The sequence below is a fragment of the Citrobacter sp. Cpo089 genome, assembly GCF_030332695.1.
Taxonomy (GTDB): domain Bacteria; phylum Pseudomonadota; class Gammaproteobacteria; order Enterobacterales; family Enterobacteriaceae; genus Citrobacter; species Citrobacter portucalensis.
The window spans coordinates 113,556-205,728 of record NZ_JAOWHJ010000046.1; the positions used below are offsets into that span (position 1 = coordinate 113,556).

A 92,173-nucleotide genomic window follows, 5' to 3' on the forward strand; every position below is an offset into this window, starting at 1 on the left:
AGTCTTAAGTGTATAAGTGCCGGATGGCGCTGCGCTTATCAGGCCTACAAGTTCGTAGTTTGTAGGCCGGATAAGGTGCTTGCACCGCCATCCGGCACCTTCCAGGAAAAGAACCTACATGTCTTCATCCCGTCCGGTATTCCGCTCGCGTTGGCTTCCCTATTTGTTGGTGGCTCCGCAGCTGGTTATCACCGTTATTTTCTTTATCTGGCCCGCCGGTGAAGCGCTGTGGTACTCGCTACAATCCGTTGATCCGTTTGGTCTTTCCAGCCAGTTTGTCGGACTGGGAAACTTTGTCGCGCTGTTTCATGACCCGTACTACCTCGACTCATTCTGGACCACCATTAAGTTCAGTACGTTAGTCACGGTAAGTGGTCTGCTGGTGTCGTTATTTTTTGCGGCGCTGGTGAATTACGTGGTGCGCGGCAGCCGTTTTTACCAGACGCTGATGCTGTTGCCATACGCCGTCGCGCCTGCCGTCGCCGCCGTATTGTGGATCTTCCTGTTTAACCCAGGTCGCGGGCTGATTACCCATTTTCTCGGTGAGTTTGGCTATGACTGGAACCATGCGCAAAACAGCGGTCAGGCAATGTTTCTGGTGGTGTTCGCGTCGGTCTGGAAGCAGATTAGTTACAACTTCCTGTTCTTCTTTGCCGCACTGCAGTCTATCCCGCGGTCACTGATCGAAGCCGCCGCGATTGATGGCGCGGGGCCAGTTCGCCGCTTCTTTAAGCTGGCGCTGCCGCTGATAGCCCCGGTCAGCTTCTTTCTGCTGGTGGTGAATCTGGTTTACGCCTTCTTTGATACCTTCCCGGTGATCGATGCCGCCACGGCGGGTGGGCCGGTGCAGGCGACGACCACGCTGATTTATAAGATCTACCGTGAAGGGTTTGTCGGGTTGGATCTGGCTTCTTCCGCCGCACAATCGGTGGTGCTGATGTTCCTGGTCATTATTTTGACGGTGGTGCAGTTCCGCTATGTGGAAAGTAAGGTGCGTTACCAATGATTGAGAACCGTCGTGGGCTGACAATATTCAGCCATGCCATGTTGATTATGGGGATCATGGTGATCCTGTTTCCGCTGTACGTCGCGTTTGTCGCGGCGACGCTGGACAACAAAGCGGTGTTTGAAACGCCGATGACGCTGGTTCCCGGCACGCAGTTGCTGGAGAACATGAAATACATCTGGGTCAACGGTGTGGGCGTCAACAGCGCGCCGTTCTGGTTGATGATGCTTAACAGCTTCATCATGGCGTTCAGTATTACGGTAGGGAAAATCACCGTCTCCATGCTCTCCGCATTCGCCATCGTCTGGTTCCGTTTTCCGCTGCGCAACCTGTTCTTCTGGATGATTTTTATCACCCTGATGCTGCCGGTTGAGGTGCGAATCTTCCCCACCGTGGAGGTTATCGCCAACCTGAAAATGCTCGACAGCTATGCGGGTCTGACGCTGCCGTTGATGGCATCGGCTACTGCGACCTTCCTGTTCCGACAGTTCTTTATGACCCTGCCGGATGAGCTGGTTGAGGCCGCGCGAATTGACGGTGCGTCACCGATGCGTTTTTTCCGCGATATCGTACTACCACTGTCAAAAACCAATCTGGCGGCGCTGTTCGTTATTACCTTTATCTACGGCTGGAACCAGTATTTGTGGCCGTTGTTAATTATTACCGACGTCAATTTGGGCACTGCGGTGGCGGGTATCAAAGGCATGATCGCCACCGGTGAAGGCACCACGCAGTGGAACCAGGTAATGGCTGCCATGCTGCTGACGCTCATCCCTCCGGTAATCATCGTGTTAGCCATGCAGCGCGCCTTCGTACGCGGTCTGGTCGATAGTGAGAAATAAAAATGGCTGGTTTAAAACTACAGGCAGTAACCAAAAGCTGGGACGGCAAAACCCAGGTAATTAAACCGCTGACGCTGGACGTCGCGGACGGGGAATTTATCGTGATGGTTGGGCCATCCGGTTGCGGAAAGTCTACGCTGCTGCGGATGGTCGCCGGGCTGGAGCGGGTGAGCGGTGGCGATATCTGGATTGATAATAAACGCGTCACCGAGATGGAGCCGAAGGATCGCGGCATAGCGATGGTCTTTCAAAACTACGCGCTCTACCCGCATATGAGCGTGGAAGAAAACATGGCCTGGGGACTGAAAATCCGCGGGATGGGTAAGGAACACATTGCTGAGCGGGTAAATGAGGCGGCGCGTATTCTCGAGCTGGGTGAGCTGCTCAAACGTCGTCCGCGCGAACTTTCTGGCGGTCAGCGCCAGCGCGTAGCAATGGGACGAGCGATTGTGCGCGACCCGGCGGTATTCCTGTTCGATGAGCCGCTTTCTAATCTTGATGCCAAGCTGCGAGTACAGATGCGTCTGGAGTTACAACATCTGCATCGCCGCCTGAAAACCACTTCGCTATACGTGACGCACGACCAGGTTGAAGCGATGACCCTCGCCCAACGGGTGATGGTGATGAACAAAGGCATTGCCGAGCAGGTAGGTACGCCGGTTGAGGTGTATGAAAAACCTGCCAGCCGCTTTGTGGCGAGTTTTATCGGCAGCCCGGCAATGAACCTGCTGGACGGGCGTATCAGTACCTCGGGCACCCATTTTGAACTGGAGGGTGGCATGACGCTACCCATCGGCAGAAGCGCGAGAGAGTCTATTGGGCGTAAAATGACGTTGGGTATCCGCCCGGAGCATATTGCGCTAAGCTCGCAGGCCGAAGGCGGCGTGCCGTTGGTTGTTGATACACTGGAAATGCTGGGCGCAGATAACCTGGCACACGGACGCTGGGGCGAGCAAAAGCTGGTGGTGCGACTGGCGCATCAGCATCGCCCGACGGCAGGCAGCACGCTGTGGCTGCATCTGCCAGAAAATCATCTGCATCTTTTTGATGGCGAAACAGGACAACGCGTATGAGTAACTGGCCTTACCCCCATATTGTCGCCCATCGTGGCGGCGGTAAGCTGGCCCCGGAAAACACCCTGGCGGCGATCGACGTGGGGGCGCGATACGGGCATACCATGATCGAGTTTGACGCTAAATTGTCGAAAGACGGTGAGATCTTCTTACTGCATGACGACAACCTGGAGCGAACCAGCAACGGCTGGGGCGTGGCAGGCGAGCTGAACTGGCAGGATTTATTGCGCGTGGACGCCGGCGGCTGGTTTAGCGGTGAGTTTAAAGGTGAACCGCTGCCGCTGCTCTCGCAAGTGGCCGAGCGCTGCCGTCAGCATGGAATGATGGCAAATATTGAAATTAAACCCACAACCGGTACCGGAACGCTAACCGGCAAAGTCGTGGCGCTGGCCGCGCGGGAACTGTGGGCGGGAATGACGCCGCCACTGTTGTCATCCTTTGAAATTGATGCACTTGAAGCGGCGCAGCAGGCGGTACCTGAACTGCCGAGAGGCTTGCTGCTTGATGAATGGCGCGAGGACTGGCGCGAGCTGACCACACGGCTTGGATGCGTCTCTATTCATCTTAATCACAAACTGCTGGATGAAGCGCGTGTGGATGCGCTGCGCGATGCGGGGCTACGTATTCTGGTATATACCGTCAACCGACCCCAGCGCGCGGCGGAACTGCTGCGCTGGGGCGTGGACTGCATCTGTACCGATGCCATTGATACGATTGGTCCGGATTTCCAACCTTTTTAAGGCCCAATCGTTTTTAACGGAACGTTAGGCTGCGGCGTGCTGGAGGGCTTCAGCATGTCGCCGTTCTTTTTCTCTGACAGCATATGTTGCTTATTCAGAGAGCTGTCCGGGTTACGGGTTCCACTCAACATCCCACCGTTGCTGTTGGGCAGCATTTGCTGCTGGCTGGGATTCAACTCGCCTGGCTGAGACTGAAGGACCCGCTGGGAGTTGGTGTTAATTTGGTTTTCCAGATGCTGTTGCTGCATACGCGTCTGCGTTTGCAACTGTTGGTTGAGCATCCCTTTCTGCTGAATTTGCTGCGTTTGCATTTGGGTTTGCATACGCTGCTGACTCGGGATCTGATAACCGGGTTGGTTCGGGTTATTCATGGTGTTGATGGGCTGTGCAAAGCCTGCAAACGGCAACAGCATGGCTAAAAGTAAGAGTCGTTTCATCGCTTTTCTCCTCTCGGGGATCTCTTAAGTTTACTCCTTTCTCGCCGTTACGATGATTATTTCAGAGTTATGCACCAGGCTTAGTGGGGGCAGACCCCCATACATCTGGAGAATAACGATGATAAAACCGACGTTTTTACGCCGGGTAGCCATTGCTGCTCTGCTCTCAGGAAGTTGTTTTAGCGTTGCTGCCGCGCCGGCTGCGCCACCGCCGGTATCTTACGGAGTCGAGGAAGATGTGTTCCATCCCGTACGTGCTAAGCATGGGATGGTGGCCTCTGTGGATGCTTTAGCTACCCAGGTTGGTGTGGACATTCTTAAACAGGGTGGGAATGCCGTCGATGCCGCCGTGGCCGTTGGCTATGCGCTGGCGGTGACGCATCCCCAGGCGGGCAATCTGGGCGGCGGTGGTTTTATGCTACTGCGTACCAAAGACGGTAACACCACCGCGATCGATTTTCGTGAAATGGCGCCTGCTGGCGCGACCCGTGACATGTTCCTCGATGAGCAGGGCAACGCCGATGCGAAAAAGTCGCTGACGTCGCATCTGGCATCCGGTACGCCGGGTACCGTGGCGGGTTTCTCGCTGGCGCTGGAGAAATACGGCACGATGCCGCTGAACAAAGTGGTGCGCCCGGCGATGAAGCTAGCGGAAGAGGGCTTTGTGGTTAATGACGCGCTGGCCGACGATCTGAAAACCTATGGCAGCGAAGTGCTCCCTAATCACGAGAACAGCAAAGCCATTTTCTGGAAGGACGGCGAGCCGCTGAAAAAGGGCGACAAGCTGGTGCAAAAGAATCTGGCGAAAAGCCTGGAAATGATTGCCGAGAATGGCCCGGATGCGTTTTATAAAGGGGCGATTGCCGATCAGATAGCCGGGGAAATGCAGAAGAACGGCGGGCTGATGACCAAAGAGGATTTAGCCAGCTATAAAGCCGTGGAGCGCACGCCGATAAGCGGTGACTATCGCGGGTATCAGGTCTTCTCCATGCCGCCGCCGTCCTCTGGCGGTATTCACATCGTGCAGATCCTCAATATTCTCGAAAACTTCGATATGAAGAAGTACGGATTTGGCAGCGCCGATGCCATGCAGGTTATGGCTGAAGCGGAGAAATATGCTTACGCCGACCGTTCAGAGTATCTGGGCGACCCGGATTTTGTGAAAGTGCCGTGGCAAGCGCTGACCAACAAAGCCTATGCTAAAACGCTTGCCGATCAGATTGATATCAACAAGGCTAAGCCTTCCAGCCAGATCAAACCTGGCAAACTCGCCCCGTATGAAAGCAACCAGACTACACACTTCTCGGTAGTGGATAAAGACGGCAATGCCGTGGCGGTAACGTATACCTTGAATACCACCTTCGGGACCGGCATCGTGGCGGGTAACACCGGCATTCTGCTGAATAACGAAATGGACGACTTCTCCGCTAAGCCAGGCGTGCCGAACGTTTATGGACTGGTGGGCGGTGATGCTAACGCGGTTGGGCCGAAGAAGCGTCCGCTGTCATCGATGTCGCCGACTATCGTGGTAAAAGACGGGAAAACCTGGCTGGTGACCGGCAGCCCAGGTGGAAGCCGAATCATCACTACCGTACTGCAAATGGTGGTCAACAGCATTGATTACGGGATGAACGTCGCCGAAGCGACCAACGCACCGCGCTTCCATCATCAATGGTTGCCAGATGAACTGCGCATCGAGAAGGGCTTCAGCCCGGATACAATCAAGCTGCTGGAGCAAAAAGGACAGAAAGTGGCGCTGAAAGAGGCGATGGGCAGCACGCAGAGCATTATGGTTGGACCGGATGGCGCACTGTATGGCGCTTCTGACCCGCGTTCCGTGGATGATTTAACGGCGGGGTACTGATTTTTGATTAATAGCCCGGTGTCAGGCACCGGGCGTTTTGTTGGCTATGCCGTGAGTAACCGCGCTGGATTATCAATACAGAGCTTGCGAAGAGTATCGTTGTCTACTCCACGGGCAGCCAGATAGGCGAGGAAAACATTCGGGACAAACCCCCAACCGTTCCCCCCATTTTTTGCCCACATCTGTTTGAGAAAAACATCATGGCTTAAAACTATCTGATCGGCGTAACCCAGTTCAATCAGATGAGCTACCGCATCTGCGGTCTCCTGAACGCCTGGGGCGATACCTTCTTTAGGGAAGGTAATGTCCAGACCAATCATGTCAAATTCAAGCCACACGCCGCGGTCGAGCATTTTACGTTGATAGGCAACATCTTTTCCTGACGGGTCCGAGTGTGCCAGCGAAACTTTTGCCGGAGAGACGTTCATCTCTTCAAGGACAATATCCAGCACCTCATCACCCAGTCGCAGCCACCCTGGCATATGGATATTCATCGCCGTATGGGGATTATTACGTTGTGCCAGAGACGCTGCCCGCAGACTGTTACGCTCCGCTTGGGTAAATGCGGGTGACACGCCAATTTCACCGATCATACCGGCGCGAATATCTGTCTCGCCAATCCCTTGATTCAGTTCCTTATCAATCAGTGCGGCTAATGAATCGACAGGTTTATGGATCCTGGTGCTTTCAAACTTCTCCAGATAAGGTCCTGATGAAGCAACGATATTCAAACCGGTTTTTATTGCCACTTCCCGTAACGATGAAGCGTCCCGACCGATAGACTCAGAACCCGTCGCGTCGACAATCGTCCTGCCTCCTAGTGACATAAAATTATTGATTTCAAAGATGACATCATCAATCTCTTTTCTGTCCATGTTATCGGCGCAGCAGTATGGGTCGTGTTTCAGTCCCCACTGTAGGTCAGCACTGACTTTTTTTCCTACCAGTTGCTGTGAAAAAGCATAATGTGGTTCATCAACAACGGATGACAGATCGTTAAACAGATGCTCATGCGGGAGCGTTAGCCCCATATCAGTGTGCGCCACTGGGCCTGTCACGGTTTGCAGGAAACCTTTCATCCTGACACCTCCATTTTTTGCGCCATTTTGGATGCTTTGTATTCAGGAATGGTGGTAACAATTGCGCCCACTAACGCGAACAACGTGCCGATGATGGTGACCAGATAGACCGTATTGCCTAAGGATGGGATCAATTCATCAATCAATACCGACCCAAGCAACTGGCCTGCGGTAGATGCTACACCCAGCATTAGCAGACCTAAGCCTCTGACCAGAATCGCCATCAGCCCGATGGACAGCAGACCCAGCGGGCCACCGAGATACATCCACCACGTATCGGGTAACTGGACGGTGACATGGCCTAATGCGACACGTATCGCCAGTGCAGCGCCCAGCACACAAAAGCCGACAATGAAGTTCCAGGTAATGGAAACCAGCATAGAGCCCGTGGCCTCGGCAACTTTGGCATTTCCAGCAGGCTGCCAGCCAGCGAGTAATCCTGCCAAAAATGGAAGGATAGCGAGCAGGATAAAGGAGGTTGAATGCCACTGTGGCGACACGACAAAAATCGTGGCAATAACCGCGAACAATGCGCCAGCAACGCGCCATGGGGTGAAATATTTCTTCTCATCCACACCGACACCAAAACGGTCGCACAGTAGGCCGGAAAGGAGCAGGGCGGAAATTAATGCAGTTTGAAACGTGGCAACGCCCAACGCGCTGGCTGATGCCCCTTCCGAAAATACAACCATCGCTCCACATAATCCGGCAAACCAATTCCACAGCGGGATTTTTCTCTTTTTAATCAGCGTCGGGATCGATGCGAATTGCTGGCGTGTTTCTTTACGCGCAATAATAATGAAAAACATGACGACCAGACCGCTGGCGAACGAGATTACTGCACAAGCATTACCATCTTGCAACCAGTGTCCCAATTGCCCATTAACGGCAGACTGCATTGGGGAAAGCATACCGGCTAAGATGGTTGCAAGCATCAGTAAGGGAGTTGAGTACTTATTTTTGTTCATACATCAATCCTTGTATTTTATAAAAGGAGTAACTTTCGTTACTCCATTGTTTTTTATTTTCTGGCGATGAATTGAAGCGTGTTAACCCACAGGTCGGTATAAAACGGCCAGGACATAAATTGCTGTGTTCCCCAGTGTGGAGAACAGTCGCTCATGAAGCAGGCGGTTTTACCCTGTTGGTATTCACCGAACACTAACAGCGGGTCATTATTTATTGTTAAAACAACATCGGCATCTTCTCTGGCGACAACCTGGTTATATCCAAGAAATACCGGGTAGTCTGAGAATCCGTTAACGACAGGATGTTCCGGGGAGATAGCCTCAGCGCAGATACCCTCTGGTTTTTCTACCCGGTCATCGCCGTCAAGCATAATAACTGGCAAAACCTCGGCAAGAATGGTGTTCTTGTAATTAGCCTTGGCCTCAATGCCCATAAATGACAGATAGCCGCCAATCATGAGCAGACCACCACCATTTCTGACATACTCTTTAATTGATTCCAGAGCATTTGGCTTTATTTTTAGCTGATAGAACGTCTCGTTTTGCAACAGGAACGTATTGCTGCCGATATCGCTAATAACAATGACATCATAACGGTTTAGTTCATCAATGCTTTCTGGAAATGCAATTTGCACGGTGTGAGCCGGCATATAATCAATTTCTACACCACCTTTCTTTAAGCATTCAAGCAACCATGTAGCACCTTCTTCATATTTACTGGAGGTAAAACTGTCATAGCCTTTTGAATGAATCATGTGAATATGCCAGGATTCTCCAATAAAGAGCACCTTTAGTTTTTTCTGCGTATTGTTCATAGTCTGCTCCTTGATTTAGTGAGTAGAGATAGTTTGTTTGTAATGTGAGCCCTGAATGCGATGAAGAACGGATTCGTTTTCTGGCATGTCAGAGGCATTGGGTGTTTCAACAGCAAGCGAGGCGAATGCGCTCGCGTAGCACAATGCAGATGCCAGTGATTTTCCTTTAGCAAGGCCAGACGCGAGTGCGCCATTGAAGGCATCGCCAGCGCCAGCCGTATTTTTTACAACGGCCGGAAATGCCGGAGAATAGATGAATTGCGTTCCGTCATAAGCGAGAGAACCTTTGCTACCCAATGTGATAATGGTATTTTTGACACCTTTTTGATGAATAATCTTTGCTGCACATTTGGCTGATTCAATATCGTTGACGGACATGTTTGCCAGCAGACCAGCTTCGGTTTCATTTGGCGTGATATAATCGATGTCATCAATGATGGTATTAACCATTTCATTATATGGCGCTGGGTTAATAATGACCGGGATATCATTTTTCTGTGCGAGATGAATGGTTTGTTGAAGTGCCTCGTAATTTGTCTCCAGTTGTACGAGAACAATATCTGAATGAACGATGGCTTCTTTTTGTATGGTGATTTCATCAGGTGAAATTGTCATGTTAGCACCTGGATAGATAGCGATGACGTTATCCCCGGTATCTCCATTCACCATAATAGTCGCTGTACCTGTCTGTGTTTCTTTGGTCTGATAGATAACGCTTTTATGGATTTTTGATGAGTTTATAAAATTAATGGCGTAATCACTGAAATGGTCTGACCCTACTTTAGTAATAAAATGCACATCAGAATCGGCATAGCTTGCCGCTAATGCCTGATTGCATCCTTTACCACCGGGCGAAAAAATAAATTTATCGGCAAGCAATGATTCGCCTGTCGAGGGTAGCCTCGGTAGGTAACTGATAATATCAACATTGAACGAGCCAATAACACATACATTATTCTTCATGGCAGAGAGACCTTTTTTTATTTTCTGCGCTGATTCATATTTTTCCAGCACATAAGCAATTTCGTTTTTTGCAACGTTATCAAGAGAGTCAAGGGTAATAAATGCACCACCATGACAGCGAGTGAGATATCCCTGCCCGGCAAGTTCATTGAGATCTGAGCGAATAGTTTCCTTTGTTACCTTGAGACTTTTCGCCAGATTTGAAACTTTTACAACTCCCGAAATACTGATTTCTTTCAATATTCTATGATGGCGTTCAAATTTCATTTTTTACCTCACCGTGGTTAAGTTAGTCCCAGGGGAAGTATATTGTTGTGATTGTCACCATAAAGTGATGGCAGAAACCAAAAAAAAACAAAAATGTAATATTAATATTATTAAAGTTACGAAAAATAGCGATGAAGATAGAAAGCTGAATAACCATATAATTCAGGTGGTTGTTAAGCCGGAACATGGCGGTGGGGGAAGGCGATAGGCTGTAATCAACAACTCTATGCCAGGACTGGATGGCGCTTCCGTTCTTGAATTTTTCGGTGGGATATAAAATAGATTGGCCTACAGCGTTTTGAACGATGTAGGCCTGACTGGTAGGTTATGGCGCATATCGCTGCAGTGATTCGGACCAGCGGAATATTTGGCTGCTTTTATCCTGTAGGTTAACGCGCTCTAAGTCATAAAACCCGTGCGTCTTTGCCGAGCGCATTTTGAGAATGTACTTACTTTCGCTGATGTCGTGCTGCCTTGTGCCGTCTTTATTCCAGTCTCCGGCGATGTCTGAATAGTAATAAACAAGGTCAGAAAACACGTTGATTATCTTGCTGTCTTTGATGGTGTAGAGTTCCAGCACTTCATAAAATGCGCCGCCGCCGGAATACGCATCAGAGTATCCACCCCGCACCCCGAATGCCAGGGTATCGGGTGCTATCCGGTACGGTGCCAGATCCAGCTTTGTATAATAAGCCAGCGGTCTGACGGACTCATCATCGCTCTCTTTTTCAGCGGCTTTATTCCACTCTGAGAGCTGGTTTAACGGTTTTTCCGAGCGTGCAATCGGCGTTAGCTGTGGATTCTGCCAGGAAAAAATGCCGAGATATAATTTATTAGCGCGCCCGTTGCTGTAGTTTTCCGGGCAGGTGTTATCCGCGTATTTTTTTGCTTGCACGGCGTCAGCCTTATTATCGGCGAAACAGGCAATGCCAATATATTTATCGTCTTTTCCCCAAGATTTAGCACCAGTCAGGATCAGGTTGTCAGGATCTTCATTCGGTGCAACCCAGGCAATCCACTGCTTTTCAGATAAGCCCTGAGGAAGCTCACCAAATCCTTTCGCGGGTGTTGCTCCCGCCATTTGTTCAGCGAAAATCTGTTTACCTTCCGGATGTTGGATGGCACTGGGTACAGAATCGAGATTTTGTACGGTAGTGGCAAAAGCAGGGGAGAGCGAGGCCAGCAACACCAGGGGAAGAAACTTTTTCACTATTGCGTCCTTTCAATAAGCAGGGCGATATGACTCGCCCTTAAATTTATTTCACGCGCGCCATAAAGTAGGCATCAACATACTCACCGTTGCGCAGGCCGTATTTCTTACCGGTGCCTTCGATTTCAAAGCCGTACTTCTTATAGACTGCTACAGCAGGCTCATTATCAACAAATACCGTCAGCTCAATGCGCTCGACGCGCAGCCAGTTGTCGCACATGTCGATCATCGTACGAATCAGCGCGCTGGCAACGCCACGATTGTGCCACCTGGCATCCACGCAGATACCAAAATCGGCCACGTGGCTGCGGCGCGGGCGCTGCGCGACCTCAATACAGAGATGCCCCACGACGATACCGTCAATGCAGGCAACCAGTTGTTTGACACCGGCTTGCTCGGTTAGCCGTGCTTGCCACATTTCGAGGGAAGGATGAGGAACCTGTAGCGTGTTGTGGTACACCTCCGGCTGGGCGTGGATCTGACGAATTGCGTCGTAATCTTTCGGTTCAGCGTGGCGTATCACTATCTCACTCATTCCTTATCTCCTGCAGGGTTAATTGTGCATTTACACTCGCTGAGAAAGAAAAATCCGTCAACTGCATTTTTTTGCAAAAAGAAGTAGACAAGTGCGAATGAGAATGATTATTATTGCTCTGCGTTCAGGGGAACCCCTACGGAGAACCTGAAAGCACGACATTGCTCACATTGCTTCCAGTATTACTTTAGCCAGCTTTTGCTGGCTTTTTTTTTGGCTGGGTTTCGGGCTAGTTTGCTTGCCAGCTTAATCCCGGGCTGTGCTCGCAATCCTCACGTACTCTGTGTACGCTCCGGTTGCTGCGCGCAGGCCGTGAATAATCTGCCTACGCCACTTACGCCCGATCTTTTGGCTGTATAATGCGGTAGGCCGGATAAGGCAACGCCGCATCCGGCATGATGACAGGATGGATTCAGTCTCCAGCCGCTTTGCGCTATGGTGTAGACAATCATCTTCAAAAGGATCGTCTCATGACCTTACACTGCGCATTTATTGGTTTTGGTAAAAGCACCACCCGCTACCATTTGCCGTACGTCCTCAACCGCAAAAATAGCTGGCACGTCGCGCATATTTTCCGCCGCAACGCCAGGCCGGAAGAGCAGGCGCCGCAGTATTCACATATTCACTTCACCAGCGATCTCGACGAGATCTTAAACGATCCGCAGGTGAAGCTGGTGATCGTCTGTACCCATGCTGACAGCCATTTTGAATACGCCAAACGCGCGCTGGAAGCGGGTAAAAATGTGCTGGTTGAGAAACCCTTCACCCCAACGCTTGCGCAAGCAAAAGAGTTGTTTGAGCTAGCGCAAAGCAAAGGGCTGACCGTTACGCCGTATCAGAATCGTCGTTTTGACACCTGTTTCCTCACCGCTAAAAAAGCGATTGAGAGCGGCAAGCTCGGCAAGATTGTTGAGGTTGAAAGCCATTTCGATTACTACCGTCCTGAAGCAGAAACCAAGCCGGGACTGCCGCAGGACGGCGCGTTTTATGGTCTGGGCGTACACACCATGGATCAGATTATCTCCTTGTTCGGACGTCCCGATCATGTGGCCTACGACATCCGCAGCCTGCGCAACAAAGCGAACCCGGACGATACCTTTGAAGCGCAGCTGTTTTACGGCGACCTGAAAGCCATTGTTAAAACCAGCCATCTGGTGAAAATCGACTATCCGAAGTTTATCGTGCATGGCACCAAAGGCTCGTTTGTGAAGTACGGTATCGACCAGCAGGAAACCAGCCTGAAGGCTAATATCATGCCGGGTGAGCCAGGTTTCGCTGCCGATGATTCCATTGGAATGCTGGAATATGTCAACGATGACGGCATCACGGTGAAAGAAGAGGTGAAGCCGGAAGTGGGGGACTACGGCCGCGTCTATGATTCGCTGTACCAGACGCTGACCGCCGGTACGCCTAATTACGTCAAGGAATCTGAAGTTCTTACCAACCTGGAGATCCTCGAACGCGCCTTTGAACAGGCAACGCCTGCCACGATAACCCTCGCCAAATAGCCTGCACAGACTCCTCTGGTCTTGTTCATATTTTTTGAACAGAGGAGTCAATTTTCACCCTCTATGATCCCAGACGGATTGAGTCCACACTTACTCCATCGAAAACATCTGGGGGTGAACACAATGATCTACTTACGCAAAGCTAACGACCGTGGCCACGCTAATCATGGCTGGCTTGATTCCTGGCATACCTTCTCTTTTGCCAACTACTATGACCCGAACTTTATGGGGTTCTCGGCACTGCGCGTGATTAACGATGACGTGATCGATGCAGGTCAGGGATTTGGTACTCACCCCCATAAAGACATGGAAATCCTGACCTACGTGCTGGAAGGCGCGGTAGAGCATCAGGACAGCATGGGCAATAAAGAGCAGGTTCCGGCCGGTGAGTTTCAGATTATGAGCGCCGGGACGGGGATCCGTCACTCGGAGTACAACCCGAGCAATACTGAGAAGCTGCATCTGTATCAGATCTGGATCATGCCGCAGGAGAACGGTATTACTCCGCGTTATGAACAGCGTCGTTTTGATGCCGCTCAGGGTAAACAACTGGTGCTGTCGCCGGATGCTCGTGATGGTTCACTGAAAGTGTACCAGGATATGGAGCTGTACCGTTGGGCGCTGGTCAAAGATGAGCAGTCAGTGCATCAAATTGCTGCTGAACGCCGCGTCTGGATCCAGGTGGTAAAAGGTAACGTGACGATTAACGGGACTAAAGCGACCACCAGCGACGGTCTGGCAATCTGGGATGAACAGGCAATTTCTATTCATGCCGACAGCGACAGTGAAGTGTTACTGTTTGACCTGCCGCCAGTATAAAAATACACGTCATCCTTCAAGCCGCATCTGTGTTGGCTTTCCTCGCTCACCCCGGTCGCGTACTTAATGTACGCTCCCGGGGATTCACTGCGTCGCCGCCTTGATGCAACTCGAATGATTTTGTGTATTTATCACAATAAAAACTCCTTTTTTTCTCTGCAAAGGTTCACGCACGTCCGTGGTAAACTGGGAGAATCTATCCCTTTTTAACGCTTCAGGACGATGAAAAAGAAAAGACCCGTACTTCAGGATGTAGCCGACCGCGTGGGCGTGACCAAAATGACGGTCAGTCGCTTTTTGCGTAACCCGGAGCAGGTCTCCGTGGCGCTGCGGGGCAAAATTGCCGCTGCACTTGATGAGCTGGGTTATATTCCCAATCGCGCTCCTGATATCCTTTCTAACGCCACCAGCCGCGCTATCGGCGTGCTGTTACCGTCTCTCACTAACCAGGTTTTTGCTGAAGTGCTACGCGGCATTGAGGCCGTCACCGACGCCCATGGTTATCAAACCATGCTCGCGCACTACGGCTATAAGCCTGAGATGGAACAAGAGCGCCTGGAATCGATGCTGTCGTGGAATATCGATGGCCTGATCCTCACCGAACGTAGCCATACGCCCCGTACGCTGAAAATGATTGAGGTTGCTGGTATCCCGGTGGTTGAATTGATGGACAGCAAGTCTCCGTGTCTGGATATCGCCGTCGGTTTCGACAACTTCGAAGCCGCGCGTCAGATGACTGCCGCTATTATCGCCCGCGGGCACCGTCATGTAGCCTATCTTGGCGCACGTCTTGATGAGCGTACTATCATCAAACAGAGAGGCTACGAGCAGGCAATGCGCGATGCCAACCTGGTGCCGTACAGCGTGATGGTGGAACAGTCTTCTTCCTACTCCTCCGGTATTGAACTCATCCGTCAGGCGCGGCGCGAATACCCGCAGCTCGACGGCGTTTTCTGTACCAACGATGACCTGGCGGTAGGGGCGGCCTTCGAATGCCAGCGTTTAGGGCTGAAAATCCCGGATGACATGGCGATTGCCGGATTCCACGGTCACGACATCGGGCAGGTGATGGAGCCGCGTCTGGCGAGTGTGCTCACGCCGCGTGAACGGATGGGAAGCATTGGTGCAGAACGCCTGCTGGCGCGCATTCGTGGTGAAGCAGTCACGCCTAAAATGTTAGATTTAGGTTTCACCTTGTCACCGGGCGGATCTATTTAAGCCAACAACTTTGAAGTAGCTCACACTTATACACTTCGAGCACGAATGGATATTGCTTCTCTATTTATCCGGCTGGACAATGTTACCGATAACAGTTACCCGTAACAATTTCCTGATTCTTGTACCAGTGGGGGCAACGCTTTGAGCACGACTAATCATGATCACCACGTTTACGTTCTGATGGGCGTATCGGGCAGCGGTAAATCTGCTGTCGCCAGCGAAGTGGCGCATCAACTGCAGGCCGCGTTTCTTGATGGCGATTTTCTCCATCCGCGCAGCAACATCATGAAAATGGCTTCCGGTGAGCCACTCAACGATGACGACCGTAAACCGTGGCTACAGGCGCTTAATGACGCCGCTTTTGCGATGCAGCGTACCAACAAGGTTTCGCTGATCGTCTGTTCTGCCTTGAAAAAAGTCTACCGCGACCAGTTGCGCGACGGTAACCCGAACCTCTCTTTCATTTATCTGAAAGGGGATTTTGACGTTATCGAAAGCCGTCTGAAGGCGCGTAAAGGCCACTTCTTCAAAACACAGATGCTGGTTACCCAGTTTGAAGCGCTGGAAGAACCGGGTGCGAATGAAAACGATGTACTGGTGGTCGATATCGATCAACCACTGGACGGTGTGGTCGCCAGCACCATTGAGGTTATTAACCAAGGCAGTAAGTAGTGAGCACATTAACGCTTGTTTTAACAGCAGTAGGGTCCGTTTTATTACTGCTGTTTTTAGTGATGAAGGCGCGTATGCACGCCTTCGTTGCTTTGATGGTGGTATCCATTGGTGCAGGTCTCTTTTCCGGTATGCCGCTCGATAAAATCGCGGCGACCATGGAAAAAGGGATGGGAGGCACGCTCGGTTTCCTGGCGATTGTGGTGGCGCTGGGGGCGATGTTCGGCAAGATTTTGCATGAGACCGGCGCGGTCGATCAGATTGCCGTCAAAATGCTGAAATCCTTCGGTCACAGCCGCGCACATTACGCGATTGGCCTGGCCGGTCTGATTTGCGCGCTGCCGCTGTTCTTTGAGGTGGCGATTGTGCTACTGATTAGCGTAGCGTTTTCAATGGCACGCCATACCGGTACTAACCTGGTTAAGTTGGTCATTCCGCTGTTTGCGGGCGTGGCGGCTGCCGCAGCGTTCCTGCTGCCGGGGCCTGCGCCGATGCTGCTGGCCTCTCAGATGCACGCCGACTTTGGCTGGATGATCCTGATTGGCCTGTGCGCCGCGATTCCGGGCATGATTATCGCCGGGCCGCTGTGGGGTAATTTCATCAGCCGTTACGTTGAGCTGCACGTACCGGAAGACATTACCGAGCCGCATCTGGGCGAAGGCAAAATGCCCTCCTTTGGCTTCAGCTTATCGCTTATCCTGCTGCCGCTGGTGCTGGTTGGTCTGAAAACCATCGCCGCACGCTTTGTTCCGGTCGGTTCTTCAACCTACGAATGGTTCGAGTTTATCGGTCATCCGTTTACCGCGATTCTGGTTGCCTGTCTGGTGGCGATTTATGGTCTGGCGGTGCGCCAGGGCATGCCAAAAGACCGCGTGATGGAGATCTGCGGCCATGCGCTGCAGCCAGCGGGGATTATTCTGCTGGTGATTGGCGCGGGCGGCGTGTTCAAACAGGTGCTGGTAGATTCCGGTGTTGGTCCTGCACTGGGCGAAGCGTTAACCGGTATGGGCTTGCCGATCGCTATCACCTGCTTCGTGCTGGCGGCGGCGGTGCGTATCATTCAGGGGTCCGCGACAGTGGCCTGCTTAACGGCGGTCGGTCTGGTGATGCCAGTGATTGAGCAACTGAACTACTCCGGTGCTCAGATGGCGGCGCTGTCTATCTGTATCGCGGGCGGCTCTATCGTGGTCAGCCATGTTAACGACGCTGGTTTCTGGTTGTTCGGTAAATTTACCGGCGCGACTGAAGCGCAAACGCTGAAGACCTGGACGATGATGGAAACCATCCTCGGTACGGTTGGCGCGATTGTCGGTATGATTGCTTTCCAGCTGTTGAGCTGATGGAATTGCCCGGTGGCGCTTGCGCTTACCGGGCCTGGAAACGAGCACATATCGACACCGTAGGCCGGGTAAGGCGAAGCCGCCACCCGGCTTTTTTACAGCACCATCACCCCATCCTCGGTTTTCAACCAACGCGGCGCTTTTAGCGTATCGGCGAAATAGCCCACTAAATCCTGCAGTAAATCACCCGCCACGCGTTCCATCTCGTCAGACAGCGTTTTACTCATCAGTAAATGCGTCAAAAGCTGGCAGTAACGCCCCATCTGATCTGGTTCGGGTTCAAAGAGGGGAGAGCGGGTCGGTAAGGTTTCTACCGTCAGGCTGGCCTGTAGATGCTGCGGTACAGGCTCCGTTAAGGTTGGTTGCAATAGTGCCAGACAGGCCGACAGGCGCGCGCACATCGCCAGTTTTTCAACCGGGTCATGACATTCAACAAGCCCTTCGACAAAACGCTCACAGTTATCCGCCAACTCGGTGAAGTCCGTGGCATGGCTAAAGGGCAGGGTAAATAAAGAGTGTGAAAAGAGAGGGGTCGTTGCCATAGGGCAGCCTCCGATGAGTGATTTTCATCCACCACTGGAGAGGCTAATCTCACTGGAGGTGGAGCCGAACAGGGTTAGCCTTACCGGCCTCATCGGATACCGGCGCGTCTTGCGACGCCCCCGCCCGGTCCACCATTGGAGTGTACCTAAGCGTGCGACACAAAAATACTTGCGTCACCGATGAAGGAGTTCAGAAGGCTAATTCTGGCACCTGATTTTGCAGGTGCAGCGAGAAGATAATGCTAATCCGCGATGCTGACAAGGGGGCATTCCGGAAGGCGCTTCGCAGAAATGAAAATACGCTTTTTCAGAGACTTAAATGATTGAGGTGTTTCTCACAAACACATTCACGGCGCTGATTGCCCGGTGGCGCTAGCGCTTACCGGGCCTACACACGAGCATATATCAACACCGTAGGCCGGGTAAGGCGAAGCCGCCACCCGGCGTAAAATGAGTGTTTCACCCCTTCATCCACATCCTTACACCGTCGAGGAACATCTGGGTTGCCATCATCACCAGAATCAGCCCCATCAGGCGCTCCAGCGCGTTAACCCCTTTCTCTCCCAGCAGACGTAAAAACAGCGAAGACTGCAGCAAAATCACGAATGTGCCGCCCCAGGCGATCAGCAGCGCAATCACCAGGTGCCCCATCTGGTTTGGATACTGATGCGACAACAACATTAATGAGGCCAGGATTGTCGGCCCGGCTACCAGCGGAATCGCCAGCGGTACGATAAACGGCTCTTCACCAGCCGGAAGCCCGGTGCTATTCCCGGTGGCGCTGGGGAAAATCATCTTAATGGCGATCAGGAACAGAATGATGCCCCCGGAGATCGATACGGTTTCTGCACGCAGGTTAAGAAATGCCAGAATTTTCTCGCCCGCAAACAGGAATATCAGCATCACCAACAGCGCAATAAACAGCTCGCGAATCATAATCGCGCGGCGACGTTTTGGTTCGGTATGTTTCAATACGGACATGAAAATGGGCAGATTTCCGAGCGGATCCATAATCAGGATCAATAAAACTGCCGCTGAAATGATTTCATTCATAACTCAAATTCCCTGATAATTACCGCGGACTTTCTGCTTGCTTGCGCAGCGGGATAAGTCGCATTACTGATGGCTTCGCTATCATTGATTAATTTCACTTGCGACTTTGGCTGCTTTTTGTATGGTGAAGGATAGGCCAGTAGGATACTGGTTAGCATACACAGCACACATCTCTGCAGGAAAAAACGCTATGAAAAATGTTGGTTTTATCGGCTGGCGCGGTATGGTCGGCTCTGTTCTCATGCAACGCATGGTTGAGGAGCGTGACTTCGACGCCATTCGCCCTGTTTTCTTTTCTACTTCCCAGCTTGGGCAGGCGGCACCGACGTTCGGTGGCACCGCGACCGGCACACTTCAGGACGCTTTTGATCTGGATGCGCTGAAGGCGCTCGATATCATCGTGACCTGTCAGGGCGGCGATTATACCAACGAAATCTATCCAAAGCTTCGTGAAAGCGGTTGGCAGGGTTACTGGATTGACGCAGCCTCTTCGCTGCGTATGAAAGACGATGCCATCATTATTCTCGATCCGGTTAACCAGGATGTCATCACCGACGGCCTGAATAAAGGTATTAAGACCTTTGTCGGCGGCAACTGTACCGTTAGCCTGATGCTGATGTCTCTCGGTGGCCTGTTTGCCAATGACCTGGTTGACTGGGTTTCCGTGGCAACCTATCAGGCGGCTTCCGGCGGCGGCGCGCGCCATATGCGTGAGCTGCTGTCTCAGATGGGTCATCTGTATGGCCATGTGGCCGAGGAACTGGCGACCCCTTCCTCTGCTATTCTCGACATCGAACGTAAAGTGACGACCCTGTCCCGCAGCGGCGAACTGCCGGTTGATAACTTTGGCGTACCGCTGGCCGGTAGCCTGATTCCGTGGATCGACAAACAGCTCGATAACGGTCAGAGCCGCGAAGAGTGGAAGGGACAGGCGGAAACCAACAAAATTCTCAACACGTCTTCCGTGATCCCAGTTGATGGTCTGTGCGTGCGCGTCGGCGCGCTGCGCTGCCACAGCCAGGCGTTCACCATTAAACTGAAAAAAGATGTGTCTATTCCGACCGTAGAAGAACTGCTGGCGGCGCACAATCCGTGGGCCAAAGTTGTACCAAACGATCGGGATATCACCATGCGTGAGCTAACCCCGGCGGCCGTCACCGGCACGCTGACCACGCCAGTAGGCCGTCTGCGTAAGCTGAACATGGGACCGGAGTTCCTGTCAGCCTTTACCGTGGGCGACCAGTTGCTGTGGGGTGCTGCGGAGCCATTGCGCCGTATGCTGCGCCAATTGGCGTAATAGTTTGTTAACGATCAAGGGGTGAGGAATCACCCCTTTTTTTGCGTAATACAGGAGTAAGCGCAGATGTTTCATTTTTTACCAGGAGTAAGATAAAGCATTGGCTATTCTTTAAGGGTGACTTAGTACCGGAGGTATTAAGTTGTTGCCTGAAGGTGGGACGACGCAGAGAGGATGCACAATTGTGCTGCGCCGTTCAGGTCAAAAAAAGTGTCACTACCTGATGTCGAAAATCAGTTGGAAGGGGTGACACCATAAAACAGGATGACAACCATGTCCGTTCGTATCGATAGAGACGTGATTAATGCGCTAATTGCAGGCCATTTTGCGGATCCTTTTTCCGTACTCGGTATGCACCAAACTGATGCTGGACTCGAAGTCCGCGCCCTATTACCTGACGCCACCGAAGTGTGGGTGATCGAACCCAAAACCGGACGCAAAGTCGGCAAGCTGGATTGCCTCGACTCTCGCGGTTTTTTCTGTGCAGTACTTCCCCGCCGTAAAAATTTCTTTCGCTATCAGCTGGCCGTTGTCTGGCATGGACAGCAGAATCTGATTGATGACCCTTATCGTTTTGGTCCGCTGATCCAGGATATGGATGCATGGCTGTTATCTGAAGGTACGCATCTGCGACCTTACGAAACGCTGGGTGCGCATGCGGATACCATGGATGGCGTCACCGGTACGCGTTTCTCCGTCTGGGCACCCAACGCCCAGCGTGTTTCGGTGGTTGGTCAGTTCAACTACTGGGATGGCCGTCGCCACCCGATGCGCCTGCGTAAAGAAAGCGGTATCTGGGAGTTGTTTATCCCCGGTGCGCAGCATGGTCAGCTGTATAAATACGAGATGATCGATGCCAACGGTAAGCTGCGGATTAAAGCCGACCCTTACGCGTTTGAAGCGCAAATGCGCCCGGAAACCGCGTCACTTATTTGCGGTCTGCCGGAAAAAGTGGTGCAAAGCGAGGAGCGTAAAAAAGCCAATCAGTTTGATGCGCCGATCTCTATCTATGAAGTACATCTGGGTTCATGGCGTCGTCATACCGATAACAACTTCTGGCTGAGCTACCGCGAGCTGGCGGATCAGTTAGTGCCTTACGCCAAGTGGATGGGCTTTACCCACCTCGAACTGTTGCCGATTAACGAGCATCCGTTCGACGGTAGCTGGGGTTACCAACCTACCGGCATGTATGCGCCGACCCGTCGCTTCGGGACTCGCGATGATTTCCGCTATTTCGTGAATGCCGCGCATCAGGCGGGGCTGAACGTCATTCTCGACTGGGTGCCGGGCCATTTCCCATCGGACGACTTTGGTCTGGCAGAGTTTGATGGCACTAACCTTTATGAGCACAGCGACCCGCGCGAAGGGTATCACCAGGACTGGAACACGCTGATCTACAACTACGGTCGCCGTGAAGTCAGCAACTACCTGGTGGGTAATGCTCTGTACTGGATTGAACGTTTTGGGATCGACGCGTTGCGCGTGGATGCCGTGGCGTCGATGATTTATCGCGACTACAGCCGCAAAGAAGGGGAATGGATCCCAAACGAATTTGGTGGTCGTGAAAACCTTGAAGCCATTGAGTTTTTGCGCAATACCAACCGCATTCTTGGCGAGCAAGTTCCGGGCGCGGTGAGCATGGCGGAAGAGTCCACCGACTTTGCCGGCGTTTCAAGACCACAGGATATGGGCGGTTTAGGGTTCTGGTATAAGTGGAACCTCGGCTGGATGCACGACACGCTGGACTACATGAAGCTGGACCCGATTCATCGTCAGTACCATCACGACAAGCTGACCTTCGGCATGCTGTACAACTACACCGAAAACTTTGTCCTGCCGCTGTCGCATGATGAAGTGGTACACGGTAAAAAATCTATTCTCGATCGCATGCCGGGAGACGCATGGCAGAAGTTTGCCAACCTGCGCGCCTACTACGGCTGGATGTGGGCCTTCCCGGGCAAAAAACTGCTGTTTATGGGCAACGAGTTTGCGCAGGGACGTGAATGGAACCATGACGCCAGCCTCGACTGGCACCTGCTGGAAGGTGGCGATAACTGGCACCACGGCGTACAGCGTCTGGTGCGCGATCTGAACCACACCTACCGTCATCACAAAGCGCTGCACGAGCTCGACTTTGACGCCTATGGCTTTGAGTGGCTGGTGGTAGATGACAATGAACGTTCGGTGCTGGCTTTCGTGCGTCGTGACAAGGTCGGCAATGAAATCATCGTGGTCAGTAACTTTACGCCTGTGCCCCGCCACGGCTATCGCTTCGGTATCAATCAGCCAGGCAAATGGCGTGAGATCCTCAATACCGACTCGATGCATTACCACGGCAGCAATACCGGTAACGGCGGTGCGGTGCACAGCGATGAAATCGCCAGCCATGGTCGTCAGCACTCACTGAGCCTCACGTTACCGCCGTTGGCAACGATTTGGCTGGTCCGGGAGGGGTAATGACGCAACTGGCAACCGGCAACGCCACCCCCCATGGTGCAACGTATGACGGCCATGGTGTCAATTTCACACTCTTCTCGGCCCACGCTGAACGCGTTGAATTATGCGTATTCGATGAGCAAGGGTGCGAACTTCGCTATGACCTGCCGGGGCGTAGCGGTGATGTCTGGCATGGCTATCTGGCCAACGCCCGGCCCGGTCTGCGCTATGGCTATCGTGTTCATGGCCCATGGCAACCGCAGCAGGGCCACCGGTTTAATCCGGCCAAGCTGCTGCTTGACCCTTGCGCCCGTCGGGTGGATGGCGAGTTAAAAGATAACCCGCTGCTGCACGGTGGGCTAAATGAACCGGATCATCATGATAATGCCACCATCGCGCTGAAGGGCGTGGTGGTGTCCGATCATTATGACTGGGAGGATGATGCCCCGCCGCGCACGCCGTGGGGCAATACCGTGATTTACGAAGCGCATGTCAAAGGGTTGACGTATTTGCATCCTGAGCTGCCGGAAGAGATTCGCGGAACCTACAAAGCGCTGGGCCATCCAGTGATGATCGATTACTTCAAGCGCCTCGGCATTACCGCGCTGGAGCTGCTGCCGGTGGCGCATTTTGCCAGCGAACCACGGCTTCAACGGCTGGGGCTGTCGAACTATTGGGGCTACAACCCGGTAGCGATGTTCGCGCTGCATCTGGCCTATGCCTGTTCGCCGGAGAGTGCGCTTGATGAGTTTCGCGACGCGGTAAAAGCGCTGCACAAAGCGGGGATTGAGGTCATTCTCGATATCGTTTTGAACCACAGCGCCGAGCTGGATCTCGAAGGCCCCGTCTTCTCGCTGCGCGGAATTGATAACCGTAGCTATTATTGGATCAGGGACGATGGTGATTACTACAACTGGACCGGTTGTGGGAACACCCTCAATCTGAGCCATCCCGGCGTTGTGGAATACGCATGTGAATGCCTGCGCTACTGGGTTGAAACCTGCCATGTGGATGGTTTTCGTTTTGATTTGGCTTCAGTCATGGGGCGTACACCTGCGTTTCGTCAGGATGCGCCGCTGTTTACCGCGATCCAAAACTGTCCGCAGCTCTCACGCGTTAAGCTGATTGCGGAACCGTGGGATATTGGTGAAGGCGGCTATCAGGTGGGGAATTTCCCTCCGCCGTTTGCCGAGTGGAATGACCATTTCCGCGATGCGACCCGACGCTTCTGGCTCCAGCGTAATCTCTCGTTGGGTGAGTTTGCCGGGCGTTTTGCCGCATCAAGCGACGTGTTTAAACGCAATGGTCGCAAACCCAGCGCGACGGTCAATCTGGTGACTGCGCACGACGGTTTTACGCTACGCGACTGTGTGTGCTTCACAAATAAGCACAATGAAGCGAATGGTGAGGAAAATCGCGACGGCACTAGCAATAACTACAGCGACAATCATGGTAAAGAAGGATTAGGCGGCACGCTGGACCTGATTGAGCGGCGGCGCGACAGCATTCATGCGCTGTTAACTACGCTGTTGCTCTCCCAGGGGACGCCGATGTTGCTGGCGGGCGATGAGCATGGTCATAGCCAGCACGGCAACAATAACGCTTACTGCCAGGATAACGTCCTAACCTGGCTGGACTGGCAGCAGGCAAACAGCGGACTAACCACATTTACCGCAGCCCTGATCCATCTTCGTCAGCAAATTCCTGCATTAACGGGTGATCGCTGGTGGGAAGAGGGCGATGGCAATGTTCGTTGGCTGAATAAGTACGCACAACCCTTAAGTGCGGATGAGTGGCAAAACGGCCCGAGGCAGATGCAAATCCTGCTTTCAGACCGTTTTCTGATTGCAATAAATGCCACGCTTGAGGTGACAGATATCGTTTTACCTGAAGGGGGATGGTGCGCCGTTCCCCCATTTGCCGGAGAGGATAATCCGGTGCTTACGGCTGTCTGGCAGGGACCTGCGCACGGACTGTGTGTGTTCCAGAGAAGATAAAAAAGGAGTTAGTCATGGTGAGTTTAGAGAAGAACGATCGTGTAATGTTGGCGCGCCAGCTGCCATTAAAATCTGTTGCCCTGATCCTGGCCGGTGGCCGCGGTACCCGCTTAAAAGATTTAACCAACAAACGTGCCAAACCTGCTGTGCACTTTGGCGGTAAGTTCCGCATTATCGATTTTGCCTTATCCAACTGTATTAACTCCGGGATCCGCCGTATTGGCGTGATCACTCAGTACCAGTCCCACACGCTGGTGCAGCATATTCAGCGCGGCTGGTCGTTCTTTAGCGAAGAGATGAACGAGTTCGTCGATCTGCTACCTGCCCAGCAGAGAATGCAGGGTGAAAACTGGTATCGCGGCACGGCGGATGCGGTGACCCAAAACCTGGACATCATTCGACGCTATAAAGCGGAATATGTGGTGATCCTCGCGGGCGATCATATCTACAAGCAGGACTACTCACGCATGCTGATCGACCACGTCGAGAAAGGCGCGCGTTGCACCGTGGCCTGTATGCCAGTGCCTATTGAAGAGGCCAGCGCGTTTGGCGTGATGGACGTGGACGACACCGATAAAATTATCGAGTTCGTTGAAAAACCCGCCAACCCGCCAGCGATGCCTGGCGACCCGACCAAATCTCTTGCCAGTATGGGGATCTACGTTTTCAACGCCGATTATCTGTATGAATTGCTGGCGGAAGATGACCTTGATGAAAACTCCAGTCACGATTTCGGTAAAGACATTATCCCGAAAATCACCGAAGCTGGCATGGCGTATGCACATCCATTCCCGTTGTCCTGCGTGCAGTCTGACCCGGAATCCGAGCCGTACTGGCGTGACGTGGGTACGCTGGAGGCCTACTGGAAGGCGAACCTCGATCTGGCTTCGGTGACGCCTGAACTGGACATGTACGACCAGGACTGGCCAATCCGTACGCACATGGAATCGCTGCCACCGGCGAAATTTGTTCAGGACCGTTCCGGCAGCCACGGAATGACGCTGAACTCGCTGGTTTCTGGCGGATGCATAATTTCAGGTTCGGTGGTGGTGCAGTCCGTTCTGTTCCCGCGAGTGCGGGTGAATTCATTCTGTAACATTGATTCGGCAGTGTTGTTACCTGAAGTGTGGGTGGGACGTTCGTGCCGCTTACGTCGTTGCATTATCGACCGCGCCTGCGTTATTCCCGAAGGCATGGTGATTGGTGAAAACGCGGAAGAAGATGCGCGTCGTTTCTACCGTTCAGAGGAAGGTATTGTGCTGGTCACGCGTGAAATGCTACGCAAACTGCAGATCAAACAGGAGCGATAATGCAGGTTTTACACGTTTGTTCAGAGATGTTCCCCCTGTTAAAAACCGGGGGACTGGCGGATGTTATTGGGGCGTTACCCGCAGCGCAAATAGCGGACGGCGTGGATGCCCGCGTGCTGCTCCCGGCGTTTCCTGATATTCGTCGCGGCATTCCCGATGCGCAGGTAGTGACGCGTCGGGATACCTTCGCCGGACGTATCACGCTGCTGTTCGGGCATTTCAACGGCGTGGGTATTTACCTGATTGACGCGCCGCATCTCTATGACCGCCCCGGTAGCCCGTATCACGACACTAACCTGTTTGCTTATACCGATAACGTGCAGCGTTTTGCATTGCTGGGCTGGGTTGGCTGTGAAATGGCCTGTGGCCTTGACCCATTCTGGCGCCCGGATGTGGTGCATGCGCACGACTGGCATGCGGGTCTGGCTCCGGCGTATCTGGCGGCGCGCGGCCATCCGGCGAAATCGGTGTTCACCGTCCACAACCTGGCGTATCAAGGCATGTTTTATGCAAAGCATATGGATGACATCCAATTGCCATGGTCGTTCTTTAATGTGCACGGACTGGAGTTTAACGGGCAGATTTCGTTTCTGAAGGCAGGGTTGTACTACGCCGACCACATTACGGCGGTCAGTCCGACCTACGCGCGGGAAATTACCGAGCCGCAGTTTGCCTACGGCATGGAAGGTCTGTTGCAGCAACGTCATCGCGAAGGGCGCCTTTCCGGCGTGCTGAACGGCGTTGATGAAAAAATCTGGAGCCCGGAAACCGATCTCCTGCTGGCATCGCGATATACGCGCGACACGCTGGAGGAGAAGGCAGAAAACAAACGTCAGCTTCAGATAGCGATGGGACTTAAGGTCAACGATAAAGTACCGCTGTTTGCTGTGGTGAGCCGTCTGACCAGTCAAAAAGGGCTGGATCTGGTGCTGGAAGCGCTGCCGGGGTTGTTAGAGCAGGGTGGACAGCTGGCATTGCTAGGCGCGGGCGATCCGGTATTACAGGAAGGATTCCTCGCCGCAGCGGCGGAACATCCAGGACAGGTGGGTGTGCAGATCGGCTATCACGAAGCCTTCTCGCACCGCATCATGGGTGGGGCCGATGTGATATTGGTTCCCAGCCGTTTTGAGCCGTGTGGCTTAACGCAGTTGTATGGACTGAAGTACGGCACGCTGCCGCTGGTGCGGCGCACCGGTGGGCTGGCTGATACAGTCTCTGACAGTTCGCTGGAAAACCTGGCGGACGGTATCGCCAGTGGGTTTGTATTTGAAGATAGTAATGCCTGGTCGCTGTTACGCGCGATCCGGCGTGCTTTCGTATTGTGGTCCCGGCCTTCGCTTTGGCGGTTTGTACAACGTCAGGCCATGACCATGGATTTTAGCTGGCAAGTCGCGGCGAAGTCATACCGTGAGCTTTACTATCGCTTGAAATAGATATCCAGGAATCACCTATATGAATGCTCCATTTACTTATGCATCGCCCACACTCAGCGTAGAGGCACTTAAGCATTCTATTGCCTATAAGCTGATGTTCACGATTGGTAAGGACCCGGTCATTGCCAATAAACATGAGTGGCTGAACGCCACGTTGTTCGCGGTGCGCGACCGTCTCGTGGAGCGCTGGCTGCGTTCTAACCGTGCGCAATTATCTCAGGAAACTCGTCAGGTCTATTACCTGTCTATGGAGTTTCTGATTGGCCGCACGCTTTCCAATGCACTGTTATCGCTGGGCATTTATGACGATGTCAAAAATGCGCTGGAAGGAATGGGGTTGGATCTTGAAGATCTGATCGACGAAGAAAACGACCCGGGTCTTGGCAATGGCGGTCTCGGGCGCCTGGCGGCCTGCTTTCTGGACTCTCTGGCAACGCTGGGATTGCCGGGACGCGGCTACGGTATTCGTTATGACTACGGCATGTTCAAGCAGAACATTGTTGATGGCCGCCAGAAAGAGTCGCCGGACTACTGGCTGGAATACGGTAACCCGTGGGAATTCAAACGCCACAACACGCGCTACAAAGTGCGTTTTGGCGGGCGCATTCAGCAGGAAGGTAAGAAAACGCGCTGGATAGAAACCGAAGAGATCCTCGCGGTCGCCTACGACCAGATTATCCCCGGCTACGACACCGACGCCACCAACACGCTGCGTCTGTGGAATGCCCAGGCCAGTAGCGAGATTAATCTCGGTAAATTTAACCAGGGCGACTACTTTGCGGCGGTGGAAGATAAAAACCACTCCGAGAACGTCTCCCGCGTATTGTACCCGGACGACTCCACCTATTCAGGACGTGAACTGCGGCTGCGCCAGGAGTATTTCCTGGTCTCCTCCACGGTGCAGGACATTCTGAGCCGTCATTACCAGCTGCACAAAACCTACGACAACCTGGCGGATAAAATTGCCATTCACCTCAACGACACCCATCCGGTGCTGTCGATCCCAGAGCTAATGCGTTTGCTGATCGATGAGCATAAGTTCAGCTGGGACGATGCGTTTGAGGTCTGCTGCCAGGTCTTCTCGTATACCAACCACACTTTGATGAGCGAAGCGCTGGAGACCTGGCCTGTCGATATGCTGGGCAAAATTTTGCCGCGCCATCTGCAAATCATCTTTGAAATCAACGACTACTTCCTGAAAACGTTACAGGAACAGTATCCGAACGATACCGCTCTGCTGGGGCGGACGTCGATTATCGATGAATCTAACGGCCGTCGTGTGCGTATGGCATGGCTGGCGGTGGTGGTGAGCCACAAGGTTAACGGCGTTTCCGAGCTGCACTCCAACCTGATGGTGCAGTCACTGTTTGCTGATTTTGCGAAGATTTTCCCGACTCGTTTTTGCAACGTCACCAATGGCGTGACGCCGCGTCGCTGGCTGGCGCTGGCCAACCCGTCGCTCTCTGAAGTGCTGGATGAGAACATTGGACGCACCTGGCGAACCGATCTCAGCCAGCTCAGTGAGCTTGAGCAGCACTGCGATTACCCGCTGGTAAATCAGGCGGTGCGCCGCGCGAAGCTGGAGAATAAAAAGCGTCTGGCCACGCTTATTGCCCAGCAGCTGAACGTGGTGGTGAACCCGAAATCGCTGTTTGATGTGCAGATAAAGCGTATTCACGAATACAAACGTCAGTTGATGAACGTGCTGCATGTGATTACCCGCTACAACCGCATTAAGGCCGATCCTGACGCTGAGTGGGTACCGCGTGTGAATATCTTCGCAGGTAAAGCGGCTTCTGCTTATTACATGGCGAAACACATCATTCACCTGATCAACGACGTCGCGAAAGTGATCAACAACGATCCGCAAATTGGCGACAAGCTGAAAGTGGTGTTTATCCCCAACTACAGCGTCAGCCTGGCGCAGGTGATTATTCCTGCTGCCGATCTGTCTGAGCAGATTTCTCTGGCCGGGACCGAAGCCTCCGGTACCAGTAATATGAAATTTGCTCTTAACGGCGCGCTGACCATCGGGACGCTGGACGGTGCCAACGTTGAGATGCTGGAGCATGTGGGCGCAGAAAATATCTTTATCTTTGGTAATACGGCGGAAGAGGTCGAGGCTTTACGCAGCCAGGGCTACAAGCCGCGTGAGTATTACGAGAAAGACGAAGAGCTGCACCAGGTGCTGACGCAGATCGGCAGCGGCGTATTCAGCCCTGAGGAGCCGGGACGCTATCGCGACCTGGTGGATTCGCTGATTAACTTTGGCGACCACTATCAGGTTCTGGCGGATTATCGCAGCTACGTTGATTGCCAGGATAAGGTTGATGAACTGTATCGTCACCCGGAAGAGTGGACCACCAAGTCGATGATTAATATCGCCAACATGGGGTACTTCTCGTCGGACAGGACGATCAAAGAGTACGCCGAAAACATCTGGCATATTGATTCGGTGCGGTTGTAATAAGGGATAGGACTACCTGTAGGCCGGATAAGGCGCTAGCCGCCATCCGGCAAAAGGCCCGATAGCGATGACGCTTACCGGGCCTACAGGGCGCTCGTTGCCGGGGGCGCTTCGCTTGCCCGGCCTACGTTCGTGTACTTGCTTACGACGCCAGCGACAGCTGGTGTTTCTCGATATACTCTGCCAGCCACTGGGTCATGCGTGACTGCTGCTCAGCGTTCAGCCACATACCTTCTTTCGTGCGACGCCACAGCGCATCTTCCGCGCGACGAACCCATTCGTGATCGACCAGATATTTCAGCTCGGCCTCATAAAACTCATGGCCAAAGTCTTCACCTAACTCGGCAAGCGAGGTGGCTTCGCCGATAACCCATTCGGTGTTGCTGCCGTAGGTGCGAGAGTAATGGCGTGCCAGCGACTCGGTCAGGAAAGGGTAGCGACGGCGCAGTTTGGCCGCGTAATCTTCGCGATCGCCGCCAATGTCACCGCCTGGCAGAATGCACTCTTTCGTCCATGCCGGACCAATACCCTGGTAGTACGATGCCAGTTTTTCCATCGCGTGCTCAGCCAGCTTACGATAGGTGGTCAGCTTACCGCCAAAGACCGACAGCAGCGGCGCTTTGCCGTTTTCGTCGTGGATATCCAGCGTGTAATCACGGGTGATCGCCTGCGGTGAGTCAGACTCGTCATCGCACAGCGGACGCACGCCTGAGTAAGTCCAGACGATATCATCACGGCCCAGCTGTTTCTTAAAGTGCGCGTTGTAGACCTTCAGCAGGTAATTGATTTCGCTTTCATCAATTTTCACTGCTTTCGGATCGCCTTTGTATTCAACGTCTGTCGTCCCGATGATCGAGAATTCGTCCATCCATGGGATAACAAACACAATACGCTTATCTTCGTTTTGCAGAATATAAGCTTGCTTCTGGGTATGTACGCGCGGCACTACGATGTGGCTGCCTTTAATCAGGCGAATGCCGTACGGTGATGGCAGGTGCATACCGTCGTCGAAGAACTCTTTCACCCACGGACCGGTGGCGTTGACCAGGCCACGCGCCTGCCAGGTGTATTTTTTGCCGGTATCGATATCTTCAGCTTCAACAATCCACAAACCGTTTTCACGGCGAGCAGAAGTGGCGCGAGTGCGGGTTAATACTTCTCCGCCTTTGCGTACGACCATTTGGGCGTTTGCCAAAACCAGTCGCGCATCGTCTACCCAGCAGTCGGAATATTCGAAACCGCGCACAATCTCAGGTTTCATTACGGAATCTGCGCCAAAACGCAAACCGGTAGAACCTGGCAAACTGGTGCGTTTGCCCAGATGATCGTACATAAACAAACCAATGCGGATCACCCACGCCGGACGCAGGTGCGGGCGGTGGGGCAGACGAAAGCGCATCGGGAAGGCGATATGCGGTGCCATTTTCAACAGCACTTCACGTTCGGCCAGCGCTTCGCTTACCAGACGAAATTCGTAGTGTTCCAGGTAGCGCAGGCCACCGTGGATGAGTTTGGAGCTAGCGGAAGAGGTGGCGCAGGCTAAATCCTGCGCTTCCAGCATCAGCACGGATAAACCGCGTCCAGCGGCATCTGCCGCGATACCGGCACCGTTGATGCCTCCACCTATCACAATCAGATCTTTGGTTTCCATGCTGGCCTCTCGCACTTTCGTTATAGCTCATTAATGTTCGTTATCGAGCATAATAGCAAAGAATCGCGCCATTGGTAACATCGGATAAACAATTTACAGTGATACATATAACATTATGGCGTTTAACTGCCGTCGGGACGTACACTAAGCAGTAACATGTCCGAAAAGCGTCACCTGCCATATAAAGAAGAGAGAGCAATGGATCAGTTTGAATGTATTAATGTCGAAGAAGCGCATCAGAAGCTGCATCAGGGGAGCGCGGTGTTAGTGGATATCCGTGATCCGCAAAGCTATGCCATGGGTCATGCCCCGCAGGCGTTTCATCTGACGAACGACACGCTGGGGTCATTTATGCGCGAGCATGATTTCGACACCGCCGTGTTGGTGATGTGTTATCACGGCAACAGCAGTAAAGGCGCGGCGCAATATCTTCTTCAGCAGGGCTATGACGCGGTTTACAGCGTTGACGGCGGCTTCGACGCCTGGCATCGACATTTTCCGGCAGAAGTGGCATACGGTTCGTAAGGCTATACCCAAATTAATTCGAGTTGCATCGCGACGGCGACGCAGCGAATCTCCGGGAGCGTACGAACAGTACGTGACCGGAGTGAGCGAGGAAAGCCAACAAAGATGCAGCTCGAAGTAAGAAGGGTATATATACTGTCCTCTTTTGTGTGGATGAAGCGACAGCAACCATGTTGATGATTACCTCTTTTGCTAACCCCCGCGTGGCGCAGGCATTTGTTGATTATATGGCGACACAAGGCGTTATCCTGACGATTCAACAACATCAGCAAACGGATGTCTGGCTGGCGGATGAGTCCCAGGCCGAGCGCGTGCATGCTGAACTGGCGCGATTTCTGGAGAATCCGGGCGATCCGCGCTACCTCGCGGCAAGCTGGCAGTCGGGTCAGACCGACAGCGGTCTGCACTACCAACGTTATCCGTTCCTGGCCAAATTGCGCGAACGCGCAGGTCCGGTAATCTGGTTGGTGATGGCCGCGTGTGTGCTGGTGTTTATTGCGATGAACGTGCTGGGCGACCAGGCGGTGATGCTCTGGCTGGCATGGCCGTTTGATCCTTCGCTGAAATTTGAATTCTGGCGTTATTTCACCCACGCTTTTATGCACTTCTCGCTGATGCATATTCTGTTCAACCTGTTGTGGTGGTGGTATCTCGGCGGTGCGGTTGAAAAGCGTCTGGGCAGTGGAAAACTGATTGTAATTACCGTGATCAGCGCCCTGTTGAGCGGCTATGTTCAGCAGAAATTTAGCGGCCCGTGGTTTGGTGGACTGTCTGGCGTGGTATATGCGCTGATGGGCTACGTGTGGTTGCGCGGCGAGCGCGATCCGCAAAGCGGTATTTTCCTGCAGCGTGGTTTGATTATCTTTGCTTTGATCTGGATTGTTGCCGGCTGGTTTGATCTATTCGGCATGTCGATGGCGAATGGCGCTCATATCGCCGGATTGGCCGTGGGTCTGGCAATGGCGTTTGCCGATACTATAAATGTACGAAAACGAACTTGACTCAAGTTTTGTGGTGCCGGAAGGCGGTGTGCGTTTGGACCAATTTGTAGGCCGGATAAGCGTCAGCGCATCCGGCAAAATTTCAGGGAACCATAATGAAGCAAACACAACGACATGACGCGATCATCGAGCTGGTAAAAAAACAGGGATACGTCAGTACTGAAGAGCTGGTGGAGCATTTCTCCGTCAGCCCGCAGACGATTCGCCGCGATCTTAACGATCTGGCCGATCAGAACATGATTTTGCGCCATCACGGAGGCGCGGCGCTGCCATCCAGCTCGGTCAACACCCCGTGGCATGACCGTAAAGCGACGCAGACTGCGGAAAAAGAGCGCATTGCCCGCAAAGTTGCCACGCAGATCCCGAACGGCTCTACGCTGTTTATTGATATCGGAACCACGCCGGAAGCGGTGGCTCACGCGCTGCTTAACCACAGCAATTTACGCATTGTGACCAACAACCTCAATGTGGCGAACACGCTGATGGCGAAAGAGGATTTCCGCATAATCCTCGCCGGTGGTGAACTGCGTAGCCGCGACGGCGGTATTATGGGCGAAGCGACCCTCGACTTTATTTCTCAGTTCCGTCTGGACTTCGGCATCTTAGGGATCAGCGGCATCGACAGCGACGGTTCCCTGCTGGAGTTTGATTATCACGAAGTTCGCACCAAGCGCGCGATCATTGAGAATTCACGGCATGTGATGCTGGTGGTGGACCACTCGAAGTTTGGGCGTAACGCGATGGTTAATATGGGCAGCATCAGCATGGTGGATGCGGTGTATACCGACACGCTGCCGCCTGCTGGTGTGATGCAGGTGATTGCTGACCATCATATCCAGTTAGAGCTGTGCTAAGGTAATCCCAGGCCTGATAAGCGTTGCGTATCAGGCATTAACTAAACGCCGTACCCCATCATCTTCAGCAGCTTCTGCGCATGTTGCACCGCATCCTGGCGATGTGCGACGCCGAGCTTTTGGTACAAATTGCGGATGTGCGTCTTGATGGTCGTTGCCGCGACGGCCAGCTCTCCGGCGATCTGCTCGTTGCTGTAGCCCGAATAAATCAGTCCCAGAACCTGCCATTCGCGCTGGGTCAGCGGGCTGGTGCGGATAAGCTCCGGCACTTCCGGGTGAGTAAGCAGACGCTCAACGAACCCTTCATCGAAGTGGGCAAATTTATGGCGGTGGTGCTGGTTAATCTCACGCAAAATGCGCTGGGCGCGGTGCTGATCGAGTTCCGGTAAGGTATTGAGCTGAATCAGCTGACGCAGTTGTTGCGCCATGGCCTCGCCTTCGATAACAAAGTGGCTGATGAATCCGGTGCGGTTCGCCAGCTGTAGGGCGTCGAGTAACACACGCTGGGCGTCATTTTTGCGCCCTGCCTGCCAGTAGAGCTGATTAAGCAGCAACAGGTTACGGTTCAGATCGCTCATCAGGCGCAGATTGCGCGCATTTTCATTCAACTCTTCCAGCACAATCTCAGCCGGTTCAAACTCGCCGAGCAGGATTTGCGCGCGAGCGATGTTGCGCCACTGGCTTTGCAGGAAGTGGTTATTGGCGAATTCTGGTTTTGGCGTGTGGCGCAGCCAGTTGGCGGCCGAGTTTTTGTCGCCCACCATTTGCCAGTAAATCACCCGCACCTTATCGGCGTTGGAGATCCAGTCGCTGTGATAGTGACCGTTACCCAGCAGGTTTTCCAGGCGGTTGAGCAGGCTGCGAGCGTTATCGAGATCGCCCCGTGCCAGTGAACACTGAACCAGCAGCGCCAGACACTGTAGCTGTTGCTGCGGCTGGAAAGTGGAAAGCAGTTCAATACCGCTACGGGCAGAGGCTTCTGATTCGTCCAGACGCGCCCATGCCCACAGTAGTTGTGCGCGAATACGTACCAGGAATTCGTGCATCGGCAGCTGTTCCAGGTGCTGCTCTTTGATCAGCTGGAATGCTTTTTCCTGAGTTTCCCAGGCGGCCTGTAAAAAGCCCTGGGCAAACAAAATTTCGCTTTGCTGGATAAGACTCCACAGCGCGTAATGCCAGACGTCATGATGACGCGCCATTTGCTCGGTTTGCTGCATTAACGCCAGAGAGCGCGTGAGATCGCCCTTACAGTGCAGGACTTCGCCGTGCACCGAGGTGGCGACGATCCGGCTATAGAACCAGGCGATGGGTAACTCATCCAGGGCCAGTTTCGCCAGGCGTTCGGCTTCGTCAGGGTTGCCGTCGTTAATCGCTACCTGCGCCCGTAAAGCGTTGAATTCGGCGTGCAGTGTCGGCTCCATGTCGCCTTTCATTTCCTGCTCTGCGCGCGCCAGCAAGGTGTTAACCTCTCCGTAGCGGTGCTGGCTTTGCATCAGCCAGGCTTGCAACAGAACCAGACGCGGATTTTCCAGCAGACTTTCCCACGGCAGGGCTTTCAGCGACTCTTCCAGTAACGTCAGCTCGCTATGGTTAAACAGTCCCCACGCATGATTAAGCAGGATATCGCGTAGCATATGGGCGTCGCCGGCTGCCAGCGCGTGGTGGATAGCTTCGCTGGGGAAGCCTTGCGCCATCCAGCTTTCGGCGGCGGCGCGGTGTATTTCGGGCAGTTCGTTCGCCAGCTCCCATTGGCAGCGCTGGCGTAAAAAGCTGCCAAACAGCGGGTGATAGCTGAACCACTCGCCAACGTCATCCATCCGCTGCAGGAATAACCCCTGACGCTCAATTTCTTCCAGCCGCATCTGGCCGTTTTCTTCCCCGGTAACGCGGACGATTAGCGCATCGTTCATGGAACGCAGAATGGCGCTTTTCAGCAGGAAGTGACGGGTGCCGAGGTCGACGCTGTCCAGCACTTCATCAACCAGATAATCGGACAAATGGCTGGCGTTGATCCCCGCGAGGCGTCGTGCTGACTGGTGCGCGGAATGATTGTTCTGGCGGGCGGAAAGGGCGATCAGTTGTAACGCCGTGGCCCAGCCAGCAACGTCATCGCACATCCGGCTGCTTTCTGCCGCTTCAATGGGAGAGGACAAACGTCGGTCGAAAAATTGTTTGGCTTCCTGATGGTTAAAGGCCAGCTGTTGGCTGCCTATCTCCAGCAGTTGATCGCGTACCCGCAGGTTGGCAATACCCAGTTGCGGCAGATTGCGCGACAGCACGACCAGCGTGAGGTTCTCAGGCTGGTGACGCAGGAAGAAACGCATCGCTTCGTGAATGGCCGGGTTAGAGATCAGATGATAATCATCTACTACCAGGTAGAGCGGGCGGTGCCACTCGGCCAGTTCGATAAATAGCTGGGCAAACAGTGACGTCAGGCTGGCGTACTGACGTTTTTGCACCATTGCTTCACTGGTGGTGCAGTGTCCACCTGTTGCCTGTTGGATAGCGGCGATCAGATAACTGGCAAAGCGCTCTTGCTGATTATCGCCCTCATCCAGAGAATACCAGCCTAAATCATTTTTCCCTGCCGCCCATTGTGAAACCAGCGTCGTTTTTCCATAACCAGCAGGACTTGTTATCAGGGCAAGCCTGAAATTGTTCGCGCCGGAAAGTTTAGCCAACAGGCGCTCACGAACCACCGTATGATCGAGTCGAACCGGACGACTTAATTTAGACGGAATCAACATAAGTTAGTCACTTCACTGTGTGAAAATAGGGAAGAATGATTTTTTTTGCGCTTCGTAATTAATAGATATAAGGTCGGCCAGATTGGTGTTTTATGCAAGCTAAGCGGACTTTTTGTGTGTCTGATTTTGCACTATGTCACAAATCTATACATCTATTGCAATAAATGCTTTAAAGAGTCGCAACAGGCGTGGCGACTGGATCCGTTGTAATTTTGACTGTGTCGAAAAATCCCTCTCTTTTTATATGGTTACTCAAATAGCTAATGAATATCACCGAATTTTGTGGCCGACTTAAAAGTTTTATGTGAATTATCTTATCGGGCACAGATATTTCAGGTTAGAAACTATTTCCCTATTTACACATTGTTTCTCATCGTCATATCGCTATTTGATATTGTCGATTAATCCTTTGTTACTAATGCGTCATTCGAAGAGCGTTATGCGGGGTTTGCGCGAATTTACGGGCAATTACCTCCCCTTTAAGTGGCGGAGATCACACTTTTATGCTCATCCCCGCTCCTCCTCCCTCCCTAATCCGTGCCAGGATGAGGAATGTCAACAACGAGCCAGGCAAACTAGCGATAACGTTGTTTTATTACCTAAGGATCTGGAACCCCTATGTCACAGCCTACTTTCAACAAAGATCAATTTCAGGCTGCCCTGACGCGTCAGTGGCAGCGCTTCGGTTTACTGTCGGCTCAAGAAATGACGTCGCGCCAGTGGTGGCAGGCAGTGAGTGGGGCGTTGGCTGAGTTACTCAGCGCCCAGCCTGCGGCAAAACCGGCAAAAAATCAGCGTCACGTTAACTACATCTCGATGGAGTTTTTGATTGGTCGCCTGACCGGCAACAATTTACTCAACCTCGGCTGGTATCAGGTGGTGAGCGATGAGCTGAAAGCGCATGACGTCAACCTGACAGACCTGCTGGAAGAAGAGATCGATCCGGCGTTGGGTAACGGTGGATTGGGACGCCTGGCGGCTTGCTTCCTTGATTCGATGGCGACAGTCGGCCAGTCGGCGACGGGCTATGGCCTCAACTACCAGTACGGCCTGTTCCGTCAGTCGTTTGCCGATGGCCAACAGATGGAAGCCCCGGATGACTGGCATCGTGGCAACTACCCGTGGTTCCGTCACAACGAGGCGCTGGATGTGCAGGTTGGGATTGGTGGCAAGGTCACCAAAGAAGGGCACTGGGAGCCAGGGTTTACCATCACCGGCCAGGCATGGGATCTGCCGGTTCTCGGTTACCGTAACGGCGTAGCGCAACCGCTGCGTCTGTGGCAGGCCAGCCATGCGCACCCGTTTAACCTGACCAAATTTAATGACGGCGATTTCCTGCGCGCAGAGCAGCAGGGCATCGACGCTGAAAAACTGACGAAAGTGCTGTACCCGAACGATAACCACACCGCGGGTAAAAAGCTGCGCCTGATGCAGCAGTACTTCCAGTGCGCCTGCTCCGTAGCCGACATTCTGCGCCGCCATCATCTGGCAGGACGTAACCTGCACGAACTGGCTGATTACGAAGTCATTCAACTTAACGATACTCACCCGACTATCGCGATCCCTGAACTGCTGCGCGTGCTGATTGATGAGCACCAGATGAGCTGGGACGATGCGTGGGCGATTACCAGCAAGACCTTCGCTTACACCAACCACACCCTGATGCCGGAAGCGTTAGAGTGCTGGGATGAGAAACTGGTGAAAGCACTCCTGCCGCGCCACATGCAAATCATCAAAGAGATTAACGACCGCTTTAAGACGTTGGTTGATAAAACCTGGCCGGGTGATGCTGAAGTCTGGGCGAAGCTGGCAGTGGTGCACAGTAAACAGGTGCGTATGGCCAACATGTGCGTGGTCAGCGGTTTTGCGGTCAACGGTGTGGCGGCGCTGCACTCCGATCTGGTAGTGAAAGATCTGTTCCCGGAATATCACCAGCTCTGGCCGAACAAATTCCATAACGTCACCAACGGGATTACTCCGCGTCGCTGGATTAAGCAATGCAACTCGGCGCTTGCCGCACTGCTGGATAAATCGCTGAAAAAAGAGTGGGCTAACGATCTCGATCAGCTGATCAATCTGGAAAAATACGCCGACGACGCGAAGTTCCGCCAGCAGTATCGTGACATCAAACTGGCGAACAAAGAGCGCCTGGTGAAGTTTATTAAAGCGCGTACCGGTATTGAAATAACGACTAACGCTATCTTTGATATTCAGATTAAACGTCTGCATGAGTACAAGCGCCAGCACCTGAATCTGCTGCATATTCTGGCGTTGTACAAAGAAATCCGTGAGAACCCGCAGGCAGATCGCGTGCCGCGCGTATTCCTGTTTGGCGCAAAAGCTGCTCCGGGTTACTACCTGGCGAAAAATATCATCTTCGCCATCAACCAGGTTGCACAAACCATCAATAACGACCCGAAAGTCGGCGACAAGCTGAAGGTCGTCTTCCTGCCGGATTATTGTGTCTCGGCGGCGGAAATGCTGATTCCGGCGGCGGATATCTCTGAACAGATTTCAACCGCAGGGAAAGAGGCTTCCGGCACCGGTAACATGAAGCTGGCGCTGAACGGTGCGTTAACCGTAGGTACGCTGGATGGCGCAAACGTCGAAATCGCCGAGAAGGTGGGTGACGAGAATATCTTTATCTTTGGTCATACCGTGGAAGAGGTGAAGGCGCTCAAAGCCAAAGGCTACGACCCGGTGAAATGGCGTAAAAAAGACAAAGTGCTGGATGCTGTCCTGAAAGAGCTGGAAAGCGGGAAATACAGCGATGGCGACAAGCATGCCTTTGACCAGATGCTGCACAGTATCGGCAAGCAGGGCGGCGACCCGTATCTGGTGATGGCGGACTTCGCGGCCTACGTTGAAGCTCAGAAGCAGGTTGACGTGTTGTATCGTGACCAGGACGCCTGGACCCGGGCGGCGATTCTGAATACCGCGCGTTGCGGCATGTTCAGCTCGGATCGCTCCATCCGCGATTACCAGGCTCGTATCTGGCAGGCGAAACGTTAAGGAATCGCGATGGAAAGCAAACGTCTGGATAATGCCGCGCTGGCGGCGGGGATCAGCCCCAATTACATTAATGCCCACGGTAAACCGCAGTCTATTGGCGCCGAAACCAAACGGCGTTTGCTTGACGCCATGCATCGCACCACCGCTGCCACTCAGGTGGCGGTAACCCCGGTGCCGAATGTCATGGTCTATACCGCTGGCAAGAAAATGCCGCTGGCGGTTGAGGGAAGCGGAGAGTTTAACTGGCTGCTGACCACCGAAGAGGGCGTGCAGCACAAAGGGCATGCCGTCGGCGGTAAATCTTTTAACCTTCCGGCGAAGCTGCCGGAGGGGTATCACACGTTGACCCTGACCCAGGGCGAGCTGCGTTCCCATTGTCGTATCATCGTGGCACCAAAGCGCTGCTATGAACCGCAGACGTTGTTAGCCGGGCAGAAGCTATGGGGTGCATGTGTTCAGCTCTACACCTTGCGATCGGAAAAGAACTGGGGGATTGGCGACTTCGGCGATCTCCGCACCATGCTGGTGGATGTGGCGCAACGCGGCGGCGCGTTTATCGGGCTTAATCCGATTCACGCGCTGTATCCGGCGAATCCGGAGAGCGCCAGCCCGTACAGCCCGTCGTCACGTCGCTGGTTGAACGTTATTTATATTGATGTAAACGCCGTAGATGATTTCCGTCTGAGTAAAGAGGCGCAGGCGTGGTGGCAGAAACCCGCGACTCAGCAAGCTCTGCAACGCGCCCGCGATGCCAAGTGGGTTGATTATTCTGCTGTTACCGCACTGAAGATGACGGCGCTACGTATGGCGTGGAAAAGCTTCTCTGCGCGTGATGATGAGCAGATGGCGGCATTTCGCCAGTTTGTGGCTCAGGAAGGGGATAGCCTCTACTGGCAGGCGGCCTTTGATGCGCTGCATGCGCATCAGGTGAAAGAGGACGCATTGCGCTGGGGCTGGCCGGTGTGGCCAGAAGCTTTCCAGTCAGTGGACTCGCCAGAGGTAAAACGCTTCTGCGAAGAACATCGTGATGACGTAGATTTCTACCTGTGGTTACAGTGGCTGGCGTATACCCAGTTTGCTGACTGCTGGAAAACCAGCCAGGGCTTTGCAATGCCGATAGGGCTGTATCGCGACCTGGCCGTTGGCGTGGCCGAAGGCGGGGCGGAAACCTGGTGTGACCGCGAGTTGTATTGCCTGAAAGCTTCAGTTGGCGCACCGCCGGATATTCTCGGTCCGCTTGGGCAAAACTGGGGACTGCCGCCGATGGATCCGCACATCATCGCGGCACGTGCTTACGAACCGTTTATCGAACTGCTGCGCGCCAATATGCAGAACTGCGGCGCGTTGCGTATCGACCATGTCATGTCGATGCTGCGTCTGTGGTGGATCCCTTACGGTGAAACTGCCGATCACGGTGCCTACGTGCATTATCCGGTCGACGATCTGCTGTCAATTTTGGCGCTGGAAAGTAAACGTCACCACTGCATGGTGATTGGTGAAGATCTGGGTACCGTGCCGGTGGAGATCGTCAGCAAGCTGCGTGATAGCGGCGTCTACTCCTACAAAGTGCTTTATTTTGAGAATGACCATGAGAAAAACTTCCGTGCGCCGAAAGCGTACCCGGAACAATCAATGGCAGTCGCGGCGACGCATGACCTTCCTACGCTTAAAGGTTATTGGGATAGCGGCGATCTGACGCTGGGTAAAGTACTGGGCCTGTATCCGGATGAAGTCGTGCTGCGCGGGTTGTATCAGGACCGGGAACTGGCGAAACAGGGGCTGCTGGACGCGCTGCACAAATACGGCTGCCTGCCAAAACGTGCCGGTCACAAGGCTTCCCTGATGTCGATGACGCCGATTCTGAATCGCGGCATGCAACGCTATATCGCTGACAGCAACAGTGCGTTGCTGGGCCTGCAACCGGAAGACTGGCTGGATATGGCTGAGCCGGTCAACATTCCGGGGACCAGCGACCAGTACAAAAACTGGCGGCGAAAACTCACCGCCACGCTGGAGCAGATGTTTGCCGATGAGGGCGTGAATAAGCTGATTAAGGATTTGGATAAGCGGCGAAAAGCGGCCGCGAAGAAGAAGTAAGAAAGCCGGGGATTTCCCCGGCTTTCTTATGGTGATGGCTCGTAGCACGTAGGCCTGATAAGCGTAGCGCCATCAGGCACAGTTTTATCAGACCACCATACCCAGCAGCAGACACCCTACCAGACCGCAGACGGAGATAATGGTTTCCAGCATTGACCATGACTTGATGGTTTCACCGATGGTCAGGTTGAAATACTCCTTGAACAGCCAGAACCCAGGATCGTTCACGTGGGAGAAGATGACGGAACCAGAACCAACCGCAATAACCATCAGCTCAGGGCTTACGCCGGTCGTTGCAATCAGCGGTGCCACAATCCCACCTGCAGTAATCGCTGCAACGGTTGCGGAACCCAGTGCGATACGCAGTACTGCAGCGATAGACCATGCCATCAGCAGCGGAGAAACGTTAGAGCCGTGCATCATGGAGGCGATGTATTTGTCCACGCCGCTATCAACCAGGACCTGTTTAAAGGCACCGCCACCACCGATGATCAACAGCATCATCGCGATGATTTTGATTGAGGACACCAGCGTGTCGTTAATCTGATCCATCGAACGTCCGCGGTTCAGACCAAAAGTGAACATCGCAATCAGCACCGCAATCAACGTTGCCATGACCGGGTCACCGAGGAATTCTGCAACCGTCAGGAAAGCATGGCCTTTCGGCAGAATCATCTCCGCCACGGCGCGCATTGCCATCAGGATAACCGGGACCAGAGAGGTCCAGACGCTGACGCCAAAGCCTGGCATCTCTTCTTCAGTGAAGGTTTTTGCGCTGTACAGACCTTCCGGGATTGGCTTATCGATGCCTTTCAGGAAACGCGCGTATACCGGACCGGCGAGAATAACGGTCGGGATTGCCAGAATCGTACCAAACAGCAGAGTTTTACCCATATCTGCGTGGAAAATGGTGGCAATAGCGGTTGGACCCGGGTGCGGTGGCAGGAAGCCGTGAGTAACGGACAGCGCAGCCGCCATCGGCACACCAACGTACAGCAGCGGGATGTTAGCAGCGGCAGCAATGGTGAATACCAGCGGCAGCATCAGCACGAAGCCAACTTCGTAGAACAGGGCAAAACCGACGGTGAAGCCGGTTAATACCACCGCCCACTGAATGTGTTTTTTGCCGAATTTAGCAATCAGCGTGGTTGCGATGCGCTGTGCGCCGCCGCAGTCCGCCAGCATTTTGCCCAGCATGGCGCCAAAACCCATAATCAGGGCGAGGCTGCCAAGGGTTCCGCCGACGCCGGCTTTAATCGAACCGATGACTTTATCCAGTGGCATCCCTTGCATCAATCCGACAGCAAGCGCCACCAGGACGAGAGCGATGAAGCCGTTCATTTTGAAACGGATCATCAGGAGGAGTAACAAGATTACACCGATAGCAACGATGACTAATGGCATGATTTACCTGGCCTTTACTTTGTTATGGGTAACGTCAGTGTTTAGATGACAAATTCCGATTGTCCCGACCGGGAACAGAGTATTCTCAGCACCAATGCTGGTTGCCTTCAAAACTAATCAGTTTAACTGGCTATTATGTGTGTGTTAGGTGCTGATACGAATGATACGGGTAACATGCTGCGCTTGAAAATCACCTGGACAGGCAAAATTTAAAATATGAGAGGCTGGTCAAATTATGCGGGGGATTGTTGCAGGATAAATGCGAAAAAATGTTGGGACGTAAGCCGGAGTCAGCGATTACGCTACCACCCGGCATTAATGCCCGATAGCGACGCGGGGGCGTCTTATCGGGCCTACGGATACTCTACAGGTTCAGGCGTTAGTAGTAAGAGTGCTCGCCGCGCTGGTGTTCGGTTAAATCGCGAACGCCTTTCAGTTCAGGGAATTCAGCCAGCAGCTGCTTCTCGATACCTTCTTTCAGCGTTACATCTACCATTGAACAGCCGTTACAGCCGCCGCCAAACTGCAGAATGGCGTAGCCTTCATCGGTGATTTCCATCAGAGAGACACGACCACCGTGGCCAGCCAGCTGTGGGTTGATCTGCGATTGCAGCATGTACTCCACGCGTTCCATCAGCGGCGCATCATCGGCAACTTTACGCATTTTGGCGTTTGGTGCTTTCAGGGTCAGTTGGGAGCCTAACTGGTCGGTAACGAAATCGATTTCTGCATCTTCCAGATACGGTGCGCTCAGTTCATCAACATATGCGGTCAGCAGGTCAAATTTAATGGCGGCGTCGGTTGCTTCCACGGCGTCCGGCGGACAATAAGAAACGCCGCATTCAGCGTTAGGCGTACCGGGATTAATCACAAATACGCGGATTTGTGTCCCTTCTTCCTGATTTGCCAGCAGTTTGGCAAAGTGCGCTTGTGCAGCATCGGAAATATGGATCATAGTAATGGCCTAATAGTTGACTATTTTACTTGGTTATAATACGCCCATCATCGAGGCTCTACAAGGTTCGACACAGGCACCATACCTGGACAGTCGCCGCGCCGTTGCGTAAAAGCAGCTGCGCGATTTCCGCGACGGTACTTCCGGTAGTGACGACATCATCCACAATAACCATATGGAGTCCCTGCACCGGCAATTCAAGGCGAAAGGCATTTTTCAGGTTTTGTTTACGTAATCGGGCGCTGAGATGGTGCTGTGTGGCGGTTGCCCGAACCCGCGAGATGGTCCGGCTGTCCCAGTCGCAACCCAGCCAGCGTGCCAGCGGACGGCACAGTAAATCGCTCTGATTAAACCCTCTGCGCCAGTGTCGGCGTTGCCAGAGCGGGACGCTGACCAGCCTGTCCGGTAGAAGAAGGCCGCTGGCGCGCCGGGCCTGTAGTACCTCCAGCAATAGCAAACGTGAAAGAGCTGAGGCTGTTTCGCTGCGTCGTGAAAACTTGAGCTGGTGGATAAGCCCGCTCAACGGCGGAACATAGTCGCTGACGGTAACCAGTCTCTGCCACGGCGGCGGTTTTTGCAGGCAGCGCCCACAGGGAATGACGGTATGAGCGGCAGGGAGTCCACATTGAGGGCACAGGCTGGCGTGTTGACGCGTTGCCCGCGTACAGACTGAGCAGATCCCCCAATGTCCTAACGTCAGGGGCATTCGGCATAGCCAGCACAATCCCGGTACTGTTAGCATAGATGCATCCTTTCAGGCTAAAAGAGAACAATAACTGATGAATGACATCTGGTGGCAGACCCAGGGTTCGGGAAATTGCCATCTTGTGCTGCTGCACGGATGGGGACTGAATGCGCAAGTGTGGCATTGCATAAGCGAGGAACTGAGCTCGCATTTTACGCTGCATCTTGTCGACTTACCGGGATTTGGTCGTAGCCAGGGTTTCGGTGCAATGTCGCTGGAAGAGATGGCTGAGCGGGTATTGAAACAGGCACCGGAGAAAGCTATTTGGCTCGGCTGGAGTCTGGGTGGGCTGGTCGCGAGTCAGGTAGCGTTAACGCATCCTGAGCGTGTTCAGGCGCTGGTGACCGTCGCGTCTTCCCCTTGCTTTAGCGCGCGGGATGAGTGGCCGGGAATCAAGCCAGAGGTGCTGGCAGGTTTCCAGCAGCAGCTGAGCGAAGATTTCCAGCGTACGGTGGAGCGTTTTCTAGCATTGCAAACGATGGGCACAGAAACTGCGCGTCAGGATGCGCGAGCGCTGAAGAAAACGGTACTGGCTTTACCCATGCCGGACGTCGAGGTGCTCAATGGTGGACTTGAGATCCTGAAAACGGTCGATCTGCGAGAACCGCTGTGCGCGGTGGCAATGCCTTTCCTGCGGTTGTATGGCTATCTTGACGGGCTGGTGCCGCGCAAAGTCGTCCCGATGCTGGATGCACTGTGGCCGCAGAGCGAGTCTTTGGTGTTTGCCAAAGCGGCGCATGCGCCGTTTATCTCGCATCCCGCCGAATTCTGTGCAGCGCTTGTGGCGTTAAAACAGAAACTATAAATTTGATGTGTTGCCCGGTGGTGCCATGCTCGCCGGGCCTGAGATTAATGGCTGCGCGTAGCCAGATCCTCAGCGGTGAGGCCAGTAATTCTGAAGATGGTTAGTGGGTCTATACCATCAGCCTGCATAGTTGATGCAATACGTAATGCTTCCTCTCGTTTGCCTTGTTGCAGACCCGTTTGTAACCCCTCCTGTAGCCCTTCTTGCAACCCTTTCCTATGGCCTTCCTGAAGACCATTAAGGTGCCCTTCCTGTCGTAATCTTTCGGCGATAGTCATCAACTTGTCCTTATGTTGGGGTAAACGTTCGGCGACTTCATGAAGAAACTCGCCAAAATGTGTGGTGTTACCGGCCTGCATTAAATAATTAAACAAGGCTTTCAACTGGTTGTCATTAGCGTGTCCTTTAACAAGCAGGATGGCCATTTTTTCTACCAGCCCCATCAAATCGCGTTTACGAATATGCTTTTGGATGAGCTCCAACAGCGCCATCCGGCGATGCTGCATAATCTCGTCATCGGGCACAACAGTGATATCGATCAGTGGAAACGCGGTGCTATAAAGTTGTCTGGCGGACTCCGGGTCATCAAACTCGTCCAGCCAACAAAGTGAATAGGGGTATGGGCTTGCTGAGCCATGATAAAAAAGCATGGGTATCACCAGCGGGAGTTTTTAACGACCACAGCACATCAGAGTAGTACGCGCGCAAATCGTCCTCAATAAAGCTGCCCGATTCCAGTTGCAGTGTTTTAAGATCGCAAAGTTTTTGCAAAGAGGCTGGAAGATGAAGCTGAAGAAAGTCGCGTGCGGTCGCCGGGTGGTTTAAGAACGTTTTGAAAATCGCGTCATGCGGCGTAGCAGTCGTGTCAGTATTCATGGCGATCCGTCACCTGAGAAAAAAGATGACGAGACTCTACTTCCCAGGTTACCAGTAATCATCCACGAATTAATAACGATGCGTGGCTGGCTGGAGGATAGATCTTTTTTGCTGAAATAATGAAATCTGTGTGGAATCCATTACGCAAAAAAGCCGGATATCAGCGTAAACGCGTTATCCGGCCTGGACGTTTGCATCATTTGTAGGCCGGATAAGCGTAGCGCCATCCGGCAAAGAGCATCTGATTAGCGTAAAGCCCACCACTCGCGCAGGCAGGCTTTACCTTCTGGGCAACTTTTGCAGCTTCCGGAAAGACACCCGTCGGCATCTTCCTGAATCCGCACCGCTTTGCCCATCTTTTCTAACTGATTCAGCATGGCGTCAATCATGGGCTGCGGGGTATGCAGCGTGTGGCTAATTTGTGTCGCCTCCATGCGCCCCCGCAAAGCCAGTAAATCACGAACCTGAATAAGCGATGCCATTGTCGATAACCTTAGTGGCAATCGCCAGTCGTGCTGGAACAGCAGGAACTCGCCGTCCTGTTGGTTGCCAGCAGTGCGAGGTCCACGCGGCTGCGAGCTCGGCGCAGCAGGCCCAGCAACACGATGTTAAACAGGATGACCGCTAAAATGCACACCAGGCTGTAGGTCGGGTGCTCTTTGTAGCTGACCGTCTGATAAAACAGCGTCGACAGAGAGTAGGCGATATTCAGGCCCCACAGAATCGAGAAGCTCATCCAGCCACGGCTGGATTCACGTGCGATAGCGCCCATCACTGAAATGCACGGTACATATAGCAGAACAAAGATCAGATAGCTGTACGCGGCGGCGGCGCTGCCAAATTTCTCGCCCATCACGCCCATTGCCCCGGTAGCCATTTCACCGTCGCCCTTGCTGGCTTCGATAGGGTTAGCCAGCACGCTCAGGCTGAAAGTGTCTTTCAGGCTTTGCCAGGTTTCATCTACCGCGCCGAGCAGCTCGTCACCGAGGTGGAAATCTGCCGGGTTGAACTCTTCTTCCTGAATGTTTTCTGCGGTATAGAGCGTGTTCAGCGTACCGACAACCACTTCTTTCGCCATCGCGCCGGTGAACAGACCTACGGTTGCCTGCCAGTTATCTTCGTGAACACCAATCGGTTTGAAGACAGGGGTAATGACGCGGCTAACGGAAGCCAGAGCAGAGTCGTTGATGTTGTCGACGATTTTCCCGCTCAGTGAGAAGCTGTTAAATGCGCTGAGGAAAATGCTGACGATGATGATGACTTTACCTGCACGCAGAACGAAGCCTTTCAGACGTTGCCAGGTTTGAATGATCAGACTCTTAATGTGCGGTACGTGATATACCGGCAGCTCCATCACGAACGGCGTTGCTTCGCCACGCATGATGGTGTGTTTGAGCATCAGGCCGGTCAACACCGCCATAACGATACCCAGCACGTACAGCGAGAAGACCGCCAGCGCGCCGTTCTGACCAAAGAACGCGGCGGCAAAGACGGCGAAAATCGCCAGACGTGCGCCACAGGACATAAACGGCGCCATCATGATGGTCATCAGACGCTCACGCGGGGCGTCCAGCGTACGCGCGCCCATCACTGACGGTACGTTACAACCAAAGCCGACGATCAGCGGGACAAATGATTTGCCCGGCAGTCCCAGCGCCTGCATTAGACGGTCCATCACAAATGCGGCGCGCGCCATGTAGCCGGAGTCTTCAAGGAAAGAGAGGAACAGATACATCATGCCGATTTGCGGTACCAGCGGCAGCACGGTGTTAATCCCGCCGCCAAGGCCCTGGGCCAGGAAGATAGTCAGCCAGTCCGGGAAATGCAGCGTATAGCCAATCCACTGAATACCATGGATAAAGAGCGCCACGGAGCCAACATCAAACAACGGCTGCAGCGCGCCGCCAATGTTGATGGCAAGCAGGAACATCAGGTACATCACGAACAGGAAAATCGGCAGACCGAGGAAGCGGTTGAGGATAATTTTATCTACCGCTGTGGTGAAACGGCTCGGCTCTGCCGTCAGGGTATTACTGACGGTATCGCAGATAGCGGCAATGCACTGGTAACGTGCATCGGCAATATGTAGCGCCGGGTCGTCCATTGTCTCACTCAGGCGAGCAACAGCGGCATCAAGGTTTTGTGCTGCATCACCGGCGTAAGCACGGCTGTAGATATCGCCTTCGAGCATCTGCAGGCCTAGCCAGCGGCGCTGTTTGAGCGGCATATCTTTGGCCATTGCGTCGGCGAGGGAATCAGCTTCTTGCAGCAGCGGCTGGGCATAATGGACCAGCTCAACGGTGTCGTTTTCTTTGTAGCGATCGATCGCCAGCTTCAGTGCTTCAATGCCGCGCGCACGAGTGGAAACCAGTGGAACCACCGGACAGCCAAGACGAGCGGAGAGGGCGTCGATATCGATACGGATTTGCTGTTTCTCAGCAATATCCAGCATGTTCAGTGCAACGATACAGGGAATACCCAGCTCAAGCAGTTGCAACGTCAGGTAGAGGTTGCGTTCAAGGTTTGAAGCATCGACCACGTTGATCAACAGATCCGCGTCGCCGCTTAAAATATAGTGGCAGGCAATCTGCTCATCGAGAGAGGTTTGGGATGAGATTGTCGTCAGAGAATAAGTGCCGGGTAAATCGACCAGCGTGACCTGGTGGTCCGTCGTGGCGAAATGGCCTTCTTTACGCTCAACGGTAACGCCAGCCCAGTTGCCTACACGCTGGCGCGCGCCGGTGAGCTGGTTGAATAAAGTTGTCTTGCCGGAATTAGGATTACCAATTAAACCAATGGTTAGTTTTTTCATTTTTATAGACTCACTGTATTAACAGGAAACCGCTTCCACTTCTAATAACGCCAAATCCTTCTTACGCAATACCAGACTTACGCGACGCGTTTCGATATGGATAGGATCGCCGAGCGGGGCGACGCGTACCACGTTGAAGGATGAGCCGGGTAGCATGCCAAGTGACAACAGTTTCTGACGATAAGCCGGGCTGATTTCACGGGCAAAACCGGTAATTTTCCACGCACTGTCAGGAGTGAATTGCATAGGGACCTACTTATATCTCGCTAACTGGATGATTACCTCATGGGGCGACAGGGCGGCATGAGACCAGATGATTAGCTAACGTAAGGGAAGAGTAAATAATCAACAAATCAATGATAATGAGAATGGTTTCTATCATCAATAGAATAAATGTGACGGAATGTACAATTGGATAATAATTTGAGCCAATTTTGATATTCCTCAATATTTATTCTGATTGGAAACGAGTGATTCGCGGAAGTAATTATTGGGGATCTTAATGTTTAATTAAGGTTTCATCTGTTAATGAAGTGATAAATATATTGTGGTGCAAAGCGGGGCATAGATTAAATATGCCGGATGGCGACGCTCATGCGTCTTATCCGGCCTGCAAATTAATTGCGATAACCTGGCCGGACAGGGCGTTTACACCACCATCCGGCACAGGGTTTAAACTTAGCGTTTTTTACCCATCGCCGCCGCCAACGCATCCATCATCGCACTGTTGCCTGTAGGCTGTGCGTCACGGCCACGCGGTTTCGCCGCTTTTGGTGCCGGGCGATTGCCCTGAGCGCGATCGTTATTCCCGCCGCCGCGACGCGCATTGGTTTCACCCGGCTGCTCGTCCAGACGCATGGTCAGCGCGATACGCTTACGTTGCAGGTCCACTTCCAGCACTTTCACCTTCACAATGTCGCCCGCTTTCACCACGGTGTGTGGATCTTCGACGAACTTATTCGACAGCGAAGAGATATGCACCAGACCATCCTGATGAACGCCGATATCAACAAACGCGCCGAAGTTGGTAACGTTGGTGACAGCACCTTCCAGAATCATTCCCGGCAGCAGGTCGTTCATGGTTTCGACGCCATCAGCAAACTGTGCGGTTTTAAATTCAGGACGCGGATCGCGGCCCGGCTTTTCCAGCTCTTTGATGATGTCGGTGACGGTCGGCACCCCGAAGCGTTCGTCGGTAAAATCAGCGGGTTTCAGATTGCGCAATTCGCTGCTGTTACCCATCAGATCACGCAACGATTGCTCGGTGGCGGCCAGAATGCGTTCCACAACCGGATAAGCTTCCGGGTGGACGGTAGAGGCATCCAGCGGGTTATCGCCGTGGTTGATACGCAGGAAGCCCGCGCACTGTTCAAAGGCTTTAGGTCCAAGACGGCTGACTTTTAACAGTTGCTGACGGTTCTGGAATTGACCGTTCTCATCACGCCAGGCAACGATATTCTGCGCCATCATGCGCGTCAGACCAGCAACACGGGTCAGCAGCGGTACGGAGGCGGTATTCAGATCGACGCCGACGGCGTTCACGCAGTCTTCCACCACCGCATCCAGCTTACGCGCCAACTGAGTCTGGCTTACGTCGTGCTGATACTGGCCCACGCCGATAGATTTCGGATCGATTTTCACCAGCTCAGCCAGCGGATCCTGCAGACGACGGGCGATAGACACCGCGCCACGCAGAGATACGTCGAGGTCCGGGAACTCCAGCGCCGCCAGTTCGGATGCGGAGTAAACTGACGCTCCGGCTTCACTGACGATCACTTTCTGCGCGGTCACTTGCGGGAACTGCTTTTGCACGTCGAGGAAGAAACGCTCGGTTTCGCGCGACGCCGTACCGTTACCAATCGCCACCAGTTCAACGTTGTGTTTTTCACATAGCGTTGCAACGGCAACGGCGGCTTTGGCGGCCTGACCGGTATGCGGATAAATAGTGTCGGTCGCGACCAGCTTGCCGGTACCGTCAACCACTGCCACTTTTACACCGGTACGCAGACCTGGATCGAGGCCCATGGTGGCGCGCAGCCCGGCCGGAGCGGCCATCAGCAGGTCATGCAGGTTACGGGCAAAGACGTTGATAGCTTCATCTTCCGCACGTTCGCGCACGGTACCCATCAGCTCCGTTTCAAGGTGCATCAGCACTTTGATGCGCCAGGTCCAGCTAACCACGCCTTTACGCCAGCTGTCTGCTGGGGCGTTGTTCAGGCGCAGCCCCAGATGATCGCGGATAATCTGCTCGCCGTGGCTCTCTTTTGGTGGCTCATCGAATTGCGGATCGGCATTCAGTGAAAGCTGTAACACGCCTTCGTTACGACCACGGAACATGGCCAGCGCACGGTGGGATGGTACGGTAGAAATCGGTTCGTGGTGATCGAAGTAGTCGCGGAACTTAGCGCCTTCCTCTTCTTTACCGCTTACCACGGTGGCGACCAGGTGGGCGTTTTTCCACAGATAATCACGTACTTTTGCCAGCAGAGCAGCATCTTCAGCGAAGCGCTCCATTAGAATGTAGCGCGCGCCGTCGAGGGCGGCTTTGGTATCCGCCACGCCGTTTTCGGCGTTGAGATATTTTGCGGCTTCCGTTTCCGGGTCGTGAGACGGTTCGTTCCACAGCAGGTCTGCCAGCGGCTCCAGTCCAGCCTCAATGGCGATCTGCCCACGGGTGCGGCGCTTTGGTTTATACGGCAGATAGAGATCTTCGAGTTCGGTCTTACTTAACGTGCCGTTGATCGCTTTCGCCAGATCGTCAGTCAGTTTGCCTTGCTCGCCGATAGATTTCAGGATTGCCTGACGGCGGTCTTCCAGTTCACGCAGATATCCCAGACGGGTTTCCAGATTACGCAGTTGCGTATCGTCCAGACCGCCGGTGATTTCCTTACGATATCGTGCGATAAACGGCACGGTGTTCCCTTCGTCAAGCAGGCGAACGGCAGCTTCTACCTGTTCAGCACGAGCCTGAATTTCACCTGCGATAATGCGGCAGAAAGAATCATTCATCATGGATAGCTTCGTCTATAGGATAAAAAATCAGGGGATAGTTATACGGATTGACTGGCAAAAATGCCAGCCATCTGCCGGGGCTTCGGATTGTTCCGGTCTCACTTCACGTATTCAATCTCATTCACGTACCAGCTGGCTTCGCCACCTGGGGTGTTTACTACTGCGAGATCGCCGACCTCTTTTTTCAATAGCGCCCGCGCCATTGGTGAGTCGATTGAGATGTAATCCTTACGACCGAAGATCTCATCGTAGCCAACAATACGGAATTTGCGGATGTCGCCATCGTCATTTTCAATCTCAACCCATGCGCCAAAGAAGACTTTGCCTTCCTGCTGCGGGGAGTAATCGACGATTTTTAGATTCTCCATGCACTTGGTCAAATAACGGACGCGGCGGTCGATCTCACGCAGGCGCTTTTTATTATACTGGTAGTCGGCATTTTCGCTGCGGTCACCCAGACTTGCGGCCCAGGTAACTTTTTTGGTGACTTCCGGGCGCTCTTCACGCCAGAGATAATTCAGCTCTTGTTTAAGTTTTTCATACCCTTCACGGGTTATCAGGGGCGTTTTCATCTTATTGTTTTACCTTCGACTCTGTGATGATGCGCACAATTAGTATTACGTGAGCATATCAACAGAATAAATAATGTATTGCGAGAAACATTGTATACTTAAGCTGCTGTTTAATATGCTTTGTAACAATTTAGCCTGGAATTCATACCAGAATTCGCTGGTGACTCACGTTAGCTTTCTTAAGAATATACACTTAATTGTTGCGAACCTTTGGGAGTAATAACAATGCAAGAGAACTATAAGATTCTGGTGGTCGATGACGACATGCGCTTGCGTGCGCTTCTGGAGCGTTATCTGACCGAGCAGGGCTTCCAGGTTCGAAGCGTCGCAAACGCTGAGCAGATGGATCGTCTGCTGACCCGTGAGTCCTTTCACCTGATGGTGCTGGATTTAATGCTGCCTGGAGAAGATGGCCTGTCTATTTGCCGTCGCCTGCGCAGCCAGAGCAACCCGATGCCGATCATTATGGTCACAGCGAAGGGTGAAGAAGTTGACCGTATCGTAGGGCTGGAAATCGGTGCCGACGATTACATCCCGAAACCGTTTAACCCGCGTGAGCTGCTGGCTCGTATTCGCGCAGTCCTGCGTCGTCAGGCGAATGAACTGCCGGGCGCACCTTCTCAGGAAGAAGCGGTTATCGCTTTTGGTAAGTTCAAGCTGAACCTCGGTACGCGTGAAATGTTCCGCGAAGATGAGCCGATGCCGCTCACTAGCGGGGAATTTGCAGTACTGAAAGCGCTGGTAAGCCACCCGCGCGAGCCGCTGTCGCGAGACAAGCTGATGAACCTCGCCCGTGGTCGTGAATATTCTGCGATGGAACGTTCTATCGACGTCCAGATCTCCCGTCTGCGCCGCATGGTGGAAGAAGATCCGGCTCATCCACGCTACATTCAGACCGTATGGGGTCTGGGCTACGTCTTTGTTCCGGACGGTTCTAAAGCATGAGGCGAATGCGCTTCTCGCCACGAAGTTCGTTTGCCCGCACGTTATTGCTCATCGTCACCTTGCTGTTTGCCAGCCTGGTGACGACATACCTGGTAGTGCTGAACTTCGCGATTCTGCCGAGCCTCCAGCAGTTTAATAAGGTCCTGGCGTACGAAGTTCGTATGCTGATGACCGATAAACTGCAGCTGGAGGACGGTACGCAACTGGTGGTGCCGCCCGCATTCCGCCGGGAAATTTATCGTGAGCTGGGTATTTCCCTCTATTCCAACGAGGCCGCTGAAGAAGCCGGACTGCGTTGGGCGCAACACTATGAATTCTTAAGCCATCAGATGGCGCAGCAACTGGGTGGCCCAACGGAAGTCCGCGTTGAGGTAAACAAAAGCTCGCCGGTCGTGTGGTTGAAAACCTGGCTGTCGCCCAATATCTGGGTACGCGTGCCGCTTACGGAAATTCATCAGGGCGACTTCTCACCGCTGTTCCGCTATACGCTGGCGATTATGCTGTTGGCTATCGGTGGGGCGTGGTTGTTTATCCGTATCCAGAACCGGCCATTGGTGGATCTTGAACATGCGGCGCTGCAGGTGGGGAAAGGTATCATTCCGCCGCCGTTGCGTGAGTATGGCGCTTCAGAGGTGCGCTCCGTAACCCGAGCCTTTAACCATATGGCTGCGGGCGTGAAGCAGCTGGCCGATGACCGTACGCTGTTAATGGCGGGCGTGAGCCACGATTTACGTACCCCGCTGACGCGTATTCGTCTGGCGACGGAAATGATGGGCGAAGAGGACGGTTATCTTGCGGAGTCCATCAATAAGGACATCGAAGAGTGTAACGCCATCATCGAGCAGTTCATCGATTACCTGCGTACCGGTCAGGAGATGCCAATGGAGATGGCAGATCTGAACTCGGTGTTGGGTGAAGTGGTTGCGGCAGAAAGCGGCTACGAACGTGAAATCGAAACTGCACTGCTGCCGGGCAGCATTCAGGTGAAGATGCACCCGCTGTCGATCAAGCGTGCGGTTGCCAATATGGTGGTTAACGCCGCCCGCTACGGCAACGGCTGGATTAAGGTCAGTAGCGGAATGGAGCAGCATCGCGCCTGGTTCCAGGTAGAAGATGATGGTCCGGGCATCAAGCCGGAGCAGCGTAAACACCTGTTCCAGCCGTTTGTCCGCGGAGACAGCGCGCGCAGTACCAGCGGTACGGGCCTGGGGCTGGCGATTGTGCAGCGTATTATTGATAACCATAACGGTATGCTGGAGATTGGTACCAGTGAACGCGGTGGGTTGTCGATTCGTGCATGGCTTCCGGTTCCCTTCACTCGCGCGCCGGGCAACACGAAAGACGCATAACAAAGGGAGGCAAAATGCCTCCCTTTTTGTTGCTGTAGGCCGGATAAGGCGAAACCGCCATCCGGCACTTTTCGTTACAGCTTCGGTCCGGCGCTAACCAGCGCTTCACCTGCAGGGGTGTCGGTATATTTCTCGAAGTTCTCGATAAACAGTTTCGCCAGTGCGTTGGCTTTTTCCTGCCACTGCTCCGGAGATGCGTAGGTATTACGCGGATCGAGAATGCGAGTGTCCACACCCGGCAGCTCGGTCGGGATAGCCAGGTCAAACATCGGCAGACGGAACGTTTCCGCGTCATCCAGCGAACCGTTCAGGATGGCGTCGATAATCGCACGGGTATCTTTGATAGAGATACGCTTGCCGGTACCGTTCCAGCCGGTGTTAACCAGATACGCCTGCGCACCTGCCGCCTGCATACGTTTCACCAGTACTTCTGCGTACTGCGTTGGGTGCAGAGACAGGAATGCTGCGCCGAAACAGGCAGAGAAGGTCGGGGTCGGTTCGGTGACGCCGCGTTCGGTACCGGCCAGTTTGGCGGTGAAGCCAGACAGGAAGTGGTACTGCGTTTGGTCTGCCGTCAGGCGAGAAACCGGCGGCAGCACGCCAAATGCGTCGGCGGTCAGGAAGATCACTTTGGTAGCATGGCCCGCTTTTGACACCGGCTTAACGATATTATCGATGTGATAAATTGGGTAGGAAACGCGGGTGTTCTCAGTTTTTGAACCATCATCGAAATCGATGGAACCATCTTCGCGCACGGTGACGTTTTCCAGCAGCGCGTCACGACGGATCGCGTTGTAGATTTCCGGCTCGGCATCTTTAGACAGTTTGATGGTCTTCGCGTAGCAACCGCCTTCGAAGTTAAACACGCCGTCGTCATCCCAGCCGTGTTCGTCATCGCCAATCAGGCGACGTTTCGGGTCGGTGGACAGCGTGGTTTTACCGGTGCCGGACAGGCCAAAGAAGACTGCCACATCGCCTTTTTCCCCAACGTTTGCTGAGCAGTGCATGGAGGCAATGCCTTTCAGCGGCAGCAGGTAGTTCATTACGGAGAACATACCTTTCTTCATTTCGCCGCCGTACCAAGTGCCACCAATCAACTGGATACGCTCAGTCAGGTTGAAAGCCACGAAGTTTTCGGAGTTCAGACCCTGCTCTTTCCACTGCGGGTTGGTGCATTTAGCGCCGTTCATCACGATGAAATCAGGTTTGAAATCAACCAGCTCTTCGTCGCTTGGGCGGATGAACATGTTTTTGACAAAATGCGCCTGCCAGGCAACTTCGGTAATGAAGCGCACGGAAAGACGGGTATCGGCGTTAGCGCCGCAGAAAGCATCAATGATAAACAGGCGCTTGCCGGAAAGTTGCTGGGTGACTAATCCTTTCAGATGCTGCCAGGTTTCCGGGGAAAGCGGTTTGTTGTCGTTCTTACCTTTACCTTTGTCGGACCACCACAGCGTGTCGCGCGTGGTGTCGTCACGGACAATGTACTTATCCTTTGGCGAACGTCCGGTAAAGATACCGGTATCAACGGCAACGGCGCCCAGATTCGTTAACACGCCACGTTCATAACCTTCCAGGTTTGGATCAAGTTCTTCCTGGAAAAGCGTGTCGTAGTCTGGATTGTAAACGATATCCTGAACGTCATTGATACCATAAGCCTTGAGATCTTGCGGGGTTAAACTGTTGTTCACACGCATTTCACTGCTCCTTAGCCAATATGTATTACCTGGAATAGTAAGGTTTTTTAGGGATTGTTAACCGCGACAAGGCTCATAGATTTACGCATCCGGGAAAATCACGGGCGACCGAATGCGCTGCGACTCCTGTCACAAAGAGGCAGATATTATGGCAGGAAACCCTTTTTTGTTGTGGAAAATGTTCTTAAAACGTTAATGGAGAGTGTTTTTGGCGGGAATCTTGTGAGTGTAATCGCATTCACGTAAGAAATGAATGTGGGTTATACATAAACAATATCGATTCACTTCCCGTCGTCGTGGTCTGAAATCGCTCTATCAATGCTCAAAATTGTGAAGTTGATGCGATAATTAGCTTTTCCCTTCATTCTGGATACTGACATGGATAGTGCTGAAATTTCACGTACGACGCGTTGGGGCATGATATTCATCGGCCTGTTGCAGGGGACATTATGCTATCTGCTGATGACATATCTGGCGCCCCATAATGACGGCTGGCTGTTCTATGGCATGCCTGCGACGATTGCGATCACCTCGGCCCTTTTGCTTACTGTTGTTTCTTTCAAACAACGCGCGCTGTGGTACTGGATGGCGCTGATCTTTGTTGTCGTGCTGGCGATGAGTGTCTGGCTAAAGTGGCAAGTCGAGGACAGTGATAAGTGGCGGCAACATGAAGTTTTTATGTTCTACGGTTGGCGCCTACTGCTGATGGCGATGCTGGCTTTGCCCTGGATTCAGTACTCGCTTCATGTCTCTCGTGAGCAGGCGCGTTACCCGCATTTTTATCGGCAATTGTGGCTTAATGCGTTGACGTTGCTGATTGTCTTTGTCGCCAACGGTTTGTTCTGGCTGGTGCTCCTGCTATGGAGCGAGATGTTTAAGCTGGTCGGTATTCCCTTCTTCAGCACGCTCTTCTTTGATACCGACTGGTTTGGCTATGTGGCCTTTGGTCTGATTACCGCACTGGCAGTGGTACTGGCCCGTACACAGTCGCGTCTGGTCACGGCGGTACAAAAATTACTGACGTTTATCGCCACCGGTCTGTTACCTCTGGTCGCGCTGTTGGCGCTGATGTTCATACTGACCTTACCCTTCACCGGGCTGGAGGCTATTTCGCAACGCGTGTCTGCGGCTGGGTTGATGTCAACGCTGACGCTGCTCCTGTTGCTGTTGATAGCTATCGTGCGTGAACCGCAAAAAGAGGCGTTACCGTATCCTGGCGCGTTACGCTACCTGATCAAATGCTCTCTGATTGTCGCGCCCATCTATATGCTGATTGCCGGTTGGTCACTGTGGGTGCGAATACAGCAGTACGGTTGGACGCCTGAGCGCGTTTATGGCGTGCTGGTGGTCGTGGTGCTGCTGGTATGGTCGTTTGGCTATCTGGCCAGCATTTTGCGCCGCGGGCGCAATCCGCTTGAGCTTCAGGGGCCGGTCATTCTTGGTGTTTCGTTGCTGGCGTTGGGGCTGTTGGTTCTGCTGTCATCGCCGGTTATTGATGCCTGGCGCATCAGCGTTAACAGCCATATGGGGTTGTATCACAGCGGGAAAATTAAACCGGATCAAGTCAGCCTGTATATGTTGGATCACAGCGGAAAACCGGGGCGCGCAGCGTTGGAAGCATTACAAAAAGATGTGGCGTTTAATCAAGACAGTAAACGCAGACGCGACTTGAATTCTCTGCTGCAAGGGCGCCGGGATCCGGTTAAAGAGCTAACCGCAACACAGTTAGTATCGAAGGTTGTGATGGTTCCGGGGAGCCAGAAGCCAGACGATGCGTTCTGGGCGTTTGTCAAAACACAGGGGTATCGCATCACCTCTTGTGCTGAGCAGAATGCGTGCGTACTGGTGAGTCAGGACCTCAATGCGGATGGTCATCCTGAGCAGGTGTTATATGCCTTTGGCGATGGGGAGAGTCTGGTCTTCGGCATGCAGAAAAACAAATGGGATTTGTTAGCGGTCGCCACGCTACCTGAAGGATTCACTAAGGATAAATTGCTGCAGGCGGTAGCGAATCAGCAACTGGGCTCAACCCCTAGAATCTGGCGGGATATCACTATTGATGGCAAAAGACTGCCGATGACTTATTACACCGAGTGAGTGTGTTGCCGACATCGTTTTTGCCGGATGGCAGCGTGAACGTCTTATCAGGCCTACGACAGTTTTTCCGTAGGCCTGATAAGCGCCGTGCCATCAGGCAAGACAGTGATTAATGCACCTGGGGATCGGCAGGGGAGGCATTGCTGCGGATCTCAGCAATATCCATGGCGTTAAACAGATAGTGACTACCGCAGTAATCGCAGTGCATATCGATCTCGCCTTCTTCCGCCAGAATGCTGTCCACTTCTTCGTCCGGCAACGTTTTCAGTGCGCCTGCGCAGCGTTCGCGTGAACAGGTGCATTTGAACTCAACGTCCTGCGGATCGTAGAGAGTAACTTCTTCTTCGTGGTACAGGCGCCACAGCACTTCGTTGGCCGGCAGCGTCAGCAGCTCTTCGGCTTTGATGGTTTCAGTCAGGGCTGTCAGGTGATCGAAATCATCTGCCTGCGCGTTTTGCGCCGGCATTACCTGCAGCAGCATTCCGCCAGCAGCGGGTTTGCCATCAACGTCGCCAGTGCGGATGAACAGGCGTGTCGGCAGCTGTTCAGAGCGCATGAAGTAATCTTCCAGACACGCTGCCAGCGTGTCACCTTCCAGACCGACCACGCCTTGATAACGCTCGCCTTCTTCCGGGGTAATGGTGATCACCAGGTAACCGTTGCCCACCAGCGTTTTCAGATCGGCATCTTCAGGAATATCACCCTGCATGCGGGCCACGCCGCGCATCTGCTGATTGTTGTTGCCGTTGATGACGGCCAGGCTCAGCGGACCATCACCCTGCAACTGCACAGTGATATCACCGGCAAATTTCAGCGTGGCGGTGAGCAGGCTGGTGGCAACCAGTAGCTCAGCCAGTACGTTTTTGACCGGTTGCGGGTAAGTATGATTTTCGAGGATCTGTTGCAGGGTTTCCGAAACGGTCACCAGTTCGCCGCGCACGGCAAAGTTTTCAAACAGATAACGATGTAATTGGTCATGTTGCGGCATAATCATCTCTCTTGCAGGTGACAGTCACTCGCTGTCGCCGTGTTTAAATCGTAACAGGTCGCGGCGCTCTTTTTTGTCCGGTCGCCTGTCCGGGTGCGGCATGGTTAACGCGTTAAGTTTACGCGCCAGCGCCACTTTTTCGCGTTTTTCCACGCTTTCCGCGGTTTCTTCATACAGCGTAACGGCTTCCGTTGCCGGGCGACGCTGCTCGGTAATGGCCTTGATAATGACCGTTCGCTCGTCATTTCCCTGGCGCAGGGTGAGGGTGGCGTTCAGCTCGACAATCTTGCTTGGCTTACTGCGCTGGCCGTTGTAGTGCACCTTACCGCCTTCAACCATTTCGCGGGCTAGCGCACGCGTTTTGTAAAAGCGTGCAGCCCACAGCCATTTATCCAGCCTGACTTCAGCAGAGGGCTTTTCTTTCATGGCGTCTCCTTCACATCAGTGAGGGGATCAGTCGGCGGTAGTCATTCAGTGACGGATGGCGTGCGTACTGTTTTTCGGCGATGCCGGAGTCGGGATTGGTCACGCCGAGGCAGTAACGAATACCGTACAGAGCAGCGGCGTCGAGAATGGGTTCGCTGTCGTCAATAAACAGCGTCTTCTCTGCACTCATTCCCGTTTCTTCAGCCACAGCGTGCCATAACCGCTGATCCTCTTTGGGATAACCAAATGTGTGGGTGGAAAGTAATAAATCAAGGTGTGAGGCCAGACCGGTATGCTCAAGCTTCACCGCCAGATTATGCGGATGCGCGTTGGTGAGCAAAATGCGGCGCTTGCCGCTGGCTTTTAAGGCATCAAGAAACGGTACGGTATCTTCGCGCAAAACGGCGCGCGGTCCCTGTTCCGTGGTCATGGCGCAAATATCCAGATCCAGGCACTCGCTCCAGTAATCCAGGCAATACCAGTTTAGCGTATGCTGCACGGCATGATACTGCTGACGAATATAGTCCTGAGCTTCCTGAGGAGAGATACCCTGCTTCGCGCCATAGGTTTCCGGCACCAATTTTTGCCAGAAATAGTTATCGAATGCCAGGTCGAGCAGCGTGCCGTCCATATCTAACAACACGGTGTCGACATCCTGCCAGGCAATATTGATATGCATGGAAACTCCCCAGAAGAAAACATGATGCGCGACAGGGTAGCATATCCTGTCGCGCGAGCGTGTTATCGAATCAGGCTTTCCGGGTTGTCAATCAGTGTTGGATTGAGACAACTTTCGTAGTAGCTCTGAATTTCCGCGATGCGGGTGCGGTGACGCTGGTAGCGTCTGAATGCCTGTATGCTGTTGTAGATAGCGCATCCGAGCATGGAGAACATCAGCAGCGTCGTGCCAAGGTAGCGCCATAATCCTGAACGATCCGGAATACGATGCAGGCCAATGTGCTGGGTGCCATTGGCGTCAGTCGAAATATTGGTGACGATCCCCTCCGCGCGAAATGGTGTCTGCATTAGCATCTGCGCCAGGCGCTGGAAGGCGTTCCACTGTTCCTGGGGAGGATAGTCATATAGCGAGGTCGTCGGCCACGGCTGATCGACCAGATCGCTGCCTTCGTCGCTGATAATCAGGAAACCGCCAGGGGCAGGGCTATTCAGCGCCTGGGCTGCTCGCGCAGTCTCGCGTGAAATAAACGGCGCCGTAGAGGTATTCACCAGATTATCCAACGACTCTGCGCTTACCGGACGTAGCAGCACGTTCACGCCATCCAGTTTGCCTGCGTTCGCTCGCTTCACCAGCGCGGCCCAGTCTTTACTGTTACCGAGGTTAACCAGCGCATTTTTTAAGCGCATACATTCATCTTTGGCTGCACACAGATCGGCCGTTTTAAGGACAATCTCACCAAAATCGTCCAGTAACACCATGCCGGACTTTTGGATTGCCGAGCGTAGCGATGCGCTGACGCGAGAGTCATCGTCAGGTTTGGGATGCAGCTGACGGCTCACGGCCTGCGTGAGCGCGGTGGCCTTATTCACCAGGTCAGACTCAGGCAGCGGTAATGCGCGCGCATCATTCCAGATAATTTGCGAGCAATCGAAAGGCATAAACGGCGTGGCAGGCTGCGCATTCCAGCTCCCTTGGGTATGAATGTTACACATACCCGTACCACTCAGGTGCAGCGTGTCACCCACGCGAACGCCCGCGTTTTCGAGCTGTTTAACGCTGGCGGCTTCGATAGTTTGCGCGCCCTTCATCCAGGAGAGCGTGACCTTTATTGGCATATCCAGCGGGATCCAAAACAGCAGCATCAGCAGTACCAGCAACGAGCCGCCTGCGATGACAGCGTTGCGCAGCCAGTGCTGTAACGGGAAGTTTTTCACTTCATCGTGCAGAGATAAAAAACGCCCCTGGCGGGCAACGTGGCGATCGAGATAAATATCGATATCCGTTTGCTGGCCAAGGTCTTGGGCGATGTAAGGTTGCCAGTGAGCTGGGTAGATCAGATCAATAATACCCAGCGAGATATTATTAATTTGTTCCTGGTCGTTTTCGCCAAACAATCCCCAGCGACGCGGCGTACCGCGCAGACAATGAATTTCCCGCAGGGCGCTTTTAGACGGCGGGGCGAACAATCCCCACAGACCCGCAGCTAACAGCAACACCGCGCCACCGACTGCCCACGGAACAAACGTGTTCGGGATAACCAAACAGAAAAAGAACAGCAGGAATGATGCGGTTATCAGCAACGCCTCGCGCAATCCCGAAGGGCGGCTGAGCGCATATTCTTCATGGGTTTCCTGGCGAATATTCAGCAGTTCAATCTGCTCACTTTCTTCACCACGAATGGACGCCTGGGTAGAAGCGGTGTGCTGTAACGCATAACCTCGCGCTTCCTGCATATATTCCTGCAGCGTATGGCCGTTCAACGAGATAACCAGCGGTATCGTATTGGTGTGGATTATCTCAACGCTGTTTTCGTCGTTGATGTATTGTTCCCAGAAAGGGGGAAGATGTACCTCAACGGAATCAAGATAGTAGCGCCATTTGTTAGGATCGTCGGTGGTAATGCCGTAACGTGTAATCGAACGAGTAAGCACGATGACGCTATTACTTTGGGCATTCAACGTTAATGAGACCGGCGCAGCACTGGCTCCCGTGGGACCGGGTACTTGCTGAATTTGACTAAGGCTTTCGAGATAGTTTTCGACTGCGCTGCGTTCTTCAGGTGTGAGTTTACGTTTCGAGGCGTCTGAGAAGACGCTGCTCAAGGGTAAATTTTTCTGCCTGGATTTTGATTTGAGTAGCCATCCTGCAAGCAATGAGCAGGCCAGCAAAGCAGCTAAAAAAATCAGAATGGTGCTCATGCTTTCCCCATCTTACTTAGTCTGTCAGGCGTGGTCAGTCGCACCCTGTTCAATATTCGTGATTCTGTGGTTGGCTATCGGCAAGTGTGGAGTCGAACTTGAGCATCTTTAAATACAGCCCAGTAAATGCGAATCATAGCAAAATCACCAAAAATGGAATATCAGCAAATTCCTGGAGTTATTTCAACCTATTGACTTTTAATTTGAAATAGGGATTAACTTTTAGTACGTTACATAAATGTAAATAAACGGCAATTCACATTGCCGAAACCGTGCGGTATATCGCACAATAACCCCAGATTTCACAGCAAAGATCCTCACAATGAGCAAATCATTACAGAAACCCACGATTTTGAAAGTGGAAACCGTCGCCCAATCCCGGCTGTTTAAGGTCGAAAGCGTGGACCTTGAGTTCAGCAATGGCGTACGCCGCGTTTATGAACGTATGCGTCCATCCACGCGTGAAGCGGTAATGATTGTGCCGATTGTTGACGACCATCTGATCCTTATTCGCGAATATGCGGTCGGGACCGAGTCCTACGAACTGGGTTTTTCCAAGGGATTAATCGATCCTGGCGAAAGCGTGTTTGAGGCGGCGAATCGGGAGCTGAAAGAAGAGGTGGGGTTTGGCGCAAAAGATCTGACGTTTTTAAAGAAACTCAGCATGGCGCCATCTTATTTCTCCAGCAAGATGAACATCGTGGTGGCAGAGGACTTATATCCTGAATCGCTGGAGGGTGATGAACCTGAGCCATTACCGCAGGTGCGCTGGCCGCTGGCGCATTTGATGGACCTGCTGGAAGATCCTGATTTTCATGAAGCACGTAATGTCAGTGCGCTGTTCCTCGTACGCGAATGGCTGAAAGGGCAGGGGCGGCTTTAATTACGATTGCCAACTGATACCTTATCCAGCCTACAAAATTCCGGAAGATCAAATAATTGTACCGAAATTGTAGGCCGGATAAGCGAAGCGCCATCCGGCAATCGATCAGAACAGTTCGTGTGTCTCACCATTATCAATAATGGTTGTTCCCACCTCATGCACCGCTTGTTGCGTCGGCTGTGTGCCTTCAATGAAGTACTCTGCGCGGCTATTGCCACCGCTCGCCAGTTGTCCTGTGCTGCGATCGATATTGACCGTCACGATACCCGGCGGTGGCGTCAGCGGCTGTTCAGGCACACCTTCCAGCACGGATTTCATGTAAGCATCCCATGCAGGCTGCGCACTCTTCGCACCGCCTTCGTAGCCGGAGATTTGGTCTTTGATCGCGCCGGAAGCCGTTGTATGACCAAGGTTGCGGCGATGGTCATCAAAGCCGATCCATACCGACGTTACTACCCCTGGTCCGTAACCGGAGAACCACGCATCTTTAGAGCTGTTGGTAGTCCCGGTTTTCCCGCCGATATCATGACGCTGTAAATCGCGACCTGCGCGCCAACCGGTTCCCATCCAGCCTGGTTCACCAAAGATATTGGTGTTCAGCGCGCTTTTAATCAGGAAAGCTAGCGGCGTGTTGATCACGTGCGGAGCGTACTCTTGTGTTCCGCTTTGCGCGACCAGAGCCTGGTTCGCCTGCTCAAGTTGCGGCATAGGCACGGCGGCATTCTGCTGTTCCTGCGAGACGGCGACATCTTCTACGTTACTGTTTTCCAGCACATTAGATTTCTGGGTATCGCCATATATCACCGGAATATCGCATTCCGGGCAGGCAATTTTCGGCTTCGCTTCGAAGATAACGCCGCCCATATCGCTTTCAATCTTACTGATGAAATACGGATCGACCAGGAAGCCGCCATTAGACATCACTGCATAACCGCGTGCCACCTGCAACGGTGTGAACGAAGCAGAACCCAGCGCCAGCGACTCGGTATGCACAATGTTCTGTGCCGGGAAGCCGAAACGTTGCAGATACTCTGCCGCGTAATCCACGCCCATGGCGCGCATGGCGCGTACCATGACTACGTTTTTCGACTGACCCAGCCCCTGACGTAAGCGGATAGGACCGGCGTACTGCGGCGGGGAGTTCTTCGGCTGCCAGTCGGAACCAGCACCGGCATCCCAGCGGGAGATCGGCACGTCGTTGAGCATGCTCGCCAGCGTCAGACCTTTATCCATCGCGGCGGTATACAGGAATGGCTTGATGTTGGAGCCCACCTGGCGTAACGCCTGGGTTGCACGGTTAAACTTGCTCTGGTTGAAGTCAAAACCACCAACCAGCGCCAGCACCGCGCCGTTTTGCGGATTGATGGAGACCAGGGCTGAGTTGACGTCCGGCACTTGCGCCAGCCACCAGGCATCTCCCACCTGGCGTACCCAGATTTGCTGGCCAGTCTGTACTACGTCAGTCACTTTACGCGGCGTTGGGCCTTGTTGAGTATCCGAACGGTAAGGACGCGCCCAGCGCATACCATCCATCCGTAATGACACTGATGTACCATCCGCCAGCGCGGCAATGGCTTCCTGTGGATTGGCGCTGGTAACAACCGCCGGCAGCAGGGGGCCATAAGTCGGCAGCGCTTTCAGTGTATCGGTAATTTTCTTGCTGTCCCAACTGCTTTCGCCCACTTTCCACAGCACGTTCGACGGGCCGCGGTAGCCGTGGCGCATGTCGTAATCCATCACGTTGTTACGTACTGCCTGCTGAGCTGCCTGCTGTACTTTGCGCGTAATGGTAGTGGTGATGCGATACCCGTCTTCGTAGGCTTTCTCGCCATAACGGTTATACATCTCCTGGCGCACCATTTCAGACAGATACGGTGCAGAGAAAGCGATTTCCGGCGCGTGGTAGTTAGCGTCAATGGCCTCGCCGCGCGCCTGATCGTACTGGGCCTGCGTGATGTAGTTTTCGCTCAACATACGCGACAGTACAACGTTACGTCGCGCGGTTGCACGGTCCATCGAATAGAGTGGGTTGAAGGTTGACGGCGCTTTTGGCAGACCGGCAATCACCGCAATTTCACTTAAGCTGAGTTGATCCACTGTCTTACCGAAATAGACCTGCGCGGCAGCACCCACGCCATAGGCGCGATACCCCAGATAGATCTTGTTCAGATACAGTTCGAGGATCTCATCTTTACTCAGCAGTTGTTCAATGCGGATCGCCAGGAACACTTCTTTGATCTTACGCATCAGCGTACGTTCCGGGCTCAGGAAGAAGTTTCTCGCCAACTGTTGGGTAATGGTACTCGCCCCTTGCGAAGCGTGACCAGAGAACAATGCGACGCTGGCCGCACGGAAGATCCCCACCGGGTCTACCCCATGGTGCTCATAAAAGCGGCTGTCTTCTGTGGCGATAAAGGCTTTAACCATTACCGGCGGCATCTGATCCAGTGTGACCGGGATTCGACGTTTCTCGCCATATTGCGCGATTAGCTCGCCGTCAGCGCTGTAAACCTGCATCGGGATCTGTAAACGCACATCTTTGAGCGTCGCGACGTCAGGTAATTGCGGCTCGATATAGCGATAAAGGCCATAAATCGAGCCTGCTCCCAGCAGGATGCAACATACTGCAAGGATTAATAAATACTTTACGAACTTCACTGGAGATTTCCCATTTAGTGGCATTTGGGCAGTTTATAAACAAACGCGCGGTAGTATAAAGGCAAGCCAGACGCATTGATATACCCGTTAAAGCGACGGGTGATAAGGAGATCATCAGCAATGGCTTTCAATATCTGGAAAATTGGTCTGCATATTCAGCAACATGAAGCGCTGGCTGTCGCTATCGTTCGCGAAGCATCAGGTTGGTATCTGCAACGCTGGTGGCGTATACCGCTGACGCCTCAGGTTATCGTCGATGGCCACATTCGCGAGCCTGAACAGCTGGTCGCCGCGCTACTGCCGTGGAGCCGGGAGCTCCCTCGCCGACACCATATTCATCTCTCTTTTCCCGCCAACAGGACGTTACAAAAAAAGTTTCCTCGTCCGACAATGACGTTACGCGAGCCAGAGCAAACCGCATGGTTGTCCGGTTCGATGGCGCGTGAACTCGATATGGCGCCGGATGCGCTGCATTTTGATTATAGCGAAGACACGTTGAGCCCGGCGTTTAACGTCACTGCTGCGCAAAGCAAAGAGATTTCAGCGCTTCTGACGCTTATCCAAACCCTGAAGGTGCAGGTTACGGCGATTACACCGGATGCCAGCGCGTTACAGCGATTTATTCCCTTCTTGCCAGAGCATCAGCAGTGTCTGGTATGGCGTGATGACGCCCAGTGGTTATGGGCGACCCGTTCGGCATGGGGACGTAAATCAACGGGCGATATTGGCAGTATCGATGAGCTTGCCACGACATTATCTCTGCCCACGACAGCCATTGCGCAATGCTCCCCTGGCGGCTTCGACCCTTTGAGCGCCGTGTCTGTACGCCAGCCGCCCATTCCAACGCAAAGTCATCACTTCGCCATTGCGCTGGGACTCGCTATGGGAGGCGCGTATTGATGATAGCGACCATTAATCTTCTGCCCTGGCGTCAGACTCGGCGTTACGCTTGCCTGCGCTTCTGGGGCATCTTATTTAGCGCTTCGCTACTGCTTAGTAGCGGCGTGTTGTTGCGCTATTACAGCGTGTTGAGTGTAGAAAATCGGGCTGAATTGTTGCTGGCAGATGCCGAAAAGACGCGTGCCGAGGCCTTAATGGCGCTAAAGCCGCGTATGCAGCAGCGCCAGCAACGATGGCAACAGGTGCAGGCACGGAACAAACAGCGTGAGCAGACCCGAAGCTGGCAGTCGGTATTGCAAGAGCTGGCGGAATTCCTGCCTGAGCAGGCGTGGTTAACAAAAATGGCCTGGCAGCAGGACACGCTGGAACTGACGGGAAACACGCTGAACTTTGCCGCGCTGCAGGCGCTGGAGGCGCAATTACGCCAGCAGCCATTGTTTCAGTTGAGCAGCCCCGGTGAAACGCAGCAGGATGCGCAGGGACGCTGGCAATTCCACTATCGACTGACACGGAGCGGTGCGCATGATAACGATCTGTGATGTCTGGTTAGCGCAGTCGCCGCGCTTTCGACTCATCTGCTGGTGCGGCTGGATGTTAGGACTACTCATACTGGTGACGTTATGTCTTTATCCCGTCGCGCGGGAGCGGACGATGCAACGCGAGACGCTGGTCCAACAACGGGCAGCTATTCAGATGCAATGGCGAGATGTCTATCTGCTGGCGGCATCACCAGCAGAGCCGGAAGAGAAACTGACCCTGTTCTCCCCGCTGCTGTTTCAGACTTCACTTACTCGTCTTATCCACTGGCAACCCTCCGCGCAAGGCGGAGAGATGGCGCTGATATCGGCCTGGGATGCTATCCCGCAGACGTTTGTCCAGTTGGCGGATCAGGGGATGAACGTCAGCCGATTTTCGCTTAGCGCAGAAGACACGGAGTTGCTGCTAACGCTACAGCTGGAGCGTCTGAATGACGGTTGAACGCTGGCTGTTGGCATGTATGAGCGTACTGATGCTCACCGGTATGCGTAATCCCTTCCTGCCGCCGGAGGACCGCTGCCAAATTGCTGAGATGTCGACATGGCGCTTTCAGGGCATGGTGAGCCAGGGCACGCGACCCATCGGCATCGTTCAGGATAGCCAGAAAAAATGGCGGCGGGTTAAGCCAAATGACGTCCTGAAAAACGGTTGGACGATTACGCAGATAACGGCCCAGAACATAACCCTCGATACAGAAAAAAACTGCGAACCGCCGCGATGGCAGTGGCAACGACAAGGAGCGGTAAATGAAGCGATGGATAGCGTGGATAGTAATAGCGCTGGCGGTCGGGATAACGAGCGCGCTGGCGACGAAACCGCAAAACGTGACGCTGGTGCTCGATGATGTGCCGGTTACGCAGGTATTGCAGGCGCTGGCTGAACAGGAACAGAAAAACCTGGTGGTTTCGCCAGATGTCAGCGGTGTGCTGTCGTTGCATTTGACGGATGTCCCCTGGAAGCAGGCATTGCAGACGGTGGTAAAAAGTGCCGGGCTGGTATTACGCCAGGAGGGCAATATCCTGCATGTGCATTCTGTTCAATGGCAGAGTGAAAATGCGGCCCGCCAGGACAATGAACAGGCGCGGATTCAGGCCAGTATGCCGCTGGAGCAGCGCAGCATTATTTTGCACTATGCCGATGCTGCCGAGCTGGCAAAAGCAGGAGAAAAGCTGCTCAGTGCCAAGGGAAGCATGACGGTGGATAAACGGACCAACCGCTTACTGCTGCGTGATAATAGCGTTGCGCTTAACACCCTGGAAAAGTGGGTATCGCAAATGGATTTGCCGGTTGCCCAGGTCGAACTGGCGGCGCATATCGTCACCATAAATGAAAAAAGTTTGCGCGAGCTGGGGGTGAAGTGGTCGCTGGCTGACGCACAACAATCGGGGGCGGTTGGGAATGTTACAACGCTTGCCAGCGATCTCTCTGTAGCCACCGCCACATCCCGCGTGGGATTTAACATTGGCCGCATTAACGGTCGTTTACTGGAACTGGAGTTGTCTGCGCTGGAGCAAAAACAGCAGTTGGATATCATCGCCAGTCCACGATTACTGGCATCTCACCTGCAACCTGCCAGTATTAAGCAGGGCAGTGAGATCCCTTATCAGGTCTCCAGCGGTGAAAGCGGTGCGACATCCGTCGAGTTCAAGGAAGCGGTACTGGGGATGGAGGTAACACCAACGGTATTGCAGAAAGGGAGAATCAGGCTGAAACTGCATATCAGCCAGAATGTTCCCGGACAGGTTCTACAGCAGGCAGATGGCGAAGTGCTGGCTATCGACAAGCAGGAGATTGAAACGCAGGTCGAGGTAAAAAACGGCGAGACGATTGCGCTTGGCGGGATTTTTTCACATAAGAATAAATCCGCAGCCGACAGCGTGCCGCTATTAGGCGACATTCCCTGGCTTGGCTCTCTTTTTCGCCATGATGGTAAAGAAGATGAACTGCGCGAATTAGTGGTCTTTATTACGCCCAGACTGGTTTCAACGGAATAACTTATGCATGAAAAGCCATTGTTTTTGCACTGAACACGTTTCAGGGATTTGACGTGAGGGTGTATTTAGCATACAAGGAGTACCGATTTGAGCGTCGGTACTTTTCTTTACTTATGCGGCAGTGAATACGCTTTGCCTTTCCGGTGGTGTGCCATAGGCTTATTGGGTGTCATCTGACTGCGCGATACGTCGCCAGGTCTGATGTTTGCAGGGTAGCATGCCTGCCACGACCAGAAATGCGTTAGGTTTGGTGATTTATTCAGTTGCCAAACCCGCTTGAGTATTGAGATAATTTTCAGTCTGACTCTCGCAATATCTTATGAGGTTTCAGTTCATGTCCTGCTGCGCTGGGTGTCTGCGAAGCGGGTTTACCATTAACGAATAGTCTTAGTAGTACCGAAAAAATGGCAGAGAAACGCAATATCTTTCTGGTTGGGCCTATGGGTGCCGGAAAAAGCACTATTGGGCGCCAGTTAGCTCAACAACTCAATATGGAATTTTACGATTCTGATCAAGAGATTGAGAAACGAACCGGAGCTGATGTGGGCTGGGTCTTCGATGTAGAAGGTGAAGACGGCTTCCGTGATCGCGAAGAAAAAGTCATCAACGAGTTGACGGAAAAACAGGGTATTGTGCTGGCAACTGGCGGTGGCTCTGTAAAATCACGTGAAACACGTAACCGTCTTTCCGCGCGTGGCGTCGTGGTCTATCTTGAAACGACAATTGAAAAACAACTTGCACGTACTCAACGTGACAAGAAACGCCCGCTGCTGCAGGTAGAATCACCGCCTCGTGAAGTTCTGGAAGCGTTGGCTGACGAACGCAATCCTTTGTACGAAGAGATTGCTGACGTGACCATTCGCACCGACGATCAGAGCGCAAAAGTCGTAGCAAACCAGATTATTCATATGTTGGAAAGCAACTAATTCTGGCTGAATACACACTCGTCTGCGGGTACAAGTAACTAAGGTGGATGTCGCGTAATGGAGAGGATCACAGTCACTCTCGGGGAACGTAGTTACCCTATCACCATCGCGGCTGGTTTGTTCAATGAGCCAGCTTCATTCTTACCGCTGAAATCGGGCGATCAGGTTATGTTGGTGACCAACGAAACCCTGGCTCCCCTTTATCTCGATAAGGTTCGCGGCGTACTTGAACAGGCGGGTGTTAACGTTGATAGCGTTATCCTTCCCGATGGCGAGCAGTATAAAAGCCTGACGGTTCTGGATACGGTTTTCACCGCGTTACTGCAAAAACCGCACGGTCGTGATACCACGTTAGTTGCCCTTGGCGGCGGCGTGATTGGCGATCTGACCGGTTTTGCGGCAGCCAGCTATCAACGTGGTGTTCGTTTTATTCAAGTCCCGACAACCCTGTTGTCGCAGGTCGACTCCTCCGTTGGCGGCAAAACCGCCGTAAACCATCCCCTCGGTAAAAACATGATTGGCGCGTTTTACCAACCGGCCTCCGTGGTGGTGGATCTCGATTGTCTGAAAACGCTTCCTGCGCGTGAGCTGGCATCGGGGCTGGCGGAAGTGATCAAATACGGCATCATTCTTGACGGTGAATTTTTCAGCTGGCTGGAAGACAATCTGGATGCGTTACTGCGTCTGGATGGTCCGGCAATGGCGTACTGTATCCGTCGTTGTTGTGAGCTGAAAGCAGAAGTTGTCGCAGCAGACGAGCGTGAAATGGGCTTACGTGCTTTACTGAATCTGGGACACACGTTTGGCCATGCGATCGAAGCTGAAATGGGTTATGGCAATTGGTTACATGGTGAAGCAGTCGCAGCAGGTATGGTAATGGCTGCCCGTACGTCAGAACGTTTGGGTCAGTTCACCTCCGCTGATACGCAGCGCATCATTACGCTGTTACAGCGAGCTGGCTTACCGGTGAATGGTCCGCGTGAAATGTCCACCGAGGCTTATCTGCCGCACATGCTGCGAGATAAAAAAGTGTTAGCGGGAGAGATTCGTTTGGTGCTTCCGCGAGCGATAGGGAAGAGTGAAGTGCGCGGCGGAGTGTCGCACGAGGTGGTTCTTAACGCTATTGCTGATTGCCAGCAGGCGTAACAACAAGAAAGGTCAGGCTTACGTTGCGAAACGTAGGTCTTTTAGCTTCAGGTTATGTGCAAAGTCGTAAGCATTAACCTTTGAGTGGGGTGTTAAATGGATGAATTCAAACCAGAAGACGAGCTGAAACCCGATCCCAGCGATCGTCGTACTGGTCGTTCTCGTCAATCGTCTGAACGCGATAATGAGCCGCAAATCAATTTTGATGATGTTGATCTGGATGCTGACGATCGCCGTCCTGCGCGCGCACGCAAAGAGCGTGATGAAGAGCAGGACATTGAAGAAGAGTATGAATCTGATGACGATGCAGTGGATGAAGAGCGTGTAGAACGTCGTCCGCGCAAGCGTAAGAAAGCCGTCAGCAAACCTGCCTCCCGCCAGTATATGATGATGGGCGTGGGTGTTCTGGTACTGCTGCTGCTGATTATCGGCATTGGTTCTGCGCTGAAAGCCCCCTCATCTTCTTCCAATGAGCAGGCAGCATCTGGCGAGAAGAGCATCGATCTCTCTGGCAGCAATGCAACGGATCAGGCGAGTGCAACGACACCTGCAACGGGCGCTGAGCAGACCGCTGGCAATACCCAGCAGGATGTTTCCCTGCCACCGATTTCCTCTACCCCGACTCAAGGTCAGGCACCTGCGGCAACTGAAGGGCAGCAGCGTGTTGAAGTGCAGGGCGATTTGAACAACGCTCTGACGCAACCACAGGGTCAGGAACAGGTTAACAACGTTGTGGTTAACTCTACGCTGCCGACCGAACCTGCGACCGTTGCGCCGATGCGTAATGGTAATGCTGCGCGCCAGACTGCGAAAACGGAAACGACTGAGCGTCCTGCTGCTACGCGCCAGGAACGTAAACAGGCCGTAATTGAGCCGAAGAGCAAACCGCAAACTACGGTGAAAGCGACGCCGACAGAGCCGAAACCTGTTACCCAGGCAAAACCAACCGTAACTGCTACCGCGCCGACCACCACAACTAAAGCACCTGTGGTAACCGCTACGCCGAAAGCGACCGCTGAGCCGAAAGCAACCACAACTGCGCCAGCACAGACTGCAACGCCTGCGCCAACGGCGACAGCAACAACGCCTGTTGCTGGCGGAGCGAAAAGTGCAGGTAATGTTGGAGCGTTAAAATCTGCGCCGTCCAGCCATTACACGCTGCAGCTCAGCAGTTCTTCTAACTACGACAACCTGAACGGTTGGGCGAAGAAAGAAAACCTGAAGAACTATGTGGTGTACCAGACGACGCGTAACGGTCAACCGTGGTATGTTCTGGTGACAGGCGTGTATGCGTCTAAAGAAGATGCGAAACGTGCAGTGTCTACGTTACCCGCTGATATTCAGGCGAAAAACCCGTGGGCAAAACCGCTGCATCAGGTTCAGGCCGATTTGAAGTAAGATAGGATATGTTCTGCAATGGTTTGATGTTTCGCCCAATTGCGGGACAAAGACTAAAGCGCAGGATGCTGTCGGAGCTTTCTCCACAGCCGGAGAAGGTGTAATTAGTTAGTCAGCATGAAAAAAAATCGCGCTTTTTTGAAATGGGCAGGGGGGAAATACCCCCTGCTTGATGATATCAAACGGCATTTACCTCAGGGTGAGTGCCTGATTGAACCTTTCGTGGGTGCCGGGTCGGTGTTTCTCAACACCGACTTTTCTCGTTATATTCTTGCCGATATCAACAGCGACCTTATCAGTCTCTATAACATCGTGAAGACGCGTACCGATGAGTATGTGCAGGCTTCGCGTGAGCTGTTTATGCCTGAAACCAATCAGGCTGAGGTGTACTATCGGTTCAGAGAAGAATTTAATGCCAGCGAGGATCCGTTCCGCAGAGCAGTGCTGTTCTTGTATCTGAACCGCTTTGGTTACAACGGATTGTGCCGTTATAACCTGCGCGGCGAGTTTAACGTCCCGTTTGGGCGTTATAAAAAACCTTACTTCCCGGAAGCCGAGTTGTACCATTTTGCTGAGAAAGCGCAGAATGCGGAGTTCCATTGCCTTTCCTATGAAGAGTGCATGGACCGTGCGGATAGCAACTCTGTGGTCTATTGTGACCCGCCTTATGCACCACTTTCGGCGACGGCAAATTTCACTGCGTATCACACCAACAGCTTTAGCCCGAAAGAGCAAGCGCATTTGGCCGAGATGGCAGAAAAGCTGGTCAGTAAGCAGATCCCGGTGTTAATTTCGAACCACGATACGCCCGATACCCGTGAATGGTACCGAGCGGCGAAACATTTTCAGGTCAAAGTGCGGCGCAGCATAAGCAGCAATGGCGGCACGCGTAAAAAGGTGAACGAACTGCTGGCACTGTATAAACCAGGAGTTGTAACGCCTGCGAAGAAATAAATCTCAAGGAGAAGCGGATGAAACAGTATTTGATCGCCCCCTCAATTCTGTCGGCTGATTTTGCCCGCCTGGGTGAGGACACCGCGAGAGCGCTGACTGCCGGTGCCGATGTCGTGCACTTCGACGTCATGGACAATCACTATGTACCGAACCTGACCATCGGACCGATGGTACTGAAATCGCTGCGTAAATATGGCATCACCGCCCCGATTGATGTTCACCTGATGGTGAAACCGGTCGATCGTATTGTCCCGGACTTCGCCGCCGCTGGCGCCAGCATCATTACTTTTCATCCGGAAGCCTCCGAGCATGTCGATCGCACTTTACAGCTGATCAAAGAGCATGGCTGTAAAGCGGGCCTGGTATTCAACCCGGCAACACCACTGAGTTATCTGGACTACGTCATGGATAAGCTCGATGTGATCCTGCTAATGTCCGTTAACCCAGGCTTTGGCGGACAGTCCTTCATCCCACAAACGCTGGATAAGCTGCGCGAAGTGCGTCGTCGTATTGATGAATCTGGCTACGATATCCGCCTCGAAGTGGACGGTGGCGTCAAAGTGAATAACATTGGTGAAATTGCCGCAGCAGGCGCAGATATGTTTGTCGCAGGCTCCGCCATTTTCGACCAACCAGACTACAAAAAAGTCATTGATGAAATGCGCAATGAACTGGCGAAGGTAAGTCATGGATAAGTTTCAGGATATTCGGGGCGCTGCATTTGACCTCGACGGCACGCTGGTCGACAGCGCGCCGGGATTAGCCGCAGCGGTGGACATGGCGCTATATGCGCTGGAACTGCCGGTTGCCGGAGAAGAACGCGTTATCACCTGGATTGGTAACGGTGCAGATGTACTGATGGAACGCGCGCTAACGTGGTCCCGTCAGGAGCGCGCAACATTACGTAAAACGATGGGTAAACCGCCCGTTGATGATGATATTCCCGCCGAGGAGCAGGTACGTATTTTGCGTAAGCTGTTCGACAGATACTACGGCGATGTCGCAGAAGAGGGGACATTCCTGTTCCCTGATGTTGCCGACACGCTGGGCGCGCTGCATGCGAAAGGATTGCCGCTGGGTCTGGTGACCAACAAACCGACCCCGTTTGTCGCACCATTGCTCGAAGCATTAGATATCGCCAAGTACTTTAGCGTGGTCATCGGTGGTGATGACGTGCAGAATAAAAAACCGCATCCGGATCCGCTGCTGCTGGTGGCAAGTAAGCTTGGCATCAAGCCTGAGCAAATGCTCTTCGTAGGGGATTCACGCAATGATATTCAGGCGGCAAAAGCTGCTGGCTGTCCGTCCGTTGGCCTGACCTATGGCTACAACTACGGCGAGTCAATCGCGCTGAGCCAGCCCGACGTTATTTACGACCGTATTAATGAACTACTGCCCGCTCTCGGGCTTCCGCATAGCGAAAATCAGGAATCAAAAAATGACTAAGCCCATCGTTTTTAGTGGCGCACAGCCCTCAGGTGAATTGACCATTGGCAACTATATGGGTGCGCTGCGTCAGTGGGTGAGCATGCAGGATGATTATCATTGCATCTACTGCATCGTTGACCAACATGCCATCACCGTTCGTCAGGATGCTCAGCAGCTGCGTAAAGCAACGCTCGATACGCTGGCGCTGTATCTGGCATGCGGTATCGATCCTGAAAAAAGCACCATTTTCGTGCAGTCTCACGTACCGGAGCATGCACAGTTAGGGTGGGCGCTGAACTGCTACACCTACTTCGGCGAACTGAGCCGTATGACCCAGTTCAAAGACAAATCCGCGCGCTATGCGGAGAACATCAACGCCGGTCTGTTTGATTATCCGGTACTGATGGCGGCAGACATCCTGTTGTATCAGACCAACCAGGTACCGGTTGGCGAAGATCAGAAACAGCATCTGGAACTGAGCCGCGATATCGCCCAGCGCTTCAACGCTCTGTATGGCGACATCTTCAAAGTGCCTGAACCGTTCATTCCTAAATCCGGCGCGCGCGTGATGTCGCTGCTGGAGCCGACGAAGAAAATGTCCAAGTCGGATGACAACCGCAACAACGTGATCGGCCTGCTGGAAGATCCGAAATCTGTGGTTAAGAAAATCAAACGCGCGATGACCGACTCTGAAGAACCGCCTGTTGTACGCTACGACGTGCAGAACAAAGCGGGTGTTTCCAACCTGCTGGATATCCTCTCTGCGGTCACCGGTAAGAGCATTCCGGAGCTGGAACAGCACTTCGAAGGTAAAATGTATGGTCATCTGAAAGGTGAAGTCGCAGAGGCCGTTTCCGGTATGCTGACCGAGCTTCAGGAACGCTATCACCGTTTCCGTAACGATGAAGCTTTCCTGCAGAAAGTGATGAAAGAAGGTGCGGAAAAAGCCAGCGCCCGCGCATCTGTTACGCTGAAAGCCGTTTACGAAGCGATTGGTTTTGTCGCCAAGCCGTAATGCTCCCTGCGATACTGAAGAAACCGGGTTACGCCCGGTTTTTTTTCGCCTTTCGGGGACGTTTCGCGAAGCGAGTCCGTCGTTGGGCGATTATGCGATTCGAATCAATCCAAACCGAAGTGGAGAAGAAACGGTGCTGCGTATTTTGCGCGAGAGCGTGAGTGCGATAACATGTGAATGAGCACCTAATCTATAAATGCAAAAACCGGGAAGTTCCCGGTTTTTTTGTATCTGCGCAATCGCTTCTATTACTGATTCGCAGCCGGGCCACAGCCACCAATAATTTTTGAAATCGAAATTGCTGGATGCAGGAAATAATCGTAGCTGCAGTTATTTTTTGTGTTTTCGATATGACCAGTGCACGCGGTCAGCGTAGCCAGAACACCAGCAACTAAGGTGATTTTTGCAAATTTCAGCATGTTAAAATCCTTGTAAGATATCTATTTTTAAATGGATGAAATCCATTTTTCGGCGGTTAAGATATCAACTAACATAAACTTTAAGTAGTCCAGAAAAGGACATATCTTTTTTATATAAAACATAAGATTGGTGAATTTGATTTATATAAAGATAGTCTGGTATTAATAAGTAATACCAGACTGCTGGATTTAATTAATTAGCGAAATGTTTTTCTGAAATTCAACATAAAGCCTTTATCATTGATGTTGTCCTCTTGCCACTGGTAAGCATCCAGATTCAGGCTGGCGTCTTTGGCGCTGTATTTCACACCGACCGTCGCCAGACCGTTGATGCCTCCGCCTTTTTGGTCGTCGTCTACACTAAAGGACTGGCCTGCGGCACCTTGCAGTGACGCGGTACGCTGGCTTTTGCTGTAGCTCAGGTTCGGACCACCTTCCAGTGTGGCGCTGGCGCTCCAGCCATTTTCAGCGGTATAGTCGAACTTCATTCCGACAATGGAATCCACAGCGGTTTCGCTGCCAGCGTTCATCGACAGGTTGAAATCACCCGCACTACGCTCTTTATAGCTGCCTTCCAGCGTATGACGGAATTTCACCCCGGCGTACGGCGTGACTTTCAACGTATCGTTGAGCATGGTGAAGGTTTTCGCCCCTTCGCTGCGGAACTCAAGATACTGCTGACGTGCGTTGGAATCCGCCACCTTGTTGGTGTCGCCATAAGAGACAGAACGGCTGCTGTCGAGGTTGTGCACGTCATAACGCAGGCTGTTCTTCCACGCCAGACCTTCATTAAACGCCATGCTGTGCTTCAGACCAAAGAACTGGCTGTAGCCACCGGTCAGGCCGTTGTCGCCCGCGGTCTTCGAACCGTCACCATCCAGACGGGCGATACCGTATTCCAGCGTCAGATTCTGGTTCTCACTCAAATCCAGTTTCTGGCGCAATGCCAGCATGTCGTACTGGGTGTCGTTACCCAGCTCGGCGCGTGGATCTCCTTTTGCCACCACGTTGAACGCCAGACCATCTTTAATCTGTGGCGCGGCGTCAGCCAGCATACTGAAGCGGTTGCTGAGCACCCGGGCTTCACGGAATACGGTATGCGCTTGGCTGCCGCTCACCTGCTTCAGAGCGCTGTTCAGTTCAGCGGTGCTGCCAACGTTAAGACTGGTATACAGCTCGTTGTTGGTGTAGCCCGCATCCAGGGCGCTTGCCACATCGGATACGCTGCTGTCGGTTGCGACATCCGCGTAGGCGTTTTTGGTCATGGTGACGTCCACGTTGCCGTCGGCGTCTTGGCTGCCCTGGGCGTTCCACACCACCGAAGTGGAGGTGATGGCGGCAGCATCGGTCAGATTGTTGCCTTCCACGACGTTATCGAAGGTGACGGTGGTATCGGCGGTGCCTGCGGTGAAACCGGTGTTGATGCCCACGCCGTCCATGCTGGCGTTGCTGACTTTCAGTTGGCCCGCGCTGCCGTCAGCGCTGGTGCCGACCACGTAGCCGTTCAGGTTGTTGGTGGCGGAAGAGGAGGAGGAGCTGCCGCTGGAGACGGTGGGATCCGGCACGTCCGGCAGGATGTAGTCGGCATAATGCACTTCGGTCGAATTGCCATTATTACCGTTAGTCCCTTCCACGTTAACGTTGTCGCCCTGTTTGATCAGTCCGGAACCCGTCACGTCATCGGCAATCACCACCGTGCCGTTATTGACCACATGACCCGCCCCCGCAACGCTGAAGGCGTAAGAATTACTGGCATAGATATTAATGGTGCCGTTGTTCTCAATGACAGCGTCAGCCGTGGCGTTAGCGTCCAGCGCCATTGCCGTCATGCCGGTGTCGGTAGTGCCTTTTGTCCCGAGGTTGATGGTGCCGTTGTTCACCAGTTGCGCGTTGTGGCTGCCGTACATACCGTAAGCGTTGTTGCCGCTGATATTCATGGTGCCATCGTTTTCGGCAACGTAGTTACTGTGGGTAAAGCTGATGGCTTTGCCGTTATCCACATCGTAGTTAATCACCCCAGCCTGTTGATTCCAGAAAAAGGCATCACTGCTGCCGGCATTCGCTGCGCTTGCCATCACGGATTTAGCCGTGGCATCGACGACTCCGGCGTTTATAAAGGCCGCAGTGCCGCTCTGAACGTTCAGCCCGGCGCTTCCCTTAGCGTCACTGATTTTGATATGCCCGGTGTTATAGAGCCGACTGTTGTCACGGAAATTAACATCATTTTCCGCGTTATCAATAATTAGCTCACCGCTATTGTTGAACACGGAGTTACCGTTAATATCCAATGTGCTTTGATATGCACCTTCCCCTACGTAACCGAGATACCAGGTACCGCTATTATTCACTACCGCGTTATTATTCAGCTTAGCACTACGCTGTACTATACCGTCGGGCAGATTATTCAGGGTGCCGCCATTCATTGTAATCGCTTTGTTTACCGTACCGTCATTATTGAATATACCGCTGTTAACAGTGACGGCATTAACCGTACCTTCATTGTTCAGCGTACCGTCGGTTATTTGAATGGCGCTGTTGATTATGCCGGATGCAGTATTTGTGAGCGCACTGTCCCTCTCTTTAAGGTAAAGTGCGTTATTATTCACCGTTCCACTATTGGTGACATCACCCATGATGAGCGCATTTTTGTAGAGATCTACCGCTTCACCGACGTTGGCGATGGCCTCATCATCATAGACCAGAGAGATATAGTCATCCGTTGGGTTATATGACTCGCTATTCTGGCAGTCATCGCCAATGCAGACTGTACCGTAGTTCACGACGGTACTGCTGGCGTCAGCATAGAAAGGTTGCCCATAGTCTGCGTCAATATTAATCACCCCGGTGCTGTCATTGACTACCGTACCGCCGAAAAACGCCGCCATGCCGACCAGTTGATTCGTTTCGCCAGTAACACCGTCGTCTGCTGTGAGGTTGATGGTGCCCTGGTTAATAGCCGTGCCGCCACTCATCGCCGTCATCCCATATCCGGCGTTATTAACGGTAATGGTTCCGGTGTTGATCGCTGTCGCATCGCCGCTGCCAATATTGTCAGAACCTGCAACTATTCCAGCACTGGTGATTTCATGGCTATCTGTGTGCCAGTAGTTTTCACCAATCACATCCCCATTATCATCCAACTGCTGTTGGTACCCATTAACGTAGATATCCCCAGCGTTTTGTGCCGTGCCCTGACTGGCGCCCATCGCGTAAACTCCCGCGCCTGCGACAGAAATAGTTGCACCAGCATCATTGATAACACTGCCTTGTTCGGAAGCCAGTAAGCCATATTGTGTATTTTTATACCATGCCTGTGGGTACTCATATGCGCTGGTACTAAAATAGGGTGTTGCACCTGCGGTGAGCGTAATATTGCCGCCAGCACTGTTTTCCGCTATTGAGCCTTCTCCACTCGCTGATATTGCAATACCTCGCGAATAATCATCTCCTGAGGTGCTAACCGAAATATCACCGCTGTTTTTGGCGGTTGCGCCACCTACGACGCCTATTAGTGTTACGGCATTTTTGCTATTTATAGACCCTTTATTTTCAATAGAAGAACCGTTACCTTCAGCACGTAATAATGATACGCCGGTACGCACAGGGGCATTAATAATATTAACGCTTATTGTCAGATTAGAGTCTTCAGTGAGCGTCAATGAACCACCATTTTGTACGTGTGCTAGTTCGACATTTCCGCCCTGAATATCGGTAATGTTGACCTGTGAATTTCCGCTTAATGAGACATCACTGTTGCCATCAATATCAATACCTACAACAAAAGAATTTCTATCATGCAATACGTTTTGATAATTAACATTCAGACCACCACTGATATCGATGGTATTATTATCGCCATGGATACTTAGTCCGGTTGTATCCATGTATTGATTGTTGTTAGTATATTGCTCGACCATTGATATATTCAATGCGCCATCTAACGAGATGTTATTGTCATCACCATTGATGGTTACCCCAGTGAGCGTTTCATCACTTGCCAGTATACTCTCTGATGTATGCGTGCTGAGTATGTTGACGTCACCGGTAATATCTGTTGTCACATTATCGCCACTTACCACCACGCCTGTTGCACCATGGAAAATACCATCACTGCCTTCATTTGAAATAACGTTAATCTTGCCATCAAGATTAATGGTTGAATTATTTCCACTAATTTCTGCGCCGGTTCCATTCAGGCTGACATCAATGTCCCCTTTATTACTAAAGGTGGCTTGCTCTCCAGTAATGGTAAAACCAATAGAGTCTTGATCGCGTACTGTTGTATTGCCAATGTTACTGACTTTATTACCCGTACCGTTGACGATAATGCCTATTGCTCCATTGGTTACAAGCAGGTCTCCCGCTTGCGTTATGCTAGCGTTATCGCCATTGATTGCAGTACCGATAGAACCTATGCCGTCAACGGTAATATTACCTGTATTGGCGATACGAGCATTGTTGCCATCAATATGAGTACCCGTTCCTCCTCGGGTAATAGTCTGATCCCCTTCGCTGATGATCAGCGCGCCATTACCCTCAATATTTAGTCCAGTTGAGTTTTCACCATCAACTTTTGAGTGACCAGTGTTATCCACGATGACATCATCGCCGCTGATTTTTGCCCCTGTACCGCCCTCGCTAACGTTTAACTCACCAGCGTTAGTGAAGCGTGCTTTATCGCCCATGATGGTCAGCCCGGTAGATCCGGCGCCGCTGATGGTTGCCGTCCCGGTACTATCAAGCGTGGTGTTGTCGCCATCAATAACCACACCAGTACTGCCGTTGCTGACATCAATATTGCCGGAGATATGGGTCGTTGAACCATCGCCGGAAATTAATGCGCCGGTTGCTCCGTTGATGGTGGAGTCGCCTGAAATAGTGTTGGTGGTGTCTTCGCCGGTAATGACCATGCCGGTTGCGCCGTCGCTGACGGTGGAATCCCCGTTTAGCGTATTGTTCGTTCGGTCGCCGGATATAACAACGCCGGTTTTGCCTTCGCCACTAATATCTATCCCACGTTCGGCAGTATGCGATTCGTCATCGCCGGAGATGACTGTTGTTTGCGCATCGGCAATAATCAAATAGCCGCGGCTATCGTACTTCCAGTAAAGCCCGTTTTCCTGCGTCCCTTCAATGATAGCTTCATTGTCATCGGTGACATTCCATCCAGAGACCTGCAATATTTTTCCATCTGCGGTAGTCAACTGCCATTGATCTCCCTGTTTGGCATAACTGAAAGTAGCGCCGCCGAGATGTTTGCCGCTATCAAGTTTAAGGTCGTTAAAGGAGAGGGTTTCTTTACCTTTATCCAGCGTTACGCCATTGCTGAAAGTGAGTACCGTCGTATCAGGCGGAGTCACATCGCCGCCGTCATCGGGTGGGGTGGGGGTAACGTCGCCACCATCGTCAGGCGGAGTCACATCGCCACCGTCATCGGGTGGGGTGGGGGTAACGTCGCCACCATCGTCAGGCGGAGTCACATCGCCGCCGTCATCGGGAGGCGTGGGGATAACGTCGCCGCCATCGTCAGGCGGAGTTACATCGCCATCGCCACCGGGTGGGGTGGGGATAACGTCACCGCCATCGTCAGGCGGAATGACAGGGGGATTATTATGTTGAGAATGCCCACTACCATTGTTATCGATACCAATTGCTACACCTGCGGCGAGTGCTGCGACACCTCCAGCCACCCATCCCCAGTGGTTGTCTTGTTCTTCGTAGTCTGCAAGGCAGCGTGTTGAAAGTTTGTCGCGTTCTTTTTTAGATAATACAGATATATTAGTGGGGCAATCGCTATCATCGTCGTTATCGGCGGCTATCGCCGGAACGTAGTAAGTTTGGAGTGCAATTGCAATACCTACTGCAATGAGTTTTTCCCTTTGCATAATTTTTATCCTTAATTATATATCTGACGCAAGGTATAGATTTTTATCAAGAGGTAAATATTATATTGTTTGTCTTCGGGTAACGCTATTTCACAAATAATCATGGTAACTATGATTTATTAAATTCGTGAATTTTATTTATTCTTGTTAGGGATGTGAGTGGGATGTTTTGTGCGGTTTTTATGAATTCATGCGGAAATGTATTTATGTGATGAATGAATTCATTTTTTCTTCATCTGGATTTGAGAATAAATAACGAATGAAAAAAAGATAAATAAATGCCCTGAATGTCAGGGCATGATTTAAATTAATAATTAGAGAACCAGTTTAATTTATCCCGTAACCCTACCACACGACCAACAATAATTAGCGCTGGGCTTTCAACCTGTTGTGCCAACTCTCCTAGCTGAGTTAGCTCTCCATTGACGACACGCTGTTTCACGGAGGTACCGTTTTCTACCAGGGCGACGGGCATATCGGGCTGCATGCCAAATTCGATCAATTTTTCCTGGATCGTGGCCGCCTGGTTTAGTCCCATGTAGAACACCAGCGTTTGTTTCTCTGCTGCCAGGTTTTCCCAGTCCAACTCACCGCCGGTTTTCAGGTGTCCGGTAACCAGACGTACGCTCTGAGCGTAATCACGATGGGTCAGTGGAATGCCGGAATAGGCAGAACAACCGGAGGCTGCGGTAATACCTGGCACTACAGAGAATGGAATACCAGCATGGCACAGCGTTTCCAGCTCTTCGCCACCGCGGCCAAAGATAAACGGGTCGCCACCTTTCAGTCGTACCACGCGCTTGCCCTGTTGTGCTTCACGCAGCAGAATCTGGTTGATCTCTTCCTGTGGTACGCAGTGATAGCCCGCACGTTTACCGACGAATACCCGGTCTGCGTCGCGGCGTACAAGGTTCATGATATCGTCGGAAACCAGACGGTCATAGACCACGACATCCGCTTGCTGGATCTGCTGTAGCCCTTTCAGCGTCAGCAGGCCGGCATCGCCAGGACCGGCGCCAACCAGCACCACTTCGCCACGGTGATCCAGCGGTTCGCTGAGCATTTGCTCGGTGGTTTCCTCGACGGCTTTCAGGTCATTGTTCGCCAACGACTGCGCCAGGCGGTCATTCACGAACAATTTTTCCCAGAAGCGGCGACGTTCACCCATGCTGGTAAACTGTTTCTTCACACGGGAGCGCAACTTGCCGGCATACTGCGCGACCTGGCCCAGATGCTGAGGCAGTACAGATTCAAGCCTTTCACGCAGCAGACGGGCAAGCACCGGCGATGTTCCGCCGGAGGAGACCGCCACCATCAGCGGCGAGCGGTCGATAATGGAGGGCATGATAAAACTGGCTGCTTTTGGCGCATCGACCACGTTGCAGAAGATACGACGTGATTCTGCTGCGGTGCTGACGCTTTGGTTGACGGCATCGTCATCGGTGGCGGCAATAGCCAACCAGCAGGTGTCGAGCAGGGACTCATCGAACGGTCCCTCCACCAGCGTCAGCATATTTTCATCTGCCCATACTTTGAACTGCGGAATAAACGCCAGCGCATTAACCGTTAAACGGGCGCCAGCTTCCAGCAGTAACCGCGCTTTGCGTTCTGCGACATCACCACCGCCGACGATCAAGCAGTCGCGGTCACGTAGTTGACAAAATATAGGCAAATGATCCACGACATTACCCCTTAATTATTGGCAGCAGCCTCTGGCTGATTGATTTTTGCCGGAGCCGGACGCTCCGATTTTGGCGTAGCATACCAATAACCTAATCCCATGAATACGACACCGGACAAAGTATTACCGAGTGTCACCCACAGCAGGTTATGACCAATTCCTGACAGGGTATAGGCTTCGCTGTGATGGCCGAACCAGGAGAGGGCAAACAGCGTCATGTTGGCAACGGAGTGCTCGTAGCCGGAAGCAATAAACGCCAGCAGACACCACCAGATAGCGAGGAATTTTGCCGCGCCTTCGGTACGGATTGCCATCCAGATTGCCAGACAAACCAACCAGTTACACAGTGCCCCTTTAAAGAACAGCACCATCGCAGGCGCGGTGGTTTTCGCCAGAGCAACAGAATGGACGATGCTGGTATCGACCGGCAGCAGGCTACCGCCGCCCCAGCTGTAAAGCAGAGCGACAAACACGGAACCGACCAGGTTACCCAGCCAGGTTTTTGGCAGGATTGCCCACATCTGGCCGTGACTTATGGTGCCCGCTTTGACGCCGAGCGTCAGGAACATGGTATGTCCGGTGAATAGTTCAGAACCGGCAATAATGACCAGTGTTAAGGCAATACCAAAGGTTGCACCCATCACCAGAGGACGAACGGACGGGTCGAGCAGATTACCGAGGGTGAAAATAAGAATGATGCCGAGACCAACATAGGCTCCCGCCATTGCCGAACTAATCCAGAATCCGAGCGGGTTATTAGCCGACAGGCGTGCGATGCGCGCAGCGTTAGCCGCACACTTATTGATAGTGTCTGTGAACATGTGTTGATTATCCTTTTCTCACTTCATCCTTTGCCCTGCCTCTTTGTTGGCTGCCCTCGCTCACCCCAGTCACATAGTGAACTATGCTCCTGGGGATTTGCTCAGTTGCCGCCGCGATGCAGTACAAATGATTTTGTGATAACAATGAAAATGAAAAAAAATACAAAAAAGGGGAGGCGTTGCGCCTCCCAAAAATTTATTAACCGCGCAGTTGCACCGTGCCGTCTTTCACTCGCGCTTCGTAATGTTTCACGGAGAACTGTTCGTCTTCCATGCACAAACCGTCGCTTAAGCGAAAACGCTGCTTTTTCAGCGGGCTGGCAACCCACAATTCGCCCTGATGTTCAGCAATCAGCCCACGAGAAAGCACGCTGGACTCAAAGAACGGGTCGATGTTGCTGATCGCAAACACCTGGTCGCTGTGATACGGGCGGAAAATCGCAACCTGCTCGTTACCTAACAGGGCGCAGACGCCTGTCGCAGGCAGAATGTCATCGATTTTGCAGATGTTTTTCCACTGGCTCATGCGTTTTCCTCCACCAGAGTCACCGGGATACGCTCATAAGGCGTGGCCGGACGATGTTGTTCACGTTCAGGCACAACCTGGACATTCGGATCGCGTTTTTCGCTGTTGATAAAGTGTTTGAAGCGAACCTGCGCGGATGGGGTGTTAACGGTTTCTGTCCACTCACACACCACTGCTTCACGCAGACGAGCCATCTCTTCTTCCAGGTGCTGGTTCAGGCCCAGCTTGTCGTCGATGATGACGGACTTCAGATACTCGATACCGCCTTCCAGATTGTCTAACCACGGTGCGGTACGGGTCAGTTTGTCAGCGGTACGGATGTAGAACATCATGAAACGGTCAAGGTATTTGAGCAGCGTTTCGCGATCGATATCCGCGGCCAGCAGGTCCGCATGACGAGGTTTCATCCCGCCGTTACCGCAAACGTACAGGTTCCAGCCTTTCTCAGTGGCGATGATACCCACGTCTTTGCCCTGAGCTTCCGCACATTCACGGGTACAGCCGGAGACGCCGAATTTCATTTTGTGCGGGGTACGGATGCCTTTGTAGCGATTTTCCAGCTCCACGCCGAAGCCAACGCTATCGCCGACGCCGTAACGGCACCAGGTGCTGCCTACGCAGGTTTTCGCCATACGCAGCGCTTTGGCATACGCGTGACCGGTTTCAAAACCGGCTTCAATCAGCTGACGCCAGATTTCCGGCAGGTCATCTTTCTGCGCGCCGAACAGACCGATACGCTGAGAACCGGTAATTTTGGTGTACAGGTTAAACTCACGCGCGATACGGCCCACAGCCACCAGGCCTTCAGGGGTAATTTCGCCACCCGCAGAGCGCGGGATCACGGAGTAAGTACCGTCTTTCTGGATGTTCGCCAGGAAATTGTCGTTGGTGTCCTGCAACGGCGTGTGCTGTGGTTTGAGGATGTACTCATTCCAGCAGGAAGCCAGCAGGGAACCGACGGTCGGTTTACACACTTCGCAGCCGTAGCCTTTCCCGTGTTTTGCCAGCAGCTCTTCGAAGGTTTTGATGCCTTCTACGCGGATGAGATGGAACAGTTCCTGACGTGAGTACGGGAAGTGTTCGCACAGATTGTTGTTAACTTCGATACCCTGTTTCGCCAGTTCGGCGTTCAGGACCTGCGTTACCAGTGGGATACACCCACCGCAACCGGTACCCGCTTTGGTTTCCGCTTTCAGCGCCGCAACGGTATGACAGCCTTTGTTGATAGCGGCAATCAGCATGCCTTTGGTGACATCGAAGCAGGAGCAAATCTGCGCGCTATCCGGCAGTTTATCGACACCGATAGACGGCTTACCGCTGCCCGCGTGTGCTGGCAGAATCAGTGAATCCGGGTTTTCCGGCAGCTCGATGGCGTTCAGCACCAGTTGCAGCAGATTGCCGTAATCGCTGGTATCGCCCACCAGAACCGCGCCGAGCAGGGTTTTGTTATCTTCGCTAACGATGAGGCGTTTGTAGACTTCTTTGCTTTCGTCGAGATAGACATAGCTACGTGCGCCCGGCGTGCGCGCATGCGCGTCGCCAATACCGCCGACGTCAACGCCGAGCAGCTTCAGCTTGGCGCTCAGGTCCGCGCCTTCAAAGGCATTTTCGGTCTCGAGAATATGGTCAACGGCAACCTGCGCCATTTTGTAGCCCGGAGCGACCAGACCATACACGCGGTTGTTCCAGCTGGCGCATTCGCCGATAGCATAGATGTCCGGGTCAGAGGTCTGGCAGGTGTCGTTAATGACGATACCGCCGCGAGGGGCGACGTCCAGGCCGCACTGGGTGGCCAGTTTGTCGCGTGGACGAATACCGGTAGAGAAGACGATGAAATCAACTTCCAGTTCGCTGCCGTCGGCAAAACGCATGGTTTTGCGCGCTTCGGTGCCTTCCTGAACGATCTCTTTGGTGTTTTTGCTGGTGTGCACACGCACGCCCATGCTTTCAATTTTGCGACGTAACTGCTCGCCACCCATATGATCCAGCTGTTCAGCCATCAGCATTGGGGCGAATTCAATCACGTGGGTTTCAACGCCGAGGCTTTTCAGCGCACCGGCGGCTTCCAGGCCCAGCAGACCACCGCCGACCACGGCACCGCGTTTGCTGCGGCGTGCGCAAGACTCAATGGCGTTGAGGTCTTCGATGGTGCGGTAAACGAAGCAGTCCTGGGTTTCCGAACCTTTAATCGGTGGGATCCACGGGTAAGAGCCCGTCGCCATGATCAGCTTATCGTAGTAAACCGTACGACCTGCGCTGGAGTGGATCACCTTCTCCTGGCGGTTAATGGTAATTGCGCGCTCGCCCACTAACACCTTAACGCCGTGCTTCTCGTAGAATCCTTCACGCACCAGAGAAAGCTCTTCAGCGGTGTGGTGGGAGAAGTAGGAAGACAGGTGTACGCGGTCGTACGCTTTGCGGGGTTCTTCACAGAAGACGGTAATATCAAAATTGGCAGCGTCGGATTTATCAAGAAGATCCTCAATAAAGCGATGGCCGACCATACCATTACCGATAATAGCGAGTCTGACTTTGCTCATTTTTGCCTCGATTTCTTTTCTATTACTGCCTACCTTAACGATTCAGCAACCGCGCTTATTGATGCAAATCAAATTCGCCCTTATATACTCCTTAAGAGGTATATAACTGATTTGTCAGCATTTTTATAAGTGACGGAATTATTTGGGTTTTCGTGTTTGTATAAATAGCGTACAAATTAAGGGGTTTTTGTAAGAATTGGCCTACATGACCAGTGAAAGAAGAGAGGAGGAGAAAATATGCCGGATGATGTGGATACCATCCGGCAGTGAGATTAATGCGCTGCTGGGGCGTTATGCTGGCGATGACGCGTGACGAATCCAAGAATAAAGCACATCACGAATACAACCGCATACAAGCCGTTAGCCGTTTGCAATGCCGCCTGCGGGCCGCTGTGTGCCACGATAGGGCCGGTGACGACGAAAGTGAGCATAGTGCCGATGGTGCCGCAGGTCAGAACGAAGTTAACCAGTTTGGGTGAGGCGACCTTCGTCTGCTGGGAGCCAAGGGTAATGATGGTGGTATAAATCGCGCTGGAGAAGAAGCCCAGCGTCATAATAAACCACGGCATATGCTCTGGCGTACCGGTGATAAACAGATACATCAGGACGGTAGCCAGACCCGCCAGTACGGTCAGGATGCGCTGCAAGTCGAAGAAACGCAGAATAAAGCTAAATGCCCACATGCCAACCATGTAAGACATCCAGAAGTCGCTGACCAGTTTACCCGCATCGTTCAGGCTCATGCCCAGACTTTTGGCGAACTCCGGGACCCAGGAGATAAAACCCAACTGACCGAGGATGTAGCACAGTGCAGCGATCGCCAGAAACAGCACGCCTATCCCCCATTTTTCTTTTACTACCGGCGCGTCTGACTGCTGAGCGTGTTTACCCAGTGCCGGGAATTCACAACCGAAGGTCAGCAGGAAAATGGCGACGTATACGAGGCCGATGCAGGCATAGACCCAATACCATTCGATGCTGCGCGCTAACAAGAACGCGGCAACCATCGGGAAAATCATGCCGGCCATGCTGAAGAAAGAGTCAGTAAACAGCAGGCGGGAACCGCGCTGGCGACCTTCATACATTTGAGTTACCAGGAACGTACCAATCGACATGGTAATACCGCTCACCAGACCCAATACAAACATGGCGGCGGAGAACAAGGCCAGGCTATGGCTGAACATCAGTCCGGCAACGGCCAGTACCATCAGGATAAAGCCGAAGCGCAACTGGGTTTTCAGTGGCACGATTTCCATTAACCATGCATTCAGAAAGATAGAGATCAGAATGCCGGCATTCAGGAAGGTGAAGGTGTTACTCATGCTGGAAACGGGCAAATGGAAGTAATCTGCGATGTTTCCCATCACCATCCCGGTGACAATTACCAACGCACCTGTCAGGGCGTAGGAGAGAAAGCTAATCCATGTGAGCTTGATGCGATTGCTGTTAGTCATGACTGGCCTGTATAGAAGTGTAAGGCGCATTGACTGCGCCGTGAGCGGGCAGATTTTAGGCGTTTTAGTGACGCATTTAAATATTTATTGGTAATAACTTGGTGTGTTACATTTTTCTATGTGATCTTGATCACATTGATGCTTGCAGCCATGAGGTTACATTTGTTTCAGGTACGTAAAATTAAGTAAAGGGATGGCCTTGTCCTTGAAGGCTCTTTAGAATCAATTCACTTGCTTCATTTCTGCTCTTGTTAAGGAATTCTCATGCTCAAATCGACTCTGGCGGCTGTTGCAGCTGTTCTCGCTCTTTCTGCTCTCTCTCCCGCAGCACTGGCAGCAAAAGGTGATCCACATGTTCTGCTGACAACCTCTGCTGGTAACATTGAGCTGGAGCTGAACAGTCAGAAAGCCCCGGTTTCAGTGCAAAACTTTGTCGATTATGTCAACAGTGGTTTCTATAACAACACCACGTTCCACCGTGTGATCCCAGGCTTCATGGTGCAGGGCGGCGGTTTTACCGAGCAGATGCAGCAGAAGAAACCTAATCCGCCAATCAAGAATGAAGCCGATAACGGACTGCGTAACACTCGCGGCACGATTGCTATGGCGCGTACAGCGGATAAAGACAGCGCGACCAGCCAGTTCTTTATCAACATTGCAGATAACGCTTTCCTCGATCACGGCCAGCGTGACTTTGGCTACGCTGTTTTTGGTAAAGTTGTGAAAGGTATGGATGTCGCGGATAAGATCTCTCAGGTACAGACCCATGATGTCGGTCCATACCAGAATGTCCCGTCAAAACCGATTGTTATCCTTTCTGCTAAAGTCCTGCCGTAATCGTATCTTGCGCGGGTAGTTCTTGCCCGCGTTCACCCCTCTCTCTGCGTAACCCTAAATTGCTGCTTATACTTGTGGCAAGTGTCGGCTCATTCAGGGAGGTCACGTGAAAAAACTCACCGATAAACAAAAGTCCAGGCTGTGGGAACAACGGCGAAACGCCAATTTCCAGGCCAGCCGACGGCTGGAAGGCGTAGATATTCCGCGGGTTACTCTGAGTGCTGAAGACGCTCTGGCGCGTCTTGAAGAGCTGAGGAGGCACTATGAGCGATAAATTCGGTGATGGTCGCGACCCGTATTTATATCCGGGCCTGAATGTCATGCGTAACCGTCTGGGGATTCATCAGGCGCAGCGTTTAGCGCAGGCGGCTTATGAACTGACAGCGCTGCGTGCGGCGACTATCGAATTGGGGCCGCTTAAACGGGGCTTACCGCACCTGTGCGCCATTCATCGCCAGCTGTATCGGGATATTTTTGACTGGGCGGGACTCCTGCGCGAAGTCGGTAATGACTCCAACTTATTGATAGTGTTTTATGTTCAGATAATGCCCGATGACTTTGTCATGCAGCTCCACCGATTTTGAGAACGACAGCGACTTCCGTCCCAGCCGTGCCAGGTGCTGCCTCAGATTCAGGTTATGCCGCTCAATTCGCTGCGTATATCGCTTGCTGATTACGTGCAGCTTTCCCTTCAGGCGGGATTCATACAGCGGCCAGCCATCCGTCATCCATATCACCACGTCAAAGGGTGACAGCAGGCTCATAAGACGCCCCAGCGTCGCCATAGTGCGTTCACCGAATACGTGCGCAACAACCGTCTTCCGGAGCCTGTC

Annotated in this window: 73 protein-coding genes and 4 pseudogenes (1 of these 77 running past the window's edge); 43 read left to right on the forward strand and 34 right to left on the reverse strand. The window is 52.9% G+C overall.

What is annotated here, in order from left to right:
- The 5 genes from ugpB to ugpQ form a co-directional block, all read left to right on the forward strand.
- A protein-coding gene (gene ugpB / locus OGX92_RS07990; protein ID WP_003827583.1) for a sn-glycerol-3-phosphate ABC transporter substrate-binding protein UgpB crosses the window boundary here: on the forward strand, window positions 1-8 show its 3' portion. The gene continues 1,309 nt to the left of window position 1, outside the view; the window shows 8 of its 1,317 coding nt (coding positions 1,310-1,317); its start codon lies beyond the left edge, outside the window; it ends in the stop codon at window positions 6-8.
- Between the two features lie 110 nt (window positions 9-118).
- Window positions 119-1,006 carry a sn-glycerol-3-phosphate ABC transporter permease UgpA gene (ugpA, locus tag OGX92_RS07995; protein WP_286586417.1) on the forward strand — a complete coding sequence of 296 codons (888 nt, stop codon included), beginning with the start codon at window positions 119-121 and terminating at the stop codon, window positions 1,004-1,006.
- Entirely contained in the window at window positions 1,003-1,848 is an 846-nt protein-coding gene (gene ugpE, locus OGX92_RS08000; RefSeq protein WP_003023450.1) for a sn-glycerol-3-phosphate ABC transporter permease UgpE, read from the forward strand. The genes ugpA and ugpE overlap by 4 nt, the downstream gene beginning before the upstream one ends.
- A 2-nt stretch (window positions 1,849-1,850) precedes the next feature.
- Window positions 1,851-2,921 carry a sn-glycerol-3-phosphate import ATP-binding protein UgpC gene (locus tag OGX92_RS08005; protein ID WP_286586418.1) on the forward strand — a complete coding sequence of 357 codons (1,071 nt, stop codon included), beginning with the start codon at window positions 1,851-1,853 and terminating at the stop codon, window positions 2,919-2,921.
- The gene (gene ugpQ / locus OGX92_RS08010; RefSeq protein WP_003827589.1) at window positions 2,918-3,661 is read left to right on the forward strand and encodes a glycerophosphodiester phosphodiesterase; all 744 of its coding nucleotides are present in this window, start codon (window positions 2,918-2,920) and stop codon (window positions 3,659-3,661) included. The genes OGX92_RS08005 and ugpQ overlap by 4 nt, the downstream gene beginning before the upstream one ends.
- Here ugpQ and OGX92_RS08015 read toward each other — a convergent pair.
- Window positions 3,658-4,098 carry a DUF2756 family protein gene (locus tag OGX92_RS08015; protein WP_048215386.1) on the reverse strand — a complete coding sequence of 147 codons (441 nt, stop codon included), beginning with the start codon at window positions 4,096-4,098 and terminating at the stop codon, window positions 3,658-3,660. The genes ugpQ and OGX92_RS08015 overlap by 4 nt on opposite strands.
- A gap of 118 nt (window positions 4,099-4,216) precedes the next feature.
- Between OGX92_RS08015 and ggt the strand changes: the two genes are divergently transcribed.
- Entirely contained in the window at window positions 4,217-5,962 is a 1,746-nt protein-coding gene (gene ggt, locus OGX92_RS08020; protein ID WP_257662208.1) for a gamma-glutamyltransferase, read from the forward strand.
- Between the two features lie 44 nt (window positions 5,963-6,006).
- On the opposite strand, the gene OGX92_RS08025 is transcribed toward ggt, so the two are convergent.
- The 6 genes from OGX92_RS08025 to yhhY form a co-directional block, all read right to left on the reverse strand.
- A complete protein-coding gene (locus tag OGX92_RS08025) occupies window positions 6,007-7,041 on the reverse strand; it encodes a phosphotriesterase family protein (protein ID WP_003827595.1) in 1,035 nt (344 codons plus the stop codon).
- Complete coding sequence (locus OGX92_RS08030; RefSeq protein ID WP_003827596.1) at window positions 7,038-8,009, reverse strand: DMT family transporter; 972 nt, start codon at window positions 8,007-8,009, stop codon at window positions 7,038-7,040. Before OGX92_RS08030 ends, OGX92_RS08025 begins: the two co-directional genes overlap by 4 nt.
- A 53-nt stretch (window positions 8,010-8,062) precedes the next feature.
- A complete protein-coding gene (locus tag OGX92_RS08035; RefSeq protein WP_003827597.1) occupies window positions 8,063-8,824 on the reverse strand; it encodes a glutamine amidotransferase in 762 nt (253 codons plus the stop codon).
- Window positions 8,825-8,839: 15 nt separating this feature from the next.
- On the reverse strand, window positions 8,840-10,054 hold the full coding sequence (locus OGX92_RS08040; RefSeq protein WP_286586419.1) for a PfkB family carbohydrate kinase: 1,215 nt from the start codon (window positions 10,052-10,054) through the stop codon (window positions 8,840-8,842).
- Window positions 10,055-10,379: 325 nt separating this feature from the next.
- Window positions 10,380-11,264, reverse strand: coding sequence for a hypothetical protein (locus tag OGX92_RS08045; RefSeq protein WP_286586420.1), 885 nt, complete (start codon window positions 11,262-11,264; stop codon window positions 10,380-10,382).
- A gap of 46 nt (window positions 11,265-11,310) precedes the next feature.
- Window positions 11,311-11,799: an N-acetyltransferase gene (gene yhhY / locus OGX92_RS08050; RefSeq protein ID WP_003827604.1), complete on the reverse strand. Its 489-nt coding sequence runs from the start codon at window positions 11,797-11,799 to the stop codon at window positions 11,311-11,313.
- Between the two features lie 470 nt (window positions 11,800-12,269).
- On the opposite strand from yhhY, the gene OGX92_RS08055 reads away from it, so the two are divergent.
- The 5 genes from OGX92_RS08055 (at window position 12,270) to gntU (ending at window position 17,356) form a co-directional block, all read left to right on the forward strand.
- Complete coding sequence (locus OGX92_RS08055; RefSeq protein ID WP_267440799.1) at window positions 12,270-13,307, forward strand: oxidoreductase; 1,038 nt, start codon at window positions 12,270-12,272, stop codon at window positions 13,305-13,307.
- A gap of 123 nt (window positions 13,308-13,430) precedes the next feature.
- Window positions 13,431-14,126 carry a quercetin 2,3-dioxygenase gene (gene yhhW, locus OGX92_RS08060; protein WP_003023472.1) on the forward strand — a complete coding sequence of 232 codons (696 nt, stop codon included), beginning with the start codon at window positions 13,431-13,433 and terminating at the stop codon, window positions 14,124-14,126.
- Between the two features lie 222 nt (window positions 14,127-14,348).
- The gene (gene gntR, locus OGX92_RS08065) at window positions 14,349-15,344 is read left to right on the forward strand and encodes a gluconate operon transcriptional repressor GntR (protein WP_126956393.1); all 996 of its coding nucleotides are present in this window, start codon (window positions 14,349-14,351) and stop codon (window positions 15,342-15,344) included.
- A gap of 141 nt (window positions 15,345-15,485) precedes the next feature.
- Window positions 15,486-16,016: a gluconokinase gene (gene gntK, locus OGX92_RS08070; protein WP_003023475.1), complete on the forward strand. Its 531-nt coding sequence runs from the start codon at window positions 15,486-15,488 to the stop codon at window positions 16,014-16,016.
- Window positions 16,016-17,356 (forward strand): gluconate transporter, encoded by a 1,341-nt coding sequence (gntU, locus tag OGX92_RS08075; RefSeq protein ID WP_003827609.1) that lies wholly within the window; start codon window positions 16,016-16,018, stop codon window positions 17,354-17,356. The genes gntK and gntU overlap by 1 nt, the downstream gene beginning before the upstream one ends.
- A gap of 95 nt (window positions 17,357-17,451) precedes the next feature.
- On the opposite strand, the gene OGX92_RS08080 is transcribed toward gntU, so the two are convergent.
- Both OGX92_RS08080 and yhgN read right to left on the reverse strand, forming a co-directional pair.
- Complete coding sequence (locus tag OGX92_RS08080) at window positions 17,452-17,898, reverse strand: hypothetical protein (RefSeq protein WP_149335481.1); 447 nt, start codon at window positions 17,896-17,898, stop codon at window positions 17,452-17,454.
- Window positions 17,899-18,357: 459 nt separating this feature from the next.
- On the reverse strand, window positions 18,358-18,951 hold the full coding sequence (yhgN, locus tag OGX92_RS08085) for an NAAT family transporter YhgN (protein WP_003023480.1): 594 nt from the start codon (window positions 18,949-18,951) through the stop codon (window positions 18,358-18,360).
- 190 nt (window positions 18,952-19,141) lie between these two features.
- On the opposite strand from yhgN, the gene asd reads away from it, so the two are divergent.
- From asd to glgP, 6 genes are all read left to right on the forward strand, one after another.
- Window positions 19,142-20,248, forward strand: a complete 1,107-nt coding sequence (gene asd / locus OGX92_RS08090; protein ID WP_003827614.1) for an aspartate-semialdehyde dehydrogenase — start codon at window positions 19,142-19,144, stop codon at window positions 20,246-20,248.
- A gap of 273 nt (window positions 20,249-20,521) precedes the next feature.
- Window positions 20,522-22,705 (forward strand): 1,4-alpha-glucan branching enzyme, encoded by a 2,184-nt coding sequence (glgB, locus tag OGX92_RS08095; protein ID WP_003827616.1) that lies wholly within the window; start codon window positions 20,522-20,524, stop codon window positions 22,703-22,705.
- Window positions 22,705-24,681 carry a glycogen debranching protein GlgX gene (gene glgX / locus OGX92_RS08100; protein ID WP_286586422.1) on the forward strand — a complete coding sequence of 659 codons (1,977 nt, stop codon included), beginning with the start codon at window positions 22,705-22,707 and terminating at the stop codon, window positions 24,679-24,681. Before glgB ends, glgX begins: the two co-directional genes overlap by 1 nt.
- 14 nt (window positions 24,682-24,695) lie before the next feature.
- On the forward strand, window positions 24,696-25,991 hold the full coding sequence (gene glgC, locus OGX92_RS08105; protein WP_003827621.1) for a glucose-1-phosphate adenylyltransferase: 1,296 nt from the start codon (window positions 24,696-24,698) through the stop codon (window positions 25,989-25,991).
- Entirely contained in the window at window positions 25,991-27,424 is a 1,434-nt protein-coding gene (gene glgA / locus OGX92_RS08110) for a glycogen synthase GlgA (protein ID WP_003827622.1), read from the forward strand. The genes glgC and glgA overlap by 1 nt, the downstream gene beginning before the upstream one ends.
- Window positions 27,425-27,443: 19 nt before the next feature.
- Window positions 27,444-29,891 carry a glycogen phosphorylase gene (glgP, locus tag OGX92_RS08115; protein WP_003827624.1) on the forward strand — a complete coding sequence of 816 codons (2,448 nt, stop codon included), beginning with the start codon at window positions 27,444-27,446 and terminating at the stop codon, window positions 29,889-29,891.
- Window positions 29,892-30,033: 142 nt separating this feature from the next.
- Here the strand turns inward: glgP and glpD are convergent, their stop codons facing one another.
- The gene (gene glpD, locus OGX92_RS08120; protein WP_286586424.1) at window positions 30,034-31,542 is read right to left on the reverse strand and encodes a glycerol-3-phosphate dehydrogenase; all 1,509 of its coding nucleotides are present in this window, start codon (window positions 31,540-31,542) and stop codon (window positions 30,034-30,036) included.
- Between the two features lie 198 nt (window positions 31,543-31,740).
- Between glpD and glpE the strand changes: the two genes are divergently transcribed.
- From glpE to OGX92_RS08135, 3 genes are all read left to right on the forward strand, one after another.
- A complete protein-coding gene (gene glpE, locus OGX92_RS08125) occupies window positions 31,741-32,067 on the forward strand; it encodes a thiosulfate sulfurtransferase GlpE (RefSeq protein WP_003827629.1) in 327 nt (108 codons plus the stop codon).
- 170 nt (window positions 32,068-32,237) lie between these two features.
- Window positions 32,238-33,068, forward strand: coding sequence for a rhomboid family intramembrane serine protease GlpG (gene glpG / locus OGX92_RS08130; RefSeq protein ID WP_286586425.1), 831 nt, complete (start codon window positions 32,238-32,240; stop codon window positions 33,066-33,068).
- Window positions 33,069-33,163: 95 nt separating this feature from the next.
- Window positions 33,164-33,922, forward strand: coding sequence for a DeoR/GlpR family transcriptional regulator (locus OGX92_RS08135; protein ID WP_003023499.1), 759 nt, complete (start codon window positions 33,164-33,166; stop codon window positions 33,920-33,922).
- 41 nt (window positions 33,923-33,963) lie between these two features.
- Here the strand turns inward: OGX92_RS08135 and malT are convergent, their stop codons facing one another.
- Window positions 33,964-36,669 (reverse strand): HTH-type transcriptional regulator MalT, encoded by a 2,706-nt coding sequence (malT, locus tag OGX92_RS08140; RefSeq protein WP_003827634.1) that lies wholly within the window; start codon window positions 36,667-36,669, stop codon window positions 33,964-33,966.
- A gap of 618 nt (window positions 36,670-37,287) precedes the next feature.
- Between malT and malP the strand changes: the two genes are divergently transcribed.
- Together malP and malQ are read left to right on the forward strand one after the other, a co-directional pair.
- Window positions 37,288-39,681: a maltodextrin phosphorylase gene (malP, locus tag OGX92_RS08145; protein ID WP_286586426.1), complete on the forward strand. Its 2,394-nt coding sequence runs from the start codon at window positions 37,288-37,290 to the stop codon at window positions 39,679-39,681.
- Between the two features lie 9 nt (window positions 39,682-39,690).
- Window positions 39,691-41,778, forward strand: coding sequence for a 4-alpha-glucanotransferase (gene malQ, locus OGX92_RS08150; RefSeq protein ID WP_286586427.1), 2,088 nt, complete (start codon window positions 39,691-39,693; stop codon window positions 41,776-41,778).
- Between the two features lie 87 nt (window positions 41,779-41,865).
- On the opposite strand, the gene gntT is transcribed toward malQ, so the two are convergent.
- The 3 genes from gntT to gntX all read right to left on the reverse strand — a co-directional run bounded on the left by gntT (window position 41,866) and on the right by gntX (window position 44,879).
- Entirely contained in the window at window positions 41,866-43,182 is a 1,317-nt protein-coding gene (gene gntT / locus OGX92_RS08155; protein WP_003023507.1) for a gluconate transporter, read from the reverse strand.
- A gap of 379 nt (window positions 43,183-43,561) precedes the next feature.
- Window positions 43,562-44,137 (reverse strand): Fe-S biogenesis protein NfuA, encoded by a 576-nt coding sequence (gene nfuA / locus OGX92_RS08160; protein ID WP_286586428.1) that lies wholly within the window; start codon window positions 44,135-44,137, stop codon window positions 43,562-43,564.
- Window positions 44,138-44,195: 58 nt separating this feature from the next.
- The gene (gene gntX, locus OGX92_RS08165) at window positions 44,196-44,879 is read right to left on the reverse strand and encodes a DNA utilization protein GntX (protein WP_126317290.1); all 684 of its coding nucleotides are present in this window, start codon (window positions 44,877-44,879) and stop codon (window positions 44,196-44,198) included.
- Between the two features lie 37 nt (window positions 44,880-44,916).
- Here gntX and bioH point away from each other — a divergent pair, with 37 nt between their 5' ends.
- On the forward strand, window positions 44,917-45,687 hold the full coding sequence (bioH, locus tag OGX92_RS08170) for a pimeloyl-ACP methyl ester esterase BioH (RefSeq protein WP_126956377.1): 771 nt from the start codon (window positions 44,917-44,919) through the stop codon (window positions 45,685-45,687).
- A gap of 44 nt (window positions 45,688-45,731) precedes the next feature.
- Here bioH and OGX92_RS08175 read toward each other — a convergent pair.
- From OGX92_RS08175 to greB, 6 genes and pseudogenes are all read right to left on the reverse strand, one after another.
- Window positions 45,732-46,563, reverse strand: a pseudogene (locus tag OGX92_RS08175) (Rpn family recombination-promoting nuclease/putative transposase).
- Window positions 46,564-46,808: 245 nt separating this feature from the next.
- Window positions 46,809-47,045, reverse strand: coding sequence for a [Fe-S]-dependent transcriptional repressor FeoC (gene feoC / locus OGX92_RS08180; RefSeq protein WP_003023516.1), 237 nt, complete (start codon window positions 47,043-47,045; stop codon window positions 46,809-46,811).
- Window positions 47,046-47,056: 11 nt separating this feature from the next.
- The gene (feoB, locus tag OGX92_RS08185; RefSeq protein ID WP_003827652.1) at window positions 47,057-49,375 is read right to left on the reverse strand and encodes a Fe(2+) transporter permease subunit FeoB; all 2,319 of its coding nucleotides are present in this window, start codon (window positions 49,373-49,375) and stop codon (window positions 47,057-47,059) included.
- A gap of 18 nt (window positions 49,376-49,393) precedes the next feature.
- Window positions 49,394-49,621, reverse strand: a complete 228-nt coding sequence (gene feoA / locus OGX92_RS08190) for a ferrous iron transporter A (RefSeq protein ID WP_003023519.1) — start codon at window positions 49,619-49,621, stop codon at window positions 49,394-49,396.
- A gap of 432 nt (window positions 49,622-50,053) precedes the next feature.
- Window positions 50,054-52,387 (reverse strand): Tex family protein, encoded by a 2,334-nt coding sequence (locus tag OGX92_RS08195; RefSeq protein ID WP_148361389.1) that lies wholly within the window; start codon window positions 52,385-52,387, stop codon window positions 50,054-50,056.
- A 98-nt stretch (window positions 52,388-52,485) separates the two neighbouring features.
- Window positions 52,486-52,959: a transcription elongation factor GreB gene (gene greB, locus OGX92_RS08200; protein ID WP_003023524.1), complete on the reverse strand. Its 474-nt coding sequence runs from the start codon at window positions 52,957-52,959 to the stop codon at window positions 52,486-52,488.
- Window positions 52,960-53,184: 225 nt separating this feature from the next.
- Between greB and ompR the strand changes: the two genes are divergently transcribed.
- Both ompR and envZ read left to right on the forward strand, forming a co-directional pair.
- Window positions 53,185-53,904, forward strand: a complete 720-nt coding sequence (gene ompR, locus OGX92_RS08205; RefSeq protein ID WP_001157751.1) for an osmolarity response regulator transcription factor OmpR — start codon at window positions 53,185-53,187, stop codon at window positions 53,902-53,904.
- Window positions 53,901-55,253: a two-component system sensor histidine kinase EnvZ gene (gene envZ, locus OGX92_RS08210; RefSeq protein WP_003827658.1), complete on the forward strand. Its 1,353-nt coding sequence runs from the start codon at window positions 53,901-53,903 to the stop codon at window positions 55,251-55,253. The genes ompR and envZ overlap by 4 nt, the downstream gene beginning before the upstream one ends.
- Window positions 55,254-55,327: 74 nt before the next feature.
- On the opposite strand, the gene pckA is transcribed toward envZ, so the two are convergent.
- Window positions 55,328-56,950: a phosphoenolpyruvate carboxykinase (ATP) gene (gene pckA / locus OGX92_RS08215; RefSeq protein WP_003023529.1), complete on the reverse strand. Its 1,623-nt coding sequence runs from the start codon at window positions 56,948-56,950 to the stop codon at window positions 55,328-55,330.
- Window positions 56,951-57,328: 378 nt separating this feature from the next.
- Between pckA and OGX92_RS08220 the strand changes: the two genes are divergently transcribed.
- Window positions 57,329-59,047 carry a DUF4153 domain-containing protein gene (locus OGX92_RS08220; RefSeq protein ID WP_286586429.1) on the forward strand — a complete coding sequence of 573 codons (1,719 nt, stop codon included), beginning with the start codon at window positions 57,329-57,331 and terminating at the stop codon, window positions 59,045-59,047.
- Between the two features lie 109 nt (window positions 59,048-59,156).
- Here the strand turns inward: OGX92_RS08220 and hslO are convergent, their stop codons facing one another.
- The 4 genes from hslO to igaA form a co-directional block, all read right to left on the reverse strand.
- Window positions 59,157-60,035, reverse strand: coding sequence for an Hsp33 family molecular chaperone HslO (hslO, locus tag OGX92_RS08225; protein ID WP_003023531.1), 879 nt, complete (start codon window positions 60,033-60,035; stop codon window positions 59,157-59,159).
- A gap of 24 nt (window positions 60,036-60,059) precedes the next feature.
- Complete coding sequence (gene hslR / locus OGX92_RS08230; RefSeq protein ID WP_016157639.1) at window positions 60,060-60,461, reverse strand: ribosome-associated heat shock protein Hsp15; 402 nt, start codon at window positions 60,459-60,461, stop codon at window positions 60,060-60,062.
- Window positions 60,462-60,471: 10 nt separating this feature from the next.
- The gene (gene yrfG, locus OGX92_RS08235; protein WP_003023533.1) at window positions 60,472-61,140 is read right to left on the reverse strand and encodes a GMP/IMP nucleotidase; all 669 of its coding nucleotides are present in this window, start codon (window positions 61,138-61,140) and stop codon (window positions 60,472-60,474) included.
- A gap of 62 nt (window positions 61,141-61,202) precedes the next feature.
- Entirely contained in the window at window positions 61,203-63,338 is a 2,136-nt protein-coding gene (gene igaA / locus OGX92_RS08240) for an intracellular growth attenuator protein IgaA (protein WP_286586430.1), read from the reverse strand.
- 322 nt (window positions 63,339-63,660) lie between these two features.
- Here igaA and nudE point away from each other — a divergent pair, with 322 nt between their 5' ends.
- Window positions 63,661-64,221, forward strand: a complete 561-nt coding sequence (nudE, locus tag OGX92_RS08245) for an ADP compounds hydrolase NudE (protein ID WP_003827667.1) — start codon at window positions 63,661-63,663, stop codon at window positions 64,219-64,221.
- A 105-nt stretch (window positions 64,222-64,326) separates the two neighbouring features.
- On the opposite strand, the gene mrcA is transcribed toward nudE, so the two are convergent.
- Window positions 64,327-66,879, reverse strand: coding sequence for a peptidoglycan glycosyltransferase/peptidoglycan DD-transpeptidase MrcA (mrcA, locus tag OGX92_RS08250; protein ID WP_003827669.1), 2,553 nt, complete (start codon window positions 66,877-66,879; stop codon window positions 64,327-64,329).
- Window positions 66,880-66,999: 120 nt separating this feature from the next.
- On the opposite strand from mrcA, the gene OGX92_RS08255 reads away from it, so the two are divergent.
- From OGX92_RS08255 to OGX92_RS08315, 13 genes and pseudogenes are all read left to right on the forward strand, one after another.
- On the forward strand, window positions 67,000-67,779 hold the full coding sequence (locus OGX92_RS08255; protein ID WP_003827671.1) for a type IV pilus biogenesis protein PilM: 780 nt from the start codon (window positions 67,000-67,002) through the stop codon (window positions 67,777-67,779).
- Entirely contained in the window at window positions 67,779-68,318 is a 540-nt protein-coding gene (locus OGX92_RS08260; RefSeq protein ID WP_257662219.1) for a PilN domain-containing protein, read from the forward strand. The genes OGX92_RS08255 and OGX92_RS08260 overlap by 1 nt, the downstream gene beginning before the upstream one ends.
- Complete coding sequence (locus tag OGX92_RS08265) at window positions 68,302-68,757, forward strand: HofO family protein (protein ID WP_032934157.1); 456 nt, start codon at window positions 68,302-68,304, stop codon at window positions 68,755-68,757. Before OGX92_RS08260 ends, OGX92_RS08265 begins: the two co-directional genes overlap by 17 nt.
- Window positions 68,747-69,160: a HofP DNA utilization family protein gene (locus tag OGX92_RS08270; protein WP_032934159.1), complete on the forward strand. Its 414-nt coding sequence runs from the start codon at window positions 68,747-68,749 to the stop codon at window positions 69,158-69,160. Before OGX92_RS08265 ends, OGX92_RS08270 begins: the two co-directional genes overlap by 11 nt.
- Window positions 69,063-70,310 carry a DNA uptake porin HofQ gene (gene hofQ, locus OGX92_RS08275; protein ID WP_286586431.1) on the forward strand — a complete coding sequence of 416 codons (1,248 nt, stop codon included), beginning with the start codon at window positions 69,063-69,065 and terminating at the stop codon, window positions 70,308-70,310. The genes OGX92_RS08270 and hofQ overlap by 98 nt, the downstream gene beginning before the upstream one ends.
- A gap of 404 nt (window positions 70,311-70,714) precedes the next feature.
- A complete protein-coding gene (gene aroK / locus OGX92_RS08280; protein WP_003023552.1) occupies window positions 70,715-71,236 on the forward strand; it encodes a shikimate kinase AroK in 522 nt (173 codons plus the stop codon).
- 57 nt (window positions 71,237-71,293) lie between these two features.
- A complete protein-coding gene (gene aroB, locus OGX92_RS08285; RefSeq protein WP_003827681.1) occupies window positions 71,294-72,382 on the forward strand; it encodes a 3-dehydroquinate synthase in 1,089 nt (362 codons plus the stop codon).
- A 96-nt stretch (window positions 72,383-72,478) separates the two neighbouring features.
- Complete coding sequence (damX, locus tag OGX92_RS08290; protein WP_149335473.1) at window positions 72,479-73,780, forward strand: cell division protein DamX; 1,302 nt, start codon at window positions 72,479-72,481, stop codon at window positions 73,778-73,780.
- Between the two features lie 117 nt (window positions 73,781-73,897).
- Complete coding sequence (gene dam, locus OGX92_RS08295; RefSeq protein WP_048215408.1) at window positions 73,898-74,734, forward strand: adenine-specific DNA-methyltransferase; 837 nt, start codon at window positions 73,898-73,900, stop codon at window positions 74,732-74,734.
- Between the two features lie 17 nt (window positions 74,735-74,751).
- Window positions 74,752-75,429 (forward strand): ribulose-phosphate 3-epimerase, encoded by a 678-nt coding sequence (gene rpe, locus OGX92_RS08300; protein ID WP_003023561.1) that lies wholly within the window; start codon window positions 74,752-74,754, stop codon window positions 75,427-75,429.
- Window positions 75,422-76,180, forward strand: a complete 759-nt coding sequence (gene gph, locus OGX92_RS08305) for a phosphoglycolate phosphatase (RefSeq protein ID WP_003827686.1) — start codon at window positions 75,422-75,424, stop codon at window positions 76,178-76,180. Before rpe ends, gph begins: the two co-directional genes overlap by 8 nt.
- The gene (trpS, locus tag OGX92_RS08310; RefSeq protein ID WP_003827687.1) at window positions 76,173-77,177 is read left to right on the forward strand and encodes a tryptophan--tRNA ligase; all 1,005 of its coding nucleotides are present in this window, start codon (window positions 76,173-76,175) and stop codon (window positions 77,175-77,177) included. The genes gph and trpS overlap by 8 nt, the downstream gene beginning before the upstream one ends.
- A gap of 34 nt (window positions 77,178-77,211) precedes the next feature.
- Window positions 77,212-77,358 (forward strand): annotated as a pseudogene (locus OGX92_RS08315) (aminotransferase); the annotation flags it as partial.
- 67 nt (window positions 77,359-77,425) lie between these two features.
- Here OGX92_RS08315 and OGX92_RS08320 read toward each other — a convergent pair.
- From OGX92_RS08320 to tsgA, 7 genes are all read right to left on the reverse strand, one after another.
- A complete protein-coding gene (locus OGX92_RS08320) occupies window positions 77,426-77,596 on the reverse strand; it encodes a YhfL family protein (protein WP_003827690.1) in 171 nt (56 codons plus the stop codon).
- A gap of 197 nt (window positions 77,597-77,793) precedes the next feature.
- Window positions 77,794-83,481 (reverse strand): pectate lyase-fold domain-containing protein, encoded by a 5,688-nt coding sequence (locus tag OGX92_RS08325; RefSeq protein ID WP_286586432.1) that lies wholly within the window; start codon window positions 83,479-83,481, stop codon window positions 77,794-77,796.
- Between the two features lie 307 nt (window positions 83,482-83,788).
- Window positions 83,789-85,162: a siroheme synthase CysG gene (cysG, locus tag OGX92_RS08330; RefSeq protein ID WP_126956357.1), complete on the reverse strand. Its 1,374-nt coding sequence runs from the start codon at window positions 85,160-85,162 to the stop codon at window positions 83,789-83,791.
- A gap of 11 nt (window positions 85,163-85,173) precedes the next feature.
- Complete coding sequence (gene nirC, locus OGX92_RS08335) at window positions 85,174-85,983, reverse strand: nitrite transporter NirC (protein WP_008786308.1); 810 nt, start codon at window positions 85,981-85,983, stop codon at window positions 85,174-85,176.
- Between the two features lie 199 nt (window positions 85,984-86,182).
- Window positions 86,183-86,509, reverse strand: coding sequence for a nitrite reductase small subunit NirD (gene nirD, locus OGX92_RS08340; protein WP_003023590.1), 327 nt, complete (start codon window positions 86,507-86,509; stop codon window positions 86,183-86,185).
- The gene (gene nirB / locus OGX92_RS08345) at window positions 86,506-89,049 is read right to left on the reverse strand and encodes an NADPH-nitrite reductase large subunit (RefSeq protein ID WP_003827704.1); all 2,544 of its coding nucleotides are present in this window, start codon (window positions 89,047-89,049) and stop codon (window positions 86,506-86,508) included. The genes nirD and nirB overlap by 4 nt, the downstream gene beginning before the upstream one ends.
- 272 nt (window positions 89,050-89,321) lie before the next feature.
- A complete protein-coding gene (gene tsgA / locus OGX92_RS08350) occupies window positions 89,322-90,503 on the reverse strand; it encodes an MFS transporter TsgA (RefSeq protein WP_191222078.1) in 1,182 nt (393 codons plus the stop codon).
- Between the two features lie 264 nt (window positions 90,504-90,767).
- On the opposite strand from tsgA, the gene ppiA reads away from it, so the two are divergent.
- The 3 genes and pseudogenes from ppiA to OGX92_RS08365 form a co-directional block, all read left to right on the forward strand.
- Window positions 90,768-91,340 (forward strand): peptidylprolyl isomerase A, encoded by a 573-nt coding sequence (gene ppiA, locus OGX92_RS08355; RefSeq protein ID WP_003023595.1) that lies wholly within the window; start codon window positions 90,768-90,770, stop codon window positions 91,338-91,340.
- Between the two features lie 106 nt (window positions 91,341-91,446).
- Entirely contained in the window at window positions 91,447-91,614 is a 168-nt protein-coding gene (ficA, locus tag OGX92_RS08360; RefSeq protein ID WP_003827708.1) for a FicA/YhfG family antitoxin, read from the forward strand.
- Window positions 91,604-91,843: pseudogene (locus OGX92_RS08365) on the forward strand (putative adenosine monophosphate-protein transferase Fic); the annotation flags it as partial. The gene ficA and the pseudogene OGX92_RS08365, both read left to right, overlap by 11 nt.
- 15 nt (window positions 91,844-91,858) lie before the next feature.
- On the opposite strand, the pseudogene OGX92_RS08370 reads toward OGX92_RS08365, so the two are convergent.
- A pseudogene (locus OGX92_RS08370) lies at window positions 91,859-92,173 on the reverse strand (IS1-like element IS1B family transposase); the annotation flags it as partial.

Bases quoted from the DNA above. Each gene is read 5' to 3' on its own strand.
- ugpA (WP_286586417.1), top strand. From the start codon at position 119: ATGTCTTCATCCCGTCCGGTATTCCGCTCGCGTTGGCTTCCCTATTTG.
- ugpE (WP_003023450.1), top strand. From the start codon at position 1,003: ATGATTGAGAACCGTCGTGGGCTGACAATATTCAGCCATGCCATGTTG.
- OGX92_RS08005 (WP_286586418.1), top strand. From the start codon at position 1,851: ATGGCTGGTTTAAAACTACAGGCAGTAACCAAAAGCTGGGACGGCAAA.
- ugpQ (WP_003827589.1), top strand. From the start codon at position 2,918: ATGAGTAACTGGCCTTACCCCCATATTGTCGCCCATCGTGGCGGCGGT.
- OGX92_RS08015 (WP_048215386.1), bottom strand. From the start codon at position 4,098: ATGAAACGACTCTTACTTTTAGCCATGCTGTTGCCGTTTGCAGGCTTT.
- ggt (WP_257662208.1), top strand. From the start codon at position 4,217: ATGATAAAACCGACGTTTTTACGCCGGGTAGCCATTGCTGCTCTGCTC.
- OGX92_RS08025 (WP_003827595.1), bottom strand. From the start codon at position 7,041: ATGAAAGGTTTCCTGCAAACCGTGACAGGCCCAGTGGCGCACACTGAT.
- OGX92_RS08030 (WP_003827596.1), bottom strand. From the start codon at position 8,009: ATGAACAAAAATAAGTACTCAACTCCCTTACTGATGCTTGCAACCATC.
- OGX92_RS08035 (WP_003827597.1), bottom strand. From the start codon at position 8,824: ATGAACAATACGCAGAAAAAACTAAAGGTGCTCTTTATTGGAGAATCC.
- OGX92_RS08040 (WP_286586419.1), bottom strand. From the start codon at position 10,054: ATGAAATTTGAACGCCATCATAGAATATTGAAAGAAATCAGTATTTCG.
- yhhY (WP_003827604.1), bottom strand. From the start codon at position 11,799: ATGAGTGAGATAGTGATACGCCACGCTGAACCGAAAGATTACGACGCA.
- OGX92_RS08055 (WP_267440799.1), top strand. From the start codon at position 12,270: ATGACCTTACACTGCGCATTTATTGGTTTTGGTAAAAGCACCACCCGC.
- yhhW (WP_003023472.1), top strand. From the start codon at position 13,431: ATGATCTACTTACGCAAAGCTAACGACCGTGGCCACGCTAATCATGGC.
- gntR (WP_126956393.1), top strand. From the start codon at position 14,349: ATGAAAAAGAAAAGACCCGTACTTCAGGATGTAGCCGACCGCGTGGGC.
- OGX92_RS08080 (WP_149335481.1), bottom strand. From the start codon at position 17,898: ATGGCAACGACCCCTCTCTTTTCACACTCTTTATTTACCCTGCCCTTT.
- yhgN (WP_003023480.1), bottom strand. From the start codon at position 18,951: ATGAATGAAATCATTTCAGCGGCAGTTTTATTGATCCTGATTATGGAT.
- asd (WP_003827614.1), top strand. From the start codon at position 19,142: ATGAAAAATGTTGGTTTTATCGGCTGGCGCGGTATGGTCGGCTCTGTT.
- glgB (WP_003827616.1), top strand. From the start codon at position 20,522: ATGTCCGTTCGTATCGATAGAGACGTGATTAATGCGCTAATTGCAGGC.
- glgX (WP_286586422.1), top strand. From the start codon at position 22,705: ATGACGCAACTGGCAACCGGCAACGCCACCCCCCATGGTGCAACGTAT.
- glgC (WP_003827621.1), top strand. From the start codon at position 24,696: ATGGTGAGTTTAGAGAAGAACGATCGTGTAATGTTGGCGCGCCAGCTG.
- glgA (WP_003827622.1), top strand. From the start codon at position 25,991: ATGCAGGTTTTACACGTTTGTTCAGAGATGTTCCCCCTGTTAAAAACC.
- glgP (WP_003827624.1), top strand. From the start codon at position 27,444: ATGAATGCTCCATTTACTTATGCATCGCCCACACTCAGCGTAGAGGCA.
- glpD (WP_286586424.1), bottom strand. From the start codon at position 31,542: ATGGAAACCAAAGATCTGATTGTGATAGGTGGAGGCATCAACGGTGCC.
- glpE (WP_003827629.1), top strand. From the start codon at position 31,741: ATGGATCAGTTTGAATGTATTAATGTCGAAGAAGCGCATCAGAAGCTG.
- glpG (WP_286586425.1), top strand. From the start codon at position 32,238: ATGTTGATGATTACCTCTTTTGCTAACCCCCGCGTGGCGCAGGCATTT.
- OGX92_RS08135 (WP_003023499.1), top strand. From the start codon at position 33,164: ATGAAGCAAACACAACGACATGACGCGATCATCGAGCTGGTAAAAAAA.
- malT (WP_003827634.1), bottom strand. From the start codon at position 36,669: ATGTTGATTCCGTCTAAATTAAGTCGTCCGGTTCGACTCGATCATACG.
- malP (WP_286586426.1), top strand. From the start codon at position 37,288: ATGTCACAGCCTACTTTCAACAAAGATCAATTTCAGGCTGCCCTGACG.
- malQ (WP_286586427.1), top strand. From the start codon at position 39,691: ATGGAAAGCAAACGTCTGGATAATGCCGCGCTGGCGGCGGGGATCAGC.
- gntT (WP_003023507.1), bottom strand. From the start codon at position 43,182: ATGCCATTAGTCATCGTTGCTATCGGTGTAATCTTGTTACTCCTCCTG.
- nfuA (WP_286586428.1), bottom strand. From the start codon at position 44,137: ATGATCCATATTTCCGATGCTGCACAAGCGCACTTTGCCAAACTGCTG.
- gntX (WP_126317290.1), bottom strand. From the start codon at position 44,879: ATGCTAACAGTACCGGGATTGTGCTGGCTATGCCGAATGCCCCTGACG.
- bioH (WP_126956377.1), top strand. From the start codon at position 44,917: ATGAATGACATCTGGTGGCAGACCCAGGGTTCGGGAAATTGCCATCTT.
- feoC (WP_003023516.1), bottom strand. From the start codon at position 47,045: ATGGCATCGCTTATTCAGGTTCGTGATTTACTGGCTTTGCGGGGGCGC.
- feoB (WP_003827652.1), bottom strand. From the start codon at position 49,375: ATGAAAAAACTAACCATTGGTTTAATTGGTAATCCTAATTCCGGCAAG.
- feoA (WP_003023519.1), bottom strand. From the start codon at position 49,621: ATGCAATTCACTCCTGACAGTGCGTGGAAAATTACCGGTTTTGCCCGT.
- OGX92_RS08195 (WP_148361389.1), bottom strand. From the start codon at position 52,387: ATGATGAATGATTCTTTCTGCCGCATTATCGCAGGTGAAATTCAGGCT.
- greB (WP_003023524.1), bottom strand. From the start codon at position 52,959: ATGAAAACGCCCCTGATAACCCGTGAAGGGTATGAAAAACTTAAACAA.
- ompR (WP_001157751.1), top strand. From the start codon at position 53,185: ATGCAAGAGAACTATAAGATTCTGGTGGTCGATGACGACATGCGCTTG.
- envZ (WP_003827658.1), top strand. From the start codon at position 53,901: ATGAGGCGAATGCGCTTCTCGCCACGAAGTTCGTTTGCCCGCACGTTA.
- pckA (WP_003023529.1), bottom strand. From the start codon at position 56,950: ATGCGTGTGAACAACAGTTTAACCCCGCAAGATCTCAAGGCTTATGGT.
- OGX92_RS08220 (WP_286586429.1), top strand. From the start codon at position 57,329: ATGGATAGTGCTGAAATTTCACGTACGACGCGTTGGGGCATGATATTC.
- hslO (WP_003023531.1), bottom strand. From the start codon at position 60,035: ATGCCGCAACATGACCAATTACATCGTTATCTGTTTGAAAACTTTGCC.
- hslR (WP_016157639.1), bottom strand. From the start codon at position 60,461: ATGAAAGAAAAGCCCTCTGCTGAAGTCAGGCTGGATAAATGGCTGTGG.
- yrfG (WP_003023533.1), bottom strand. From the start codon at position 61,140: ATGCATATCAATATTGCCTGGCAGGATGTCGACACCGTGTTGTTAGAT.
- igaA (WP_286586430.1), bottom strand. From the start codon at position 63,338: ATGAGCACCATTCTGATTTTTTTAGCTGCTTTGCTGGCCTGCTCATTG.
- nudE (WP_003827667.1), top strand. From the start codon at position 63,661: ATGAGCAAATCATTACAGAAACCCACGATTTTGAAAGTGGAAACCGTC.
- OGX92_RS08255 (WP_003827671.1), top strand. From the start codon at position 67,000: ATGGCTTTCAATATCTGGAAAATTGGTCTGCATATTCAGCAACATGAA.
- OGX92_RS08260 (WP_257662219.1), top strand. From the start codon at position 67,779: ATGATAGCGACCATTAATCTTCTGCCCTGGCGTCAGACTCGGCGTTAC.
- OGX92_RS08265 (WP_032934157.1), top strand. From the start codon at position 68,302: ATGATAACGATCTGTGATGTCTGGTTAGCGCAGTCGCCGCGCTTTCGA.
- OGX92_RS08270 (WP_032934159.1), top strand. From the start codon at position 68,747: ATGACGGTTGAACGCTGGCTGTTGGCATGTATGAGCGTACTGATGCTC.
- hofQ (WP_286586431.1), top strand. From the start codon at position 69,063: ATGAAGCGATGGATAGCGTGGATAGTAATAGCGCTGGCGGTCGGGATA.
- aroK (WP_003023552.1), top strand. From the start codon at position 70,715: ATGGCAGAGAAACGCAATATCTTTCTGGTTGGGCCTATGGGTGCCGGA.
- aroB (WP_003827681.1), top strand. From the start codon at position 71,294: ATGGAGAGGATCACAGTCACTCTCGGGGAACGTAGTTACCCTATCACC.
- damX (WP_149335473.1), top strand. From the start codon at position 72,479: ATGGATGAATTCAAACCAGAAGACGAGCTGAAACCCGATCCCAGCGAT.
- dam (WP_048215408.1), top strand. From the start codon at position 73,898: ATGAAAAAAAATCGCGCTTTTTTGAAATGGGCAGGGGGGAAATACCCC.
- rpe (WP_003023561.1), top strand. From the start codon at position 74,752: ATGAAACAGTATTTGATCGCCCCCTCAATTCTGTCGGCTGATTTTGCC.
- gph (WP_003827686.1), top strand. From the start codon at position 75,422: ATGGATAAGTTTCAGGATATTCGGGGCGCTGCATTTGACCTCGACGGC.
- trpS (WP_003827687.1), top strand. From the start codon at position 76,173: ATGACTAAGCCCATCGTTTTTAGTGGCGCACAGCCCTCAGGTGAATTG.
- OGX92_RS08320 (WP_003827690.1), bottom strand. From the start codon at position 77,596: ATGCTGAAATTTGCAAAAATCACCTTAGTTGCTGGTGTTCTGGCTACG.
- OGX92_RS08325 (WP_286586432.1), bottom strand. From the start codon at position 83,481: ATGCAAAGGGAAAAACTCATTGCAGTAGGTATTGCAATTGCACTCCAA.
- nirC (WP_008786308.1), bottom strand. From the start codon at position 85,983: ATGTTCACAGACACTATCAATAAGTGTGCGGCTAACGCTGCGCGCATC.
- nirD (WP_003023590.1), bottom strand. From the start codon at position 86,509: ATGAGCCAGTGGAAAAACATCTGCAAAATCGATGACATTCTGCCTGCG.
- nirB (WP_003827704.1), bottom strand. From the start codon at position 89,049: ATGAGCAAAGTCAGACTCGCTATTATCGGTAATGGTATGGTCGGCCAT.
- tsgA (WP_191222078.1), bottom strand. From the start codon at position 90,503: ATGACTAACAGCAATCGCATCAAGCTCACATGGATTAGCTTTCTCTCC.
- ppiA (WP_003023595.1), top strand. From the start codon at position 90,768: ATGCTCAAATCGACTCTGGCGGCTGTTGCAGCTGTTCTCGCTCTTTCT.